This window comes from Nonomuraea sp. NPDC050643 (genome assembly GCF_040654715.1).
GTDB lineage: Bacteria > Actinomycetota > Actinomycetes > Streptosporangiales > Streptosporangiaceae > Nonomuraea.
Genome location: NZ_JBFAIM010000060.1, coordinates 1 through 89,162, shown reverse-complemented (window position 1 = coordinate 89,162; position 89,162 = coordinate 1). Strand labels below are relative to the sequence as shown.

The following is an 89,162-nucleotide window of genomic DNA, read 5'->3' as shown; positions in this document are numbered from 1 at the left end:
GCCGGCGCCCGCCTGGCCGCCCGCCCCGACTGGACCCTGGCCGACCTGGAGACCCGGCTCGCCGATGCCACCCGCCGGCTGGACACCCTCGAGTACGCCGACCTGGCCATCCGCGCCAGCATCGCGGTCAGCCACCACCACCTGCGCGAAGAGCCCGCCGGCCGCGACGCCGCCCACCTGCTGCCCCTGCTCGGCCTGCTCGATTTGCCCGCGCACACCCCGGCCGCCACCGCCGCCCTGACCGGCTGGCCCCGGCACCGCGCCGAAGCCGCCCTGGAACGTCTCCAGCACGCCCGCCTCCTCGAAACCGCCGGCCCCGACCGCTACCGCTTCCACGACCTGGTCGGCCTCTACGCCCGCGAACGCGCACACCAAGACGTCCCGGAGCAGGAACGCACCACCGCCGTCCAGGGCGCGCTCCACCACTACCTGACCACCCTCTGGATGGCCAGCGCTCTCTTCAACAACGAGTCCGTACCGCGATGCCCCGTCGAACTGCCCGAGAACTCCTTCAAGGACCCGGCCGAGGCGGAACGATGGGCCCAGGAGGAGCGGGAAAACCTGCTCGCCGCCGCGCAGCAGGCGCTGGCCGGGCCCGACCCGGCGACCGCCGTCGGCCTGGTCATCGGCCTCCACTGGCCCTTTTCCTATCAGGGCTGGCACACCCAACTGGCCGACATCTACACGCACGCCATCGAGGTCGCCGATCGCATCGGAGCGTGGGAGGACAAGGCCCAGCTCCGCAATTTCCTCGGCTGGGTCTACCGGGACCAGGGCCGCTACGACGCCGCGATCGCGCAACTGAAGACGGCTCTCACCGACTGGGACCGCGCCGGCCTGCCCCGAAGGAGGGTGGGAGCCCTCAGCAACCTCGGTGTCATCCACACGATCGTGGGCCGTCTCGACGATGCGCTCGCCTACCTGGAGTCGGCTCTGGCGCTCAACGACGACGCCGAACGCCCTGGGGCCCCGGCCGTGCTCCGCAACAACCGGGTGCACGTCTACTACCGGCAGGGGCGCTACGACGAGGCGATCGCGGAAGCGCGCCAGTTGGTGGAGTTGTGGCCGAAGACAGATCCGCTCGCGGGTGCGAGTTCGGCACACGACTCGCTGGGCGACATCTACCTCCATGCCGGCCGGCTGACCGAGGCGGTGGACAGCTATACGACGGCGGTGCGGCTGTTCCGCGAGTCGGGCTACCGGCTGAAGGAAGCCGTGTCCCGCTGGAGGCTCGGCACCGCCCTGCACGGCCTCGAACGGCACCGCGAAGCGCGGGAACAGTGGGCGGAGTCCGTCCGCCTCCTGTGCGACGCCCGCCTGCTCACACCCCGGGAGGCGACCGAGATCCTCGCCCAGCCGGTGCCGGAGACACCCCAGCCGATCAAGAACATGCTCTGACCTTCACCCCTTTGTTCACTTGTACCGAGTGATGGCGGCCTGGCCACGTCGCACAGCTTGCGGGCGGCGCAGGCGCGTGATCACCTGGGAACGTACGGGGAGCGATCAACCGTAGAAGGCCGGCGGCGAGCGCGTCCGAGAGGCGCGGTGCTTGCGGTGCCGGGGCGCAGTCTGTCGTATTCCAGTCCTGCACGGTCCGGCGACGCGCCGCGACCGGTGCGAGCGAGGAGGACCCGATGGCCGAAACCGTGCACGTCGTCGAGATGAGCCCCGCCGAGCGCGAGCACGCGTTCGCCACCTGCCGCGCGCTGGCCGAGGAGTTCCGCGAGGCCGGGCCGCGCCACGACGCGGAGAACTCCTTCCCGTACGAGCTGGCCGGGCGGGTGCGTGCGCTGGGGCTGCCGGGCCTCAACATCCCCAAACGCCATGGCGGCTGGGGCGCCGACATCGCGACCACCGCGCGCTGCGTCGAGCTGCTGGCGTACGGCGATCCGTCGATCGCGCTGGCGTTCAACATGCACTGGGGCGTGATCGGCTTCTTCCGCGGCATGTGGAGCGAGGCGCACCAGGCGCGCTTCTTCCCGGGAGTGGCGCACGACGGGCACCTGTTCGACGGCGCGTACAGCGAGACCCGTGCCGGTGTGATCGGCCTGGCGGACACGCGCGCGGTGCCGGTCGACGGCGGCTTCCGCGTCAGCGGCCGCAAGAGCTGGGGCACGTTATCGCTGGTGGCCGACTTCCACACCCTCAACGCGACGATCACCGAGCCCGACGGCGAGCTGCCCGCCGACCACGCCGTGCGCGCCTCGCGCGAGGTGATGCTGGTGTGCCCGGCCTCAGCCGAGGGCGTACGCATCGAGAAGACCTGGGACGCGCTCGGCATGCGCGCGACGGGCACCGAGACCGTGGTGTTCGAGGACGTGTTCGTACCGGACACCGACCTGGTGTCGTCGGCGTTCCGGCCGGACCTGTTCGCGAACCTGGAATGGCAGACGCTGAGCTTCGCGTCGATCTATCTCGGGCTCGCCCGCCGCGCCTACGCCGAGACGCTCGCGATCCTGCGCGACAAGCGCCTCGGCGCCGTACCCGAGGCCTCCGACGTCAGGCTCGGCGACCAGCAACTCGTGCAGGTCGGCGTCGGCGAGATGCGCGTGCTGATCGAGACCGCGGCCAACACGATCGAGGTCGCCGCCGCGCGCCTCAACGAGCAGCGCGACCTGCCGGACGACCCGGCGCGCCGGCTCGGCTGGCTGGAGATCCCGAAGGTCGTGGCCACCGAGAACGCGATCCGTGTCGTCGACATCGGCATGCGCCTGGTCGGCGGCGGCTCGTTCCGCCGTGGCCACCCGCTGGAGAAGCTGTACCGTGACGCGCGCAGCGGGCCGTTCCACCCGCTGACCACCGACCAGCTGATGCAGCACCTCGGGCACGCGGAACTGGGCTGAGCACGGCACCCGCGCGCCGGTCGGTTGCCGCATCCTGCGCGGCGAGCCTGTCGAAGCCGTCGAGCGCCGGACAGGGGTAGCCCCCAGAGAACCGATGGCCACCGCGCCGACCACGACGGGGTCGGCGACCACATCAGGCCCGGCCTGCTGCGCGTTCTCGACCGCCTGAACCGCAGCATCGGCTGCCGATGGTTCACCGATTCGGCCGCCCGCAAGCTCTACGCGCCCGAGGAGCATCCGTTCCTCACCCGGATGTACGCCGCCGGGCTGCGTGAGATCGTCACCCTCCGCGGCCCCGACTCCCGGGCCGCGCACCTCGCCGACCTGCTCCTCGCCCACAGCGGGGAGTTCCGGCGGGTGCGGGACGGGCACGGGATCGGGATACACCCCCACGAGGTCAAGCACTTCATCCACCCGGAAGTCGGCGCCCTCGAGCTGGCGTGCCAGAGACTGGTCGACCCTGGTCAGGCCCACTCGCTGCTCGTCTACACCGCCATTCCGGGCAGCGAGAGCCACGACAAGCTGCACCTGCTGTCCGTCATCGGGACGCAGGCCCTTGGCTGAGGGCTCCGCGCACGTCGGTCAGCTCAGCGCCGCGGCCCCGAAGGAAACGCTGAATCGCCTGCACCAGATGGTCACGCTCTTCAGCGTGCCGAGGTCGGCTTCGGCGGGGATGGGGTAGTTGGCGCTGCCCTTGTTGCCTTTGAGGTGGCCCAGCTCGAGGTGACGACCGTCGTCGAAGGTGAACCAGTCCTTGGTGACCGGTTGGTCGCTCAGCCAGACGCGCAGGTCGGGTCCGTCCGAAGTGTCCAGGTTCTCCAGGCGCAGTACGCGCGACCCGTCCGGCAACCTCAGCACCGCCGCCCTGCCCGTGGTCTTGTGCTCGTGGGTGACGAACGTGCCCGAGGCGAGCTTCTCGATCCGTTTCGCGGGTGCGCTCGCCGGTTGTTCAGATGAGGTGACAGCGGGCGGGGCCTCGTCCACCACGACGGTCGTGAACACCCGCCATGGCTGGAACAGGTACATCGCGAAGGCGAACACCACGGCGCCCAGGCCGATGGCAGTCAACCTGACCGGGTGCTTGAAGAGCTTCATACGTCAAGGGCACCATGGTGGCCGCCGGTCGGGTCTTACGTAGCGGTTACGGGACACGGCCGACGCCCTCGTCGAGCCCCAGAGACCTGGGCAGGTCGAGTGGTTCGGCCTTGTAGAGCTTGGCGGGATCGCCGGTCTGCGTGCCGAGATGGCCGTAGACCTCCAGGGAGATCAGACCGTGCATGCGCCCCCACATGCGCAGCGCGAGAGCGACGGCGGCGGGCTTCCGGGCCCGGCTCGCGCCCGCCTCCGGATTGTCGGTGCCCGTTGATAACTATGGCCCGTCACGTTGACCGACCGACGACGATGGAGCCCCCCATGGCCACGGCCATCTTCAGAGACGAGAGCGCCACCGGCAGGTGCTCAGTCGAGATCCCCCTTCCCGCCCGATCCGACACGAGCCCGGCGCGCGAGCTCGTCCGCCTCGTGCCGCGGGCCGGAGGCTGACATGGGCGTCCTCGACAATTTTCCCCGGTCCCAGGGCTACCTGCTCAACCACATCGAGGGGCTGTCGCGTGAGCTGTTCGCCCGCTACGACGCGGGCGGGCGGCCCGGCGCCGACGAGGCCGGGCGCAGGGCGTTCGGCCTATGGGCGCAACTGCGGCTCAGCCTGGGCGACAAGGGCGGCCACGAGCACCCCGAGGAGGTGCTCCGGCTGGTGCGCGAGGTGGCCGGCGGCGACGTCCCCTGGACGTTCGAGGACACGCGCTCTTTGTGGGAGATCGCCGACGCGCTGTCGAGCTGCGGTCACACCGGCCACGCCGAGCTGTACCGGATTCCGCTGGCCGCCATCGCGACGCTCGGATACCCCGAGCGCCGTCAGATCCTTGGTGACGCGCCGCCGTGGCACCCGGCCCACCGCAGCCCCGGACGTGCCGCGTTGCGCAAGGAGCTGGCGCGCGTCCTGACCGAGCCCCCGGAGCACGGGCCGGCCGGGGTCGTGCGCAGCCTGGTCTGGGACGGCGACCCCATCGCGCGTGCCATGGCAGGGCCGTACGCCGCCCGGCTGGCCTGCCCCGCCGTGCTGCCCCTGCTGAAACACTGGCGCAAGGCCAAGGCCAACCGGCCCAGCGAACCGTGGCTCGCCAAGGTCCGCACGCTGCTCACCGACGACGGCGTGGCGGTGCTGCGCGAGATCCTCTCCCGCCTGGCCACCCACCGCGAGAGCCGCGAGCCCGGCGGCCGGGTCTTCCTCGCCCGCCACACCGCGCTCCCGCTGCGCGGCATGCTGTGGACCTGCGAGGTGATCGACGCGCCCTGGGTGTCCACGCTGCTCGGCGACGTCGCCATCAACTGCGGCATCGGGCGCAACGGCACCGGCGGCGCCGCCGTCTGCCGCAACGAGAGGCTGGCCAACGCCGCACTGAACGTGCTGGCCAAGCGGGGCGGCCTCGACACGGTGGGCGTGCTCGCGCGCGTGCGGGCCAAGGTGCGCAGACCGGCTCTGCTGGCGAAGGCGTCCGATGCCCTCGACGCGGTGGCCGTGCAAGAGGGGCTGAGCCACGAACAGCTCGTCGACCGGACGGTCCCGGCCTTCGGGCTCGGCCCCGGCGGGGTCCGGGAGGAGCGGGCCGGCGACTGCGTCGTCCGGCTCGACGTCGACGGGCCGACGCTGCGTTACGTCAACGCGTCCGGGCGCGCCGTCAAGTCGGCGCCCCAGTCCATCCGCAAGGATCCGGTGTTCGCCGATCTCAAGGCCACGCTGAAGGACCTCAAACGCACGCAGGCCGCCGAGCGGCTGCGCCTGGAGCAGATGCTCATCGTCGAACGCGAGCTGTCCTGGCAGGAGGCCGAGCAGTACTTCTTCGACCACCCGGTCACCGGCCCCTACACCCGCGCCCTCATCTGGCGGCTCCCCGACGGGTTCGCCGGGCTGCCGGTCAGGAGCGGCGACGGCTGGGCACTGGCCGACGCGAGCGGCGGATCCGTACGTCCGGGCGCCGACACGCCCATCCGGTTGTGGCACCCGATCCAGGAGAGCGCCGAAGGGGTGCGCGGCTGGCGCGACCACCTGCTGGAGCGGGGGATCAGGCAGCCGTTCAAGCAGACGTTTCGCGAGGTCTACCTGCTCACTCCGGCCGAGGAGCGCACCCGCACCCACTCCGACCGTTTCAAGGGCCACTTCGTGCGCTACGGACAGGCCAAGGCCCTGCTGGAGCAGCGCGGCTGGAGCGGGCTGTCGATCGGCCACTGGGACTACGAGTGCGGCGGCGACGTGGGGGCGGCCGTCAAGACGCTCGCCGGCTGGCAGGCGAGCTGGGGCATGTGGGTCGCCTCCGACCCCCATCAGGACGCCTGGGGCACGGCCTCCTGCGCCGCCACCGACGCGATCCGGTTCCGCCACGCGGATCTTCCCGGCGACGCGCCGCTCACCGACGTGCCGCCGCTGGTGTTGTCGGAACTGCTGCGCGACGCCGACCTCGCCGTGGGGGTGGGGTCCCTGGGGCTCGACCAGCAGGCGGCGGCCGGGCACGACGGCTACTGGCAGTCCTACGGGTTCGGCGAACTGGGCGAGACCGCTCGCACGCGGCACGACGCGCTGGCCCGGCTGCTGCCCCGCCTGAAGATCGCCGACCGGGTGGAGCTGACCGACCGGTTCCTGCGGGTGCGCGGAAACCTGCGCACTTACCGGATCCACCTGGGGTCGGGCAACATCCTGATGGAGCCGAACGACGCCTACCTGTGCATCGTCCCCGGCCGCGACCGCTCCGCCCCATCGGTTTTCCTGCCGTTCGAGGAGGACGGCGGAATGTTGTCGATCATTTTGTCGAAGGCGTTCCTGCTGGCGGACGACACCAGGATCAGCGACCCCACCATCACCCGCCAACTCGTCGCCACCTAGCCCCGAAGCGCCCCTGGCGCTGACCGTTGATGGGGATGGTCGCGACCAAGTCGCAGGTCGGCAGGACGCCGGCCACGCCTGGGTCTGTGACCGCCCTGACGGGACTCCTCGTTCGTGATCAGGAGCTCCTGGCCCGTGACGACGACGCGGTCGCGGGCCGGGGAAGACCCCCGAGAGCCTCGAAAGGCTCTCGGGGGTTGGCTGCCGTATCCGCTTTTCTACCGAATGAACACGCTCGAGCCGACTATCTCCTTACCATCGCCCGGCCACACCGTGCCGGTGACCAATCCCTGGCAGTTCGGCAGGAGGTAGGCGACGGCAACATCGTCGGTCTGGTTGTAAACGAAGGGGTCTGCGCTCCCGGAGGTGTAGCAGCCGCTGGGGTCAACGTACTCTGCCCGGTTGATGTAGAGAGTGCCGTTCGCGGCGGAGACCGGGCTCGCCAGGCTCACGGCGAGTGCGGCGGCGGCAGTGAGGGTGGCGAGGGTGGCCGTGGTGCGGAGCATGGCGACTTCCTGTCCTGTAGGGGGTTCGCGCCGTGGCGCTGTGTTCTTCCCCATGCTGCACTTTCAGTAGTCGTCCAACTACTGTCGGTTGCGATAGTGATCAGTGGCTCCCTGACCGCCGCACCTGCCGGTGTGCACCTGAGCGCGATATTCGGTGGACAGCGTCGTATCCGGTAGGTAATTTCTCCGGGTCCTGCCCGTGGCTGTCCGCAGTCCGAACCGGCGCGGCCTCCGCCTCCTCCGGAAGGCGTCTCTGGCCAGGCGACCGTTCCTCGCACCCAAGGAAGACGCTTCGTGACCGGCATCGTCCCGCTGCGCAAGAACATGCGTTTTCAACTGCTGTGGGTAGGCAGTGCGGTTTCCCAGTTGGGGTCGGAGCTCACCAGGCTCGCCATGCCGCTGCTGGTGCTGGCGCTCACCGGGTCGCCCGGGGCGGCGGTTGCTGGTCACCACCGGTCAGGTGCCGGTCTGGCAGTTCGTCACACTGGCGGTGCTCGACGGGCTATGCGCCGCGTTCATCGGCCCTCTCCAGGACACGGCGATCCGCGGGATCGTCCCCCCTGGCCAATTGCACAGCGCCTACGCACAGGAAGAGGCCCGCACCCACGCCGCGGTGCTCGGCGGCGCGGCGGCGCTCGTCGTGCTGGGCGGGTTGCTCGGCCTGACCGCCGCTGTGGCCGCGCTCAGCCCAGCGTTGCGCCGCTTCACCGGAGAAGCCTCTCCGGCCGGGGACGACGCCGCGCCGGCTGGGGACGAATCCCCGCGCGCCTAGCGCCTGACCAGGCGTTGATGCCCTTCGGCCACCCGGCCGACCGTCAGCCCGGTGGGGTGGCGAGGTTGCCGGCTTGATCGCGGTTGCTCTCCGGTCAGGCCGGCCCGGGCAGGGCTGCGCTCCCACCGCCGGCGAAACAGGTCGCCTGCGATCTTCCTCCAGCAGCTCCCTTGGCGGCGGAGTCCTGAGTCCAGTAGATCGCGCCATCGCGTGTGGTGCTTGAGCGCCCGGCACCCATTCTTCGCCCGCCGGGCGTTGACCAGTCGCACGACCACGTTCTCCCGCGCCGTTCCCACTTTGGCGGTGCCGGATACGGACGCCTTGGTGTCCGACGCGACCCATGTCCTATGTCTCGACGATCACCGCACGCTCAAGGCCGACGCGCGCCAGCGGGCATGCCAGGCGAACGGGATGACGGGATGCGATCATGGGGAGGGTGAGCGACTGCACCTTCTGCAAGATCGTGGCCGGTCGGTTGCCGTCTCATCGTGTCCTCGAGGATGAGCACGCCCTGGCGTTCCTGGATATCAGACCTGCCTCTCCGGGACACACGCTGGTGGTTCCGCGTGTGCATGCGCGTGACGTGTGGGAGATCTCCGAGTTCTCTCACGGCAAGGTCGCCGATATGGTGCATCGAGTCGCCGCTCTGCTGAAGACGGCCGTTGCCCCCGACGGCGTGAACGTGAAGCACAACGCGGGTGAGGCCGCCGGCCAGGATGTCCTCCACTACCACGTCCATGTGGTTCCGCGCTGGCATGGCGACGGCCTGCGTCTGACGTGGAACTCCTCGCCGGCCTCGGCCCGTGAACTGGAGAAGGTCTTGGAGCGGGTCGCCGCGGTTCGCTGACAGTTTTTTTCAAGCCCGCTGTTGGCCATCGCCGCGGAGATCGGAGGTGGTGTCGATGGGACGAGGCGATCTGCGTGCTGGACGGGGAACTGGAAGCGACGTCGGCCGGAATCGGCTGTCATCCTGTGTCACCGCGCCTCGGCCTACGTCCCACCGTCATGACGCGGCCGGTGCGGCCCCGCGGGACGTCAGAGCCGCCTGCACGATGTGGATCGCCTCGCCCGCGTCGATGCCGACGCTGGCGACCACGGCCGCGTAGTCGGCGGCGGCCCTGCGGACCCGCTCCCGGCCCTCCTCGCCGGCGGCCGACACGTACGAGCCCGCCCGCCCGCGCGTCTCGATCAACCCCGCCTCCTCCAGCTCCCGGTAGGCCCGGCCGACCGTGTTGACGGCCAGGCCGAGGTCGGCCGCGAGGTGACGGATGGTCGGCAGCCGGGCGCCCACGGCCAGCGTGCGGTCCTGGATCTGCCGGGCGAGCTGGACTCGTAGCTGTTCGAACGGCGGCACCGGCGAGGCCGCGTCGATGACGATCATCGGTCGCTCATGGCCCGCCGGGCCACCGTCGCGCTCGACGGCGCCCTCTTGTGGAGCGCCACGAACGCGGCCAGGCCCAGGATCAGGTAGGCGACCGAAGCGGCGCCCCACCAGCCGGGCGCGGTGCCGAAGAGCAGCACTATGGGCAGTGCCCACTGCACGTTCGGCGTGGTGAGGAGGCGGGCGTCCTCGACGCGCATGATGACATCGGCGGTCAGCGACTCCTCGTCCTCCGCCACGACCGGATGCCTGAGCAGGTGGCGTAGCTGCAGGACGAGGATGGCGGTCGCACCGAACAGGCCGATCAGCAGGACGACGGCCAGCCGCCGCACGGTGGGGTCGGGAACGGCCAGGGCGCTTCCGGCCAGCACCATCGCACCGGCGAACGTGGCGACCGCGAAGACGGCGTACGGCTGGCCGAGCACGGCCCGCCAGCCTGGCTGGATCAGATGGGCGGCCCTGCGGGACAGCGTCGCGCCCGCCCGCTGGTCGACGCGGCGCACCCACCGGTCGAGCAGCGACTGCGCCAGCAGCAGTCCGGCCACGACGACGGTCAGGGCCGGCAGTTGCAGCGGGCGCTGCGGCTGGACGCCGCCGAAGGTGGAGCTGGCGAGCGCGCTCGTGATGATCAGCATTCCCAGGATGACGTGAGCGGCGAGGCGGGCTCGTCTCCGGATGGCCAGCCGGCTGGCCAGCAGCGGGGTGGGGCGGGCTCCGGCCAGGTCGTGCCGGGCCAGCCACTCGCCTGCCAGTCGCAGGTCGGCCGCACGCGCCGGCGAACCGGCGTCCGGTGATGGTTCACGAGACATGGCGCCTCCCTTTGTCGCAAGCTTTGTAGCAACATGGTGCGTCATACCTTGCGACAAAGTCAACGCGCCGCCGTCCCGTGTTCGAACCTCCGATTCCCAGTGCAAGCCTTGACCATACTACGTTCAAAGAAGTATAGTCACTGTCGCATTCAAGATCACCAACCGAAAGGATATTCGTGCGCACACGCAAACTCGCGACTCTCTCCGCCCCCGGCCAGTGCATCGACGTCGCCGCGACGGTTCCGGACTATGTGACCCGCGAGGTCGACAACGTGCACTGCGGCTGACCCTCTTGTGACTGGACCGGGTGCCCTCCAGCGGGCACCGAAGATCACGCGCGTTTCAGGTGCCCCATCGCAGGTCCGGCCGACCCACCCGTTGCCGGAGATCTTCCACCGCTTCGTCCGGAGTGGACCCGCCGCCGACCCTGCCCGCGTGGTCGGCGAAGAACCGACCACGCCGCTCGAGTGTCCAGGAAGCATCGGGTGTGACTGTCTCGTCGGGATCCATGAGCACGGCAACCCACTCGCCGGGAATCGATCCGTCCGAGTGGCGGGCGCCGAGAACCGTCACCCATTCCCGGGGGGCCGCATCGCTCTTCGCATACTCCTTAATGACGTAGCGTGCGCCGACGTGATCGCGGATGCGACCGATAATCTCGTCCCGCCGATCGTGCATCCAGGCCGGAGTCGCCTCCGGCCAGTATTCTGCGGACGGCACGTAGACGGCGTAAGGCTTGACGCCCCAGGCGCAGTCGAAGGTGTAGCCGGCGCCCTCTTCCCGATAGACGATTCGCTCTTTCCATTCTTCGCTGATCGCATAATCCACCGAGCCAGGGTATCAACGCGGTCGCTATCGCTCGAAGATCACACGGGCGTCCATGGTGACCGGATCGATCCTGATTATCTTGGTGACGTTGGGGTTGCTCTTGAGCGCGGGAAACTCCGTGCTCTCCCATACGTTGCCAGGGCGCAGGCTTGCTCCGAGAACCACTCTGACCTCCCCGGAGGCATTTCGGGCATAATCAAGGGACACCTTCGTCCACGCGTCCTCCACATGATTCTTGAGGATGTCCCACGCCTTCTCGTCGGGGTCCCACCCCGCCGCAACGGGATCCCACTTCGCCTGCGGAATTCCGCGGCTGTCCATGAGGGATTCGAGCGTGGTGCCGCCCAGGCTCCTCGCGATGTCAGCGGCCTTTTCAGGTCCTGCCGACAGGTACTCGCCAGGTTTCGTCTCGGTGCGGCCGGACCAGAAGAAGGCAGTGCTCCTGTTGGTGGAGTAGTTGCCGGCGACCATTGCCCGGACGTCCCTGAGGACGGCAAGTTGCTTGATCCGGCTCAGCTCTGTCTGAACGTCCCAGACCGCGTTCGAGTTCGTTCTGGCAGCCGTGTAGGCGTTCTTGAGCGCCCGGAAGCCGACGCTGAGCAGCTTGCCGATCCCGGCGGCGACCAGAGATTCGATGGCGATCGCGCCAAGGTTGAGCAGCGTTTTGGCCAGCGATTGGTCACCCTTGATATAGCGGTAAACTTCGATGCCCACTTCGCCGATGGTGAGCAGGGCGCCGGCCACTCGGCCGCAGATCTTGTTGACGGCACAGTGGACGGCCGCCTGCAAGACCGCGGGCGACAGCCCCACGGCGTAGGTGATGGCTCCGTAATTGAACGCCTGGTAGGTGACAATGAGCCGCTGCATTCCCTCGAACTTGGGGTCCAAGGTGGAGTTGATGCAGTTCTGGTGATCCTGGCTGCCCTGCGGATAAACGACCTCACAGAAGGCGGAGTTGATGTATGCCCGGGTGGCCAGCTCCTCCGGGTCCGCATAAACGTTGTTGGCGCAGTTGAGCGCCCATTCACCTTCGGAGTCGCCTAGTATCGCCTCCCAATCGTCGACGCCTCCGGTGGTGTAATCATTGACGCATTTGCTCATCTCGACGCCGTAAGCGAACTCGTAAGCCTCGAATGCCTCCTGGGCCGCCGCGGAAGCGGCCTCGGCATCGACGCCGGCGCTGATGGCCGACTTGTAGGCGGCGTGGGCCGCATGGTTGGCCCTGATGGCGGCGCTGACCGCGGTCCGGTGGGAAGCGATCGCCCAGCTCGCCGACCGGATGGCGCTGCGAGCCGAGGTTGTGGCCCGGGTGGCCGCCTGGCGGGCGGTCCTGACCGCGGCCGCCGCCTTGTCCACCGAGGCGGCGGCCTGGCCGGCGTAGTCGCGGGCCTGCTGGGCATGGTCGGCGGCCCGCTCCGCCGCGTCGATCGCCTGCTCGGCGTAGGATGCGGCCTCCGCGGCGTCGTCGCGGGCGCGGGCGGCCACGGCCTGCGCTTCCAGCGCACTCTGCACGGCCGTCTCGGCGACCTCGTTGATCTTCTTGAGCAGACCGGCGACCACAGCGAGGTGGATCGCGCTTTCGTAGTCCCGCTCCGCCGCAGTGAACTGGCCGGTGCCGAGGAACTGCCGCAGGCCCGGAGCGGGCCCGTCCAGGGCGATCTGCGCGGCGGCCTTCACCTCCGGCCCGCTGTCCGGGCTGGCCTGGATCTGGTTGACCAGCACCCGTTCACCGATGACCGCCGCGGTGTACTGGCCGGTGTCGAGGAAGTCCCGCAACGCCGGCAGCGTGTCGGTGTCGAGGGCTTGCTGTGCCCGCTGCGCCAGCACGACATCGCCGGCCGCCCTGGCAGCCGACAGGATCTGGTTGACCTTCGTCCGGTCCGCGCTGTAGCGACCGGGATAGTTCTGCGTACGCAGGAAGGTCGCGACCGTCTGGTCGCTGCCGGTCAGCGCGGTCTTGGCCGCCGTCGCCAGAGCGGAGTTCTCGGACGCCGCCAGGTTCGTCACCGCGAGGCGGTTGTCCTGTGCCGCGGCGTCGGCGACGCCGGTGCGGACGAACTCCAGCACGAGGCGGTCCGCGCCGCCCAGCGCGGCCAGCGCCGCCTGTTTGGTCCAGGCGCCCTGGCCGCCGGCCAGGTTGAGCGCGACCCTGCGGGCCGCCGCCACCGCGGCGGCAGGCTCGGTGGCCGGGTCCTGCGCCACGGCGATGAGCCGGTTGGTCTCGGCATCGCGTCTGGCGGCCTGGTCGGCGTCCCAGTCGGCGAGGCGTTGCTGCGCCTCGTACACGGTGTTGGCGGCCCGGACGGTCTCCAACCCCTCATCCCGGGCCACCGCCAGGCGCTCGGCGTCGGCGACGCGGGCGGCCTCGAACACCCCGGCTGCCTGGCCCGCGGTCTCCACTGCGTGCTCCGCGGCCGTGGTGGCGTTCGTGGCATGCAGGGTGGCCCGTTCCGCCGCCCCCGCGGCCTCGCCGGCGTGCTCCGCGGCGTCAAGGGCCGCGACCGCCGCTGCCTCGGCGTTGGCTGCCGCCTTGATGGCGGCGCGCTGCGCGTTGTACGCGGCAAGGATGGCCACCCCGAGATATTCCTCGGCGGCCCGCGCCGCCCGGACGGCCCGCTCGGCGTTGGCCCGCGCCTTCGCCGCCGCGGCGACCGCCTCCTGGGCGTCCGCGCCTGCCGCGTTGGCGTACCGGACCGCCTCGTCATTGGCGACCGCTGCCGCCAGAGCATGCTCGGCCGCGGCCTTGGCGGATGCGATGGCACCGTTGCCGGACTCGATCGCCTTGGCCGCCAATCCTGCCTGGGCCGCGAAGTCGCGCGTCTGCTGGGCGATCGCGTTGGCTTCCTGCGCCGCGCGCCGTGCGTGATCCGCCTTCCCGGCGTTCATGGCCGCCTCGCCGGCCTGCCGATAGGCCTCGGCGGCCTTCTGACTGGCCTTCGACGCCATCTGCGCCGCCCGTGCCGCCGCAGTGGCGGCGGCTCGTGCCGCCCGGTTGGCCGCCGCCGCGGCCTGAACGGCCACCTGCGCCGCCTCGGCCGCCTTCTGCGCCGCGGTCGCCGCCCGCTTGGCCTGCGCCTTCGCTTCAGCCGCGTTGTCGCGCGCGGCCTCGGTCGCCTTGGCGGCCTCCGCCGCGGACCGGCGCGCCGCGGCTGCGGCGTCCCTGGCGCGGTCGGCCTCGCCAGTGGCGTTGGCGGTCTCCTGCGCCGCCAGCGCGCCGGCCGCCTGCGCCTGGCCGAGCAGTTCTTCCAGCGTCGCGGTTTCCTCGTCCCGCGCCGACGCCACCGCCCAGCCATAGGCGAGGAACGCCTCCAGCGCCTCCGGCGTGCCCTCGTCCAGCGCCTTCTGGCCCGCGGCGCGGACCTGCGGGCCACCGGTCGCCCTGGCCTGGTTGATCCGCAACCGCTGGTCGGTGTTCCACTGCGTCTGCCAGCCGGACTCCAGGAAGTCCCGCAGCGCCTGAGTGTCTCCGGAATCAAGCACGGCCTGCGCCGCCTGCTTGACCTGATCGCCGCCGGCGCTCATCAACTGGTTCACCGACACCCGCGCGTCGATGTCCGACGGCCCCTGCCATCCGGTGTTCAGGAACGTGGTGATCGCGCTCTGATCACCTGCCGCGTCGGCGTCCAGGGCGGCCTGAGCCTTCGCGCGCAGCGCGGGACCACCGTTGCTGATGACGTTCGCGAGGTTGTCCCGCTGGTCGAGATGCTGGGCCTGGCGCCATCCTTCGGCCAGGAACGCGCTGACCTGCTCGTCCGGGCCCAGCAGCGCCGTCTCAGCCGCTAATCGGACCTGCGGGCCGCCCTCCTGCCAGGCCACCACCACATGGGAGCGATCAGCGGCGACCGACTGCTCGGCATGTGCCGGCGTCATCCGCAGCAGGTTGGCCAGCAGAGTCAGGACCACGAGTACCGCGATCATCGCCTGCCGACGCACCGCACCTGGGGGCGCTTGTCCCTTCATGACCGGTATCCACGCACGCACTTTCAGCCTCCGTCACCGCTCGAGCCTTCGCACATCCGGGAGCGCTGAAGAGGTGAAGCCGACCACCGTCCATTCAGCATTGCGGAGTGTCACACGCCGCTCGAATACCGGGCAACCCCAGGTGCGGGCGGACATACCGCCGACATACCGGGCCTCTCTAGCCTCGTTTCGTACCCACAGATTGAACGGGTCGGGGGAGCTACCGGAGGTTTGTGATCGTGAGTTCTCCACCGCGCTGGGCGACGCTGGGCGTCGTCGCAGCGTTGGCAGCATCCTTGTCCGTGGCCGTCGGGCCGGCGCCGGCCGGCGCATCCGCGATCTCGCCTCCGTCGCTGGTGGACGACGGCGTCCATCCTTACCCCGGTGCGGCGGAGATCCTGGCGGCTCAGAACGTCAGGCTGATCTCCGGAGACGGCCACATCCTGCTGGCCGACTGCGCCACACCGGCACAGGGTGACATCGGCCTGCTGAAGGTCTGGACGACCGACGAGGCCATCGGCGCCGACGGAATCGGCCGGGTCTGCTTCCAGGTGACCTCGTCCGGCGGCGTACTGAACCTCGAAGTTCCGGGCGTGTTCGAGATCCGCGGCGACGGCCAGCGTGAGGGCACCGGTCACCAGGTGACCGCACGGCTGCGCAGTGACGACGGCGAGCAGCTCACCGTCGACGTGGATCCGGACGGCAGCACTCAGGTGGGCCTGGGCGCGGACCCGGACGCGTCGCCGACCATGCTGCTGCAACTACGTGCCGGCACCGGCCTCGCGCCGGGCACCGGCGAGCACCCGGCGGTCGGCAAGCTCGCCACCGTCGGCCGCGAGTGCACCGCGACGCTGGTCGCACCACGCTGGGCGCTCGGCGCCGCGAGCTGCCTGGCCCCCGATCCGAACCAGCCCCAGTTGGCGGAAGGCGCGCCGGTCGGCGCGACCTATGTCGCGTTCCCCGGAAAGGCCGCCACCAAGGTCGACTGGCTGAGCCCGCGTCCCGGCCGCGACGTGGTCCTCGCCCGGCTGGCCGCCCCGATCGAAGGGATCACCCCGATCCCGCCGGCCACCGCCGCTCCCACCGGCGTCGAGCTGTCCGCCGTCGGCCACAGCCGCACCGCCGTGACGGCCACGGACTGGACCAGCGACCGGCAGCAGAGCGCGCGGATCACCTTCACCGCCGCCACCCCGACGACGCTGACCGCCGCGGCCGGTCCGCTCGTGTGCAGCGGGATGGCCGGTGCGCCCGTCCTCAACGGCGGCAAGCTCGCCGCCGTACTCAGCCAGGCGGGCCAGGCCGGCTGCCCCGACACCGCCGGGAACGGCGGCGCCCTCACCGCCGCCCGCGCTGACGATCTCGCGACCTGGGTCAACGCCATCACCACCACCACGGCGGACCACACCTGGCCCCTGGCCGACCTGCCTCCGACAGCCACTCCGGGCACCGCCGTCACCGCCGGCACCGACAGCGCCTTCACCGGAACCGGCCTCCCGTTGACCGCCACCGCCGGCGTGACCTGGAAGACCGGCGACACCTTCAGCCCGGCCGTCGAACTCAACGGCACCACCGGAACCCTTTCGGCCGGTGGCCCCGCCGTCGTCACCGACGCCGACTTCAGCCTCAGCGCCTGGGCCAAACCCGCCGCCGGTGGCACCGTTCTGTCCCAGGACGGCGTCAACACCGCCGGCTTCAAACTCTGGGCCGAGAACGGAGCCTGGCGCTTCGCCATGAGCCGATCCGACGTGGCCGGTCCCGTCTGGGACACCGCCACCGCACCCGCGGGCAGCGCTCCGGCGGGTGTCTGGTCCCAGGTCGCCGTGACCTACAAGGCCGCCACCGGCGTCGTGATCCTCTGGGTCAACGGACGGAACGTCGCCAGCGTGAGGCACACGGTCAAGTGGAAAGCCGCCGGCGCACTGCGCGCAGGCGCGCACAAGACCGGCGCCGCCAGCCTCGGCGGCCACTTCAAGGGCGTCCTGTCCACTCTCCAGACCTGGAACCGGCTCTCGCTCACGCCCGCGCCGAACGATCACGACTTCGACGGGGACGGCCGTAACGACGTCATCATCACCGACGGAGCCGGTGACCTGTGGATGTATCCGAACCAGGGCGGCTCGGGACTGACCACCGTCAGCGTCGGTAACCGGGTCAAGATCGGCAGCGGGTGGGGCTCCCTGAAATGGGTCGTCACCGACTGGGACGCCGACGGCCTGGCCGACGTCGTCATGAAGGGCTCCGACGGCGTTCTGTGGATGTATCCCAACCGGAGCGGACAACTGGTCTCCGGCGCCAGGCAGCAGATCGGCACCGGCTGGGCCAACTACGTCCACGCCGCAGGCAACGCCAACGGCACGCCGCGCGCCGACCTGTTCGGCATCAACACCGGCAACGGCTCGCTGTACTACTACCCCGACGGGGGCGGCAAGACCGAGATCGGCAACAGCGGCTGGGCCGGCTACCGCATCCTCCCCGCCGATTTCAGCGGCGATGACCGCGCCGATGTCATGGCCATCGACGCCTCAGGCGACCTGTGGTTCTACGCCAACACGAGCCAGAGCGGTGTCACCCTTGCCGGCCGCACCCAGTCCGGCACCGGCTGGAGCAACTTCAAGGTCGCGGCCATGGATCTGAGCGGTGACTGCAAGACCGACCTGGTCGCCCTCGACGCCAGCGGCGATCTTTGGGTCTATCCCGGCAACGGCAACGGTCGCTTCGCCGGCCGCTCCCAGATCGGGGCCGGCTGGACGATCAACGCCATCGGCTGACACGCCGGAGTGTCCCGGCGGAAGGTCCGTACGCCTGCCCTCTGACCCCTGCGGTTTCACCACCAGCCGAAGGCGGCCCAGGTCAGGGCGGGCGCCACGATGACCGAGATCAGGCCATAGACGAGCAACTGGCGGAACAGGCGGGGTCTGGCCGAGGGTTCGGCGGCGCCGAGGATGAGGCCGCCGGTGATGCCGAGCGGGTTGAGGTCGACCAGCACCGAGGCCAGGGCCAGGGCGAGGACACCGCCGACCGGGGAGACGCCGGCCGCCACCAGCGGCGGCAGGAGGGGCAGGACGGTCGCGAACACCGCGATGGAACTGGCGGCGAAGGAGGTGATGCCGGCGACGTAGCACAGCACCAGCAGGCTGAGCATCGGTGCGCCCGCCACCCCGAGAAGCTCGCTGATCTGCTTGAACGCGCCCAGGTGTTGCATCAGGCCCACGTAGGTCAGCAGGCCGCCGATCAGCAGGACCACGCTCCACGGGATCCTGGACACGATCGCGCCGAGCGGCAGCCGGAAGGCCAGTTGCAGGATCAGGGCCGCGGTCAGGCCAAGATAGCCGACGTTCAGGTCGAAGCCGACGGACAGGACGACGACGGCGGCCATGCACAGCAGCGTGAAGGCGCGCGCTCCCGGGCGATGCGCCCCTGCCGCGACCGCGGGGCCGGAGCCGCCGCCGCCCGGCACGGTGCTGCCGGACGCGGGCTCCGGCGCAGTGGTGCCGGACGCGAGGTCCGCTGCGGCGCCGCCCGCCGTGGTGGTGCCGGGCTCGGGTGCGGTGACGGCGGCCGGGGCGGCGGCCGGGGTGGAGGTGCGGCCGCGGGGGATGCCGCCGTTCAACCTGCCGACCGCCAGGCAGCCCGCGCACACGACCAGCCCGGCGAGCAGCCCACCGGCCAGGAAGGTCACCGGGGCCGACCCCGGCAGGCCGAGGCCGAGCTTGGTGCTCAGCTCGCGGGCGGTGACGCCGTAGACGGCGAGCGGCGAGAGCAGCCCGCTGATGATGCCGGTGACGCCCAGGACGGCGGCGATCATCGGGGAGATCCGGTACCGGGCGGCGAAGCCGAGGGCGATGGGGGAGACGATGGCGGTCGCGGCCGCGGGCAGGGTGCCGGCCGCGGTGAGCACGGCGCCGATGGCGAACGGCGCCAGGGCGATCAGGACGAGCCGGCCGCCGGCCAGCCGCAGCAGCAGGTCGAGTAACCAGTCGAGGGTCCCGTTGAGCTGGGCGACGGCGAACAGGGCCGTCACCCCGACGATGAGCACGAAGAAGTCGGCCGGGAAGAACGCCGTCACGTCGTTCGCCGGGACGCCGGCGGCGAGCCCGAGCAGGAACGCCGCCGCCAGGGCGCCGAGGCCGAGGTCGAAGCCGGGGATCAGGGTCGCCGCGAGCAGGGCGGCCAGCACGATGATGGACAGCGTTGCCATGGTCATGAGCACGCTCTTTCCGGGTCAGACCACTCCTCGGTGGCGCAGGTCATGGATCTCCGGCTCGGCGAGCCCGGCGAGGTCCCGCAGTACTTCGGCGGTGTGCTCGCCGAGGGCCGGCGCGGCGCCGCCGATCGTGGCGTCGAACCCGGAGAAGCGGCCGGCCGGAGCCTGCATGAGCCGCGGGCGGCCGGTCCTCGCGTCCGGCACCTCCACCACCGAGCCGCGGGCGCGGATGTGCGGGTCGGCGCAGATGTCGGCCGCCGAGTTCACCGGCCCGGCGGCCACTCCGGCGTCGTGGAGCAGCGACATCAGCGGTTCGAGGTCGTGTGCCGCGACGAAGGCGGCGACCCGCGCCTCGATCTCCTCGCGGTGCTCCAGCCGGGCGGTCATGGAGTCGTGGACGGCGAGGTCACCGGCGTCCATCACCTTGACCAGGCGGCGCCACATCTGTTCGGTGGAGGCGGGCAGGGCCAGCCAGCGGCCGTCGCGGGTGCGGTAGAGGTCGTTGGGGCTGATGTGCGGGTTGCGGTTGCCCTGGCGCTCGCGGGTCTCGCCGGAGGCTCCGTACTCGACGATGAAGTCCTCCATCATCCGCAGCAACGGCTCGTAGAGGGGGATGTCGGCCAACTGGGCCTGCCCGGTGAGGTCTCGCTGGCGCAGCGCGAGCATGGCCGCGAAGGCGGCGTAGATGCCGGTGACACCGTCGGCCACGGGATAGCCGGCGAACACCGGCGGCCCTTCAGGGGTGCCGGTGCGGTGGGTCAGGCCCGCGAAGGCCTCCGCGACGCGGGCGAAGCCGGGGCGGTCGGCGTAGGGGCCGGTCCGGCCGAACGCGCTCACCTGGACCATCACCAGATCCGGCCGGTACGCCCGCAGGTCGTCGAAGTCGATGCGGAACCGGCGCAACGTCGCCGGGCGGAAATTGGTCACCACGATGTCCACGGCCGCGGCCAGCCGGCCGACCAGTGGGGCCGCCTCGGCGTGGTGCAGGTCGATGGTGACGCTCCGCTTGCCGCGGCCGATCATCGACCAGGCGGCCGACTCGCCGTCCTCCAGCGGCGGGTAGTGGCGCGCCGGATCCCCCGTGACGGGATGCTCGACCTTGATCACCTCGGCGCCGAACTCGCCGAGCAGCGCGGACGCCAGGGGCCCGGCCAGGATCGTCGACACGTCCAGGACACGCACTCCGCTGAGCGGACGGTCAGACACTTGGTATTCCTTTCACCTCGACATCACCGGCCACGATTCCGCGCCGTCGGAGCGGCGGGAAGATGTGGAAGGAGTTCACAGGTGAAAGGTTCTGCCTTTATGGTGGCGCGGTGCGGGTGGAACGGGCGCGGTACTTTCTGGCCTCGGTCGAGGCGGGGTCGCTGCGTGGGGCGGCGGCCCGGTGCGGTGTCAGCCAGCCCACGATCGGGCAGCAGATCGCGCTGCTGGAGGAGGAGCTCGACGTCGTCCTGCTCACCCGCAGCCGGCACGGTGTGCGGCCGACACCGGCGGGCCAGGCCCTGATCGAGCCGCTGCGCCGACTGGTGGCGGCCGAGGAGGCGGTGCGCGAGTCGGCGATGGAGTCGAGCGGCACGTATCGGGGCCGGGTCCAGATCGGCGGCGTCACGGTGACCGTGGAGACCATCATCGCGCCGGTCGTGGGCCGGTTGCGCCGATCTCATCCCGGGCTGCGGTTCGCGGTGCGCGAGGGGGCCTCGGCCGCCATCGAGGCCGCCGTGCTCGACGGCGAGCTGGACTTCGGGGTGATCACCATGCCGTCGAGCCCGGCCGCGCCGGGGCTGCGCCGGATACCGCTCATCTCCGCCCCCGTCGGTGCGTACGCGCGGACGGACCACCCACTGGCCGGGCGGGACCACATCCAGTGGCGTGACCTCGAGACCTGGCCGATCGTCACCATGCGGCCGGGCACGGTGATGTGGGAGACGCTGCACCGGCGCGTGGCGGCCCCCGACGTCGTCGTGCAGGCCATGTCGGCGCGGACCGTCAAGGTGATGGTCGGCCAAGGTGTCGGGATCGGCGTCCTCGCCCGGTTCGACACCTCGGCCGACATCGCCGACGTGGTCTGGCTTCCCCTGTCCGACGCGGACCCCGTCCAGCTCTGCCTGACGCAGCGTCAGGACAGCCGGCCCTCGCCGTCCGCACTCATCGTCCGGCGGCTCATCCGAGCCAGGGCCGGCGAGCTGGCCGTCAGTTGATGGCGCAGGTGTTGGCCACGTCGCCGGAGGTCTGGCGGGGGATCGTGGCACTGGGCGGGGGCTGCTGCCCGGCCGTCCAGCGTTCGAGGGCTTCGAACGCCGTTCGCATGCAGGGGAGCAGGGGCCGCATCCGGTCAGGGAACATGTCGTATTCGAGGTCGAGGTGGGAGGCGCCCTCGATCCGGTAGTAGCGGTGCCGCGCGGCCAGCCCCTGCGCACGCACCGACGCGGCGTACGCGTCGCCGTGGACCTTGATCGGCAGCAGGGTGTCCAGCGTGCCGTGCACGGTGATCAGCGGCTTGCCGATGCGGCCGGTGTGCGAGGCCCGGCGCACCGCCTGGTGCACGCTCTTCGGGCGCGCGGAGAAGTCGTAGTCGGCGTCACAGTTGGGCGTGCCGCTCTGGCAATAGGGGATGCCCGCGTCCAGGTCGCCGTCGAAGCCCGGGTCGACCTCCTCGCGGTATCTGCGCTGCGTGCCGTCCCAGAGGATGCGGTAGTTGAAGTCCCACAGGAACTCCGAGCCGGGGGCGAAGCCGGCCCGGATCATCGCGGCGTGCGCCTCCGGGTCGCCTGTCGCGGCGTACTTGGGGTACTCGCGCAGCGCCACCGGCAGGTAGGTCAGCGCGTTCGGCCTGTTGTCGGGCGGCCAGAAGGTGCCTTCCGAGTCGACGCCGCCGTCGTACAGCTCGGGGTGGTTCTCCAGCGCCCAGCGCACCAACTGGCCGCCGTTGGAGATGCCCATCGCGTACGTCTTGCGCGGCTTCTTGCCGTAGTGCCCGGCGACGGTCGTCCTGGCGGCGACGGTGACCTGGGTCATCCGCTGGTACCACTCGACGATGGCGTCGCCCGGCCGCCTGCCGTCGTGGTAGAACCGCAGGTCGACGTTGCCCTTGTCGGTCGAGGCGTAGGCGTAGCCCTTGGCCAGCACCCAGTCGGAGATGGTGAAGTCGTTGGCGTACTGGCGGCGGTTCCCCGGCGCCCCGGCGACCACCAGGCCGCCGTTCCATCTCTCGGGGAGCCGGATCACGAACTGGGAGTCGTGGTTCCAGCCGTGGGTGGGGTTGGCGGTGGAGGTGTCCGGGAAGTAGCCGTCGATCTGGATCCCCGGCACGCCGCTCGGGTTGCGGGTGGCCGCCGAGTGCAGTCCCGTCCAGTCGGCTGGATCGGTGTGCCCCGACGCGGACGTGCCGGCGGTGGTCAGATCGTCCAGGCAGGCGGTGACCTGGTGCTGCGCGCCCGGTACGTGGATCTTGCCGATGCGGGCGCAGCGGGCGTCCGCCCGCGCGGCCGAGACCACCGGCGCCGGCGGGATGGCCAGGAATGACGCCAGCAAGGCCGAGAGGACAGCGGATCTGCGAAGAAGAGGGGGCATGTGCGACTCCCATCGGTCAGGCCGTGGTGGACGCCATGGTGATCGACGGTGACGGGCACGGCGACGTATGCGGTCGCCACTGTTCACCGGCGCCCTGTGGATACGACATCCACCGCTTTCCGGCCGAGGAGCCGACAGGCCCGGCCCGGAACGTCATGTGGACGTTCGCTCCCGGATCCGGTGTGCGCCATCGCACATCGGGCCGCCTGAATGTGGAGGCACGTCACCTGGTCCGCCGTCCGGGCCGCCGCCTAGCGTTCACGGTGTCCCGGGTCACCTTGTGATGCGTGAGGAGGGTGCATGGGAGGAAGTCCCCTGGCGGACTCGTACGATGCCGGATCCGTCCCCGTCCTGCGGGCGCGGGGCCTGGTCAGGGAGTTCCGCGGCTTCCGGGCCGTGGACGGCGTCGACCTGGACGTGGCCGAGGGCAGCGTGCACGCTCTGGTAGGACCCAACGGCGCCGGCAAGACCACCCTGTTCAACCTGCTCACGGGCTTCCTGAAGCCGACCGCCGGCAGTGTCGTGATCGACGGCCGCAAGGAGCTGGTCGGGCGCAGCCCCGAGGCGATCAGCCGGCTGGGCCTGGCGCGTTCGTTCCAGATCACCAGCCTGTTCGCCGAGCTGACCCCGCACCAGCACGTGGAGCTGGCGCTGGCGAGCCCGACCGGTCTGGGCTGGCGGTTCTGGCGTTCCGACCGGGCGCTGGCCCGCTTCACCGCCCCCGCCGCGGAACTGCTCGCCCGGGTCGGGCTGGCCGGACACGGTGACGTGCCGGCGGGCTCGCTGTCGTACGGGCGCAAGCGGGCGCTGGAACTGGCGCTCGCCCTGGCGCTGGACCCCAAGGTGCTGCTGCTCGACGAGCCGACGGCCGGGATGGGCGCGGAGGACGTGGACCGCACCATCGAGCTCGTGCGCGCGATCCGCGCGGGCCGCACGGTGGTCATGGTCGAGCACAACATGAACGTGGTCGCCAGCCTCGCCGACCGGGTGACCGTGCTGCAGCACGGCAAGGTGCTGGTCGAGGGGAAGTACGCCGAGATCCGCCGCGACCCCCGCGTCATCACCGCCTACCTGGGGGACTCCGATGTTGCGCGTTGACGGGCTGTCCGCCTGGTACGGCGAGGCGCAGGCGCTGCGCGAGGTGTCGCTGCGGGTCGACGAGGGCGAGATCGTCACGCTGGTCGGCCGCAACGGCGCGGGCAAGACCACGCTGCTGCGCTGCCTGATGGGCCTGCACGGCGCGTACGGCAGGGTCGCGGGCACGATCTCCCTGTCCGACGACGACATCACCGGGCTCCCCCCGCACGCCAGGGCCCGCCGCGGCCTCGGATACGTTCCGGACGACCGCGGCATCTTCGCCACCCTGTCGGTGGAGGAGAACCTCACGCTCGCGCCGGTGGCGAAGGCCGGAACGGGCCCGGAGCCGTGGTCGCTGGAGCGCGTGTACGAGACGTTCCCGCACCTGAGGGAGCGGCGCCGGTCGCCGGGGACGACGCTGTCGGGCGGCGAGCAGCAGATGCTCGTGCTCGCCCGGGTGCTGCGGACGGGCGCCCGGCTGCTGCTGTGCGACGAGCCCACCGAGGGCCTGTCGCCGCTGTTCGTCCAGCGGATCGGCGAGATTCTGCGCGAGGTGCGGGCGGCGGGGACGACGGTGCTGCTGGTCGAGCAGAACGTGCACTTCGCCGCCACCGTCGCCGACCGGCACTACCTGCTCGCCGAGGGGCGAATCGTCGAGTCGCTGGACCGCGACCAGGTACGCGAACGCGAGCACCAGTTGCTCGAATACCTCGGAATCTGACGACCGCCACCCAGTGACAGAACGGCCGAGCGCCCCGGGAACAGAGGAGATGCCGTCATGAGAATCACGGGCTGGAGCGGCGGGCTGGCCGCCGCGGGGCTGCTGCTGGCCGGATGCGGGGGCGGGCCGGGCGGTGGCGGGGGAGCGATCAGTGACGGCGGGGTGGTGCTGGCCGTGCTGAACGACCAGTCGGGCATCTACGCCGACACCTCGGGCCGCAGCACGGTCGAGGCCGTCAAGATGGCGGTGGACGACTACCGGGCCAAGTACGGCGACAAGGCGGTGGCCAAGAAGGTCGAGGTGGTGGCCGCCGACCACCAGAACAAGCCCGAGATCGCCAACTCCAAGGCGCAGGAGCTCTACGACCGCGAGCACGCCGACGTGATCCTGGACGTGCCCACCTCGTCCGCCGCGCTCGCCGTCGCCACCGTCGCCAAGAACAAGAAGAAGGTGTTCATCGACGTCGGCGCCGCCAGCACCGAGCTGGAGGGCAAGGCGTGCAACAAGTACACCTTCCACTACGGCTACAACAGCTACATGCTGGCCCACGGCACCGGCATGGAGGTGACCAGGGGCGGCGCCAAGAACTGGTACATCGTCTACCCCGACTACGCCTTCGGGCAGGACATGAGCAGGACCTTCAGCACGGCGATCCAGGCGGCCGGCGGCGCGGTGGTCGAGGCCGACCCGACCCCGTTCCCCAACGACAACTTCTCCACGTTCCTGCTCAAGGCGCCCGGCCTCGATCCCAAACCGCAGGTGCTCGGCACCATGCACGCCGGCGGTGACCTGGTCAATCTGGTGAAGCAGTACAACGAGTACAAGCTGCGCGACAAGGGCGTGCAGCTCGCGCTCGGGTTGCTGGCGCTCAGCGACATCCACTCGCTCGGGCCCGACGCCCTGGCCGGCACCCGCTACACCACCATGTGGGCCTGGAACTTCGACGAGCAGACCCGGGCCTGGGCCGACAGGTTCCAGGCCAAGACGGGCAAGCGGCCGACCTCCAACATGGCCGCCAACTACTCGGCCGGCCTGCAGTACCTGGAGGCCGTGCAGCGCGCCGGCACCGACAACTCCGACAAGGTGGTCGCGCAGCTCGAAGGCCAGACGATCGAGGACATGTTCGTCCGCAACGGCACCATCCGCGCCCAGGACCATCTGCTGCTGCACGACGCGTACCTGGCGCAGGTCAAGCCGGCGAGCGAGGTCAAGGAGCCGTACGACTACGAGAAGGTTCTCAAGACCATCCCGGCCGATGAGGCGTTCCAGCCGCAGCCCGACCCGGCCTGCAGGCTGTAGGCGGCGGGAATGCTCCAGCAAGCGTTCAACGGGCTGGTGGGCGGGGCGTTCTACGCTCTGCTCGCCCTCGGCCTGGCCGTCATCTTCGGCATGCTCGGCGTGGTCAACCTGGCTCACGGCGCGTTCTACATGCTCGGCGCCTTCGGGGCGTTCATCGCGCTCGACGCGTTCGGCCTGAACTTCTGGGTGGCACTGGCCCTGGTCCCGCTGCTGCTGGGTGCGGCGGGCGCCGTCCTGGAGCGGCTGTTCGTCCGGCGGCTGACGCCGCTCGACCCGCTGTACAACTTCCTGTTCACCTTCGGGCTGGCGCTGATCCTTCAGGACCTGGTGCGGCGGGAGTACGGGGTGAACTCCCAGCCCTACCCCCGGCCGCCCGAGCTGGCCGGCACGGTCGACCTGGGGCTGTTCACCTACCCGGCCTACCAGGTGTTCGTGCTGGCGGTGTCGGCCGTGACGTGCGTCGCGGTGTGGGTGGTGCTCACCCGGACCCGGATCGGGATGATCGTCAGGGCCGCGACCGAGCGGCCCGAACTGACCCGGGCGCTGGGCATCGACGTCGGCCGCTGGGTGACCCCGGTGTTCGGCTTCGGGATCGCGCTGGCCGCGTTCGCCGGGGTGCTGGCCGCGCCGATGCGCGCGGTCAACCCGCTGATGGGCGCCGACCTGATCATCACTGTCTTCGCCGTGGTGGTGATCGGGGGTCTTGGCTCGGTGTTCGGCTCGGTCACCGCCGGGTTCGCCGTGGGGCTGGTGTCGGCGCTGGGCAACCTGTACGTGCCCGCCCTGTCGCAGATCACGGTGTTCATCCTGATGGCCGCCGTGCTGCTGTGGCGCCCGGCCGGGCTGTTCGGACGTGAGGAGGCGTACCGGTGATCTTGTCCAGGCTGGCCCGCTCGGGCCGGGGCGGGATCGTGCTCCTGACGCTCGGGCTCCTCGCCGCCCTCGTGCTGCCGTGGCTGGTCTACCCGCCGGTCGCGCTGGACATCGCCTGCTGGGCGCTGTTCGCCGCGGCGGTGGACCTGCTCCTGGGTTTCACCGGCCTGCTGTCGTTCGGGCACGCCGCGTTCTGGGGCGGGTCGGCGTACTGCACGGGCTTGATCGTGCTGCACGGCGGGATGCCGTTCCCGGTCGCGATCGCCGGCGGCGCGGTGTTCGCGGCGCTGCTGGCGGTGCCGATCGGCCTGCTGTCGGTACGGCTGACCGGGATCTACTTCGCGATGGTCACCCTGGCCTTCGCCCAGATGATCTACTTCGTGGCCAACCAGTGGCGGGACGTCACCGGCGGGGAGAACGGGCTGCAGGGCATTCCCCGCGAGCTGTTCGGCCTCGACCTGTCCGACCCGTTCTTCTTCTACTACGCGGGCCTGCCGTTCGTGCTGGCCGGGCTGTTCGCCGCCTGGCGGATCGTCCGCTCCCCGTTCGGCCGGGTGCTGGTGTCGATCCGGGACAACCCGGCCCGCGCGCGTGCGCTCGGCTACCCCGTCGAGCGCTACCGGCTGCTGGCCTTCGTCCTGTCCGCCGCGCTGTCAGGGACGGCCGGTGGCGTCTTCGCCCTCGGCCACGGCTTCGCCTCGCTCGACGGGCTCTACTGGACCACCTCCGGCCAGGTCGTGATGATGGTCATCCTCGGCGGCATCGGCACACTGTGGGGCGGGGCCATCGGCGCGGGCCTGGTCGTCCAGCTCCAGGACTTCCTGGCGACCGCCGGGTTCGAGGGGATCGGGATCGTCACGGGCTCGATCTTCATCGTGATCGTGCTGCTGTTCCGCCGCGGCATCTGGGGAACGGCCCGCCACCTACCGGCCTCCCGGCGCGCGGCCCGTCCGCCGCTCAGCCCCGCAGACGATGCAGCCGGAGGGCAAGCTGGATCTCCAGAGCACGCTCGGGCTCCTGCCAGTCCTCACCCAGCAGGCGACTGACGCGATGCAGCCGCTGGTGGACGGTGTTGATGTGGACGTGCAGGCGCTCGGCGGTCCTGGACAGGCCGCATCTGCTGCCGAAGTACGTCTCCAGCGTCGTGACCAGGGACGTGCCGCGGCGGGCGTCGTAGTCGAGCACCGGGCCCAGCGTCGAATCCAGGAAACCGCGGGCGTCGCGGTGCGTGCCGATCAGCAGGCCGACGAAGCCGAGCTCGCGGGCGTCGGCGCCGTCGTCCAGCCGGTCGAGGGCCAGCAGCGTGTCGGCGCAGCGCCGCGCCTCCCGGTGCGCGGCGGGGACCCCGGTGAGGTCGCGGATCGGCCCGGCCGCGCCGACGGTCGCGGGCGCCGCCAGCGCCGAGCCCAGCTCCTTGGCGACCCGGCGCGCGGTCTCGCCCGGCCCGTCCCCTGGCAGCAGCAGGACGATCTCCTCGCCGCGAGCCGCCGCCAGCCCGTGTGCCGCCGCCGCGTGCGAGGCCGCCCAGAACGCGGCACGTCCGCGATACCTGGGCGAGGCGTACCGGGCCGACAGCACCACATAAGGGACATCCGCGTCCAGATTCACCCGGCGCATCCGCGCCTCCAGCGCCCCGGATCCGCCCGCCCGGCCGTTCACCCGGCCGTCCAGCAGGTCGTCCAGCAGCTCGCCCTGCACTCGCGCCTCGGCCTCGGCCGCGCTGCACCGCAGCAGCAACAGCAGCGCGGTGACCAGCGCGGCGCGTTCCAGGATGCGCCGGTCGGCGTCGCCGAGCTCCGCGGTGGTGCGTAACACCAGCGTGCCGAGCACCTCGCCAGGGGTCGCGATCGACGTGACCCACAGGTCGCCGTGCCGGGTCGCGCCGCCCCGGGTGCGGACGAAACCGGCGACGGCCATGACGGCGGAGATCTCGTGCTCGGTGAGCGGCACCTGGTCGCCCGACGTGGCCAGGCAACGGCCGTCCGCGTCGAGGACGTGCAGCGTCCCGCCCAGCACCTCGGTGACCACCGCGGCCACGTCACCGGCGTCCCCGCCCCTGACGACCAGGGCGGTCATCCGGTCGTGCGCCTGGGCTGCCCGCTCGACCTCCGCGCTGCGCGCCCGGATCCTCCCGTTGATCGCGTCCAGTTCCTCCAGCGCCGTCTGGGTCTGAGCCAGCAGCCGCGCGTTGTCGACGGCCAGGGCGGCGTGCGCCGCCAGGGAGCCCAGCAGCACCGCCTTCTCCGGGGCGAACGGCCGCTCGCTGCGGTTGGCCGCGTACAGCACGCCGATCACCCGGCTGCCCAGCCGCATCGGCACGCCCAGGATCGACACCAGCGCCTCCTCGGCCACCGCCGCGTCGATGTGGGCACGGTGCCGGAACTGCGGGTCCGCCGCGTAGTGGTCGGTGCTGTACGGCATCGCCGTCTGCGCCACCAGCCCGCCCAGCCCGTCGCCGAGCGGGATCCGCAGCCGCCGGAAGGCCGCCGAGATCGATCCGTCGGTCATTCGCATGCGGGTCTCGCCGCGCTCGTCGTCGTTCAGCGTCACGTACGCGATGTCGGCGTTCAGCAGCCGCCGGGCCCGGCGCACGATCGCCTCCAGGATCGCGTCCAGGTCGTGGAGCGCGGCCAGGTCGCCGGCCAGGTCGAACAGCGCGGTCAGCTCGGCCTCGCGGCCGGCCTGCCGCCGCATGCCGGCGCTCACCCGCAGCGCCGCGAGCTTGGCGGCCTCCAGTTGCGCCAGCGTCTCGGGCGCCGCGCCCGCCGCGCGGGCCGAGACCACCGGCTCCTCGAACTCGACGGGCGTGGCCTCGCGGGCCAGCAGATCGAGGAAGACGTTGCACGATGTGAGGGGTGATTGCACGGTCATCGGCGCATCCGTCCAGGTGCGGCAGGTCGGCGCTCCTGCTGTTCGGGGCGCGGGTACGGCATGGTCACGCATGCGGGCGAGGAACGGCGGGCCGTCCGCATGAGGGGGTGGTCAGGTCCTGCGTCAGGGCATGCAATGGGGGCCTCCAGAGCACAACGGGCAGGGAATCTGATCGGTTCGTGGGGGTTACTAAGCGCATAGTCAGGCTGTGAACGGTCGCTTGTCAACCGGTGACGGGGCCCGGACCGCCGCCCGCCGCGTCCTAGGCCGGGGCGAGCAGCTTCAGCGCGAGGCCGGCGTAGAACTCGCCGAGCTGTTCGGGCGAGTCGGAGCCGTCGAGCCGGTACCAGCGGACCAGGTCGATGCTCAGCGACAACATCGCGCGCGTGACCCGCTTGACGTCGACCTTCGCGAACGCCCCGTCGGCCACCCCGCGCGCGACCGCGCCCCTGAAGTACCCGTTGGTCTGGTGGCGCAGCTCCACGATCTCGCCGTAGTGCTCGGGGGTGAGACCGTTCAGCTCCATCTGGCAGACCCGCGCGGTCACGTGGTGGCGGGCGTGCCACACGGTGTACGCCGAGACGATGGCGCGCAGCCGCTCGGCCGAACCGTCCAGGGCCAGGATGGACGGATCGCGGACGTGCGCCAGGACCCGCTCATGGCCGGCCCGGACGATCTCGAACAGGACCAGTTCCTTCGACGGGAAGTGGACGTAGAGGGCGGCCGGGCTGAGCCCGACGCACTCGGCGATGTCGCGCGTGGTCGTGGCGTGGAATCCGTTCGCGGCGAAGCAGCGTACGGCCGACGACAACAGGCGGCGCTGCACCTCCCCCAGGTCCTCTCTCCACAGATCGGGAGAGTGGTCCCGCAGCCGGGAATCGTCCGCCAGGTCCTGTGCGGTGAATCGGGCCTGCCGTCGGGCCATCCGCGATCCTCGCCCCCTTCGATTCGAGTGCGTGGTCTCGATGCCGCCCGCGCTGCCCACCGGACATGCCGGCCACGCTGAGCGGTGGCCCGCCGCGAGTCTTGGTACTCGCATTCTAGGGCTGACTATGCGCTTAGTCATCGGCCGGGAAGCCAGTACCTTCTCGAAAGTCGCGAGGGTCTTGACAGGCCGTCCAGATCACCCTTTATCGTTGCTCATATGAATAAATCTTCAGATGAGAGTGTATTGGCCATCGACGGCTGTAGCGTCAAGGTGGTCGACGCCGACCGGGTGACCGCCGTGCGTGAGCGGATGCCCGCCACCGAGGACCTGACCGACACCGCGGACGTCTTCGGCCTGCTGTCGGATCTCAACCGGCTGCGACTTCTGGTGGCGCTGCTGGACGGCGAGTTGTGCGTGTGCGACCTCGCGGCGGTCACCGGGCAGAGCGAGTCCGCGGCGTCCCATGCGCTGAGATTGCTGCGTGCCCACCGCATCGTGGCCGCCCGCCGTTCCGGCCGGATGTCGTACTACCGGCTGGCGGACCCGCACGTGCGGATGCTGCTCGACCTGGCGCTCGCGCACACCGAGCACACCGAGGCCATCCACCCCGAGCGCGAGGGGAACGCCTGATGGGCGCCGGGCACGGGCACGGGCACGCGGGCAGCCGGCACCGCTGGCGGCTGGCGGTCTCCTTCGTGCTGATCGGCGCGTTCTTCGTCGTCGAGCTCGCCTACGGTCTCATCTCCGGCTCGCTGGCGCTGCTGTCGGACGCCGGGCACATGGCCGCCGACGTCGTCACCCTCGGCGCGGCGCTGGTCGCCACCCGGATCGCCACCCGCCCCGACACCACCGGCCGGCGCAGCTACGGCTCCTACCGGGCCGAGGTGTTCGCCTCGCTGCTGGCCGTCGTCCTGATGCTCGGCGTCGCCCTGTACGTGGTCATCGAGGCCATCGGCCGCATCGGCGGGCCCGCGGAGGTCTCCTCCGGGCCGATGCTCGTGGTCGGCGCGATCGGCCTGGCGGTCAACCTCGTCGCCCTGCTCCTGCTGCGCTCCGGGGCGAGCGAGAGCCTCAACGTCAAGGGCGCCTACCTGGAGGTCGTCGCCGACACGGCCGGCTCGGTGGGCGTCATCGTCGCGGGCTGGCTGGTGGCCACCACCGGTCAGACGTTCTGGGACACCGTCGTCGCCCTGGCCATCGGCGCCTTCGTCGCCGTACGTGCCGTCTCGCTCGGCCGCCAGGTCTTCGCCGTCCTCGGCCAGCACGTCCCCGAAGACGTCGACGCCACCGCCGTCGCCGCCGACCTGGCCGCCATCAAGGGCGTGAGCGACGTCCACGACCTGCACCTGTGGACGCTCACCTCCGGCATGAACGTGGCCACCGCCCACCTCGTCACCGCCGACCAGAGCGACAACCACGCCGTCCTGGACGAGGCGCGCGACGTCCTCAGCAAGCAGCACCACATCTCCCACGCCACGTTGCAGGTCGAACCGGCCGACCACCGGGGCTGCGACGAACTGGGCTGGTGACCGGGGCGCGCGGCGACGGGCGGACGGAGCAGCACATCGGCGCCCGCGCGGTCGAGGAGACCGGCGGCGGCCACGCCGAACACCGCCGCGATTCAGGCGCCGGCGCCGCCGTCGACCGGCACGATCGCGCCGGTCACCATCGAGGCACGGTCGCTGAGCAGCCACGCGGCCACCTCGGCCACCTCACGGGGCTCGGCCATGCGGCCGAGCGGGCTCGCCGCGTTGATGTGCTCGATGATGCCCGGGGACACCGCCTCCCATGCGTCGATCATCTCCGTGGCGGTGCCGCCGGGGGTGATGCCGTTCACCCGGATGCCCTGACGCCCCCAGGTCGCGGCCGCGGTCTCGGTGATGCTGTTGAGCGCGCGCTTCATGGCGCCGTACGCGGGCAGGGCGGGGTTGGCGCGGCGGCTGCCGATGCTCGAGGTGTTGACGATCGCCCCGCCACCGTTGCGTCGCATGAGTGCGGCCTCGGCGGTCATGGCGGTCCAGTGCGAGCGGAAGTTCACGGCGAATTGCTGGTCGATGTCCTCGTCGCTGGTGTCGTCTAGCGGGCCGGGCCGCTGGATGGTCGCGCCGTTGTTGAAGGCGCCGTCGAGCCGTCCGTGCAGCTCCTCCACGCGGTCGACCGCCGCGCGGACGCTCGCACGGTCGGCGAGGTCCAGGGTGACGGCGTCGGCGACGCCTCCATCGGCGCGGATCTCGGTGACGATCTGCTGGAGGGCGTCCGTGCCGCGGGCGGCGAGCACGACGGCCGCGCCCTCGGCGGCGAAGAGCCGGGCCGCGGCCGCCCCGATGCCGCGGCTGGCGCCGGTGATGAACACCACCTTGCCGGTGAGCAGGCCGATGGGCGCGATGTCGATGTTGTTCGTCATGTCGACCAGTGTCAGGCCGGCCACCAGGCCGGATGCAGGCACAGGCAGTACCAGGATCCGTGGCCGCGCGGCGTGCACACTTGGGGTATGGACAAACAGGAACTCGGGGCGTTCCTCCGCAGCCGTCGCGAGCGGCTGCGGCCGCAGGACGTTGGCCTGCCCTCCGGACCGCGACGCCGGACACCGGGTCTGCGCCGCGAGGAGGTGGCGGTCCTCGCGCACATCTCCACGGAGTACTACGTCCGCCTCGAACAGGGCAGGGCGCCGCGGCCGTCGGGCGAGGTCCTCGCCGGGATCGCCGGCGCGCTGCGGCTCACCGACGCCGAGTCCGACCACCTCCACGTCCTGGCCGGCACTGCGCCGACGCGTACCGGACTGCTCCGGCGCGACGTGCGCCCGAGCATCCTCGCGCTCCTGGAGCGGCTGCCGCAGACGGCCGCCTTCGTGACGTCCGCCACGTTCGAGGTGCTCGCGTGGAACGACCTCGCGGCCGCGCTCATGGAGGACTTCGCCGAGCTCACCCCGAAGGACCGCAATCTCGCGCGCCGGGCATTCCTCGGGCCGGCGCGCGCCGACGCGACCCTGTACGGGGTATCCGACGCCGCCGAGTTCCGGCACCACGTCGTCATGGAGCTCCGATCCACCCTCGCCCGCTACCCGGCGGATCCCGCGGTGACCGGCCTCGTCGACGAGCTCCGCGACGCCAGCCCCGACTTCGCCCGGCTCTGGGAGCGGCACGACGTCCAGGCCGCGCCGGTGCTCACGAAGACCTTCCGCCACCCGGTCGTCGGGGAGGTCACCGTCGACTGCGACTCGCTCACGCTCACGGACCGCGACCAGCGCCTCGTGCTCTACAGCGCTCCGCCGGGATCCCCTGACGCGGAGGCCCTGGCCCTTCTGAACGTGCTGGGCGCCAAGGCCGGCGACTACCTGCGGTGACGTCGCGGCCGGTCGCCGTGATGCCGGCATAGCCCGTCCGAGCTGCGTTGATAGACGTTTCCTGTCAAGCAATAGAAGAAAGTGATTGGACACGCCCGCCGACCATGCGTGACCTTGCAAGTGCAAGGCCTCTGATCGAAAGGCTGGTCATGATGTCGTCGCCGACGCAGTCTCTTGAAGATCGAGTACGTTCGGTCGTCGCGCGGCATCGCGACGACCGAGGCGCACTGCTGCCGATCCTGCACAGCCTCATGGAGGATCTGGGACATATCGACCCGGCGGCTATCCCGATCCTGGCGGACGAGCTGAACCTCTCGAGGGCCGACGTGCACGGCGTCGTCACCTTCTACCACGACTTCCGTCAGGCCGCGCCGGGCCGTACGACGGTCCGGATCTGCCGGGCGGAGGCGTGCCAGGCGGTGGGCGCGGCCGGGCTGGTCGACCGGGCGACAGACCGGCTCGGCATCGGCCTGGGGGAGACCACACCGGACGGGGCGATCACCCTGGAACAGGTCTTCTGCCTCGGGAACTGCGCGACCGGCCCGTCCGTCCAGGCCGGCGACCGGCTGTACGGCAGGGTCGGGCCGCAGGAGCTCGACCGCCTCCTGGGGGTCACCCAGTGATCGACGAGCCGGTAACCGTCTACGTCCCGCGCGACTCCGCCGCCCGTTCCGTGGGGGCCGACCAGGTCGCCGAGCGGATCGCCGAGGCGGCCGGCCCCAGGGCCCACGTCGTGCGCAACGGCTCCCGCGGCATGTTGTGGCTCGAACCGCTGGTCGAGGTGGCGACGCCGGCCGGCCGGGTGGCGTACGGCCCGGTGACCCCCGACGACGTCGAGCACCTGCTCGCCGCCGGGTTGCTGGACGGCGCCCCGCACCGTCTGTGCCTCGGCCCGACCGAGGAGATCGCCTGGCTGCGCGACCAGACGCGGGTGACCTTCGCCCGGGTCGGCGTCATCGACCCGGGCTCTCCCGGCGACTACACCGCCCACGGCGGGCTCGCCGGGCTGCGGCGCGCGCTGTCCCTCACCCCCGAGCAGGTGGTGGCCGAGGTCACCGACTCCGGGCTGCGCGGCCGGGGCGGCGCGGGCTTCCCCGCGGGCATCAAGTGGAAGACCGTGCTCGGCGCCGCGTCAGAGCTGAAGTTCGTCTGCTGCAACGCCGACGAGGGCGACAGCGGCACCTTCGCCGACCGGATGCTGATGGAGGGAGACCCGTTCACCCTCATCGAGGGGATGACGATCGCCGCCTGGGCGGTCGGGGCGAGCGAGGGCTACATCTACGTCCGCTCCGAATACCCCGACGCCGTGGCCGCGCTGCGTGCGGCGATAGACGCGGCCTATGCGCAGGGCTGGCTCGGCAAGCGGGTCCTCGGCCATGACTTCGCCTTCGACCTGTTCGTCCGGGTCGGTGGCGGGGCGTACATCTGCGGCGAGGAGACCTCCATGCTGGAGAGCCTGGAGGGCAAGCGCGGCATGGTGCGCGCCAAGCCGCCGATCCCGGCCCTGGAGGGCCTGTTCGGCAAGCCCACCGTGGTCAACAACGTGCTGACCCTGGGCTCGGTGCCGATGATCCTGGCCGACGGCGCGCAGGCGTTCGCGGGGCTCGGGGTGGGCCGCTCGCGCGGCACCCAGGTCTTCCAGCTCGGCGGCAACATCGCCCGCGGCGGCATCGTGGAGACCGCCTTCGGCATCACCCTCGGTGAGCTGGTGGAGGGGTACGGCGGCGGCACCCGGTCGGGCCGGCCGGTGCGGGCCGTGCAGGTCGGCGGCCCGCTCGGCGCCTACCTGCCGACGTCCCGGTTCGACCTGCCCATGGACTACGAGGAGTTCGCCGCGGCGGGCGCGATGGTGGGCCACGGCGGCGTGGTGGTGTTCGACGACACCGTCGACATGGCGGGGCAGGCCAGGTTCGCCATGGAGTTCTGCGCCGTCGAGTCGTGCGGCAAGTGCACCCCGTGCCGGATCGGCGCGGTACGCGGGGTCGAGGTCATCGACCGCATCGTCGCGGGCGAGAACAGGACCGCCAACCTGAAGCTGCTCGACGACCTGTGCCATCTGATGACCGAGGGTTCCCTCTGCGCGATGGGCGGCCTGACACCGATGCCGGTGCGCAGCGCCCTCACCCACTTCCCCGGCGACTTCGGAGCCACGACGGAGGAACGGCGATGAGCCTGATCAAGGAACAGGACTACGGCACTCCGGCGCGCTCGGGCGAGGCGACCGTGTCCGTGGAGATCGACGGCAAGACCGTGCTGGTCCCGGAGGGGACCTCGGTGATGCGCGCCGCGGCCGAGTGCGGCATCGACATCCCGAAGCTGTGCGCCACCGACAACCTGGAGCCGTTCGGCTCGTGCCGCCTGTGCCTGGTCGACATCGACGGCCGCAAGGGCTCGCCGGCGTCGTGCACCACGCCGGTGGCCGAGGGGATGAAGGTGCGCACCCAGACGCCCGAGCTGGCCGGGCTGCGCCGCGGCGTCATGGAGCTGTACATCTCCGACCACCCGCTGGACTGCCTGACCTGTCCCGCCAACGGCGACTGCGAGCTGCAGGACATGGCCGGCGTGGTCGGCCTGCGGGAGGTCCGCTACGGCTTCGACGGCGAGAACCACCTCGACCTGCCGACCGACAGCACCAACCCCTACTTCGACTTCGACGCGAGCAAGTGCATCGCCTGCTCGCGCTGCGTGCGCGCCTGTGGTGAGGTGCAGGGCACCTTCGCCCTGACGATCGAGGGCCGCGGGTTCGAGTCGAAGGTCGCCGCCGGCGCCGGCGGCACGTTCATGGAGTCCGACTGCGTCTCCTGCGGCGCCTGCGTGCAGGCCTGCCCGACGTCCACGCTGCAGGAGCGGTCCGTGGTCGAGCTCGGCATGCCGACCCGCAGCGTGATCACCACCTGCGCCTACTGCGGCGTGGGCTGCTCGTTCAAGGCCGAGCTGCGCGGCGACGAGGTCGTCCGCATGGTGCCCTACAAGGACGGCAAGGCCAACGAGGGACACTCCTGCGTCAAGGGCCGGTTCGCCTTCGGCTACGCCTCGCACCCCGACCGGCGGCTCAAGCCGATGGTGCGCGAGCGGATCACCGACCCCTGGCGCGAGGTGGAGTGGGCGGAGGCCATCGGCCACGTCGGCAGCCGCATGCTGGAGATCCAGGCCAGGCACGGCGCCGGCGCGATCGGCGGCATCAGCTCCTCCCGGTGCACCAACGAGGAGGTCTACGTCGTCCAGAAGATGGTGCGCGCCGCCTTCGGCAACAACAACGTCGACACCTGCGCCCGCGTCTGCCACTCGCCGACCGGCTACGGGCTCAAGCAGACGTACGGCACGTCGGCCGGCACCCAGGACTTCAAGTCCGTCGACAAGGCCGACGTCATCCTGATCATCGGGGCGAACCCGACCGACGCCCACCCGGTGTTCGGCTCGCGGATCAAGCGCCGGCTGCGCCAGGGCGCCCGGCTCATCGTCGCCGACCCGCGCAGGATCGACCTGGTGCGCTCCCCGCACGTCCAGGCCGAGCACCACCTGCCGGTCCGGCCCGGCACCAACGTGGCGCTGATCAACGCCATGAGCCACGTGGTGGTGACCGAGGGCCTGGTGGACCGGGAGTTCGTCGACGAGCGCTGCGAGGACTTCGCCGAGTGGGAGCGGTTCATCTCCGCCCCCGAGCACAGCCCCGAGGCGGTCGAGTCGATCACCGGCATCCCCGCGGCCGAACTGCGGGCCGCGACCCGCCTGTACGCGGGCGCCCGCAACGCCACCATCATGTACGGCCTGGGCGTCACCGAGCACAGCCAGGGTTCGACCATGGTGATGGGCATGGCCAACCTGGCCATGGCCACGGGCAACATCGGCCGCGAGGGCGTCGGGGTGAACCCGCTGCGCGGGCAGAACAACGTACAGGGCTCGTGCGACATGGGCTCCTTCCCGCACGAGCTGCCCGGCTACCGGCACGTCTCCGACGACGTGGTGCGCGGCACCTTCGAGACGCTGTGGGGCCGGGTGCTGCATCCCGAGCCGGGCCTGCGCATCCCCAACATGTTCGACGCCGCGATCGACGGCACGTTCATGGGCCTGTTCGTGCAAGGTGAGGACATCGTTCAGTCGGACCCGAACACCAGGCACGTCACCGCCGCCCTGTCGGCGATGGACCTGGTGGTCGTGCAGGACCTGTTCCTCAACGAGACCTCGAAGTACGCGCACGTCTTCCTGCCGGGCACCTCGTTTCTGGAGAAGAACGGCACGTTCACCAACGCCGAGCGCCGGATCAACCGGGTACGCCCGGTGATGGCGCCGCGGACCGGCAAGCACGAGTGGGAGATCGTCTGCGAGATCGCGCAGGCGATGGGCTACCCGATGAAGTACGACGACTCCGCGCAGATCATGGACGAGATCGCGATGACCACGCCCACGTTCGCGGGGGTGTCGTTCGCCCGGCTCGACCAGGTCGGCAGCGTCCAGTGGCCGTGCAACGACGCGGCGCCCGAGGGCACGCCCATCATGCACATCGACGGGTTCGTCCGCGGCAAGGGCCGGTTCATGCTGACCGACTACGTCCCGACGCAGGAGCGCAGCACCCGTAAATACCCGCTGATCCTGACGACGGGACGCATCCTGTCGCAGTACAACGTGGGCGCCCAGACCCGGCGTACCGGGAACACCGCCTGGCATCCGGAGGACCTGCTGGAGATGCACCCGCACGACGCCGAGGTGCGCGGCATCCGTGACGGCGACACCGTGGCGCTGGCCAGCCGGGTCGGCGAGACCAGCCTCCGGGTCAAGATCGCGGAGCGGATGCCGGTCGGGGTGGTCTACACGACCTTCCACCACCCGGTGACCGGCGCGAACGTCGTGACCACGGAGAACTCCGACTGGGCGACCAACTGCCCTGAGTACAAGGTGACCGCGGTCCAGGTGTCGCTGAGGCACCCGTCCCCGGCCTCGGCCTCGGCTTCGGTGAAGTGACCACGTGACCGAGACGCGAACGCCCCCGCACATCCGCCTGTCGAACGAGATCGCGGCGCAGTTCCGAACCCGCGAGCCGGCCTGGGCGGCCCAGCAGATCGCCGCCCACATCCACTCCTTCTGGGACCCCCGGATGCGGGCCAGGCTGCTCGCCGACGCGGGCGCCGCCGACGGCCGGCTGGACCCGCTCATCATGGCCGCCGCCGCGCTGCTGCCCCCGGCACGCGAGGACGGCTGACCGACCACACCGAGCACCCGGCCGAGCACCCGGCCGAGCACCCGGCCGAGCACCACGACCCCAAGCGATCCAGGTCACGGCCGGCCCCTGCCGCCGGTCGCGCTACCGGCGCGCTAGCGCCGGGCTAAGGGGCCGGACGAGCATCTGGGGTCATGGTTCACGTGCTGGTGGCGAGTCAGGTCCTGCTCGCCACGGTCTTCGTCGTCTCCGCGTACTCGAAGCTGCGCAGCCGTGCCGCCCTGCGGTCTTTCGCCGGCACCCTGCGACTGCTGCCCGGGCCGGCCCGGTTCCCGGCCGCCGTGGCGACGGTGGGCATGGAACTCGTGGCCGCGGCCACCTTGATCGTGCTGCCCCATGTGGGGCTGGCCGCCGGCGGGATGCTGTTGATCGCGTTCTCCACGTGGATCGCTGTTTCCCTGCGCGAGGGGCGGCGTGAGCCATGCCAGTGCTTCGGCGCGTCCGCGACCCCGCTCGGCCCGGTGCATCTGGTCCGCAACGGGCTTCTGCTGCTCGTTGTCGCGCTGGGTTCGGTGGCGCTGATGGTTCCCGGCGGCCCGGTGACCGTGGTCGGCCTCGCCCTGGCGGCGCCGGTGGGGCTGGTCGGCGCCATCCTCTTGATCGTCTTCGACGATATCGCCGATTTGTTCATGGAAGTCTCGGGGAGTGCGTGATGCCGTATCTGATCGTTGCCGTCGTCATGATCGGCGTGCTGTGCCTGCTGAATCTCCTGCTGACGGTCGGAGTGATCCGCCGGTTGCGGAAGCAGGCCGCGTCAGCGGCGTCCATGCCGTCCATGGCGGAAGGGCTCGCCATCGGGGAGAAGGTCCCGGAGTTCGCCGCCACCACCACCGACGGCGAGCCGATCTCCGATGAGCTGATCGACGGGCCCGCCCTGGTCGGCTTCTTCTCGCCGTCCTGCCAGCCGTGCAGGGAGCTGATGCCACGCTTCATCGACCATGCCCGCCGGACCCCGGCCGCCGTGCTCGCCGTCGTCGTCACCGGCGACATCGGCGACAAGGAGGCCGCCGCCGACGTCGAACGCCTCGCCGAGGTGGCACGTGTCGTGGTCGAGGCGCCTCAGGCCGCCATTCAGAGCGCCTTCCAGGTCACCGGCTATCCGACCGTCTTCGAGATCGGTGCGGACGGCAGGGTCGCCGACAACGATCCCGTGCTGCCCGCCACGGTCAGCGCATGATAGGAACGGCGAAGGCCGCCGTCGGGGTCGCCCTGCGCGCGGCCCCGGGACTGATGGTGGTCTATGTCCTGGTGATGATCGTTGAGGCGATCGCGCCGATCGCGGTGGCGTGGCTGACCAAACTGGTGGTCGACTCCCTGGCGGGACAGGGCTCGGCGGCCGAGCTGAGCACCCTCGCCGTGGGGCTGGCCGCCGCGGGCATCCTGGTGACGGTGCTGCCCCAGCTCATGCAGTACCTCAACAGCGAGATGGGCAGGTCGTTCACCTCCCAGACCACCACGCAGCTGTTCTCCGCGACGCTGCGGTTCGCCGGGTTGCGACGGTTCGAGGACCCCAACTTCCACGACCAGCTCCGGTTGGCGAAGAACAGCCTGTCGACGGGGCAGGAAGTCATCACCGGATCCCTGGGGGTCGCCAGCGCGGTGATCACGCTGGCCGGAATGGTCGGCTCCCTGCTGATGGTCAGCCCGGTTCTCACGGGGATCGTCCTGGCGACCGGGGTTCCCGCGCTGCTGGCGCAGTTGCGGCTGTCGCATCGTCGCGCCGCGATGATGTGGGACATCGGCCCGGCCGAACGACGCCAGATGTTCTACGGCGACCTGCTCACCACGATCGCGGCGGCGAAGGAGATCAGGCTGTTCAACAGCGGCCGTTTCCTGCGCGGCCGCATGATGACCGAGCTGCGCACGTCCAACGCCGCACGCCGCCGGATGGACATCAAGGAACTGTCCGTCGAGGGCCTGCTGACGCTGCTGGGCTCCGTGGTCGCGGGCGGCGGGCTGATCTGGGCCGTCATCTCCGCCGGCTCCGGCGCGTTGAGCATCGGCGACGTGTCCCTGCTGATCGTCGCCATCGGCGCGGTCCAGGCCGCCCTCAACGGGCTGATCATCGGTATCGCCTCTCTCCACCAGGATCTGCTCATGTTCGGCCATTACGTGGCCGTGACCTCGGCCGAGCCCGACCTCCCCATTCCCGCAGAGCCCGCGCCCCTGCCCCGGCTGCGCCAGGGCATCCAGCTCACCGACGTGTGGTTCCGCTACAGCGAGGATCACCCCTGGATCCTGCGCGGCCTGAACCTGTTCATCCCCGCCGCCGCGTCGGTCGCCGTCGTCGGCCTGAACGGGGCCGGCAAGTCCACCCTCGTCAAACTCCTGTGCCGGTTCTACGACCCGCAGCACGGAAGCATCACGTGGGACGGCGTCGACATCCGTGACGTGCACCCCGATGATCTGCGGCACCGCATCAGCGGAGTGTTCCAGGACCACATGGCCTACGACATGTCCGCGGCCGACAACGTCTCCATCGGCTTCGTCCCCGCCCGCGAGGACGAGAGCCGAATCCGCGGGGCCGCCCACGAGGCCGGGATCGACGACAAGCTCTCCTCCCTCCCTCGCGGGTACGACACCCTGCTCACGCGGACGTTCTTCGGCGAGGACGACAAGGACGACCCCGACACGGGTGTCGTGCTCAGCGGCGGGCAATGGCAGCGTACGGCCCTGGCCCGCGCGATGTTCCGCGGCCACCGCGACCTCGTGATCCTCGACGAGCCCTCCGCCGGGCTGGACCCCGAGGCCGAGGCCGACGTGCACACCCGGACCCGGCGCCGCCGCCACGGCGCCACCAGCCTGCTCATCTCCCACCGGCTCAACACCGTGCGCGACGCCGACCTCATCATCGTTCTGGAGGACGGCGCCATCCGGGAGGCGGGCCGGCACCACGCCCTCATGGCCGCCCGCGGCCCCTACGCGCGGCTCTTCAACCTCCAGGCGACCGGCTACCGCGAGCCGGACGAGGCGGTGGCCCTGTGAGGTGGATGCTCCTCGTCGTGGGCGGAGCGCTGGCCCTGCTGATCGTACGGCTGCGCGCCACGTACTCCGTGATCCGGGTCGATGGCGACAGCATGGCCCCCACACTGGCCGACGGAGATCGGGTACTCGTCCGGCGCGTGGCCGGGCCGGCTCTCCGCCGTGGTCAGATCGCGGTGGTGCGCGCTCCTCCGTTCGTGGGGGAGACCTTTCTCATCAAGCGCATCGTCGGACTGCCGGGCGATCCTGTTCCGCCATCGGTGGCGCCGGTGGTGGCCGAAGAGCGTATCCCCGTCGGCAATGTCGTCCTGCTCGGCGACAACGGCGAGGACAGCTTCGACTCGCGCGACCACGGCTACTTTCCGCTCGCCGACGTCCACGCCATCACGCGCCGAAGGCTTTCCCCCGGATCTGCGGGCCTGTCAGTAAAGGAGACGGCATAGATCGACCGACCAAGCTCTGAGACCGTAAACGAAGAAATGGATGAAGAAGCGTGAAGATCATCACGGGACTCGCGGACCTTGCCCTGGCGTGGGTCCTTCCCGAAGACTCCGCCGGCGCCGTCGTCAAGTGCTACAACAGGCCCATCGGCGGCTATTGGTGGGGCCGGTGCTATTACAACCCCGCCTGCGGCAGCAGGTCCATGAAGGACAAGTACGCGTGCAACTGGGGGCCAGGGAGCACCTTCGGGGTGCGGACCACTCTCGCTCGCAAGTGTTGCTAGCCGCCTAGCGACCACGCAGGGGCCGGATAATCGCCGTGACGGCGATGTCCGGCCCCTCGTGTGCGTCCGGACCTGCCCCGTGCCCTGAAGACCGCCGAGCGCACACCATCACCCGAGCCCCGGTATGGCACGAGTCGCCATGCCATACCCGAGACATACCTGCCATGAGCACAATGCCGATCGGAGGTGCACGATGTTCCAACTGTTGGGACGCCTGGCGGTGGTCGACGGCGGAGGCCGCGCGATCAACGTCCGGGCCGCGAAGCAGCAGGCGATCCTCGCCGTTCTCATGCTGCGTCCAGGCGGAGTGGTCAGCGTGGATCGGCTGATGACGGAGCTCTGGCCGGACGAGCCGCCGGCGACGGCCAAGGCGAGTCTGCAAACGTACGTCTACCGCCTGCGGCGCACTCTGGCGCCGCTGGCCGCCCACGGTGTCGACCTGACCACCTTCGGGAACGGCTACACCCTGGTCGTCCCGGATCGAGCGGTGGACGTCAGGGCGTTCGAGCAGTACTTCGCCCGGGGATCGGGGGCTCTGACCGCGGGCCGCCCGGAGGTGGCGGCGGGGCTGCTGCGGGAGGCGCTGGACATGTGGCACGGCCCGCTGGCGCCGGAGATCGACGTCGAAACCGTCCGCTGCGAGCGCCGCCGCCTGGACGCGATGCACCTGACCGCGTCCGAGCTCTGGGTGGAGGCGGAACTGCGGCTCGGCCTCCACAGCGGGGTCATCCCCGAATTGGAGCGCCTCGTCGAGGCCCACCCTTTCCGTGAGTCCCTGTGGGAGATGCTGCTGCGTGCCCTGGCCGGGCGCGGCCGCCGTGCCGAAGCGCTCGTCGCCTACCGGCGCATGCGTGACATCCTCAGCACGGAGCTCGGCATCGAACCGGCCGACCATTTACGCCGGCAGCATCAGGACATACTCCGAGGCGCGTCGCTCTAGCACCGGATCATCCTGTACGGCGTCCGGTTTCTCATGGGTTTCGCGCGACAAGGGAGTGCCCTCTGGCCGGTACCGGCCAGAGGGCACTCCCTTTTACCTGCCTAGGCGCACTGCTTTCTCGTGTAGACCGAGCAGTCGGTTCTCCAGCATTTGAAGTAGGCACAACAAATGCTGCCGGTGCAGGTCTGGTTGACGATGATGCAGCGTGCGGTGCAGGCGGCCTGCGCGTCGCCGGCCGGTACGACGAAGGCGACGATCCGGTCCGCCAGAGCGCTGATGGATTTCACCTGTCCCACCTTTCCTTCGGCGAATTATTCGCACACGATGACCGTCCGAACGGTGCAGTCGCCATTGGTGCACCGCATCCGGTAGCACCCGGGGGTCGGGCCGGGGCCGATCTGCACGCACCTCGGGGTGCACGCGGCGTCGGCCTTGACCGTGGGAATCAACCGGTCGATGAGCTTGTCCAGCATTCTGTTTCACCTCCTTTCCTGTCGCGGGTTCGCTGGGCGCGGATTTCACCAGGGTCTGCCTCGTGAAATCCGCGGGCTTGTGGACGGAAGAGCCGGTCCGTCGCGGATGGCCGCCGTCTCACGGGCGGAAGCGGTCCGGCGTCCCCGTCAACGGCCATGCTGCGGCTCCAGCTTCTTGACGGTGACGGCATGGAGGTCGTCGGCGTGGAAGAAGCCGTGCTCGCGGGAGTCGAAGCTGACCTCGGTGTTGTCACCGATCAGGACGAACCTGCCGGGCGGGACGACGTCGTCGGCGACGACCCTGCGTACCCGCTCCGGGACCGGGTCGCCGGGCAGGGCGGCAACACGTTTGATCAGGAATTCGCCGCCGGTCGGGTGCGGGTTCGAGACGACGGCGATCTGCCCTCTGCGCAGCGCCGCCAGGTCCGTGCGCCGGGCCAGGAGCCGGTCCCCATGGGTCAGAGCCGGGGCCATGCTGGTGCCGCTGACGCGGATCACCAGGTACGTCGCGCGCAGCCGTACGGTCAGCAGGGCCAGACCCGCGAGCCCGCCCGCCGCCACGAGGAACGCCCGCCTCACGACGCGCCGGCCGCACCGCTGCCGGGCGACCTGGCGAACGCGGCAACGGCGAACACGGCCCCGATCGGGACCTGGCACATGGGGAACAGGAGATCCACGAGGTGGATATTTCATGACCCCGCTAGCCCGGCCCTCGCGCGCCGCTAGCCCGACCGGGATCGGGCTCGTGGTCGCACTTGACACGTACTGGACGGAAAGTGGAACGCTCGTTTGCCACCTGAAACCCTTTTTCATGGGGCGGGAAAAAAATAGAGGGTCTTTGTTGATGGCGGCTGGATATTTACTGGATTCGTCGCGATTTCTTATGGGCGACCGGTTGACACCCAGGTCATTGGCCATGGGGGAGGTCGTGTGGTATTGATCACATGGCTTGTGTGGATTTGTGCACAGAGCGCCCTCTATCGTCATCCCTACTGTCTGCGAGTGGCAAACAACTGCCCCAAGTGACAGTCAGAAAGAAGGGTCACGAGTGAGAACGGTTCAGCAAATGAGTAACGGGCGATTCACCTGGCGGCGCGTGGCAGTGGGCACGGCGGCGGTAGGAGCGATCGCGGCGGTCGCCGCCAGCGCGGTGATCGCCACCCCCGCGGCTGCCGCACCGGATCGACGGGTGTCCCAGCTCGCCCAGGCGGTCGCGGCTCCCGCCCCGCACGGTCACGCCCACGCGGCCGGCGCCGCCGGCGTGGCGGAAACGGCCGGCACGGTCGCTTCGGCCAGGAAGTACTACTTCGCTGCCGGGCTCCTGGGCAGGAACGAGGTGCCCGAACCGGGCAAGAAGGTCAACGATCGGGACGGCGTGGCCGTCGCCAAGTTCCGGATCAACGGCAACCGTTTCTACTTCTTCGTCCAGTGGCGGAAGACCGGCAATCCCACTGCCTTCCACATCCACAAGGGCAAGGCGGGCGTGAACGGCCCCGTCGTCATCGACCTGCTGAGCAACGGCAGGATCCGCGGCAACACGGCCTCCGGCTCCGTACGCGTCAAGAGCAGCCTGCTCAAGGGGATCAAGAACAACCCCAAGAACTGGTACGCCAACCTGCACACCGCCCAGTTCCCCGACGGCGCGGTCCGCGGCCAGCTCCACAAGGGCGGTCACTGGTAGATCGCATGCCGCGGCAGGGCACTCCACAGGGGGTGGCGTGCCCTGCCGCGGCATGCCGCGAGCGAGCCGCCGGCCGGCCTTCGGAAGGTGGCCTCACGACGTCACACTGTTGTCGATGTCCCGGAAGACGACGACCGAGTAGACGAAGGGCTCCTTGACGCTTCCTCGCCCTTGTTGGCGGCATTGTGGTGCAGGCCGATGGCCCGTGTGGCCCTCCCGGAAGGTCCTCGCATGTTTCTGATTCACGGTAGGGAGGGCGTCTTTACGACAAGTGGACGAATGTGCGGGTGACCCCCGTCCATGTCAGGGTCGGACGCCGGGCCGGCGCCCGAGGGCGAATCCACGAAGTCTCCACTGTTCGTCAACTGACCTTGCGTAATTTCCCGGAAGCGGCCCTGATCCGCCCGCACTCGCCGGAGCAGAATTCCGGGGGCTGTCGCGAAGATACTTTTAGGAACTCGGGCGGAGCACCGGGGAACACCAGATGTCGGGACCACCATCCGTCGCCGCAGGGGGAATCATCATGTCGACCTCGGAGCTCGAGCACCGCGTCAGCTCGGCGGACCTCGTCTCGGCACTCGCCGCACGCGCGCCCAAGATCGGAGGTAACGACGGAGGCTGGCCCGGTCTGACGCTCTACCGCTTCACCGAGCCGATGGCGCCCACCTGGGAGGAGATTCAGTCACTGTCGCTCGGGATCGTCGCGCAAGGCAGCAAGGCGGTGATCGTGGACGGCACGCGCTACGTCTACGACCCGTTCAACTACCTGGTGATCAGCAGCAACCTGCAGTTCCAGGCCGAGATCCTGCAAGCCAGCCCCTGCGAGCCGTTCCTGTCCTTCGTGCTGGAGATCGACCCGGCGCTGGTGCGGAAGGTCTCCACCGACATGCTCGGTCCGCGGTCGGAGGGCTTCGATGCGGTTCCGGAGCAGGGCGAGGCCGACCGGTGCATCGTCTCGCCGCTCGATCCGGAGCTCATGGCGGCGGTCCTGCGGTTCCTGCGGGCGCTCGACAGCGGAGCCGATCGGCGGGTGCTGGCGCCGATGTGCGTCGAAGAGATGGTCTACCGCGTGCTGCGCCGTGAGCAGTTCTCCCGGATGCTGCACATCGCGGCCAGGCAGTCCGCGCACCACCCGATCTCGGCCGCGCTCACGTTCGCATGGGCGCACTACGCCGAGCCCCTGACGGTCAACGATCTGGCCAGGCAGGTGGCCCTGAGCCCGTCGGCGTTCTCGGCCCTGTTCCGTGAGGTCACCGGCCGTACGCCGTACCAGTTCCTGAAGGAGTACAGGCTCGACCGGGCGCGCGAGCTGCTCGTCGATCGCCCGATGAGCGTCGCCGAGGCATCCCGTGCCGTCGGCTATGCGAGCGTCTCGCACTTCATCAAGGAGTTCCGCAACCGCTTCGGCGTCACGCCGAGAGCCTACGTCGACGCGCACAACGTGGAAGCCGGGCTGCGCAGGCAGCGTTCGGAGGCCGAGTAGGGCCTTCACGAACAATGCATGTCGGGCGAGCGGCCCGGGCGCCACGACCGGGCTGGGAATGGGCACTGATCGCGCAGGATCACAGTACTCGCCGGCTTCGCGGTCCGGTTTACTGACGAATCCAGGTGATCCGTGAGCCGTCTCGACGAACAAGGTGGGTACACACGCGTGGCTGCGCCAATCCTTCCCATCGGCAGGGATGGGGAGGACCGATCGGCTGCCGTCGGCTCCCTGCACTTCCGGATTCTCGGTCCGTTGCGGCTCTGGCGGGACGGCGTCGAGCTGGACGCCGGACCGCGCCAGCAGGCCTTTCTGCTGGCCCTTCTCCTGGCCAGGGAAGGACGGCCGACCTGCACCGACGAGTTGATCGATCTCATCTGGGCCGATGATCCGCCGGCCAGTGCCCTCAACGTCATCCACAAGTACGTCGGCTCGCTGCGCCGGCTGCTGGAGCCCACGCTGTCGGCGCGGGACTCCGGCTCGTACCTGCAGCGGCGTGGCAACGCCTACCTCTTCACGGCGGACGCCGGGATGCTCGACCTGGTCGTGTTCCGAGAGCACGTCGAGGCCGCCGGGACCGCCTTGGCGAAGGAGCGCCACGAGGAGGCCCTCGACAGCTACGTGGAGGCGTTGGACCTGTGGCAGGGCTCCGCGGGGGAGGGGCTGAGCGAGGGACCGGCCGCGATCTCGATCTTCGCGAGGCTGGACGGCCAGTTCTTCGACGCGTGCACGGCGGCGGCCGAACTCGCGGTGTCGCTGGGCCGGCCCGAGCGGGTGCTGCCGTCACTGCACCTGGCCGCCACGATGGCGCCGCTGCACGAGCCGGTGCAGGCGAGCCTCATTTCCACCCTGGGCGCCGCCGGTCAGCAGGCGGAGGCGCTGTCGGTGTTCCGCGCGGTCCGCACCCGTCTCGCCGCCGACCTCGGAATGGACCCCGGCCAAGCCCTGGACACCGCGCATTGGCGGGTATTGAACCAGAACCTGACGGCGGCCGGGGCCGTGACCGTCCGGCGACCCTCCCGACGCTCGCCCGCGCCCCCGAGAGCCGCCGCGGCAGTCGGAACACCGCCTGGAGGCGGCCTGGTCGGGCGGGCCGAGGTGCTGTCGGCGCTGCGGCAGGCGATCGATCCTGTCTTCACCGGCGGCACGGGGCTCGTCGTCCTGGAGGGCGAGCCGGGGATAGGCAAGACCCGCCTGCTGGAGCAGATCGCCGCCGAGGCGGATCAGCGCGACGCCGGTGTCATCTGGGGCCATTGCCTGGAAGGTGAGGGAACGCCGTCCATGTGGCCGTGGATACAGGTGGTCCGCAGGATGCTGGACGAACTGCCCGACGTGGCGCGGGAGAAGTGGCCGGCCGGCGAGCTCGGCCACCTCCTCGGGCCGGACGGCGACGCGCTCAGCGGGTTGGCGGCACCCGACAGCAGCGCCCGGTTCCGGCTGTTCGAGGCGGTCCTCGCCGCCGTCGGCGAGGTCGCCGCGCGGCGCCCGGTGCTGCTCGTGATCGACGACCTCCAGTGGGCGGACATCGCGTCGCTGCGCCTGTTCAGTCACCTGGCGGCCCGGCTGCCGGCCGGCACCGTGATCATCGGCGGGCTCCGCGACCGTGCGCCCGCACCCGGACTGGCGCTGGCGCGGACGCTCGCCGCGGTGAGCCGGGTGCCCGGTCACTGCCGCATCCGGGTCGGTCCGCTCGGCCTGGCCGACGTGGCCGAACTCGTCCGTCGCGAGATCGGCCGGGATCCCGGCCCGGCCGCCGTCCACAACATTTACGCGCGTACCGGCGGCAACGCGTTCCTCGTACGGGAGATGGCCCGGCTACCCGCCGGCAGCGACGTGCTCACCGAGGATGCCGTGGCGCGCGTGGGCGTGCCGTCCACCGTGCGGGATGTCGTCCGTGACCGGATGACCGGGCTCGACGACTGCGCCGGGCACCTGCTCCAGATCGCCGCGCTCATCGGCCGGGACGTCGACCTCGGCCTGCTCGCCGCTGTCGCCGACCTCGACCTGCGGACCTGCCTTGAACACCTGGGGCCCGTCGAAGCACTCGGCCTGCTCGAACCCACACCCGGGGACCCGTTCTCCTTCCGCTTCTCGCACGATCTGGTCCGCGAGTCGGTCACCGAGTCCACGCCACCAGGACGGGCGATCCCGCTTCACCTGCGCGTCGCCGACGCACTCGAGCGCACCGGCTCCTCCTGCGAGAACGTCGCGGAGCGCGTCGCACACCACCTGTGGGCCGCCGGCCCGCTCGCCGATCCGCGCCGGACCGCGGCGGCGCTGGTGCGCGCAGGCCGTCACGCGGCGGCCAAGTCCGCGCTCGAGGCCGCCGAGCGACAGCTACGGTCGGCCGTCCGGGTGGCGCGGACGGCGAACCTCGCGGAGCTGGAGTTGTCCGCCCTGTCGCAGTTGGCCGCGGTCGCGGGAATGCGTTCGATGTACGGCACCTCGGCGGTGGAACCGCTGGAACGCGCGGAGCACCTGGCCCGGAGCCTCGGCCGGGAACTCGACGCCACCGTCTTCCTCTACTCCCGCTGGATGGCGCACGCCCAGGGCCTCGAGAAGGACCGAAGCAGGCCGCTGGCGCGCCGGTTGCTGGAACAGGGTGAGGCGTCCGCCGAGCCGCTCGTGCGCGCGTACGGCCTGCAGGCGTGGGGGTTGCAGCGATTCAGCGACGGGAACGTCGACGAGGCTTTCCGCCGCCTGAGCGAGGCGAGCCGGATCCTGCTGACCCGTGTCGTCCGCCGCGATGAGGATCCCGTCTGGTACGACCTGAAGCTGCTGATGATCGGGATGCTGGCGGAGGCGACCGCGCTGCACGACGACGTCGACGGCGCGCGCTCGCTGCTCGACAGCCTGGAAAGCGCCGGCGACGATCCGTTCACGATCACGGTGTGGGCCGCCCACGCGGCCAGGACGGAAGCAACGGTCGGCGACCCGGTCCGAGCCCTGCGCGCGGTGGAACGGGGGATCGCCGCCGACCCCCACTTCTCCTTCGTGTTCCTCGGTACCTACCAGCGGCTGGTCCGGTGCTGGGCGCTGGCCATGACCGGCGAGGACCCGGCCGCCGCCGCGACGGAGGCCGAACGGCTCATCGCCACGAACCTCCTCGATCCGCCGCGGGCGAGTGTCTCGACCTGCTACGGACTCCTCGGTGAGATGTGGCTCGTCATCGGGGCGCTCGACAGGGCCGCCACGGCCCTCGACCGGGCCGACGCCTGCCTCGATCTCTACGATCAGCGCTACGCGGAGGGACTGCTCCTCCTGCTGCGGGCGCGACTGCTGCGGGCGGAAGGGGCGCCCGTCGCGGAGGTCAGAGCGATGGCCGAGAGGTGCCGTACGTTGTCCATCGAACGTGGGACCCACCTGTTCGCGCGGCGGGCGCAAGAGTTCCTGGCCACGTTGGACGAGCGGCCGGCCGTCCACTGATCCACTCGTGGCCATGGGGAGCGCTCCGAAGACGAGCATGATCGGAGTTCGGCGGCAGGGGCGTGGTGAGCGGCTCCGGCCATCGTGCGGGGCCATCGTGTCGGGGCCATCGTGTCGAGTCAGGCGTCGTCGTGCCGCGGGTCGTGGTCGTGGGGTTCGCCGCGGGCCGGCCTCTCGGCAGGCTTCCGCGTACGTTCGGCGGCCCTGGTCGTACGCACCTTCTGGAGGGTGGCGCGCATGGTCGTCAGGCTGTCGGCGCAGCGTCGGCGGGCATCGTCCATGCGGCAGACGGCTGCTTGGGCGGCGCCGAGCCGGCCGGTGAGGGCCCGATGATGGTCGGCGGTCTGCTCACGCAGGGCGCGCGAACGCGCGAGAATCGGCGAGATCGGCGACATCGGCACAACCGGCATGATCGGCACGGTCGGTGGCGGATCGACCGGCTCGGGGCAGGGTGAGGCCGGCGGCCAGTGCCGAGCAGGGGCCTGGACGTTGCGTGCCCGGCGCAGCCGGGGCAGATGCCGAGCCGGCAGGGCGGGCGGGGCGTCGAGGGGGCGGCTCTCGACGGCGATGGCCGCCAGCGCCGCGGTCACGCTGGCGTACAGCGCGATGGTGGGCCGGATGTCCGCTTCGGCCATCAGGTCGAGCAGCCGGTACAGCGTCGGCCGGGCTTCGGCGATGGCCAGGTGGCCGCCCTTGGCCTGCAACGCCCGGTGCGTGTGCGTGAGTTGATCGAGCCCGCCCAGGTCGCAGAACGACAGGTCGCCGGCCGCCACGACCACGTGGGTGACGGGGGAGTGCGGAATCGGATCAAGGACGGCGGCCAGGTCGGGCCTGGTGGAGGCGTCGAGCTCGCCGTTCAGGACGATCACCAGGGTGGTGTCGCCGACCGAGAGGAGCCGAATCGACAGCTGCATGGCGCTGACACATCTCCCTGTTTCGAGGCCATCCCTCGGCTCTCATTCTCCTGCGTTCTCTGATCGTGGGCCAGTACGGGCGCCAACCTCCCGGCAGGCCACCGAGGACACCGCGCCGTGGACGAGGCGGGTCCGGTTCGGTGTCTGATCCAGGATCGGGCCCGAGGGTCAGGCCAGCGCCTCGTCCAGGCTGTCGTAGAGCGGGAGGACCTTGGCCAGGCCGGTGATCCAGAGGATTCTGGCGCGGGTGTAGTCGACGCCGATCAGGGCGAACCTCCCGCCCGCGGCCTGGCTGGCCTTCCAGTGGTGGATGAGCAGGCCCAGCGCGCGGGAGTCCATGAACGTCACCCCGGACAGATCCAGGATCATGGACGGGCCGGCCTGGGACAGGTATTCGGCGAACTGCTCACGCCGGGTGGCGTCCAGGAAACCCTCGACGGTGATCACGGCGATGCCGTCGACCAAGGACGTCGTCAGCCGTAGCGCCGCGGCTTCCGGCTCGTCGCCGGCAGGCGTTCTCACGGTGTCCTCATGGGGTCATCGTAGGGCGAGGAGGGCGGGGCAGAAACGCCCGGCGTACGTCGCCGATCGGGGAGCGAGCCGGCCACGACGGGCGAAGCCGGAAGTTCGGACGGCGGCATACGACTGTTGGGCCGCCTCGGACCGGGATAGCGTAGACCGTCGGTGTCCCCCAAATGACGGTGTGAACAGACTCGATCATGAACTCTGAGTTCGAGCTGCGCTGCCCGATCAGCGCCAACCTGGAGCTCATCCGCAGGCTTGTGCGCGCGCATGCCCGCCAGGGCGGCCTGCGAGGTGAGCGGTTGGACGATCTGGTGTTCGCGGTCAACGAGGCGGTCACCAACGTCCTCGACCATGGCGCCGGCAGCGGCCTGGTCATCGCCCGCACCAGCGCGCACGCCACCACCGTGGACATCGTGGACCCGGCCGGCCGGCTGAGCGCCCACCATCTCACCGAGGCCCAGGGCACGTCCCCCGGCTCGGGCAGGTTCGGCCTGTGGGTGATCCAACGCCTGTGCGACCGCGTCGAACTCGAGCAGAGCGACCAGGGCTCACGCCTGCGGCTGCACATGCACCATACCGGTCCGCGACCCTACAGCCACGACCTGGACCAGACCGGGACGGCCTCCGGCCACGGCCGTCCCGGCGGCCATGAACACATGTCCAACGGTTACGGCCTGGCTTGGGGTAATGGCTGGGCCGGCGACGAGGTGGAGGACGGCTGACCCTTGCCGTGTGAGAGCCCGCCGCCGTGTGGGCAGGACGAGGCGGGGCGCGCACTTGCCAGTCGGCCCCGGCCGGTGAGTCGGTCGGGCGGCCAGGTCTTCCGGCGTGGTCGGCGAGAACACCGCCCGTGTCGCGGGCTGCTTGTCAAGGTTGGCCAGGTCGTCTGAAAGCTGTGCGCGATAGGCGGCAAGCCTGCCCGGCAGGTCTGCCCCTCCGGCAGGTCGGGCAGGCGCGGCGCAGACCGCACCCCCGATGCGGCCGGCAACCGGTAGCACGCTGGGCGCCGGAGTGGATGCCCGCTACGCCCGAGCGCTACGCGATTCACGTGGTCACTGCCTTCTGCCGGTTAATACTGTCGGTCGTGACCTGGACACGGCTGGTGTGGTGGGCACAGCCTGGAGAGGTGGACGAATCTGAGCGCCGGCACCTTCTTGCCGAGTTGGCCGCCCGGGCCGCCGATCTGGTCACCAGGCTGCAGGGGGAACGGGCCCGGCTCCAGGTGAACGGGCAGGACACGGCCTGGGTGGATCAGGTGCTGGGTGAGATGGAGGTGCTGGCGGTCGCGACGCTCGACCTCACCGTGGCCGGGGCCATTCGCGCGGTGATCGAGCGGCACGGCGGCGGGCCGTACCCGGCCGAGGACCTGGCGGCGCTCGCTGGAGTGCCACTCAAAGACGCGCAGCGCGTGCTGGACCAGGTGGTCCGTGCCGGACTGGCCACTCCGCCCGCCCAGCGGCCACCGGAAGCATCACCTTCGTGACCGGGCCCACCTGACTCGCGGCTCGGCCATGTGCGCCTCGGCGATCCGCGCGGAGAGCTCGGAACAGCGCACCCGGCCCTCCGGTCCCAGCGCCACGATCTTCTGGTCACCGGCGCCGCCCGCGGTGTGGGCGGGTACGCCCTCGCCGCCTCCGGTGTCCTGGAATCGCGGGTGGCCGGCCGCAGCCGCGACGGCCTACGACAAGGTTCGTGAAACTCATTCCCAATCGGAGCCGAATCCCGCGAAGAAGAACGAGGCATCGAAGTTCCTCGAATCGATGAACATGGTGATGCCCAGCCCGAAAAAGATGGTGTGGTTCAACTGAATGGTGTTCTGCGGCTTGATCGCGAGCAGGTCGCCACAGATCGTCGGCGTACGCTCCTCCACCCGGTTGGTGTTGTCGTAGATGTGGACCTTGGTGATGCAGCTACTCACATCCGACTGGCCCAGAATGAAGATTCGCTTGAGCTTCGGGCGCGCACCCCCCAGGATCACGGGGGTGGGCATCGGCACGTGGAACCATTGCTGAGTTCCCCTTTGCAGTTTGAACTGCGTACCGAAGCCGAATTTGACCGTCTGGACGAGGTGCGGCGTTTCGGGGACGACCGCGTTGCCGTGGATCCACCACGCGGTGAGCGCCATGATTCCTCCTGCTCATTCCGGGTACGTTGCCGCTCCAGAATCGCCTCGTGTCGTCCACGGCGCATGAGTAGCCCTTGCCCAGCTCGGGCGGGCGGGTGAGCCGCGGCCTGACGGCTCACCGACCAGTTCGCCGAACGCCTTGCTGGGCACGTTGACGTCCTGGAAGATCTCGCCGCCGGAGGCGATCCAGCCGTCGAGCCCGTCCAGCAGCGCGCCTACCCGGGAGTAGCCGAGCTGCCGCAGAACGCTCATCGCCCGACGGGCGGGAGCGTTCGCGTCGCCGTGGACGACGATGGGGGTGTCGCGGCGGGGTATGCGCCGCCAGGCGTCCAGCTCCAGCCGGGAGAGGGGGAAGTTGGCGGCCCAGAGCGGGTGCCCCCGCGCGTACACCGCCTCTTCGCGGACGTCGGCGATGACGACCTCGTCGCGGTGCAGCAGCAGCGCGCGCACCTGCGCGGCGGGGATGTCGGTGGTGCCCGGTGGTGTGGCGCTGCCGCTCATCGGCCGGCCGCTCCTCTGCGATGACCAGGTGGAACAAGGGCCGGCCGGCTCAGCGGACCTCGACCTCGGTCCAGTCGAGTCCGTCGAGGTTCACGACGATCGCCTCCTGAGTCGTGCGGGCGATGACGACGACGGCCTCAGTCTCCGGGTCGGGGTTCTCCTCGCGGTGCGGGACGAACGGCGGCACGAAGATGTAGTCGCCGGGGCTGGTCTGGACCCGGACCTCGACCGGCTCGTCGCCCTCCACGTCCAGGAAGACGAAGGCAGGGTGCCCGGACACGACGTAGATCGCGGTCTCGGACGCCCCGTGGTGGTGGTTGCCCGACGTCGTCGACGCGGCGACATGGGCGCCGGCGGGCACCAGGACGCCGCTGCGCGTGCGAACGAAGTCTCCGCCGGCTGCGTCGGACGGCTGAACAGGCATCAGGCTCCTCTGGCGAGTACGAAGTCGTGCGGTGGCGTCTCGATCAGGACCGGGGCGGTCAGCAGGCGGCGGAGCGCGTCCGACACCCGCTCGGAGACCGTGGGCGCGACACCCCGGCGGGTCCACAGCGCCAGCGGCAGAGGCTTCGGCAGGTCGTCGCGGGCCACGAGGCCCTCCGGGGTCTGTCCGAGGGTCGCCAGCAGCGCCACGCCCGCACCGGCGCCGACGGCGGCCTGCACGCCGGCCAACTGGTTGGCCTCCGCGGCGATGGCGACCGGGATCGAGTGGTGCGACAGGGTCCCGAGGGCACGATCGCGAAGCGCGCAGGGAGTGTCGAACGCGACGACCGGAAGCGGCTCGCCCTGTCTCGGCGGCGTCCATCCGGGAGCGGAGTACCAGGCGAGGTCCAGGTCGCCGACCGGCGTGGCGCGCGGGTCGTCGGCAGGGCCGAGGAGCAGGGCCAGATCGATGCGTCCGGTCGCGAAGCTCTCGCGAAGTTTGATCCCGCGGTCGATCCTGAACCTGACCCAGTAGCGGGGCACCGACCGGTCGAGGACGCTCGCCAGATACGGCAGCAACTGGGCTGCCGCATGCTCGGTCGAGCCGATGACGATCGTCCCCTGGGCCTCGTCGTCAAAGCTCTGCAGCACCTCGTCGTGGAGCGCCAGGATGCCGCGCGCCAGGCTCAGCAGCTTCTCGCCGTCGGCGGTGAACCGGGAACCGCGCCCGCGACGCTCCACCAGCGGGCGGCCGATCGCGGACTCCAGCCGGCGGACGTGCTGGCTCACCGCCCCCTGGCTGAGGTGCAGGGCGTCGGCGGCGCGCTGGAAGCCGCCGGCGTCGGCGACAGCGACGAAGCTGCGCAACGGGGCGATGTCCAGCGTACGGTTCATGTCCCCAGTATACCTATTATACCTACCGGATGTAAGGGGATTTATCACGTGACGTGATCGACCGTGATCAGAAAGCGTCGTTGGACAGTCCGGCGGGCAAGACCGCAGGCTGATGGACGTGAACCAGCCAGCCCCCTCCTGATCCCGCGTGTCCGGCATCAGCCCACTGACACATCGAGTTCACCGTTCCGGACGGCTCACTCCACACTTTTGAGAGGTTCGCACATTGTCGATCCAGATCCTGGGGATGGTTTCGACCACCTACGGCTCGGAAAGCGCCGGTTGGCGGGGGCCGGTCGTCGACCCCGGCTACCTTGCCGACTTCGCCCGCGCTCACGAGGAGGCCGGTTTCGACCGCGCGCTCGTCGCTCACAGCGCCAGCTCGCCCGAAGGCTTCGCCGCAGCCGCCCACGTGCTCTACAACACCGAGCGGCTGGGCGTCCTCATCGCCCAGCGGCCCGGATTCATCCAGCCCACCTTGACCGCGCGGAAGCTGGCGACGCTGGACAACCTCACCGGCGCGGGCCGCGTCGCGATCCACCACATCACCGGCGGCAGCGACACCGACCAGCGGCGCGACGGAGACTTCGAGAGCAAGGACGCACGCTACCGGCGCACCGCCGAGTTCATCGACGTGCTGCGGCGCACTCTCACCTCGGACGAGCCCTTCGACCACGAGGGGGAGTTCTATCGCTTCGAGGGCGCGTTCAGCTCGGTCAAGCCTCATGGGCCGGTGCCGATCTTCTTCGGCGGGCAGTCCGACGACGCGATCCGAGTGGGCGGCCGTTGGGCCGATGTCTACGCCCTGTGGGGTGAGCCCTTGGCGCAGACGCGCGAACGCATCGAACTGATCCGCGCCGAGGCCGCGCGGCACGGGCGCCAGATCGACTTCTCCCTCTCCGTACGCCCGATCGTGGGCGAAACGGAGGACGCCGCCTGGGAGAAGGCCGACGGAATCCGCCGCGCCTTCGAGAACGACCTCGCGCAGGGCCGTAACCGGAAGTGGCCGGCCGGGCGCGGCGACAACACGGCGGTCGGCGCGAAGCGGCTGAAGGAGGAGGCGAACGAGAAGCTGGTGCACGACGACCGCGGCGCTCGGGGGCGACGTGCCCGTCGTACAAGGGGCCCTGCTCGTGACGATCGGCATCGTGCTGATCTCGTCCGCGCTCGTCAACGTGCTGCTGGTCAAGCTGCGCCGCGACAGGGGGCTCACCTTCATCGTCGTCTCCCACGACCTGGCCGTGATCTCGCAGATGTGCGACACGGTCCACGTGTTCCGCGACGGCGGCATCGTCGAGGCGGGCCCCACCCGGCGGGTCCTGCGCGAGCCGCGCCATCCGTACACGATCGAGCTGATCGAGAACCACGAGCGCTTCGGGATCGACCGGGTGCGCGAACAGAGGAGCCGGCCATGACCGCGATGCTCGACGTCTCCGGGCTGCACGTCGCGCTCGGCCACGGCCGCAAGCGCACGGAGATCCTGCACGGCGTCGACCTCACGGTGGCACCCGGTGAGATCGTCGGGCTGATCGGCGAGACCGGCTCGGGGAAGACCACGCTCGCCCGGGCCGTGCTCGGCCTGGTGCAGGCACGGAGCGGCACCGTCGCGGTCGACGGTCGCGAAATCAGCGGGCTGCGCGGCGGCGCGTTGCGGGCGTTCCGCCGTGGCGGCGCCGTGCAGTACGTCTTCCAGGACCCGCTGCGCAGTCTCGACCCCGAACGCACGGTGTTCGACACGCTGGTCGAGGGCCTCGCCGTGCGCGGCGGGCACGATCGCGCCGAGCTGCGGGACGCCGCGCGGGGCGTGGCGCGGCTCGTCGCCCTGCCGCTCGACCTGCTGCCCAAGCACCCCGGCGAGCTCTCCGGCGGCCAGCGGCAGCGAGTGGCGATCGCGCGCGCGATCGCGGTCGGCCCGCGTCTGCTGATCTGCGACGAGCCGGTCAGCGCTCTCGATGCCTCGACGCGCATCACGATCCTCGAACTCCTGTTGCGGCTGCGCGAATCTCGCGACATCGGCGTACTGCTGATCACCCACGACCTCGGCTCCCTCGGCGGCGTGGCGGACCGCGTCGTCGTGCTCTACCACGGGCGGGTGGTGGAGTCCGGCACCACGGAGCAGATCTTCCTGGCCCCACGGCACCCCTATACCCGCCTGCTCGTGACGTCCGTGCCGTCGATTCGGGACGAGGAGCCGCCGGACCCCGAGCTGCGGCGGGCCCTGCGCGACGAGGTGCGCGGCCTCGCCGCCACTTCCGCCCCGGCAGCCACCCGACCCTGACAGAAGGCCCGAGCTCCGGCGGCGAAATCCCGCCGGCCCCCTCTCAGATCACTGGAGCATGACATGACGCAGAGCACCGACCACCACGCCCCTGACGGGCTGCGGACCAGAGGCACGGTCATCGTCGTGCCGGGCCGCGGAGAGACACGCGCGACCTACGCGCGCTTCGGCTCACGGCTCGCCTATGACGCCTACCGGGTGCGGGTCGTGGACCTGCCGGCCGCTGACCCGGCCGCCGTCGCGCCCTTCCTGGACACCCTGACCCAGCGGTTGTCGGAGGCCATCGACGGCATCGCGGCCGAGACACCGGACGGGCCGCCGCGCCCGTTGGTGCTGGTGGGCTCCGACCTGGGCGCCGCCGGGATCGCCGCCCTGCTCGCCGGCGCCCACTCGGGCGCGACCTGGTGGCCGCAGGCGGCCGTGCTCGCCGGCCTGCCCGGCAATGGCTCGCGCGCCGGCGGTGGGTGGGAGGACGAGCTCGACGTGCGTACCCACTGTCCGACGCACCGCGGCGTCCTGACCGGCGACGCGTCCGTGGAGCGCGGCGCACTGGCCGGTGCCGTGCCCCAGGACCTGCTGGACGCGGCGTACGAGAGCGCCGCCGCGATTCCGCACCTGCTGCTGGTCGGGGACGCCGATCCGCTGGCGGACCGTGACGCGCTCGCGCGGGCGGCCAAGACGCTGCCGAAGGCGCGGCTCACCGTCGTGCGCGGGGCCCACCACGACGTGCTCAACGACCTGCCGCACCGCTCGGTCGCCGCCGAGGTCGTCACGTTCCTGGAAGCACTGCGCACCGAACTGGTTCCGGCAGTCGCCGTGGAGGCAAGCGCCTGGTGATCGCGTGCGAATGTGGCCGCGCCGCCCGAAGGCGGGAGCGACCGGCCGTTCGCGGTCTTGACGGCGCAGGGGCGACCCGGCATCTTTCTTTTAAGAAGCTTTCCTAAAAGTGCACTGCCCACCCGCTGGAGGACAGCGAATGCGCACGAGAAAGCCTGCGGCCCTGGCCGCCACAGCCCTCCTCACCGTCGCCCTCGTCGGCACCGCCTCGCCCGCTCACGCCTACCCCACCGACTGCTCCACCGGCCGGGACGGTACCAAGACCGTCTGGGTCCACTGCGCCGGCGGCACCGGACGGTACGCCGTGAGCATCTACGTCATCCACCCCAACCCCACGGTCGGCTCCTGGCCCGAGTACGGCCCCTGCGTATCCCCCGGGCAGCGCTCGGAGTACACCCCGTACCACAACATCCCCTTCCTCGGGCCGGGGATCGCCTACTGCTGACACCGGGCACTGCGACAGGCCCGTGACATGCCGCCGGCCATCCGCCGGACGTACGTTCCCACGCCCGGCGCGGGCGGCGCGCGGGGCAGGGACGCGTGAATGGAGGCACTTTCCAGGAAGCTCGCAGTCCCGGGCGGTTCGCTGCTCGGGACGACGTCTTCGAGCACCTGGCCGCCCGCGCCGGCCCTTCGCCTGAAAGCAGCCGAAGGTACGGTCGCGCCAGTCACGAACCCTGCTTTCGACCCATGCCGCCCCAGGCCCGGGTCCGCAGGATGAGTCCCTATGCCACGCGAAGAATTCCCCCCAGCACCACAAGCCCGGTACCGGCCCGGCCACACCGCCGGCCCGGGGGAGTCGCGCTCAGCCGCCCGCCCCCGCCTCGCCGCGCTCGATGTCATCCGCGGGTTCGCCCTGTGCGGAATCCTGCTGGCCAACGTCAAACCGATCGCCCACATGAACGACGCCGGATCGGCCGCGCAGCCCGTCGTGACGGCGAGCCGGCCCGGCTCCTGGCTGGACCTGGGGTTGTTCGTCGACCAGCGCTTCTTTCCCATCTTCTCCCTGCTGTTCGGCATCGGGTTCTCGCTGCTGCTGCACTCCGCCGGACGCCGCACCGCCCGCCCGCGACTGCTCCTGCTGCGCCGGCTGCTGGTGCTGCTCGCCCTCGGCCTGGCGCACATGTTCCTGCTGTGGCAGGGCGACATCCTGACCATCTACGCCGTCGTCGGCCTGGTGGTGCTGCTGCCGTCGACGTGGCTGCCGCGCTGGGCCGTGGCGGGGCTCGCCGCGGTCCTCGTCGTGGTGCCACCGATCCTCGGCAGCAACGGCGTGCCGCTGGTGCCCGGCCTGTTCCTGCTGGGCTCGGCCCTGACCCGGTACGGCGTGATCGACCGGATCGAGCACTCCACCCGCGTCCCGGCCGTACTGGGCGTGATCTTCGCGGTGTGCGCGGTGCCCGTGGTGGGGCTGCAGATCAACTCCGGGGCCGTCGGATCCGGCAGGTTCACCACCTGGTTCGCCCTCGCCGGGCTGCTGATGGCGGGCGCCTACGTGTGCGCCTACGTGTGCGCCATGCTGCTCCTCCTCAAAACGCCGCTCCGGCCGGTGCTCCAGGGGATCTTCGCACCGCTGGGCCGGATGGCCCTGACCAACTACCTGTCCGCCACGGTCCTCGTCCTGGTGGGCACCCGGCTCATCGCCGGCTCGCCCGACGGCTGGTCATCGGCGACGGTGCTCCTTATCGCCGGGGCCATCCTCGTCCCCCAGTGGCTGGTGTCCACGCTCTGGCTGCGCCGCTACCGTCAAGGACCCCTGGAATGGCTCTGGCGCTGGGCCACCTGGGCCGGCCGTCCGCCCCTGCGCCGCACCCCTTAGGCCGGATGCCGCGAACCGGCCGACCCAGTACGCGGTGCGGTCCAGGTACGCGGTCTGGGCCGAGGCGCCCGTGCGCCCGTAGGCACCCTCGTAGCTCTGGTAGCCCGTCCGCGCGACCGCCGGCTCGATCACACTGCCTTCGTGCCATTCGTTGAAGGACGTGATGGACACCCAGGTGGGCCCGCTCTGCAGGGCGTTGGACCACTCCCTGTCATAGGTGGCTCCGTTGTCGCGGGTGAGGGTGGGCGTGGTGTTGCCGGGCACCGCGCGGTCGTCGAGGTAGCCGGGGCCCACGGACGGGGCCCACACCAGCCCGTGCTGACGCGCGTAGTCGGCGGCCTGCTGCCAGCCGGGCGCGGTGGCGCCGGCGATCGCGTCGTAGGTGTACATGCCGTTGAAGTTCGCGATCTTCGTGGTGTCGGTGGTCTGGGCCAGGATGACGTTGCTCTGGTTCACCTGGCTCAGAGCCGCCCAGTCGGTGATGCGCAGGCTCTCGAAAACGTAGAACGCGTTGCTGAAGGCCGGGTGGGACCCGTACGTCTGGTTGATGTAGCGGATGTCGTCCACCGTGGAGGAGGCGGTGCGGCCGGAGTACGGCTCCAGGTGCCAGGCCACCTTGAGCCCCTCCCTCGCCGCCGCGTCCATGACCCCCCTGGCGAGGCCGTCCTCGTAGCTGCCGCGGCCCCACCAGCTCAACACCAGCACCCCGACGGCCGCCTGCCTGATCCACTTCATGTGCTGGGCCACCGCGCCGGCGAAGTCGCCGGAGTCGTACGCGCCCAGCGCGGGGTAGAAGTCCGCGCCGATGTCGTCGGGCGGGGTGTGCCCGCCCTGCGGCCAGTGCCGCCAGCCGCCGTTGACCTGCGGCGAGCCGTACCAGGGGTAGTAGAAGAGGTGCACCTTGTCCGACAGCGCCGGGCCGCCGGCGGTCGAGCTCTCCAGGGTGAGGGTGTCGATGTCGAAGAGGTTGCCGCTGCCGCCGGTGAAGACCAGGAAGAGTGGTCCGGTGGCGGAGCCGGTCAGGGTGGTGGAGACGTTCTGGAAGTTCTCCCAGCCGCCGGTGGACGGTACGGGCACCGAGCCGAGCAGGGTGCCGGTGGCCGAGCCCGAGCGGACCTGGATCGTGCCGCCCGATCCGCCCGAGGAGACGCGGGCGCCGAACCGGGTGGCGCCCGCGGTGCTGACCTGGGAGTAGCCCGCCCAGTCGCCGTTGTCGACGTAGCCGAGCGTCCTGCCGCCGCTGGCCGGGGTGTGGGTCGCGACCTGTACTCCCGAGCCGGAGGTGTAGGACTCGCCCTCGACGGTGACGGCGCCGCCGCCCGACTCCTTGATCCGGATGTTGCGGAAGGCGGCCTGGTCGGAGTCACCGTGGTTCTGGATGCCGACGTGGCCCTGGCGCAGCGAGCGCCGCGGGTCGGTGTTGGTGAAGTCGTTGATCTTCACGCCGTTCAGGAGGACCTGCAGGCGCTCGCCCTCGACCAGCAGCTCGTAGGTGTTCCACGCGCCGGGCGGGTTCAGCGCCGCGTCGCGGGCGGCCTGGTCGGCTGCCTTGAAGCCGTAGATCGACCCGGTCGTGCGGTCGGGGGTGTCGGTCGCGTCGATCTGCACCTCGTAGCCGTTGTCGATGGCCGACTGCGGATCGGAGGAGGCCGGGAAGCCGACGAAGACCCCGGAGTTGCTGTCGCCGGTCAGCCTCCAGTCCAGCTTCAGCGAGTAGGAGCCGAGCTCCTTGGCGCTGTACCACAGCAGGCCCATCCCGCCCTGCGAGCTCAGGGTGGCGTCGGCGTTGGCGAAACCGCCCGGGCCGGCCTGTGACCAGCCGCCGGTGGAGCCGTTGTACAGCGTGGTGTAGCCGGTCTCCGGCCGGCAGTCCGCCTTGGCGACCCCGGCCGCGTACCTGATGCCGCCGAGGAGCTCGCCACGGAAGGCGGGGTCGGCGTACGACTCGATGGTGTGGCCGAGGCCGGTGTAGAACGCCCGCCCCTGGCCCTGCGGGTGGCACCACGTGATGGGGTGGTCGCCCATGTCGCCGCCGCTGTAGCTGCTTTCGTCGAGAGTCTGCAGCACGCGTACCGAAGGGCGGGGGTTGGTGCGGTAGTTGTACCACTCGTCGGTACGCGTCCAGGCCGGGCCGAGGTGGGCGGTCGCGGGGTGCGCGCGGTTCTCGGTGCGCACGGTGGCCTGCTGGATGGCGGGATGGCTCTTGAAATAGGCGCCGGCCAGCTTCTCGTAGTACGGCCAGCCGTATTCGGTGTCGGCCGCCGCGTGGACGCCCACGTATCCGCCGCCCGCGTCGACGTAGGACTGGAAGGCCGCCTGCTGGGTGTCGTCCAGCACGTCGCCGGTGGTGTTGAGGAAGACGACGGCCTTGTAGCGGGCCAGATTGGCGCCGGTGAAGGCGCCGCCGTCCTCGGTGGCGGTCACGGTGAAGTTGTTCGCCGCGCCGAGATCGCGGACGGCCTGGACGCCGGCCGGGATCGAGTCGTGGCGGAACCCGGCGGTCTTGGAGAAGACCAGCACCTGGTAGGCCGGGTCCACGGGAGCGGCGGTCAGGCTCGCCGCCACGAGCGCGAGGCTCAGAATCCTGTGCAGCATCGCCTTCCCCCTACCTGGTGATCGTCAAGGTGTCGATGTCGAAGAGGTTGCCGCTGCCGCCGGTGAAGACCAGGAAGAGTGGTCCGGTGGCGGAGCCGGTCAGGGTGGTGGAGACGTTCTGGAAGTTCTCCCAGCCGCCGGTGGACGGTACGGGCACCGAGCCGAGCAGGGTGCCGGTGGCCGAGCCCGAGCGGACCTGGATCGTGCCGCCCGATCCGCCCGAGGAGACGCGGGCGCCGAACCGGGTGGCGCCCGCGGTGCTGACCTGGGAGTAGCCCGCCCAGTCGCCGTTGTCGACGTAGCCGAGCGTCCTGCCGCCGCTGGCCGGCGCGTGGGCCGCGACCTGCACGCCGGAGCCGGAGGTGTAGGACTCGCCCTCAGCAGTGGTGCTCGGCGCCGATCCGGTGGCGAAGGTGAAGGCGTCCACGTCGAACAGGTTGCCCTGGCCCGACACGCCCTTGAAGACCAGGAACAGCTTCGTCGTGCCGCCGGGGGCGTCGCTCAGATCGGCGGAGACGTCGGTGAAGGTGTCCCAGCCTCCGGTGTTGGCCACGGTGAGCGTGCCGAGCAGCGTGCCGGTCGAAGAGCCGGAACGCACCTCGACCGTGCCGCCGGGGCCGCCGGAGGAGACCCGGGCGGTGATCCTGGTGGCTCCGGCCAGCACGTAGGGCTCGAAGGAGATCCAGTCGCCGTTGTCGGTGAAGCCGACGGTCGCCCCGCCCTCGGCGCCGCCGTGGTTGGCGACCTGGATGCCCTGCTGAGCGCCGAAGTGCTCGGCCTGGCGGTGCACCGGCTGCAGCGTACGCAGGCTGTGGCCGGTCAGGCCGCCCCTGTCGGTGTACTCGGCGTCGAAGACGCCGTAGAGGTTGGCCGCCGCGTCGTGCTCGCCGTCGGCCGGGATGGTGATCGATCCCTCACAGCCGTTCTTCGAGGTGATCGCATGGGTGTGGCTGTCATGACCCACCAGGTACGTCACCTTGACGCCGGCGCAGTCCACCGTGCCGTCCTCGGGGTCGGCGACGGTGACCCTGAAGGGCACGGCCTGACCGTAGGAGAAGAGCCGTCCCTCGGCCGGGGTGGTCAGCGTCACGACGGGCGCGGTGTTGCCGACCGTGATCACCAGGCTGGCGGTCGCGGTCAGGCCCTGCGGGTCACGTACGGTCAGGGTCGGCCGGAAGGTGCCGTTGGCGCTGTAGGTGTGGGTCGGGCCGGCCTGCGTGGAGGTGGCGCCGTCGCCGAAGTCCCACGCGTAGGTGAGCGCCCCGCCTTCGGGGTCGGAGCTGCCGGCCGAGGAGAAGACCACGCTCAGCGGCGCCTGGCCGGAGGTCCTGTCGGCGACGGCCTTGGCGACGGGGTTGCGGTTGGCGTTCCCGAGGTACTCGATCCGGTAGAGCGCCTGGTTGCCACCGCCCGTGCCGTAGTCCAGCACGTAGAGGGCGCCGTCGGGACCGAACTCCGAGTCGATGATCTGCGTGCCGTCCCATGGGAGGTCCTCGATCACGCCGGGCGTGCCGTCGCCCTTGACCTCGATCGCCTTGATCCACTGGCGGCCGAACTCCGCGGCGAAGTAGCGGCCGTCGAGCGACTGCGGGAACTTGACCGACGACGTCGAGCCGGCGTCGTAACGGTAGACGTCGCCGCCCATGGGCGACTCGGAACCGCCGCCGAACTCGGGCGGCGAGCCGGCGTCACCGTACTTGATCCAGCTCGGTTTGGCGGGTGGCAGCGTGGCCAGGCCGGTGTTGCGGAAGGAGTTGTTCGCCGGGCCGCCCGCGCAGCCGTACTTGGCTCCCGAGGGGCCGCTGGGGAAGGTGTACTCGTTGTAGGTCTCGGCGGCGGTGTTGGTGCCGGTGCAGTACGGCCAGCCGTAGTTGCCCGGTGCGGTGACGCGGTCGAACTCCACCTGGCCGCCCGGGCCGCGGCCGGCGTCGGCGGTGCCCGCGTCGGGGCCGTAGTCGCCCAGGTAGACCGTGCCCGTCTGCTGGTCGACCGACATGCGGAAGGGGTTGCGGAAGCCCATGGCGTAGATCTCGGGCCGGGTCCCGGCCGTGCCGGGCGGGAAGAGGTTGCCCGCCGGGATCGTGTAGGTGCCGTTCGCCTGCGGCTTGATGCGCAGCAGCTTGCCGCGCAGGTCGTTGGTGTTGCCCGAGGAGCGCTGGGCGTCGAACTGCGGGTTGCGGTCGGTGCGCTCGTCGAGCGGTGAGAAGCCGCTGGACTCGAAGGGGTTGGTGTCGTCGCCGGTGGTGAGATAGAGGTTGCCGGCGGCGTCGAAGTCGATGTCGCCGCCCACGTGGCAGCACTGGCCGCGGTCGTTGGGCACCTCGAGCACGACCTTCTCGCCGGCCAGGTCGAGGGTGTTGTCGGCCTTGAGGGTGAAGCGCGACAGGGCCAGGTGGCCCTTCCAGGGCGCGAAGTCGGCCTCGGTGCCGGTCACGGGCGCGTCTCCGGCCGGGGTGCTCAGCTTGGGCGAGTAGTACAGGTAGACGAAGCGGTTCGTGGCGAAGCCGGGATCGATGGCGATGCCCTGCAGCCCCTCCTCGTCGTGGGTGTAGACATCGAGCCTGCCCGCCACCTTGGTCGCGCCGGAGGCGTCGGTGTGACGGACCGTGCCGTCACGGGCGGTGTGGAGCACCGACCTGTCGGGCAGGACCGCGAGAGACATGGGCTCGCCCAGCTCGGCCGGTCCGAGGGCGAGCTGCACCTGCTGATAGTCGCCGGGTGGGATGTCCATGGCCACCACGCTGGTGAGCACCAGCGACGCCGCGACGAGGAGCTTGGACCACGCAGACATGGGGTTCCTTTCCTGACCGGGGGGACGTCAGGGAGGTCGGAGGCACCTGCTCACATTGCGCTTGACGTTTTGTGAAGACTTACCGCGCTGTAATGCGCCTGTCAAGAAGCGCAACGTTCAGTGGATGAACGGTGACTCACGACGAAAATCCGCAACTTTTCAACTTGTTTGCGTAATTATGCTTCATGCAAAACTTACAGTCGCTAGACTCATCTTGACATCGGCCCGGCTGCGCGCCATGCTGCGGATCACAAATCGATTTGCACGGGTGGTGAGCACGATGTGACCACGTCGGCCTTCCAGATCCAGGAGGGCCACGTCCACCCCGAGGCGGTCCTGGAGACGTTCCCCGGCACGATCAACCCGAGCCGGGGCTACCTCCACCCGCAGTACGCGCTGGCTGGGGCGTCGACCTGGACGAGAGACAGGCCGCGAGGCATCCGCCGGTCACCCACCAGCACGAGCGGTGGGCCGCCCGGGTACGCAGGCCCGACGGAGGGCTGGAGGCGCCCTGACACAAAGTTCAGCGACAGAAAGGATTGTGCCGATGTAATATCTCCGCATGCCGACCCAGCAGCCCTCTGCCAGGCGTGAGCGCAAGAAGGCCGAGACCCGGCGCGCCATCGCCGACGCGGCCCTGCGCCTGTTCGCCCTGCGCGGGTTCGAGTCGGTGACGGTCAGCGAGGTCGCCGAGGCGGCGGACGTGTCGGCCAAGACCGTGTTCAACTACTTCCCCGTCAAGGAGCAGCTCTTCTTCGAGCACGAGCCGCTCCTGGCGGGCGACCCGGCCGAGATCGTGCGGCAGCGCGCGCCGGGAGGGCGGGTGCCGGCCGCGCTGGGCCGGCTCCTGCGTGCCGATCCGGCCGGTGACCTGGCGCTCTTCGGCCGGATCTATCGCGGGAGCGAGACCCTGCGCGCCTACGGCCGTGAGCTGTTCGCGGCGCGTGAGCACGCGCTGGCCGAGGTGCTCGCGGAGGAGACGGGCGGCCTGCGGCCGCGGATCCTGGCGGCCTCCGCGCTCGCGCCCCTGCGGCAGGTGTGGGAGTCGATCCTGCTGGAGGCCGCCGAGCGGGTGCCCCCCGGCGAGGCCGTCGCGCGGGGTGTGCGCACGCTGGAGGAGGCGTACGCCGTGCTGGGCGGCGCGTTCGAGAGCTTCCTGCACCGCCAGGCCCCGGCGCCGCACCTCGCCCCGCCGATCCCCGACGAGCAGCCGCGCGCGCACCGTGGCGAGCGGCCGAGCATCAGGCGGGTCGCCGACCTCGCGGGGGTGAGCGCGACGACCGTGTCCCACACGCTCAACGGCCGCCGCCCCGTGGCCGAGGAGACGCGGCGGCGCGTGCTGCGGGCCATCGAGGAGCTCGGTTACCGGCCCAACGCCCTGGCCCGCGGCCTGCGCACCAGCCGCAGCCAGACCATCGGGCTGATCATCCCCGACATCACCAACCCGTTCTACCCGGCGCTGGCCCGCGGCCTGCAGGACGTGCTCGGCCCGGCGGGCTACGACCAGATCATCAGCAACACCGACGGCGTCCGGCGCACCGAGCAGGCCGCGATCGAGCACATGATCGCCCGGCAGGTCGACGGCCTGGCCTTCGCCGTCTTCCACACCTACGCCGAAGACCTGCTGCCGGCCATCGAGTCCGGCATCCCGGTGGTCCGGCTGGGCGGCAGGCTGGTCCAGCGCGGGGTGGACCTGGTGCACAGCGACGACGAGGGCGGCGCCGCCGAGGCCACCCGCCATCTGCTCGGCTGCGGCTACCGCAGGATCGCCTTCGTGTGCGGCCCGGCCGCCGAGGGTCCGGCCGCCGAGCGCGTGGCCGGCTACCGCGCGGCGCTCACCGACGCCGGCGTGCCGCCTGACCAGGCCCTCGTGGCGCACACCCACTTCAGCCGCGCGGGCGGCGCGGAGGGCGTGGCCCGGCTGCTGGAGCTCGCCGAGCCGCCCGACGCCGTCCTGTGCGCGAACGACGTCATGGCGATCGGGGCCCTGGACGTGGCGGCGCAGCGGCGCCTGCGCGTCCCCGAAGACCTGGCCGTGATGGGCTTCGACGACATCGACGCCGCCGGCATGGTCTCGCCCGGCCTGACCACCATGGCCAACCCGGCACGCGAGATCGGCCGGGCCACGGCCGTGCGGCTGCTCGAACGGCTGCGCGGCGCCATCGACGAGCCGTCCACCGAGCTGGTCGTCCCGGCGCGCCTCGTACGCCGTGAATCCGCCTGAGGGCTGAGGCCGGGCTCTTGACAGCGCCTTTGTCGCGTGTGGATTTCGGGGAATCTTAACGATTTGCGCGCGCATGCCGATCCCTCTGAGCCTCCTTCACCCCGAAAGGACGCTGTGATCGCAAAACGTCGGAATCTCGCACTCGCTCTCGTCCTCCTTTTCGCGGTGGCCCTGGTGTGGCTGCCGCAGGCCACGCCGGCCGCCGCGGCGAAGCTGTCGAGGAACGTGCACCTGTTCTACACCCCTGGTACGGCACGCCCGCCGGCAGCGGCGAGTGGCGCCACTGGCAGCAGGGCGGCCACACCCCGCCCTGGGCGCCTACGACTCCGGCGACTCCCGGGTCCTGGCCCAGCACATGACGTGGATCGGGAGGACCGGCGCCGGCGTGATCGTCTACGGCTGGTGGGGCCAGGGCGGCTACGAGGACGGCCTCGCCGAGCGCGTCATGGACGCACTTCAACGGCATGTACACCTATGACGGCATCGCCGGTGCCACCGCGCCGGGCTGGAGGCAGGCCGGCGAGTACGCCAAGGCCCACGGGCTGATCTGGGCGCCCTCGGTCGCGCCCGGCCACATCGACGACCGTGCCGTGCCCGGCAACACCACGCCCACGGTCGCCCGCGGCGACGGCGCCGCCTACGACAGCAGTGGGCCAACGCCCTGGACCCCGCCATCGGCGGCTCGCCGACCTGGGTGTCCGTCACCTCCTTCAACGAGTGGCACGAGGGCTCGGTCATCGAGCCGGCCGACGGGACTCCGCCGTCCGGCCACGGTTACCAGACCTTCCGGGGCGCCTACGGCAGGCAGGGCAAGGCCGCCGAGACGGCCTATCCGGACCGCACGCGGTACTGGGTCGAGACGTTCGAGAGCGTGCGCTGGCCGTACGGGAGGGAAAGACCGATGACGACGGTGGGCAAGCGCGCACTCGGCCTGGCCGCGGCGCTCGTGATGGGACTCACGGCCTGCTCGGGCGGCGGCGGGGGCACCCAGCAGGTCCGCGTCCGTCGTACCTCCGACAACGCGATCATCACGACGAGCTCGGGCGCGGAGATCGGCTTTGCCACCGCCGCCGGGTCCGTCTACGTGGTGGAGCGCACCGCGAAGCCGCTCGGCTCCTACACCACCACCCGGCCCACCGGGACCGCCGACCAGGGCATGAAGTCTCTGAGCGGCACCGCCTCCACCCTGGGTCTCCCGGCCGGGTCGGCGCCGTCCGGCACGGTCGGCCTGCGCTCGCGTGCCAACAACAGGTACGTGACCGCGGAGAACGCCGGAGCCCTGCCCCTGGTCGCCAACCGCACCGCCATCGGCCCCTGGGAATCGTTCGACCTGATCACCGGCTGACGACCTCTGTCACCGATCGAACGCCGGGTCCGGCGGAAATCAGTGTCCCGGGATTCTGCGGATCTAGATCTTTTGCATTGTAATTCAACTCCGCGCGGCCCATTGTCGATGGCGAAGAGACGGCCGTTGTGCAATGCAATACGAAGAGCGAACAGGTCGGGGCGAGTGCGTTCGGGCCGACAGTGTCCGTATCTCACCGAGCCCTTCCTGCCCGCCTGGGCTGGTGGCAATCCAAGCCGGGCATGGAACGTGCGCCGGATGGAACGTCGTGGCCCAAGAGCGGGCCGTCACGTTCTCCTGTCCGGGAAAGGCGCATCCGGATGCATACCCTGCTGAAGGCGGCTACAGTATTCGCAACCGTCGCGTGATTGGAGCGCCATATGGCGAAGCGTGTTATTGAGTCCTTTGTCGACGACATCGATGGCGGTGACGCGGTGGGAACCACCAATTTCGCACTTGATGGCACCGACTACGAAATCGACCTGTCGGGCTCGAACAGGGAGCTGCTGGAGAAGGCTTTGGCGCCCTTCATCACCAAGGCTCGCGCGGTCCGCGCCGACAAGAGCGTTCGCGGGCGCCGTCAGGGCACGGGCTCCACTCGATCCCTCAACCGTGAGAAGTCCACGGAGATCCGGCGCTGGGCCAAGGCTCAGGGCCTGCCGGTGAGCGAGCGAGGCCGAATCGCCGCCACCGTCGTGGAGCAGTACGAAGCGGCTCGTTAACGAGCCGGGCGGCTCGGCCGTCCGGCTCCTCCTCTGTCCACGTGATCGATCCTCCCAGGAGCCACCGGGAGGGGGTGCCGGCCATGGGGAGCCGCGCATCCCCATCGACTGGCGCCGCCCGGGTGCTCGGCCGTCACCGGTCGCCGTTTACTCCTTCTTCGGCTTGGGCGTGAGAATGACCTTGAAGCCCTTGCCCGCCTCGACTCTCACCAGCACCGCCCTCTTGTCTGGTTCCTGGGTGACCTTGAGCCCCGTCGGCGGATCGCCTGGCGTGACCGCGATGACGATGTAGTCCGCGGGATTGACGGCGGTGAAGGCCACCAGATATCCGACGTGCTTGTCCTTCTCCTTGTACGCCGTGACGGTGAGGCCCTTGGACAGGCCTGGAGTGCTCACGCTCTCGTCGATCGTCAGGTCGTCCTTGAAGGTCACCTGGGAGCAGTCGGGCTGGACGTTCGCCCGCGCGAGCAGGAGGTTCACTGGTCCGCCGAACGTACGGACTGTGGGCAGGTCCGTCGCGGCGCACACGGCCGGGGACGTCTCCGGCGGATCTGGATCGAGCGCGGCGGATGCGACGCCCGCCGCGCCCAGGAGCACGGCCGCTCCGAGCGAGGCCGCGACGAGCGCGTGGACGAGATGTTTGCATCGTTGGTACATGGACCCTCCAGGGGGTGAGGCCGACGTCGCCGGCCGGCCTGCGGTCGGCACGCGATGATCACTCCACGTGCTGCGGAGGCCACCACGCGCATCGGCCATTCGCCCCGATCTCCGGCCTGGACCGTGGCACGGCGTCATGTGATGAGACCGTTATCACGACGGCCGACGCCGACCTGTTCCGCGACTGCGGATCCCCGCGCCGACCCGGCTCGTCCACGATCCACGTGAAGGGACCGGATGGCGCTCGCCCGCCATCCGGTCATGGGTCAGGTGCCGCTACGGGCGCGAGCCCCGAGTCGCGTCCGCACCCTTCTTGGGCTTACCGGCCAACACCCCGACCCGATAGATGGCGGCCAGTTGGAGGCAACCGACACGCGCGGCCTTCGAGTACTTGGGGCAGGTCTTCTTGGCGATCGTGGTGAAGAGCAGGTTGTCCACCTTGCGCTTCTTGTTCCGGTCGAGGTACCACTTGTAGCCCTTGTACGTGTTGCCGATCAGGCCGTAGCCGTAGTCGTGCATGTCACAGGGCACCCGGAAGTCGAACTTCCAGAACAGGTACCGGGGCTTGTCCGGCGACTTCGTGCAGTGGTCGTGGTCGATGCCGACCACCTGAAATCCGGTGGGGGTGTTCTTGAACTGCGGATTGTGCCAGCCGTAGTGCGCGGCCCAGGCCGAACACCCCTTCTTCGTGTACCACAGCCAGTTCTCGACGGTGGCGCAGGCCTTGGGGGAGGACAGTGTCCCGTCGATGGTGTCCGGGTCGGTGAAGTCGGCCGCGGGCGGTTCGACGGCGTTGGGATCGCCGACTCCCGTGGCGCCGGCCAGGGGGTCGTTGACGGTCGGACGGTCGAGCTCGGTCGAGGCCGCGGAGGGGGCGGCGCTGTTGGCCGGGAAGGACAGGTCCCAGCCGCCCAGTTCGAGCGAGTTCACCTGGTCCAGGCGTCCGGCCGTGTCGTAGGCGTACGTCTCCGCCGGGGTGCCGCTGCTGGGGTCGGTCGTGGAACGGAGCCGGCCCGACAGGTCGTAGTCGAATCTGGCCACGGTCTTCGGCGCGTCGGCGCCGGAGACGAGGGTGACCTCCTTGACCTGGCCGGCGTAGTCGCCGAACGAGCCGGCGGTCGCCGTGGTGGCGGTCGCGTAGCGGAGCGTCACCGTCTCTTCGGGCTTCTCGTCGACGGCCGGTTCCTTGATGGTGCTGATCCGTCCGGCGGAGTCGTAGGTCAGCACGCTCGTGCCGAACGCGGTGGTCCCGAAGCCGGTGATGCGCCAGTTGTCGCCCTGGAGTGTGCCCAGTTTGCTCCAGGTGTAGGTGAGGCTCAGCTCGGCCACGGTGAACGGGGTGTCGGCGGCGTTGGCGAAGACGTCGTCGCCCGCCTCCGCCGTGGCCAGGTGCGACATGAGGGTCTCCACGACCGTGGTGCGCAGCTCTCCGGCCGTCGCGTCCCACTTGGTGGTTTCCGTGATCTTGGAGCCGTTCGGGTCCTCGTACTTCTGGATGCCTCCGCCCGAGGGGAAGGAGACGCTGCTGGTCAGCACGTAGCGGGTCGAGATGCCGGCGTCCAGCTCGGTGACGACGACGGCGCCGTTCTGGATCTCCAGTTTCCGGGCGATCGTGCCGCCGAGGAACTCGGCCTGCCAGCCGGGTCCGAAGACGCTCAGCTCGGGGCGTGACGCGGGGGTGGTCTCCGGCCGGGCCAGGCCGCCGTCCATGACGGTCACGTTGTGACGCCGGCCGATAGCGCCCGCCGTCACGTCCAATTCATGGAGTTCGTAGGTGTTGGATTCGGAGAAGTAGAGGCCGGGACCGATCCCCTGGACGGGGACCGTCGGCGCGTCCACAACGGTGTCGGCGGTTGCTGGCACGGCCAGCAGGGGTAACAGCGCCGCCGCGACCGCAGCGGCCAACAGGAACCTGCGCAAGCTTGTCTCCTCACGGGCTCTGCTTGGTGTCGTTCACCACTGGTTCACGGCCGCCGCCCACGAGTCGCATTCTTGCGTTGTGAACGAGCCCCCTTCCTTGGTGTCGGCACGTCAGACTGGCGGTCGGCCGTAGTGCGTGGAGACCCTCACGATGATCCAGGCCCCCACACGATCGCCACAAAGGCGCCACATGCTGCGATGGATCATGCGGGCACCCGCTCCCGGCTGCCACATTTCGGAGATCGCCCTTGAGATCGCCGATGATCAAGTAGGCTCACCCGAATTCGGGGGCTTGATCGGTCAAATTCGTCGTGCCTGTCGGAGGACGATGGTGAATGGGGAAGCGAATATGAGCCCGGAGTTACCTCGGCTCGGATCGCCCGGCCTGGTCAGAGAGCCGGACGTGCGGGCCGCGCTGGCCATGCTGGCCGCGGGTCCGGCCGGGCTGGTGATCACCGGGGGAGCGGGGGCGGGCAAGAGCGCGCTGGCCCGCCAGATGCTCGGGCGGCTCCAGGCCGACGGCTGGGGAGTGGCCGCGATGGTGGGCGGATGGTCGCCGCGAACGTTGTTCCGAGGTGTCACAGAGGCGTTCCCGGCCTGGGACGAGGAGCCCTCCGCGGAACAGGCGCGCGTGATGGAGACCCTCCGCCTGGAGCCGTCGGACGATGCCATGTTCGACGCGACCTGCCGACTGCTGAAGAGCTTCCCTCTCGTTCTGCTCTTCGACGACCTGGGCCAGAACCTGGACGGCACGGGCTACCTGGATCCCGGCTTCGGTGAGGCGTTCGACCGGCTGTGCCAGGCCGCCGATCGGGGCCGGGTGCTGGTGACCACCCGGACGCCGCCGCCGCCGACCACGGACGACCGGCTCGGTGTCCTGCGGCTCGACCCTCTGGACCTGAGCGCGGGAACCGAGCTGGCAGCCGGGCTGCCCTTCCTGTCCACTGTGGATCCGGCCACCCGGGAGCGCGTGGTCCGCACGACGGCGGCGCATCCACGATCCCTGCAACTGGTCGACGACTGGCTGTCGGCGAACCCCGAGGGCGCGGGCGCGCGGCTCGCGGCCGTGACACCGGGGGCCGTACCGCTCGACCTGGCCATGGCCGAGCTGACAGGCCAGCAGCGCGAGACCCTGCTCCAGGCCGCGATCTTCACCGTCCCCGTCACCGCACACGACCTGGCGGTCGCCTGCGACACCCGCGAGCCGGACAGCAGGCAGCGCCCGGAGCCCGAGCGGGCGGCGCTCACCAGCGTGCGGGACACCGCCGCCCGGCTCGCCGAGCTCGGACTGCTCAACGCGTGGAAGGGGTGGGACGGGGACACCGTCTACTTCGCCGACCGCTGGATCGCGGAGGCGCTGGCACCGCACCAAGGCCCGGCGATCGCCGACCGTCACGAGCGCGCCATGAACATGCACTACAGCCGGACGCACGACGGCGGCACGTTCGACGACTACGTCGCGGTCTGCCGGCACCTGCTGGCGGTCCAGGGGATGGGAGACCTGACACACTTCGTCCTCGCCGTGGTCGAGAACCTGGAGACGGACTTCGAGTACGCGGGGATGGCGCTCCTGGGAGAGATCGCGCCGCACGTGCCGGCGGGCAACGGCCACCACCGTCCCATCCGCGACCACCTGGTCGCCATGCTGATCCGGCACGACTTCCCGCGCGCCGCGCGTGAGGTGGCCGAACGATCGTTGTCCGCCGTCAAGGAGTGGGCCGCCACCCACCCGCAGCGCGACGAGGCCAGGTTCTGCCTCGGCGCCGCGTACGACACCTGCGGTCAGGCCCTTTTCGCCGACGGCCGGCTGGTGGCCGCCGAGGCCGTGCTCACGGTCGCCGTGGACATCCACCACGAGCTCGCGGCCGAGCACCCGGCCTTCATCGAAGCGGACCAGCGGCTCGCCAACTCGTTGCAGCACCTCGGCGAGGTGTACCGCGCGCTCGACCTGCCGGAGCACAAGGACAAGGAGTACGAGACCTGGGCCGAGTGCTCGTCGATCCGTACCCGGCTCTTCCAGGCGGAGGTGAGCCCGGAAACGGCCATGGAAGCCGGCCTGGCCTTCCAGCGCCTCGCCGGCCTGGCCAAGAGCGACGGCGATCGGGACAACGCGCTGAAACTGCTGAGCACCCGGCTCGCGATGCTGGAGGCGATGGCGGAGGCGTATCCGTACGACGAGGAACTCGCCACAGAACTCGCCGCCGCGAGGCAGGACGTCGCCGCCCTCGACACGCACGCCGCCCACACCACCGACGGCCCTGAGCGGGTGGAGCGTCTCGACGGGGACGCCGGCGCGGGAACGGCGGCGGTCATCGGGATCCTGCGACAGGGGCCGTTCGCCTTCAACCAGTGGCGCGTCGACAACGCCGAGGAGGAGCTGGACCTTTCCGGCGCCGACCTGCACGGCCTGGACCTCGACAAGATGGTCTTCGCCGGTGCCGACCTCGCGGGCGCGGACCTGTCGGGCGTCTCCGCACGCGGCGCCATCTTCTCCGGCGCCGACCTGACCGGTGCCGACCTGACGGGCGCCGACCTCACCAGGGCGGGGTTCGGCTACAGCGAGATGGTCAACGCGACCGTCGCCTTCACCCGGCTGGGCAGTGCGATGATCCAGCCGGCGACCCTGACCGACGCGGTCCTCACCGGTGCGACCCTCGACCACACCTCGTTCCGTGAGTGCGACCTGACCGGCGTCGACCTGCGCGGATGCGACCTGAGCACGCTGGATCTCAAGCGTTCCGGCCTGGACGGCGCCATCACCGACACGCCGTAGCATCTGCCCGGCGCCGGCGCGGTGAGCTCGGCGCCGGGCGGCACGACGGACGGCCGGGCCTTCTCCGGAAGATCAACCGGATGCAACGTGCGGGGCGATCGGTAAGTGCATTGGCCGCCTTTCGAGGGGCTCGGTGTCGGCGCCCTCGACGACTCGCGGGAGGGTGATCTTGGCCGGCGGCCGCCGTACCGAACCCAGTCTCTTCGTCGCGCCCCTCCAGGAGGCCCTGCTCACGCTGATCGGGCCGGGGATCCTCCTCGCGGCGGTCGTGTACTCCACGGCGGAGGACCGGCCGCCCCGCGAACCGGTCGTGTGACGTGTGCGGCCGCTCGCTACAGGTCGTCGCGGGACGGTGATCCGGTGGCGCGGACCCGGCCTCCCATGGGGACGGGCGCTGCGGTTCGCCGCCCGCCGATGCGGGTCGCCTTCGCCGCTAGTTGGGGTTGTTCGCGTGGGTGAGGGTCTCCCACGCGACGAACAGGTTGTTGGTGCCCGCCGGCCGCTGCCGCTCGGTGAGCGTCTGCGTGTTCGTCATCGGGATGCCCATGCGGTTGCGCAGGCCGTTGAAGCCGACCTCGGTGATCGGGCCCAGCCCGAGGGTGAGGCCGCCGCCGCACAACCAGCCCGGTACGGCCGTGCCGAGCTGGTACTTGGCGTGGAACCCGAGCCCGTGCCTGAGCCGCTCCGCGACCTCGGGATAGAGATCCTGGCCCTGGATGCGGCTGATCTCGGCGATGTGCGAGATGGAGGACAGGCCGTAGCCGGTGTGCGTGAAGTCGCGGCAGGTCTCCTGGCTGAGACCGTCGACGAAGGTGCTCTGGTCGTGCCAGAACCCGATGATCTCGGCCGGGGTGTCGACGCCCCCTACGGGCGGCGGGACGGGCAGGTCGCCGTCGGCGGCCACGTAGACGTAGGCGGGCAGGCGGGCGCGGAACTTGGCCACCGCCCGGTCGTAGGCGGCGCGGTCCTCCAGGAAGACGGCGATGCCCAGGGCCGCCTCCGTCATGGTCAGCTCCCAGTTGCCGTTGCTCGACGAGCCGCCGGCGACCTCGGGCAGGTACACGTCGCGCAGCATGGTGGCGAAGCGCCCGGCGTTGGGCCAGCCGGTGTAGGTGTAGCGGATGATCTCGGCGGCCCGTGGCCAGGTCGAGCCGGCCCAGCCGCTCTGCAAGGGCGCGTTGCTGTTGGTGTGGTCCCGGATCGTCGCGGACCAGGCATCCATGATCGAGATCGCCTTCTCGGCGTACCGGGTGTCGCGGGAGATGTACCAGCGCAGCGCGAGCGTGTACGCCGCCAGGGCGTCCTGGCGCTCGTCGGTGCAGCCGTTGTTCGGGTTGGAGTAGGGCCCGCACTCCACGACCGCCCGCGGGCGCGGGGTCCTGGTGAGGGAGGCGTAGGAGCTGGCGTTCATCTGGTCGTACGCGGTCTTCCACGGTTGCGCGTTCGCCTGGACCTGGGCTCGGACGAAGTCGAGCTGTGGCCGGCTGACGAGCACGCCGGGGTGGGTGAAAGTGGCCGGAGCGGCCTCGGCGGTACCGCCGGTGAGCCCCGCGACCAGCAGGGTGACCAGCGCGGACAGGGAGAGGAAGGTACGGCTGCGCACGGGGGAGTCCCTTCGTCCACATACGTGTACGGCATGCATGAGCCTGGACGGCTGCCAATGACCGCGAACATAGAGCGCGCCTTCCAGTCCGGTCAAGGCTTTCTGTTCGTAAACTTTCCTATTGACAGCCGCCTTTGTGACAGTTCGGATCCGAGTTGAATGAGTTCGGCCTGCTGGTGGCGCCGTCCGCTCGGAACCGGAGCGGAAGAGAAACGGAAGAGCGGCCTCTTAGCATCTCAGCCGCGTTCTTTTCCCCGCCCAGGGCGATCTTCGCCCGGCATCCCCAACGATTCAGAGAAGAGACTCCCGCATGTCCATGTACGACCAGCATGCTCCCGTTCACTTAGATCCCTCGCTTCGGGGCGGCGCGAACCAGGGGCGGCCGGCCACGCTGACGAGGGCGGCGATCGCGGCCATGGGCGCCGCCGCGCTCAACCTGGTGAGCGCCATGGGGCTGCTCATCTCTGGGATGGACGCGGTGAAGAGTCAGATCGCCGCCAACCAAGGCCTCGGCGACGAACCGGTGACCCCGGACATGATCGATCCCCTGTCCGAGCGCGCGCAGAGCCTGTACGGCGTCTACTCGGCACTGGCCTACAGCACCATCTTCTGGTCGCTCGTCCTGGTGCTGCTCGCATGTCTCGCGCTCAGGGGAGGGCGGGTCATCAGGATCGGCGCCACGGTGATTCTCGTCATCTCCCTGCTGCTGAAAGTGGGCGACTTCTTCATCGCCATGCCCACGCTCTCGCTGATCGCCGACGGGCCGTTCGCGATCCTGGCACTGGCCGCGATCGTGCTCTTCTTCCAGCCCGCCGGCAACGCCTACCGCCACACCAGGTAGGACGACCGTCCACCGCGTGTGGGTGGCCGGCTGGAACGGCCCAGGGCCGGGTTCGGCGAGGTAGGCGGGCTCACGATGAACCTTTCACCGCCCGCACGACGTTCGCGCTGGTCGCCGGAACCCCCGCGAAGGCCGATATTGCGGCGGAGACGAGCCCTGTCGTCCAATTCACGGTGATCGCTTCTCACACAATCCGACCCTTCGCGAGGGGAGAGCTGGTGCGTCGCAGATTCACCGCTTTGGCGCTTGCCGCGGTCACCGCCCTGGTGCCCGTCCTGGCCACGAGCACGCCGGCCCATGCCACACCCACGCTCCAAGTCGTCTACACCAACCTGCCCTATGACATCTGCATCTCCTTCGGCCGGTCGGGCCAGGAGACCGGACGCTGGCAGACCTGGTGGTGCAGCACGCATTATCCGCAGAGCAACCCGGGGTACTACACCTACGATCTGTGGGCGTACGTGAACTAAGGCTCTTCCCCCCGGCTCGCGGAGGTCCGCGGCCGGGGGCACCCGTCGTCAGGGTCGGGGGCGGAGAGTTTCGTGACGTCGCCGGACCTTGAGGTGTCGTAGCCGCCCAGCGACGAGATCCTGTCCCGCAGGGCCGGCGTGCGCAGTGCGGCGATGAGATGCACGGCCGTGTCGAGGGCGTGCCCGACCAGCCCGATGTCGAAGTCCTCCCAGGCCAGGGGGATGAACTCGAGGTCCAGGTCGGTCGCCGCGGAGCGGACTCCGAGGCCCGCGTCGACGGTGCCGGTGGCGACGGTCAGGGCTACCTCGAGATGGGAGTCCGCCTGCGGCCCCCGGAGGCCGTCCGGGTCGTGACCGGCGGCCAGGAGCAACCGGTCCAGCAGGATTCGGGTCCCGGTGCCTGGGCGTCGGGCGGAGACCCGCCGGGCCGCGAGATCGGCGATGCCGGTGATGCGGTGGGGGTTGCCCGGCGCCACGATCAGCCCCTGCTCGCGTCGCCAGAGGTGGATCAGGTGCGGTTCCAGGCCGCGCAGCATGCCGAGCGCGAAAGGCGCGTTGTAGACCCCGGTGTGGTGCAGGAGATGGATCGCGGCGCCGTCGGCGTGGCCCTGACGCACCGCGCTGAGGCCGGCGACACTGCCCTCGCGCGTGACGACTCTCAGCTTTCCGTCCAGCGCGCCGGTGAGGAGGTCGAGGGCGGGATCGTCGCTGCCGGCGAGGGTGAAGACCGAGCCCACGTGCAGGAACCGCCGGGCGGCGAGCGCGGCGCCGGGGGCTACGCGGGCACGGCGACGGTCGGCCAGCTCCAGGACTCCGGCGTCGGCCAGTTGCCGCTGTGCCCGGCTGACGGTGGAGGCCGTGGTGTGCCACTGCTGGGCGAGATCGCGGATCCCCGGCAGTTCGTCTCCGGGGTGGAGGGTCCCCGCGACTATCCGGTGAGCGAGGTCTGTGCAGATCTCCCGATATCGGGTCACAATTGCGTAATTTACACTTGCACTGCTCTGCAGTAGCACAGATTGGGCCACCGTGATGAGTAGCAGGCTCCTGGTCATTTGTGCGTGGGTCGCGACGGTCTTACTGACCGGGTGCGGGACCACCCCCTCCTCCAGCGGGCCCGCGCCGAACGCCGCGGTGGAGAAGTCGCTGATCTTGGCCACCACGACCAGCACCCAGGACAGCGGGCTGCTCGATGAGCTGTTGCCGGCGTTCACCCGCGACAGCGGCTGGCAGGTCAAGACTTTGGCGGTCGGCAGCGGCCAGGCCATCGAACTGGGCCGTCGCGGGGAGGCCGACGTGCTGCTGGTGCACTCGCCCGCGGCGGAGGCGAAGTTCGTGGCCGAGGGCGGCGCCGGCCCGCGCCGGCTGGTGATGCACAACGACTTCGTGCTGGTCGGCCCACGGGCCGACGCGGCCAAGATACGAGGTACGAAGAGCGTGGAGGCGATGAAGAAGATCGCGGACGCGGGGGCGGTGTTCATCTCCCGGGGCGACGAGTCGGGTACGCATGCCAAAGAGAAGGACCTCTGGTCCAAGGCCGCGGTGACCCCGGGCGGATCGTCGTACCAGTCCACCGGGCAGGGCATGGGCGAGACGCTGCGGGTCGCCAGCGAGAAGGCCGGCTACACCCTGTCGGATCGGGCCACCTATCTCACCCAGCGCGGCACCCTGGCCCTGGAGGTGCTCAGCGAGGGCGATCCCGGCCTGCTCAACGTCTACCACGTCATCGAGATGACCAAGAAGGCCGGCGATCGGGTGCGGCCCGACGGGGCGAAGGCGTTCGCCGACTGGATCCTCGCCCCGCCCGCGCAGCGGCTCATCGGTGAGTTCGGGCGGGCGAAGTTCGGCCAGCCGCTGTTCACCCCGGACGCCGGCGCGGACGAGGCGAAACTGGGCCAGTGAGCCCGGCCGGGGAGTCACTTGATGGACGTGCTGTTCGACGGGCTGGTGGACGCGGTCAGACTGCTGCTCTCCGGGGACCAGGACAGTTGGTCGATCATCATGCTGACCCTGCGGGTCTCGTTGTCCGCGACCGCGATCGCCCTGCTGATCGGATTGCCGCTGGGCGCGACGCTGGCGCTGGCACGCTTCCCCGGCCGGCGGATCGTCCTGGCGGCGGCCAACACGGGTATGGGCATGCCGCCGGTGGTGGTCGGCCTGTTCGTCACCGTGCTGCTGTGGCGCAGCGGGCCGCTGGGCGGGCTCGGGCTGCTCTACACCCCGACCGCGATGGTTCTCGCCCAGGCCGCGATCGCCACCCCGATCGTGGTCGCACTGGTCGCGTCCGCGCTGCAGCAGATCGATCCCGACTTCCGGGTTCAGATGCGGGCTCTGGGCGCGACCCGGATCCGCTCGTTCGCGGCGCTGCTGGGCGAGGCCAGGCTGCCGCTGCTGGCCGGGGCGATGGCCGCGTTCGGCGCGGTGGTGAGTGAGGTCGGGGCCGCGCAGATGGTCGGAGGCAACCTGGCCGGGCAGACCCGGGTGCTGACCACCGCCGCGGTGCTGGCCACCAGCCGGGGCCAGTTCTCGCTCGCGATCGCGTTCGGCCTGATCCTGCTGCTGATCGCGTACGCCGTGAATCTGTCGCTGACGCTGCTCCAACAGCGACGGACGGTGCCGCGGTGAACGGCCCGAGCGCCGGGATCGGGTGCCGGGACCTGCGCGTGCACGCCGGCGGCCGGGAGCTGCTCAGCGTGCCGGAGTTGCACGTCGCGTCGGGACGCACGCTGGCCGTGCTCGGCCCCAACGGTGCCGGCAAGTCCACCCTGCTGCGCGCGCTGGGCCTGCTCAGCAGCCACCGCGCCAGCGGACAGATCCTGCTCGACGGCCGCCCCGCGACGCCGTCACTGATGCGCGAGGCGATCGCGGCCGTGCTGCAACGGCCGATCCTGCGGCGCGGCACGGTGGCCGCCAACGTGATCAGCGGGCTGCGGTTTCGCGGCATGAGCCGCCGCGAGGCACGACTCCGCGCCTGGCCGTGGATCGAGGCGCTCGGCCTGGCGCCCCTCGCCGACCGCGATGCCCGCAGCCTGTCCATAGGCGAGGCTCAGCGGGTCAGCATCACCCGCGCGCTCGCCATCAGGCCCCGGGTCCTGCTGCTCGACGAGCCGTTCAGCGGGCTGGACAGCACCACCCGCGCCGACCTGCTCGCTGACCTGCGCGCCGCGCTGACCGGGCAGCCCAGCGCCACGATCCTGGTCACCCACGACCGGCAGGAGGCCCTCGCCTTGGCCGAAGACACCGCGCTGCTGATCGACGGCCGGATCCGCCAGTACGGCCCGACCGCCGAGGTGCTGGACCACCCGAGTGACGCCGACACGGCCCGGCTGCTCGGCTACACCAACCTTCTCCCGCCGGCTCTCACCGGCCGGACGCACACCCTCGCGGCGCGGCCCGAGCACACCCAGCTCGTTCTCGGCCCGCCCGGCGTTCCCGCCGACCCGGCCGATGATGTCCGGGTGGTGGCCGGAACGCTGCGCCGTACCGTCGCGCTCGGCATCGCCACCCGCGTCGACGTCGACACCTCCACCGGCCCGCTGACCTGCCTGCACCCCGGGGACGTGCTCGCCGCCGAGCTTCCCACGATCGGCAGCCACGTCCGCGTCAGGATCCGGCACGCGCGGTCGTTGGTCACCGCCGACTGAGACGACCCGTCGCTGGGACGGATGAGACGGGATACCGGACGGAGCGGGTCCTGGTCCCCTGAGAAGCACACGTCGCGCGCATCGCTGCCGGGACCGGCCCGTGGATCGTCAGGCTGCTCGGTCAGGCTGCTCGTTCAGGCCGGCGTTCATGCGGGTGATCGAGACCGCGGAACACCTCGCCGAATCGGTGAGCGAGCGCGTCGGCGAGACGGTCGCGCACGTCGGTCAGCCGCCCGATGCGTTCGTCGAGATCGGCCAGCCTCCGGATGGCGACCTCGGCGGGCGGGCAACCGCCCGGATCGTCTGTGACGATCCCGGAACCTTCGCCATCCGGCGCGAACTTCATGTCGAGGACGTGGGCGAATGCCTTGACGTCGCCGATCGTCAGGCCGGTGCCCAGCAGGTCGCGTACGGTCCGCAACCGGCAGACGTCGTCATGGCCGTACTCGCGGTGGCCTGACGTCGTGCGCCGTGCCACGAGCAGCCCGCGCTGCTCGTAGTAGCGCAGCGCCCGTGGAGTCAGACCCGCGGCAGCCGCCGCCTCGCCGATACGCATGCTCGCCCTTTCGGTTGCCGGATTCACAGCTCTACGACCACCGCACCAATGTGGCGTCCTTGGAGCAACTCGCACAACGCCCGCGGCGCCTGGTCGATGCCCGACAGACGGGTGTGCGGGAAGGTGAGGGTGCCCTCGCGCAGTGCGCGGCCGAACTCCCGCATCGCTTGGGGGATCGCGTCCAGATGATCGCTGCCCGACATGCCGCGCAGCGTGATCCCCCGGAGGATGAGGGAACCGGTGTCGATCTCGATCGGGGCGGTGAAGTCCCCGGAGAGCTGGCCGGACAGGGTGCCGACAAGGGCGACGCGGGCACCGCGGCGGGCCACCGCCAGTGCGGCCGACAGTTGTTCGCCGCCGACGTTGTCGAACACGGCGTCGATCCCGTCCGGGGCCGCCTCGCGCAGTTGCTCCTCGATCGGGCCCGCTCCGCGGATGACAACGGCGTCGTAACCCAGCTCCTTGATCAGGTGCCGGCCCTTGCGCTCGGAGCCGGTGCTGCCGATCACCCGTGTCGCTCCCCGCAGGCGGGCGAACTGCCCGGCCAGGGAGCCGACGCCGCCCGCCGCGCCGGTGACGAACACGGTGTCCCCCTTCCGTACCTCGGCGGCTCGTACGATGCCCGACCAGGCGGTGAATCCCTGTGAGAGGTGAGCGGCCACATCGGGCATCTCCTCAGGGTCGACACGCTGCGCCTCGGCCGCGTCGACGGCCGCGTACTCGCGCCAGCCGTGATTGTGCCTGACGAGATCGCCCGGGCTCAGGCCGGTGCCCGGCGCGGAGATCACCTCGCCGATGGCCGGTCCCCACAGGGGCCGGCCCGTCCTGTACGGCGGCATGGGCAGGTCGGCGTCGTCCTGCATCAGGGTGCGCATCACGGCGACGACGGTCATGAGCCGGTTGCGCACGAGCACCTGACCGGGGGCGGGCTCGGGCACCGGGGCCTCGACCACGTGGAAGTGGTCGGTGCGAAGCTCCCCTTGCGGGCGAGCGGCCAGGTGCACCTCGCGGTGGGTGGCTGGGATGGCAACGGTCATGGGACCTCCCCGATAGGTACCGAACACCGCGCAGGACGGCCCCGACGCGGATTCGTCGAACGATCGACGACGACGCTAGGGGTTGACGCATACGTCAACTTCAAGCCCTTCCGAGGAATATGCCGGTAAGGGCTTCGAGTCTGATGGAGATTGCTTCAGCGGATTTGTGATTCGCTGGATAATCCTCCATAGGCCACGTGGGGGCCGCGATGGTTTTCTGGGGCCATGAGATCCATGACCGCCGGAAGGCGCACGGTCGTACCCGCCCGCGAGGGCCGTGCCGTGCGGGTCGCCGCCGGGCAGCTCGTGAGCGTCGTCGATCTGGAGGGCGGCCAGGTCGGTGACGTCTTCGCCTTCGTCCCCGCCTCCGCCGGGGCCGGCGGTTCCGCTGAAGGACCGGCCGAGCATCTGAGCGCCGCCCACACCCGCGGCTCCACGAACCGGCTCTTTCCCGTGGTGGGGGAGCGGTTCGTCACCGACCGCCGCCGGCCCGTCCTCACGCTGGTCTCCGACACGTCCCCGGGCTGGCACGACATGCTGATCCCGGCCTGCGACCCGGCCCGGTACGCCGCGCTGGGGGTGGAGGGCGTCCATGCCTCGTGCGCGGACAACCTGAGCCGGGCTCTGGCCGGGATGGGGCTGTCCGTCCCGTTCACTCCGCAGCCGGTCAACGTGTTCATGCGCATCCCCGTGGAGGACGGCGGGCGGCTCCGCTGGCTGCCGGCGGTCGGCCGGCCGGGGGACGCGATCACCTTCCGGGCGGACACGGACTGCGTCGTCGTGGTGTCCGCCTGCCCGCAGGACCTCGTGGAGATCAATGGGGGCGACCCGACGCCGCTGGCGATCGACGTGCTGCCCTGACGTTCATCACCCTTTCAAGGAGCGAATTCCCATGACCGACGACCTCATCGGCTCCGGCCACCCGGCACTGCGGCCCGAACGGATCGGGCGGCTCACCCTGGCCAACCGCCTCGCGGTGGCCCCCATGTCCCGGGTCTCGGCGGCTCCGGACGGCACGCCGACCCCGGAGATGACCGACTACTACACCGCGTACGCCCAGGGCGGCTTCGGCCTGCTGATCACCGAGGGCACCTACACCGACACCGTCTACAGCCAGGGCTACCTCAACCAGCCGGGCATGGTGTCCGGCGAGCACGTGGCCGCCTGGCGGGAGATCACCGGGCGGGTGCACGCCGCCGGGTCGCGGATCATCATGCAGGTGATGCACGCCGGTGCGCTGTCACAAGGCAACCGCTACCGCGACGACACCGCGGGCCCGTCGGCCGTGCCTCCGCGCGGGGAGAAGATGCCCGAGTACGGCGGCAGCGGAACGTGGCCGACGCCCAGGGCGATGAACCCGGCCGACATCGAGACGGCGGTGGTCGGTTTCGTGCGGTCGGCCGTGCGCGCCAAGGAGGCGGGCTTCGACGGCGTCGAGGTGCACGGCGCCAACGGCTACTTGGTGGACCAGTTCCTCACCGACTACACCAACCTGCGCGACGACTCCTACGGAGGCCCGGTGGCCGGCCGGGTACGTTTCGCCGCCGAAGTGGTGGCCGCGATCCGTGCCGAGCTGGGCGCGGACTTCTGCGTCGGCATCCGGCTCTCGCAGGGCAAGGTGAACGACTTCGTCCACCGGTGGCCGGGCGGCGGCCACGACGCGAAGGTCATCTTCGCGGCGCTGGCCGAGGCGGGCGCGAGCTACCTGCACATCGCCAGCGAGGGGCGGGACTGGATCGAGACGGCGCGCCTGGACGGCGGCGTCACGATCACCGGCCTGGCCCGCCAGGTGACCGGCCTGCCCGTCATCGCGAACGGCGGCATGCACGACCTCGCCCAGGCGGCCCAGGTGCTGTCGGACGGCCATGCCGACCTGGTGTCGGTGGCACGGGGCGCGCTGGCCAACCCCGACCTGCCGCGACGCCTGGCCCAGGGGCAGCCTCTGGCGGCGTTCGACCACATGATGCTGCAGCCCATGGCCACCCTGGGCAACGCCCGCCTGTGGCGGCAGGCGGCGCGGATCTGAGCCGGCCGGCGTGATGTGGGCCTTCCAGCCCGCCCGCCGGTCACGCCATGGCGTCAATGGCGAGCGCGAGGAACAGGTCGACCCGGTCTTCGGTGCGGCTGACGTCCCTGCCGGTCAGCTCGGCCGCTTTGGCGAGCCGGTTGCGCAGGGTGTTGACGTGGATGTGCAGGGCGGCGGCCGTCGTCGCCCACTGCCCGTCGTGGTCGAGGAAGACGCGCACCGTACGTTCGAGGTCGCCGCCGCGCCGGGCGTCGTGCTCGCGCAGGGGCGCCAGCAGATCACGGGAGAACGCCCGCAGCGTGCCCGGGTCGACCAGCCCGAGCAGGAGCCGGTGCGTACCCAGCTCGGCGAAGCCGCGTACGGCCGGCCCGTTGCGGTTGCGGCGCAGCACCCGGCACGCCTCCCGGGACTGCATGAGCGGCCGGCGCAGCTCCGCCGAGTGCGGCGCCATGCCGCCGAGCCCGGCGACGGGACGCCGTCCGGGAAACCGCTGGTCCACGGCCTTGACCAGCCGCTGCGCCAGCAGGGACAGCTCCCGCTCCGGCCGGTGCCAGGCGAGCACCGTGACGACGTCCTGGGTGCCGCCCGCCACGACGGCCGGCACCCCCTCGGTGGCGAGGAAGTCGCCGATCACCTGCGCGAGCCCGTGCGGCGTGGCCGCCTCCTCCTCGGCGAAGGCGACCGCGCAGACCGTCAGCGGCCCGGCCGGGTCCACGCCGAACGCCCGCAATCGTCCGGCCACCTCCACCGTGCGTCCGCCGGACAGCACCATCTCCAGCAGCTCGCCGGCGAACCGCATCTCGATGGCCTGGACGGCCTGCTGCTTGGCCACCTCCAGGCTGAGGAACCTGGCGGCCTGTTCCAGCGCCTCGTGCTCGGCGGGGGCCAGGCCGAACAGCGGGCGCAGGCAGACGAGCGCCGCGTCGATGTCGCCCACCGCGCCCACGGGGTACAGGGCCGCCATGCCGGTGCCGAGGTCGAGTTCCAAGGCCGGCGGGCGCCGGGACAGCCCCGCGGCCACGATGCGCAGTTGCTCCTCGTCGAGCCGCGCGCCGGTCGTCGCGAGCAGCCGGCCCATCCGGTCGACCACCGCCAGGGGCAGGTCGTGGTCCTTCGTCAGCACGCGGAGCACACCGGAGGCGCCGGCGCCGCGCGAGATCGCCGTGGCCAGCGCGTCGCCGCGGCGCACCATGCCGATGAGGTCCTGCTGACGCCGGTCGGTGTAGATCGCGGAGGCCGCGTGGGAGATCGCGGTGAACGGCACCGCCTGGGAGATCTCCAGCAGGGGCAGCTCCGCCTCCTCGCACGCCTGGACGAGCTCCTCCGGCGTGTGCGGCATCTCGGCCCGCAGGCCGAACACGATCCCCGCGGCCTTGGCCCGCTTCACGTTCGCCACGAACTCGGCCGCCGTCACCTGGCCCAGCCACAGGCCGTTGGTCAGGACCAGCTCCCTCTCCTGGACGTACGCCGAAGGGTCGGGCAGCTCGGTGCTGTGGACCCACACCACCGGCTCGTCCAGCGCGCCCGCCGGTCCGGGCACGAGCACGCGGAGTTCGAGCGTCGCGTCGCCCACCAGGGCGTTGAGCGTGAGCATGGTGTGAATGTAGACACCTTCCCGGGGGATCGCTAGAGATTTCTCCACTCTCCACGGGAGCCGTACCCCGGCGGGCCGTGCGCAAGCAAGGCGCTGACCGCCGCCCTGCTGGGGTCTTCGAGCAGGCGTCGCGCCTCAGCCGGGCGCCTTGCGGCTGAGGTGCTCCCAGGCGCGGTATTCCGCCGTGCGGGCCTCGAAGTCCTGCTGCACGATGTCGAAGGACCCGCCCCCGACGATGAGGCGCCGGGGCGGCTCGGGCAGGTCGACCAGCTCCATGATCACGGGAGCGGCCGTGCTCGGGGCGGGGCCGGCGTCGTCGCCCCACATCGCGGTCAGCTTCTCGCGCAGTTCCCGGTAGCGCGGGTCGGGTGCCGTCGTCGTGGTGCCCGTGGTGAACAGGCCGGTGTCGTAGCCGCCCATCTGGACGATGGTGAGCTTGACGCCGAACTGCTCGGTCTCCATGGCCACGGCCTCGGAGACCGAGTCGAGCGCCGACTTGCCGGCCGCGTACAGGCCGACCATGGGGAAGCCGCCGCCGGTGCCCATGGTCGTGACCTGCAGGATGTGCCCGGAACCCTGATCCCGCAGGTGCGGCAGCACGGCCTGGGTGACCCAGATCGCGCCGAACAGGTTGACGTCGAGATGGGCCCTGATCTGCTCTTCCGTCGCCTCCTCCACCATCCCCAGGAGCAGGCCGCCGGCGTTGTTGAGTACGACGTCGAGCCGCCCGAAGGCCGCCGCCGCCCGGTCCACGCCCTCGAACACGGCCGCGCGGTCGGTGACGTCGAGCGGCAGCCGTACCAGCCGGCCGGGATGTTCCTCGGCGAGGTCGGCGAGCGGCTCGACGTTCCGCGCGGCGCCGACGACACGGTCTCCCGCCCGCAGCGCCGCCTCCGCGAACGCCCGGCCCAGACCTCGCGACGCGCCCGTGATGAACCACACCCTGCTCATGGGCTCCACCTCCTCCTGATCGGGTCACCCTGTGACGAGACAAGACGGTACGTCTCGCCACAGGGTGCTGTCAAGACGGACCGTGCCGTCTCGTTAGGGCGATACGATCCGGGAGATGGTCGAGCAGCCCAACCCCGGCCGCCGCGGCCGGGGAAGGGTCCGCGGCGGGCCGGGGGGGGGGCCGCGGGGCGGCGCCCCCGCCGGTAGAGGCCGTCGGCGGCGGCGAAGTCGCCTGAGGCGAAGAGTTCGTC

Annotated in this window: 80 protein-coding genes and 4 pseudogenes; 52 read left to right on the top strand and 32 right to left on the bottom strand. The window is 70.7% G+C overall.

The genetic code is table 11. The features are described from left to right. From AB0I15_RS50170 to AB0I15_RS50160, 3 genes are all read left to right on the top strand, one after another. Positions 1-1,398: tetratricopeptide repeat protein (locus tag AB0I15_RS50170; protein ID WP_358113482.1), on the top strand; the 1,398-nt coding region annotated here is incomplete at its 5' end. A 236-nt stretch (positions 1,399-1,634) separates the two neighbouring features. Then, positions 1,635-2,843, top strand: coding sequence for an acyl-CoA dehydrogenase family protein (locus AB0I15_RS50165; protein WP_358113480.1), 1,209 nt, complete (start codon positions 1,635-1,637; stop codon positions 2,841-2,843). A gap of 24 nt (positions 2,844-2,867) precedes the next feature. Continuing rightward, on the top strand, positions 2,868-3,407 hold the full coding sequence (locus AB0I15_RS50160) for a hypothetical protein (protein ID WP_358113478.1): 540 nt from the start codon (positions 2,868-2,870) through the stop codon (positions 3,405-3,407). 18 nt (positions 3,408-3,425) lie between these two features. Here AB0I15_RS50160 and AB0I15_RS50155 read toward each other — a convergent pair whose 3' ends face one another. Continuing rightward, on the bottom strand, positions 3,426-3,938 hold the full coding sequence (locus AB0I15_RS50155; RefSeq protein ID WP_358113476.1) for a DM13 domain-containing protein: 513 nt from the start codon (positions 3,936-3,938) through the stop codon (positions 3,426-3,428). 46 nt (positions 3,939-3,984) lie between these two features. After that, a pseudogene (locus tag AB0I15_RS50150) lies at positions 3,985-4,161 on the bottom strand (TetR-like C-terminal domain-containing protein); the annotation flags it as partial. Positions 4,162-4,256: 95 nt separating this feature from the next. On the opposite strand from AB0I15_RS50150, the gene AB0I15_RS50145 reads away from it, so the two are divergent. Both AB0I15_RS50145 and AB0I15_RS50140 read left to right on the top strand, forming a co-directional pair. Beyond that, entirely contained in the window at positions 4,257-4,385 is a 129-nt protein-coding gene (locus AB0I15_RS50145; RefSeq protein WP_358113474.1) for a hypothetical protein, read from the top strand. Between the two features lies 1 nt (position 4,386). Next, complete coding sequence (locus tag AB0I15_RS50140) at positions 4,387-6,780, top strand: DUF4132 domain-containing protein (RefSeq protein WP_358113472.1); 2,394 nt, start codon at positions 4,387-4,389, stop codon at positions 6,778-6,780. 218 nt (positions 6,781-6,998) lie between these two features. Here the strand turns inward: AB0I15_RS50140 and AB0I15_RS50135 are convergent, their stop codons facing one another. Beyond that, on the bottom strand, positions 6,999-7,286 hold the full coding sequence (locus tag AB0I15_RS50135) for a hypothetical protein (protein ID WP_358113470.1): 288 nt from the start codon (positions 7,284-7,286) through the stop codon (positions 6,999-7,001). Between the two features lie 439 nt (positions 7,287-7,725). Between AB0I15_RS50135 and AB0I15_RS50130 the strand changes: the two genes are divergently transcribed. Together AB0I15_RS50130 and AB0I15_RS50125 are read left to right on the top strand one after the other, a co-directional pair. Beyond that, the gene (locus tag AB0I15_RS50130) at positions 7,726-8,058 is read left to right on the top strand and encodes a hypothetical protein (protein WP_358113468.1); all 333 of its coding nucleotides are present in this window, start codon (positions 7,726-7,728) and stop codon (positions 8,056-8,058) included. Positions 8,059-8,494: 436 nt separating this feature from the next. After that, positions 8,495-8,905, top strand: coding sequence for an HIT family protein (locus AB0I15_RS50125; RefSeq protein ID WP_358113466.1), 411 nt, complete (start codon positions 8,495-8,497; stop codon positions 8,903-8,905). A 156-nt stretch (positions 8,906-9,061) separates the two neighbouring features. On the opposite strand, the gene AB0I15_RS50120 is transcribed toward AB0I15_RS50125, so the two are convergent. The 4 genes from AB0I15_RS50120 to AB0I15_RS50105 form a co-directional block, all read right to left on the bottom strand. Next, complete coding sequence (locus AB0I15_RS50120) at positions 9,062-9,439, bottom strand: GntR family transcriptional regulator (RefSeq protein ID WP_358113464.1); 378 nt, start codon at positions 9,437-9,439, stop codon at positions 9,062-9,064. Continuing rightward, the gene (locus AB0I15_RS50115) at positions 9,436-10,248 is read right to left on the bottom strand and encodes a hypothetical protein (protein ID WP_358113462.1); all 813 of its coding nucleotides are present in this window, start codon (positions 10,246-10,248) and stop codon (positions 9,436-9,438) included. Before AB0I15_RS50115 ends, AB0I15_RS50120 begins: the two co-directional genes overlap by 4 nt. Before the next feature lie 342 nt (positions 10,249-10,590). Further along, the gene (locus AB0I15_RS50110; RefSeq protein ID WP_358113460.1) at positions 10,591-11,076 is read right to left on the bottom strand and encodes a hypothetical protein; all 486 of its coding nucleotides are present in this window, start codon (positions 11,074-11,076) and stop codon (positions 10,591-10,593) included. A gap of 24 nt (positions 11,077-11,100) precedes the next feature. Next, positions 11,101-15,036 (bottom strand): hypothetical protein, encoded by a 3,936-nt coding sequence (locus tag AB0I15_RS50105; protein WP_358113458.1) that lies wholly within the window; start codon positions 15,034-15,036, stop codon positions 11,101-11,103. Between the two features lie 239 nt (positions 15,037-15,275). Between AB0I15_RS50105 and AB0I15_RS50100 the strand changes: the two genes are divergently transcribed. Then, positions 15,276-17,804: an FG-GAP-like repeat-containing protein gene (locus AB0I15_RS50100; RefSeq protein ID WP_358113456.1), complete on the top strand. Its 2,529-nt coding sequence runs from the start codon at positions 15,276-15,278 to the stop codon at positions 17,802-17,804. Between the two features lie 56 nt (positions 17,805-17,860). Here the strand turns inward: AB0I15_RS50100 and AB0I15_RS50095 are convergent, their stop codons facing one another. Continuing rightward, positions 17,861-19,240 (bottom strand): SLC13 family permease, encoded by a 1,380-nt coding sequence (locus AB0I15_RS50095; RefSeq protein WP_358113454.1) that lies wholly within the window; start codon positions 19,238-19,240, stop codon positions 17,861-17,863. Positions 19,241-19,258: 18 nt separating this feature from the next. Then, entirely contained in the window at positions 19,259-20,446 is a 1,188-nt protein-coding gene (locus AB0I15_RS50090) for a CoA transferase (RefSeq protein ID WP_358113452.1), read from the bottom strand. Between the two features lie 110 nt (positions 20,447-20,556). Here AB0I15_RS50090 and AB0I15_RS50085 point away from each other — a divergent pair, with 110 nt between their 5' ends. Beyond that, a complete protein-coding gene (locus AB0I15_RS50085; RefSeq protein WP_358113450.1) occupies positions 20,557-21,441 on the top strand; it encodes a LysR family transcriptional regulator in 885 nt (294 codons plus the stop codon). Here the strand turns inward: AB0I15_RS50085 and AB0I15_RS50080 are convergent. After that, entirely contained in the window at positions 21,434-22,774 is a 1,341-nt protein-coding gene (locus AB0I15_RS50080) for a tannase/feruloyl esterase family alpha/beta hydrolase (RefSeq protein WP_358113448.1), read from the bottom strand. The genes AB0I15_RS50085 and AB0I15_RS50080 overlap by 8 nt on opposite strands. Before the next feature lie 339 nt (positions 22,775-23,113). On the opposite strand from AB0I15_RS50080, the gene AB0I15_RS50075 reads away from it, so the two are divergent. From AB0I15_RS50075 to AB0I15_RS50055, 5 genes are read left to right on the top strand one after another with little or no spacing between them, the layout of a single operon-like run. After that, positions 23,114-23,911, top strand: a complete 798-nt coding sequence (locus tag AB0I15_RS50075) for an ABC transporter ATP-binding protein (protein ID WP_358113446.1) — start codon at positions 23,114-23,116, stop codon at positions 23,909-23,911. Further along, positions 23,898-24,611: an ABC transporter ATP-binding protein gene (locus tag AB0I15_RS50070; RefSeq protein WP_358113444.1), complete on the top strand. Its 714-nt coding sequence runs from the start codon at positions 23,898-23,900 to the stop codon at positions 24,609-24,611. The genes AB0I15_RS50075 and AB0I15_RS50070 overlap by 14 nt, the downstream gene beginning before the upstream one ends. 57 nt (positions 24,612-24,668) lie before the next feature. Continuing rightward, positions 24,669-25,910 (top strand): ABC transporter substrate-binding protein, encoded by a 1,242-nt coding sequence (locus tag AB0I15_RS50065; RefSeq protein ID WP_358113442.1) that lies wholly within the window; start codon positions 24,669-24,671, stop codon positions 25,908-25,910. A gap of 9 nt (positions 25,911-25,919) precedes the next feature. Then, positions 25,920-26,783: a branched-chain amino acid ABC transporter permease gene (locus tag AB0I15_RS50060; RefSeq protein ID WP_358113440.1), complete on the top strand. Its 864-nt coding sequence runs from the start codon at positions 25,920-25,922 to the stop codon at positions 26,781-26,783. After that, on the top strand, positions 26,780-27,829 hold the full coding sequence (locus tag AB0I15_RS50055; protein ID WP_358113438.1) for a branched-chain amino acid ABC transporter permease: 1,050 nt from the start codon (positions 26,780-26,782) through the stop codon (positions 27,827-27,829). The genes AB0I15_RS50060 and AB0I15_RS50055 overlap by 4 nt, the downstream gene beginning before the upstream one ends. Here the strand turns inward: AB0I15_RS50055 and AB0I15_RS50050 are convergent. Beyond that, positions 27,741-29,654 (bottom strand): helix-turn-helix domain-containing protein, encoded by a 1,914-nt coding sequence (locus AB0I15_RS50050; RefSeq protein WP_358113436.1) that lies wholly within the window; start codon positions 29,652-29,654, stop codon positions 27,741-27,743. The genes AB0I15_RS50055 and AB0I15_RS50050 overlap by 89 nt on opposite strands. Positions 29,655-29,916: 262 nt before the next feature. Beyond that, positions 29,917-30,579, bottom strand: a complete 663-nt coding sequence (locus AB0I15_RS50045; RefSeq protein ID WP_358113434.1) for a TetR/AcrR family transcriptional regulator — start codon at positions 30,577-30,579, stop codon at positions 29,917-29,919. Positions 30,580-30,825: 246 nt separating this feature from the next. Here AB0I15_RS50045 and AB0I15_RS50040 point away from each other — a divergent pair, with 246 nt between their 5' ends. Further along, positions 30,826-31,212 (top strand): metalloregulator ArsR/SmtB family transcription factor, encoded by a 387-nt coding sequence (locus AB0I15_RS50040; RefSeq protein ID WP_358113432.1) that lies wholly within the window; start codon positions 30,826-30,828, stop codon positions 31,210-31,212. Beyond that, positions 31,212-32,111 (top strand): cation diffusion facilitator family transporter, encoded by a 900-nt coding sequence (locus tag AB0I15_RS50035; protein WP_358113430.1) that lies wholly within the window; start codon positions 31,212-31,214, stop codon positions 32,109-32,111. Before AB0I15_RS50040 ends, AB0I15_RS50035 begins: the two co-directional genes overlap by 1 nt. Before the next feature lie 92 nt (positions 32,112-32,203). Here the strand turns inward: AB0I15_RS50035 and AB0I15_RS50030 are convergent, their stop codons facing one another. Then, positions 32,204-32,986: an SDR family oxidoreductase gene (locus AB0I15_RS50030; RefSeq protein ID WP_358113428.1), complete on the bottom strand. Its 783-nt coding sequence runs from the start codon at positions 32,984-32,986 to the stop codon at positions 32,204-32,206. Positions 32,987-33,073: 87 nt separating this feature from the next. On the opposite strand from AB0I15_RS50030, the gene AB0I15_RS50025 reads away from it, so the two are divergent. The 11 genes from AB0I15_RS50025 to AB0I15_RS49975 all read left to right on the top strand — a co-directional run bounded on the left by AB0I15_RS50025 (position 33,074) and on the right by AB0I15_RS49975 (position 43,786). After that, positions 33,074-33,925 (top strand): helix-turn-helix transcriptional regulator, encoded by an 852-nt coding sequence (locus AB0I15_RS50025; RefSeq protein ID WP_358113426.1) that lies wholly within the window; start codon positions 33,074-33,076, stop codon positions 33,923-33,925. Positions 33,926-34,029: 104 nt separating this feature from the next. Continuing rightward, positions 34,030-34,548 (top strand): NAD(P)H-dependent oxidoreductase subunit E, encoded by a 519-nt coding sequence (locus tag AB0I15_RS50020; RefSeq protein WP_358113424.1) that lies wholly within the window; start codon positions 34,030-34,032, stop codon positions 34,546-34,548. After that, on the top strand, positions 34,545-36,095 hold the full coding sequence (locus AB0I15_RS50015) for an NADH-ubiquinone oxidoreductase-F iron-sulfur binding region domain-containing protein (RefSeq protein ID WP_358113422.1): 1,551 nt from the start codon (positions 34,545-34,547) through the stop codon (positions 36,093-36,095). Before AB0I15_RS50020 ends, AB0I15_RS50015 begins: the two co-directional genes overlap by 4 nt. Continuing rightward, the gene (gene fdhF / locus AB0I15_RS50010; RefSeq protein WP_358113420.1) at positions 36,092-38,884 is read left to right on the top strand and encodes a formate dehydrogenase subunit alpha; all 2,793 of its coding nucleotides are present in this window, start codon (positions 36,092-36,094) and stop codon (positions 38,882-38,884) included. The genes AB0I15_RS50015 and fdhF overlap by 4 nt, the downstream gene beginning before the upstream one ends. 4 nt (positions 38,885-38,888) lie before the next feature. Next, positions 38,889-39,122: a formate dehydrogenase subunit delta gene (locus AB0I15_RS50005; RefSeq protein WP_358113418.1), complete on the top strand. Its 234-nt coding sequence runs from the start codon at positions 38,889-38,891 to the stop codon at positions 39,120-39,122. A gap of 152 nt (positions 39,123-39,274) precedes the next feature. Then, entirely contained in the window at positions 39,275-39,793 is a 519-nt protein-coding gene (locus tag AB0I15_RS50000) for a MauE/DoxX family redox-associated membrane protein (protein ID WP_358113416.1), read from the top strand. Then, entirely contained in the window at positions 39,793-40,317 is a 525-nt protein-coding gene (locus tag AB0I15_RS49995; protein WP_358113414.1) for a TlpA disulfide reductase family protein, read from the top strand. The genes AB0I15_RS50000 and AB0I15_RS49995 overlap by 1 nt, the downstream gene beginning before the upstream one ends. Then, positions 40,314-42,125, top strand: a complete 1,812-nt coding sequence (locus AB0I15_RS49990; protein WP_358113412.1) for an ABC transporter ATP-binding protein — start codon at positions 40,314-40,316, stop codon at positions 42,123-42,125. Before AB0I15_RS49995 ends, AB0I15_RS49990 begins: the two co-directional genes overlap by 4 nt. 5 nt (positions 42,126-42,130) lie before the next feature. Continuing rightward, positions 42,131-42,565 (top strand): signal peptidase I, encoded by a 435-nt coding sequence (gene lepB / locus AB0I15_RS49985; protein ID WP_358113410.1) that lies wholly within the window; start codon positions 42,131-42,133, stop codon positions 42,563-42,565. A 50-nt stretch (positions 42,566-42,615) separates the two neighbouring features. Then, the gene (locus AB0I15_RS49980) at positions 42,616-42,846 is read left to right on the top strand and encodes a hypothetical protein (protein ID WP_358113408.1); all 231 of its coding nucleotides are present in this window, start codon (positions 42,616-42,618) and stop codon (positions 42,844-42,846) included. 193 nt (positions 42,847-43,039) lie between these two features. Continuing rightward, positions 43,040-43,786: a BTAD domain-containing putative transcriptional regulator gene (locus AB0I15_RS49975; RefSeq protein WP_358113406.1), complete on the top strand. Its 747-nt coding sequence runs from the start codon at positions 43,040-43,042 to the stop codon at positions 43,784-43,786. 101 nt (positions 43,787-43,887) lie between these two features. Here the strand turns inward: AB0I15_RS49975 and AB0I15_RS49970 are convergent, their stop codons facing one another. The 3 genes from AB0I15_RS49970 to AB0I15_RS49960 form a co-directional block, all read right to left on the bottom strand. Next, positions 43,888-44,073, bottom strand: coding sequence for a hypothetical protein (locus tag AB0I15_RS49970; RefSeq protein ID WP_358113404.1), 186 nt, complete (start codon positions 44,071-44,073; stop codon positions 43,888-43,890). A gap of 24 nt (positions 44,074-44,097) precedes the next feature. Further along, positions 44,098-44,259, bottom strand: a complete 162-nt coding sequence (locus tag AB0I15_RS49965; protein ID WP_358113402.1) for a hypothetical protein — start codon at positions 44,257-44,259, stop codon at positions 44,098-44,100. Positions 44,260-44,406: 147 nt separating this feature from the next. Next, positions 44,407-44,838: a S26 family signal peptidase gene (locus AB0I15_RS49960; RefSeq protein ID WP_358113400.1), complete on the bottom strand. Its 432-nt coding sequence runs from the start codon at positions 44,836-44,838 to the stop codon at positions 44,407-44,409. Positions 44,839-45,325: 487 nt separating this feature from the next. Here AB0I15_RS49960 and AB0I15_RS49955 point away from each other — a divergent pair, with 487 nt between their 5' ends. The 3 genes from AB0I15_RS49955 to AB0I15_RS49945 all read left to right on the top strand — a co-directional run bounded on the left by AB0I15_RS49955 (position 45,326) and on the right by AB0I15_RS49945 (position 50,849). Further along, complete coding sequence (locus tag AB0I15_RS49955; protein ID WP_358113398.1) at positions 45,326-45,940, top strand: CHRD domain-containing protein; 615 nt, start codon at positions 45,326-45,328, stop codon at positions 45,938-45,940. 523 nt (positions 45,941-46,463) lie between these two features. Continuing rightward, a complete protein-coding gene (locus tag AB0I15_RS49950) occupies positions 46,464-47,423 on the top strand; it encodes an AraC family transcriptional regulator (protein WP_358113396.1) in 960 nt (319 codons plus the stop codon). Positions 47,424-47,678: 255 nt separating this feature from the next. Further along, on the top strand, positions 47,679-50,849 hold the full coding sequence (locus AB0I15_RS49945; RefSeq protein WP_358113394.1) for a BTAD domain-containing putative transcriptional regulator: 3,171 nt from the start codon (positions 47,679-47,681) through the stop codon (positions 50,847-50,849). A 119-nt stretch (positions 50,850-50,968) separates the two neighbouring features. Here AB0I15_RS49945 and AB0I15_RS49940 read toward each other — a convergent pair whose 3' ends face one another. Both AB0I15_RS49940 and AB0I15_RS49935 read right to left on the bottom strand, forming a co-directional pair. Beyond that, the gene (locus AB0I15_RS49940; protein ID WP_358113392.1) at positions 50,969-51,763 is read right to left on the bottom strand and encodes an STAS domain-containing protein; all 795 of its coding nucleotides are present in this window, start codon (positions 51,761-51,763) and stop codon (positions 50,969-50,971) included. 168 nt (positions 51,764-51,931) lie between these two features. After that, the gene (locus AB0I15_RS49935; RefSeq protein ID WP_358113390.1) at positions 51,932-52,285 is read right to left on the bottom strand and encodes an STAS domain-containing protein; all 354 of its coding nucleotides are present in this window, start codon (positions 52,283-52,285) and stop codon (positions 51,932-51,934) included. A 197-nt stretch (positions 52,286-52,482) separates the two neighbouring features. On the opposite strand from AB0I15_RS49935, the gene AB0I15_RS49930 reads away from it, so the two are divergent. Both AB0I15_RS49930 and AB0I15_RS49925 read left to right on the top strand, forming a co-directional pair. Continuing rightward, positions 52,483-53,010: an ATP-binding protein gene (locus AB0I15_RS49930; RefSeq protein WP_358113388.1), complete on the top strand. Its 528-nt coding sequence runs from the start codon at positions 52,483-52,485 to the stop codon at positions 53,008-53,010. Between the two features lie 362 nt (positions 53,011-53,372). Next, the gene (locus AB0I15_RS49925) at positions 53,373-53,771 is read left to right on the top strand and encodes a hypothetical protein (protein WP_358113386.1); all 399 of its coding nucleotides are present in this window, start codon (positions 53,373-53,375) and stop codon (positions 53,769-53,771) included. Positions 53,772-53,987: 216 nt separating this feature from the next. Here AB0I15_RS49925 and AB0I15_RS49920 read toward each other — a convergent pair whose 3' ends face one another. From AB0I15_RS49920 to AB0I15_RS49905, 4 genes are read right to left on the bottom strand one after another with little or no spacing between them, the layout of a single operon-like run. After that, positions 53,988-54,413 carry a DUF6623 family protein gene (locus tag AB0I15_RS49920; RefSeq protein ID WP_358113384.1) on the bottom strand — a complete coding sequence of 142 codons (426 nt, stop codon included), beginning with the start codon at positions 54,411-54,413 and terminating at the stop codon, positions 53,988-53,990. Positions 54,414-54,425: 12 nt separating this feature from the next. Next, positions 54,426-54,914: a rhodanese-like domain-containing protein gene (locus AB0I15_RS49915; RefSeq protein WP_358113382.1), complete on the bottom strand. Its 489-nt coding sequence runs from the start codon at positions 54,912-54,914 to the stop codon at positions 54,426-54,428. Between the two features lie 49 nt (positions 54,915-54,963). Further along, the gene (locus tag AB0I15_RS49910) at positions 54,964-55,338 is read right to left on the bottom strand and encodes a cupin domain-containing protein (protein ID WP_358113380.1); all 375 of its coding nucleotides are present in this window, start codon (positions 55,336-55,338) and stop codon (positions 54,964-54,966) included. Next, entirely contained in the window at positions 55,338-56,231 is an 894-nt protein-coding gene (locus AB0I15_RS49905) for a LysR family transcriptional regulator (protein WP_358113378.1), read from the bottom strand. The genes AB0I15_RS49910 and AB0I15_RS49905 overlap by 1 nt, the downstream gene beginning before the upstream one ends. A 247-nt stretch (positions 56,232-56,478) precedes the next feature. Between AB0I15_RS49905 and AB0I15_RS49900 the strand changes: the two are divergent. The 6 genes and pseudogenes from AB0I15_RS49900 to AB0I15_RS49875 all read left to right on the top strand — a co-directional run. After that, positions 56,479-57,258: pseudogene (locus AB0I15_RS49900) on the top strand (LLM class flavin-dependent oxidoreductase); the annotation flags it as partial. 106 nt (positions 57,259-57,364) lie between these two features. Further along, positions 57,365-57,646, top strand: a complete 282-nt coding sequence (locus AB0I15_RS49895) for a hypothetical protein (protein ID WP_358113488.1) — start codon at positions 57,365-57,367, stop codon at positions 57,644-57,646. Beyond that, positions 57,643-58,509, top strand: coding sequence for an ABC transporter ATP-binding protein (locus AB0I15_RS49890; protein ID WP_358113484.1), 867 nt, complete (start codon positions 57,643-57,645; stop codon positions 58,507-58,509). Before AB0I15_RS49895 ends, AB0I15_RS49890 begins: the two co-directional genes overlap by 4 nt. A gap of 63 nt (positions 58,510-58,572) precedes the next feature. Further along, positions 58,573-59,346 carry an alpha/beta hydrolase gene (locus AB0I15_RS49885; protein ID WP_358113376.1) on the top strand — a complete coding sequence of 258 codons (774 nt, stop codon included), beginning with the start codon at positions 58,573-58,575 and terminating at the stop codon, positions 59,344-59,346. 139 nt (positions 59,347-59,485) lie between these two features. Then, positions 59,486-59,791 (top strand): hypothetical protein, encoded by a 306-nt coding sequence (locus tag AB0I15_RS49880; RefSeq protein ID WP_358113374.1) that lies wholly within the window; start codon positions 59,486-59,488, stop codon positions 59,789-59,791. A gap of 282 nt (positions 59,792-60,073) precedes the next feature. Beyond that, the gene (locus tag AB0I15_RS49875) at positions 60,074-61,165 is read left to right on the top strand and encodes a DUF418 domain-containing protein (RefSeq protein WP_358113372.1); all 1,092 of its coding nucleotides are present in this window, start codon (positions 60,074-60,076) and stop codon (positions 61,163-61,165) included. Between the two features lie 21 nt (positions 61,166-61,186). Here AB0I15_RS49875 and AB0I15_RS49870 read toward each other — a convergent pair. Continuing rightward, positions 61,187-63,760 (bottom strand): annotated as a pseudogene (locus AB0I15_RS49870) (ThuA domain-containing protein); the annotation flags it as partial. A gap of 10 nt (positions 63,761-63,770) precedes the next feature. Continuing rightward, positions 63,771-66,551 carry a carbohydrate-binding protein gene (locus AB0I15_RS49865; RefSeq protein WP_358113370.1) on the bottom strand — a complete coding sequence of 927 codons (2,781 nt, stop codon included), beginning with the start codon at positions 66,549-66,551 and terminating at the stop codon, positions 63,771-63,773. A 562-nt stretch (positions 66,552-67,113) separates the two neighbouring features. Between AB0I15_RS49865 and AB0I15_RS49860 the strand changes: the two genes are divergently transcribed. The 5 genes and pseudogenes from AB0I15_RS49860 to AB0I15_RS49840 all read left to right on the top strand — a co-directional run bounded on the left by AB0I15_RS49860 (position 67,114) and on the right by AB0I15_RS49840 (position 70,842). Then, positions 67,114-68,775 carry a substrate-binding domain-containing protein gene (locus AB0I15_RS49860; RefSeq protein ID WP_358113368.1) on the top strand — a complete coding sequence of 554 codons (1,662 nt, stop codon included), beginning with the start codon at positions 67,114-67,116 and terminating at the stop codon, positions 68,773-68,775. Between the two features lie 274 nt (positions 68,776-69,049). Further along, on the top strand, positions 69,050-69,253 hold the full coding sequence (locus tag AB0I15_RS49855) for a hypothetical protein (RefSeq protein ID WP_358113366.1): 204 nt from the start codon (positions 69,050-69,052) through the stop codon (positions 69,251-69,253). Beyond that, positions 69,240-69,362, top strand: a pseudogene (locus tag AB0I15_RS49850) (hypothetical protein); the annotation flags it as partial. The gene AB0I15_RS49855 and the pseudogene AB0I15_RS49850, both read left to right, overlap by 14 nt. Before the next feature lie 107 nt (positions 69,363-69,469). Next, the gene (locus tag AB0I15_RS49845; RefSeq protein WP_358113486.1) at positions 69,470-70,120 is read left to right on the top strand and encodes a hypothetical protein; all 651 of its coding nucleotides are present in this window, start codon (positions 69,470-69,472) and stop codon (positions 70,118-70,120) included. A gap of 380 nt (positions 70,121-70,500) precedes the next feature. After that, positions 70,501-70,842: an Lsr2 family protein gene (locus AB0I15_RS49840; RefSeq protein WP_358113364.1), complete on the top strand. Its 342-nt coding sequence runs from the start codon at positions 70,501-70,503 to the stop codon at positions 70,840-70,842. A 147-nt stretch (positions 70,843-70,989) separates the two neighbouring features. Here the strand turns inward: AB0I15_RS49840 and AB0I15_RS49835 are convergent, their stop codons facing one another. Continuing rightward, positions 70,990-71,499, bottom strand: a complete 510-nt coding sequence (locus tag AB0I15_RS49835; protein WP_358113362.1) for a hypothetical protein — start codon at positions 71,497-71,499, stop codon at positions 70,990-70,992. A gap of 276 nt (positions 71,500-71,775) precedes the next feature. Continuing rightward, a complete protein-coding gene (locus AB0I15_RS49830; RefSeq protein ID WP_358113360.1) occupies positions 71,776-73,419 on the bottom strand; it encodes a phospholipase A2 in 1,644 nt (547 codons plus the stop codon). 349 nt (positions 73,420-73,768) lie between these two features. Here AB0I15_RS49830 and AB0I15_RS49825 point away from each other — a divergent pair, with 349 nt between their 5' ends. Both AB0I15_RS49825 and AB0I15_RS49820 read left to right on the top strand, forming a co-directional pair. Next, entirely contained in the window at positions 73,769-76,192 is a 2,424-nt protein-coding gene (locus AB0I15_RS49825) for a pentapeptide repeat-containing protein (protein ID WP_358113358.1), read from the top strand. A gap of 169 nt (positions 76,193-76,361) precedes the next feature. Further along, on the top strand, positions 76,362-76,508 hold the full coding sequence (locus AB0I15_RS49820) for a hypothetical protein (protein WP_358113356.1): 147 nt from the start codon (positions 76,362-76,364) through the stop codon (positions 76,506-76,508). A 117-nt stretch (positions 76,509-76,625) separates the two neighbouring features. On the opposite strand, the gene AB0I15_RS49815 is transcribed toward AB0I15_RS49820, so the two are convergent. Next, a complete protein-coding gene (locus tag AB0I15_RS49815; RefSeq protein ID WP_358113354.1) occupies positions 76,626-77,795 on the bottom strand; it encodes an alginate lyase family protein in 1,170 nt (389 codons plus the stop codon). A gap of 310 nt (positions 77,796-78,105) precedes the next feature. On the opposite strand from AB0I15_RS49815, the gene AB0I15_RS49810 reads away from it, so the two are divergent. Together AB0I15_RS49810 and AB0I15_RS49805 are read left to right on the top strand one after the other, a co-directional pair. Continuing rightward, positions 78,106-78,636 carry a hypothetical protein gene (locus AB0I15_RS49810; RefSeq protein ID WP_358113352.1) on the top strand — a complete coding sequence of 177 codons (531 nt, stop codon included), beginning with the start codon at positions 78,106-78,108 and terminating at the stop codon, positions 78,634-78,636. Between the two features lie 218 nt (positions 78,637-78,854). Beyond that, on the top strand, positions 78,855-79,106 hold the full coding sequence (locus tag AB0I15_RS49805; protein WP_358113350.1) for a hypothetical protein: 252 nt from the start codon (positions 78,855-78,857) through the stop codon (positions 79,104-79,106). On the opposite strand, the gene AB0I15_RS49800 is transcribed toward AB0I15_RS49805, so the two are convergent. Continuing rightward, positions 79,103-80,080, bottom strand: a complete 978-nt coding sequence (locus AB0I15_RS49800; RefSeq protein WP_358113348.1) for a substrate-binding domain-containing protein — start codon at positions 80,078-80,080, stop codon at positions 79,103-79,105. The two genes, AB0I15_RS49805 and AB0I15_RS49800, sit on opposite strands and share 4 nt — an antisense overlap. Before the next feature lie 55 nt (positions 80,081-80,135). On the opposite strand from AB0I15_RS49800, the gene AB0I15_RS49795 reads away from it, so the two are divergent. Genes AB0I15_RS49795 through AB0I15_RS49785 form a run of 3 tightly spaced genes read left to right on the top strand, consistent with a single transcriptional unit; the run spans position 80,136 to position 82,747 of the window. Beyond that, positions 80,136-81,005: a substrate-binding domain-containing protein gene (locus AB0I15_RS49795; RefSeq protein ID WP_358113346.1), complete on the top strand. Its 870-nt coding sequence runs from the start codon at positions 80,136-80,138 to the stop codon at positions 81,003-81,005. A 21-nt stretch (positions 81,006-81,026) separates the two neighbouring features. Continuing rightward, complete coding sequence (locus AB0I15_RS49790) at positions 81,027-81,728, top strand: ABC transporter permease (RefSeq protein ID WP_358113344.1); 702 nt, start codon at positions 81,027-81,029, stop codon at positions 81,726-81,728. Next, positions 81,725-82,747, top strand: a complete 1,023-nt coding sequence (locus AB0I15_RS49785; protein ID WP_358113342.1) for an ATP-binding cassette domain-containing protein — start codon at positions 81,725-81,727, stop codon at positions 82,745-82,747. The genes AB0I15_RS49790 and AB0I15_RS49785 overlap by 4 nt, the downstream gene beginning before the upstream one ends. Before the next feature lie 121 nt (positions 82,748-82,868). Here AB0I15_RS49785 and AB0I15_RS49780 read toward each other — a convergent pair whose 3' ends face one another. After that, positions 82,869-83,303: a MerR family transcriptional regulator gene (locus AB0I15_RS49780; protein WP_358113340.1), complete on the bottom strand. Its 435-nt coding sequence runs from the start codon at positions 83,301-83,303 to the stop codon at positions 82,869-82,871. A 23-nt stretch (positions 83,304-83,326) separates the two neighbouring features. Next, positions 83,327-84,340 (bottom strand): NADP-dependent oxidoreductase, encoded by a 1,014-nt coding sequence (locus AB0I15_RS49775; protein WP_358113338.1) that lies wholly within the window; start codon positions 84,338-84,340, stop codon positions 83,327-83,329. 234 nt (positions 84,341-84,574) lie between these two features. Between AB0I15_RS49775 and AB0I15_RS49770 the strand changes: the two genes are divergently transcribed. Together AB0I15_RS49770 and AB0I15_RS49765 are read left to right on the top strand one after the other, a co-directional pair. Continuing rightward, a complete protein-coding gene (locus AB0I15_RS49770; protein WP_358113336.1) occupies positions 84,575-85,201 on the top strand; it encodes an urea carboxylase-associated family protein in 627 nt (208 codons plus the stop codon). 31 nt (positions 85,202-85,232) lie between these two features. Next, positions 85,233-86,366, top strand: coding sequence for an NADH:flavin oxidoreductase (locus AB0I15_RS49765; protein ID WP_358113334.1), 1,134 nt, complete (start codon positions 85,233-85,235; stop codon positions 86,364-86,366). Positions 86,367-86,406: 40 nt separating this feature from the next. On the opposite strand, the gene AB0I15_RS49760 is transcribed toward AB0I15_RS49765, so the two are convergent. Continuing rightward, complete coding sequence (locus tag AB0I15_RS49760; RefSeq protein WP_358113332.1) at positions 86,407-87,960, bottom strand: PucR family transcriptional regulator ligand-binding domain-containing protein; 1,554 nt, start codon at positions 87,958-87,960, stop codon at positions 86,407-86,409. A 135-nt stretch (positions 87,961-88,095) separates the two neighbouring features. Then, positions 88,096-88,911: an SDR family NAD(P)-dependent oxidoreductase gene (locus tag AB0I15_RS49755; RefSeq protein WP_358113330.1), complete on the bottom strand. Its 816-nt coding sequence runs from the start codon at positions 88,909-88,911 to the stop codon at positions 88,096-88,098. Positions 88,912-89,162 lie beyond the last annotated feature (251 nt).

What these genes read in the sequence shown, in the direction of transcription:
- AB0I15_RS50165 (WP_358113480.1), top strand. Translation starts at nt 1,635, where the DNA reads ATGGCCGAAACCGTGCACGTCGTCGAGATGAGCCCCGCCGAGCGCGAG.
- AB0I15_RS50155 (WP_358113476.1), bottom strand. Translation starts at nt 3,938, where the DNA reads ATGAAGCTCTTCAAGCACCCGGTCAGGTTGACTGCCATCGGCCTGGGC.
- AB0I15_RS50145 (WP_358113474.1), top strand. Translation starts at nt 4,257, where the DNA reads ATGGCCACGGCCATCTTCAGAGACGAGAGCGCCACCGGCAGGTGCTCA.
- AB0I15_RS50140 (WP_358113472.1), top strand. Translation starts at nt 4,387, where the DNA reads ATGGGCGTCCTCGACAATTTTCCCCGGTCCCAGGGCTACCTGCTCAAC.
- AB0I15_RS50135 (WP_358113470.1), bottom strand. Translation starts at nt 7,286, where the DNA reads ATGCTCCGCACCACGGCCACCCTCGCCACCCTCACTGCCGCCGCCGCA.
- AB0I15_RS50120 (WP_358113464.1), bottom strand. Translation starts at nt 9,439, where the DNA reads ATGATCGTCATCGACGCGGCCTCGCCGGTGCCGCCGTTCGAACAGCTA.
- AB0I15_RS50115 (WP_358113462.1), bottom strand. Translation starts at nt 10,248, where the DNA reads ATGTCTCGTGAACCATCACCGGACGCCGGTTCGCCGGCGCGTGCGGCC.
- AB0I15_RS50105 (WP_358113458.1), bottom strand. Translation starts at nt 15,036, where the DNA reads ATGAAGGGACAAGCGCCCCCAGGTGCGGTGCGTCGGCAGGCGATGATC.
- AB0I15_RS50095 (WP_358113454.1), bottom strand. Translation starts at nt 19,240, where the DNA reads ATGACCATGGCAACGCTGTCCATCATCGTGCTGGCCGCCCTGCTCGCG.
- AB0I15_RS50075 (WP_358113446.1), top strand. Translation starts at nt 23,114, where the DNA reads ATGGGAGGAAGTCCCCTGGCGGACTCGTACGATGCCGGATCCGTCCCC.
- AB0I15_RS50070 (WP_358113444.1), top strand. Translation starts at nt 23,898, where the DNA reads ATGTTGCGCGTTGACGGGCTGTCCGCCTGGTACGGCGAGGCGCAGGCG.
- AB0I15_RS50065 (WP_358113442.1), top strand. Translation starts at nt 24,669, where the DNA reads ATGAGAATCACGGGCTGGAGCGGCGGGCTGGCCGCCGCGGGGCTGCTG.
- AB0I15_RS50060 (WP_358113440.1), top strand. Translation starts at nt 25,920, where the DNA reads ATGCTCCAGCAAGCGTTCAACGGGCTGGTGGGCGGGGCGTTCTACGCT.
- AB0I15_RS50050 (WP_358113436.1), bottom strand. Translation starts at nt 29,654, where the DNA reads ATGACCGTGCAATCACCCCTCACATCGTGCAACGTCTTCCTCGATCTG.
- AB0I15_RS50045 (WP_358113434.1), bottom strand. Translation starts at nt 30,579, where the DNA reads ATGGCCCGACGGCAGGCCCGATTCACCGCACAGGACCTGGCGGACGAT.
- AB0I15_RS50035 (WP_358113430.1), top strand. Translation starts at nt 31,212, where the DNA reads ATGGGCGCCGGGCACGGGCACGGGCACGCGGGCAGCCGGCACCGCTGG.
- AB0I15_RS50030 (WP_358113428.1), bottom strand. Translation starts at nt 32,986, where the DNA reads ATGACGAACAACATCGACATCGCGCCCATCGGCCTGCTCACCGGCAAG.
- AB0I15_RS50025 (WP_358113426.1), top strand. Translation starts at nt 33,074, where the DNA reads ATGGACAAACAGGAACTCGGGGCGTTCCTCCGCAGCCGTCGCGAGCGG.
- AB0I15_RS50020 (WP_358113424.1), top strand. Translation starts at nt 34,030, where the DNA reads ATGCGTGACCTTGCAAGTGCAAGGCCTCTGATCGAAAGGCTGGTCATG.
- fdhF (WP_358113420.1), top strand. Translation starts at nt 36,092, where the DNA reads ATGAGCCTGATCAAGGAACAGGACTACGGCACTCCGGCGCGCTCGGGC.
- AB0I15_RS50000 (WP_358113416.1), top strand. Translation starts at nt 39,275, where the DNA reads ATGGTTCACGTGCTGGTGGCGAGTCAGGTCCTGCTCGCCACGGTCTTC.
- AB0I15_RS49995 (WP_358113414.1), top strand. Translation starts at nt 39,793, where the DNA reads ATGCCGTATCTGATCGTTGCCGTCGTCATGATCGGCGTGCTGTGCCTG.
- AB0I15_RS49990 (WP_358113412.1), top strand. Translation starts at nt 40,314, where the DNA reads ATGATAGGAACGGCGAAGGCCGCCGTCGGGGTCGCCCTGCGCGCGGCC.
- lepB (WP_358113410.1), top strand. Translation starts at nt 42,131, where the DNA reads ATGCTCCTCGTCGTGGGCGGAGCGCTGGCCCTGCTGATCGTACGGCTG.
- AB0I15_RS49975 (WP_358113406.1), top strand. Translation starts at nt 43,040, where the DNA reads ATGTTCCAACTGTTGGGACGCCTGGCGGTGGTCGACGGCGGAGGCCGC.
- AB0I15_RS49965 (WP_358113402.1), bottom strand. Translation starts at nt 44,259, where the DNA reads ATGCTGGACAAGCTCATCGACCGGTTGATTCCCACGGTCAAGGCCGAC.
- AB0I15_RS49955 (WP_358113398.1), top strand. Translation starts at nt 45,326, where the DNA reads ATGAGTAACGGGCGATTCACCTGGCGGCGCGTGGCAGTGGGCACGGCG.
- AB0I15_RS49950 (WP_358113396.1), top strand. Translation starts at nt 46,464, where the DNA reads ATGTCGACCTCGGAGCTCGAGCACCGCGTCAGCTCGGCGGACCTCGTC.
- AB0I15_RS49940 (WP_358113392.1), bottom strand. Translation starts at nt 51,763, where the DNA reads ATGCAGCTGTCGATTCGGCTCCTCTCGGTCGGCGACACCACCCTGGTG.
- AB0I15_RS49930 (WP_358113388.1), top strand. Translation starts at nt 52,483, where the DNA reads ATGAACTCTGAGTTCGAGCTGCGCTGCCCGATCAGCGCCAACCTGGAG.
- AB0I15_RS49920 (WP_358113384.1), bottom strand. Translation starts at nt 54,413, where the DNA reads ATGGCGCTCACCGCGTGGTGGATCCACGGCAACGCGGTCGTCCCCGAA.
- AB0I15_RS49915 (WP_358113382.1), bottom strand. Translation starts at nt 54,914, where the DNA reads ATGAGCGGCAGCGCCACACCACCGGGCACCACCGACATCCCCGCCGCG.
- AB0I15_RS49910 (WP_358113380.1), bottom strand. Translation starts at nt 55,338, where the DNA reads ATGCCTGTTCAGCCGTCCGACGCAGCCGGCGGAGACTTCGTTCGCACG.
- AB0I15_RS49905 (WP_358113378.1), bottom strand. Translation starts at nt 56,231, where the DNA reads ATGAACCGTACGCTGGACATCGCCCCGTTGCGCAGCTTCGTCGCTGTC.
- AB0I15_RS49890 (WP_358113484.1), top strand. Translation starts at nt 57,643, where the DNA reads ATGACCGCGATGCTCGACGTCTCCGGGCTGCACGTCGCGCTCGGCCAC.
- AB0I15_RS49885 (WP_358113376.1), top strand. Translation starts at nt 58,573, where the DNA reads ATGACGCAGAGCACCGACCACCACGCCCCTGACGGGCTGCGGACCAGA.
- AB0I15_RS49880 (WP_358113374.1), top strand. Translation starts at nt 59,486, where the DNA reads ATGCGCACGAGAAAGCCTGCGGCCCTGGCCGCCACAGCCCTCCTCACC.
- AB0I15_RS49875 (WP_358113372.1), top strand. Translation starts at nt 60,074, where the DNA reads ATGCCACGCGAAGAATTCCCCCCAGCACCACAAGCCCGGTACCGGCCC.
- AB0I15_RS49865 (WP_358113370.1), bottom strand. Translation starts at nt 66,551, where the DNA reads ATGTCTGCGTGGTCCAAGCTCCTCGTCGCGGCGTCGCTGGTGCTCACC.
- AB0I15_RS49860 (WP_358113368.1), top strand. Translation starts at nt 67,114, where the DNA reads ATGCCGACCCAGCAGCCCTCTGCCAGGCGTGAGCGCAAGAAGGCCGAG.
- AB0I15_RS49840 (WP_358113364.1), top strand. Translation starts at nt 70,501, where the DNA reads ATGGCGAAGCGTGTTATTGAGTCCTTTGTCGACGACATCGATGGCGGT.
- AB0I15_RS49835 (WP_358113362.1), bottom strand. Translation starts at nt 71,499, where the DNA reads ATGTACCAACGATGCAAACATCTCGTCCACGCGCTCGTCGCGGCCTCG.
- AB0I15_RS49825 (WP_358113358.1), top strand. Translation starts at nt 73,769, where the DNA reads ATGAGCCCGGAGTTACCTCGGCTCGGATCGCCCGGCCTGGTCAGAGAG.
- AB0I15_RS49810 (WP_358113352.1), top strand. Translation starts at nt 78,106, where the DNA reads ATGTCCATGTACGACCAGCATGCTCCCGTTCACTTAGATCCCTCGCTT.
- AB0I15_RS49795 (WP_358113346.1), top strand. Translation starts at nt 80,136, where the DNA reads ATGAGTAGCAGGCTCCTGGTCATTTGTGCGTGGGTCGCGACGGTCTTA.
- AB0I15_RS49790 (WP_358113344.1), top strand. Translation starts at nt 81,027, where the DNA reads ATGGACGTGCTGTTCGACGGGCTGGTGGACGCGGTCAGACTGCTGCTC.
- AB0I15_RS49780 (WP_358113340.1), bottom strand. Translation starts at nt 83,303, where the DNA reads ATGCGTATCGGCGAGGCGGCGGCTGCCGCGGGTCTGACTCCACGGGCG.
- AB0I15_RS49775 (WP_358113338.1), bottom strand. Translation starts at nt 84,340, where the DNA reads ATGACCGTTGCCATCCCAGCCACCCACCGCGAGGTGCACCTGGCCGCT.
- AB0I15_RS49770 (WP_358113336.1), top strand. Translation starts at nt 84,575, where the DNA reads ATGACCGCCGGAAGGCGCACGGTCGTACCCGCCCGCGAGGGCCGTGCC.
- AB0I15_RS49765 (WP_358113334.1), top strand. Translation starts at nt 85,233, where the DNA reads ATGACCGACGACCTCATCGGCTCCGGCCACCCGGCACTGCGGCCCGAA.
- AB0I15_RS49760 (WP_358113332.1), bottom strand. Translation starts at nt 87,960, where the DNA reads ATGCTCACGCTCAACGCCCTGGTGGGCGACGCGACGCTCGAACTCCGC.
- AB0I15_RS49755 (WP_358113330.1), bottom strand. Translation starts at nt 88,911, where the DNA reads ATGAGCAGGGTGTGGTTCATCACGGGCGCGTCGCGAGGTCTGGGCCGG.